The 81,732-nt window shown below is 57.6% G+C and carries 77 protein-coding genes and 5 tRNA genes (1 of these 82 running past the window's edge); 45 read left to right on the forward strand and 37 right to left on the reverse strand.

From position 1 onward, the window contains the following. Nucleotides 1-749 carry the 5' portion of a sensor histidine kinase gene (locus VMV64_RS09285; protein ID WP_325329678.1) on the reverse strand. 433 nt of this gene lie to the left of the window's left edge, so the window shows 749 of its 1,182 coding nt (coding positions 1-749); the start codon lies at nucleotides 747-749; its stop codon lies off the left edge, out of view. 332 nt (nucleotides 750-1,081) lie between these two features. Here VMV64_RS09285 and VMV64_RS09290 point away from each other — a divergent pair, with 332 nt between their 5' ends. From VMV64_RS09290 to VMV64_RS09315, 6 genes are all read left to right on the forward strand, one after another. Next, nucleotides 1,082-2,035: a chemotaxis protein gene (locus VMV64_RS09290; RefSeq protein WP_325329679.1), complete on the forward strand. Its 954-nt coding sequence runs from the start codon at nucleotides 1,082-1,084 to the stop codon at nucleotides 2,033-2,035. A 12-nt stretch (nucleotides 2,036-2,047) separates the two neighbouring features. Continuing rightward, complete coding sequence (locus VMV64_RS09295) at nucleotides 2,048-2,980, forward strand: chemotaxis protein (RefSeq protein WP_325329680.1); 933 nt, start codon at nucleotides 2,048-2,050, stop codon at nucleotides 2,978-2,980. A 108-nt stretch (nucleotides 2,981-3,088) separates the two neighbouring features. Further along, nucleotides 3,089-3,478, forward strand: coding sequence for a chemotaxis response regulator CheY (cheY, locus tag VMV64_RS09300; RefSeq protein ID WP_325329681.1), 390 nt, complete (start codon nucleotides 3,089-3,091; stop codon nucleotides 3,476-3,478). Nucleotides 3,479-3,493: 15 nt separating this feature from the next. Continuing rightward, entirely contained in the window at nucleotides 3,494-4,252 is a 759-nt protein-coding gene (gene cheZ, locus VMV64_RS09305) for a protein phosphatase CheZ (protein ID WP_325329682.1), read from the forward strand. Nucleotides 4,253-4,291: 39 nt separating this feature from the next. Then, on the forward strand, nucleotides 4,292-6,127 hold the full coding sequence (locus VMV64_RS09310) for a chemotaxis protein CheA (protein WP_325329683.1): 1,836 nt from the start codon (nucleotides 4,292-4,294) through the stop codon (nucleotides 6,125-6,127). A gap of 14 nt (nucleotides 6,128-6,141) precedes the next feature. Beyond that, entirely contained in the window at nucleotides 6,142-7,359 is a 1,218-nt protein-coding gene (locus VMV64_RS09315) for an EAL and HDOD domain-containing protein (protein WP_325329684.1), read from the forward strand. Nucleotides 7,360-7,440: 81 nt separating this feature from the next. Here VMV64_RS09315 and VMV64_RS09320 read toward each other — a convergent pair whose 3' ends face one another. Together VMV64_RS09320 and VMV64_RS09325 are read right to left on the reverse strand one after the other, a co-directional pair. Further along, the gene (locus tag VMV64_RS09320; RefSeq protein ID WP_325329685.1) at nucleotides 7,441-7,824 is read right to left on the reverse strand and encodes a DUF971 domain-containing protein; all 384 of its coding nucleotides are present in this window, start codon (nucleotides 7,822-7,824) and stop codon (nucleotides 7,441-7,443) included. Nucleotides 7,825-7,954: 130 nt separating this feature from the next. Next, on the reverse strand, nucleotides 7,955-8,800 hold the full coding sequence (locus VMV64_RS09325; RefSeq protein WP_325329686.1) for an SDR family oxidoreductase: 846 nt from the start codon (nucleotides 8,798-8,800) through the stop codon (nucleotides 7,955-7,957). A gap of 220 nt (nucleotides 8,801-9,020) precedes the next feature. Between VMV64_RS09325 and VMV64_RS09330 the strand changes: the two genes are divergently transcribed. Beyond that, nucleotides 9,021-9,767 (forward strand): VacJ family lipoprotein, encoded by a 747-nt coding sequence (locus tag VMV64_RS09330; protein WP_325329687.1) that lies wholly within the window; start codon nucleotides 9,021-9,023, stop codon nucleotides 9,765-9,767. Between the two features lie 43 nt (nucleotides 9,768-9,810). Here VMV64_RS09330 and VMV64_RS09335 read toward each other — a convergent pair whose 3' ends face one another. From VMV64_RS09335 to VMV64_RS09355, 5 genes are all read right to left on the reverse strand, one after another. Beyond that, nucleotides 9,811-10,737 (reverse strand): MBL fold metallo-hydrolase, encoded by a 927-nt coding sequence (locus tag VMV64_RS09335; protein WP_325329688.1) that lies wholly within the window; start codon nucleotides 10,735-10,737, stop codon nucleotides 9,811-9,813. A 24-nt stretch (nucleotides 10,738-10,761) separates the two neighbouring features. After that, complete coding sequence (gene soeC, locus VMV64_RS09340; RefSeq protein WP_325329689.1) at nucleotides 10,762-11,739, reverse strand: sulfite dehydrogenase subunit SoeC; 978 nt, start codon at nucleotides 11,737-11,739, stop codon at nucleotides 10,762-10,764. A gap of 104 nt (nucleotides 11,740-11,843) precedes the next feature. Continuing rightward, entirely contained in the window at nucleotides 11,844-12,575 is a 732-nt protein-coding gene (locus tag VMV64_RS09345) for a 4Fe-4S dicluster domain-containing protein (protein ID WP_325329690.1), read from the reverse strand. Further along, nucleotides 12,572-15,469 carry a molybdopterin oxidoreductase family protein gene (locus VMV64_RS09350; RefSeq protein ID WP_325329691.1) on the reverse strand — a complete coding sequence of 966 codons (2,898 nt, stop codon included), beginning with the start codon at nucleotides 15,467-15,469 and terminating at the stop codon, nucleotides 12,572-12,574. The genes VMV64_RS09345 and VMV64_RS09350 overlap by 4 nt, the downstream gene beginning before the upstream one ends. A gap of 207 nt (nucleotides 15,470-15,676) precedes the next feature. Continuing rightward, a tRNA-Ser gene (locus VMV64_RS09355) sits at nucleotides 15,677-15,766 on the reverse strand. 48 nt (nucleotides 15,767-15,814) lie between these two features. On the opposite strand from VMV64_RS09355, the gene mltF reads away from it, so the two are divergent. Beyond that, nucleotides 15,815-17,290, forward strand: coding sequence for a membrane-bound lytic murein transglycosylase MltF (gene mltF, locus VMV64_RS09360; protein WP_325329692.1), 1,476 nt, complete (start codon nucleotides 15,815-15,817; stop codon nucleotides 17,288-17,290). Here mltF and serS read toward each other — a convergent pair. Genes serS through lolA form a run of 3 tightly spaced genes read right to left on the reverse strand, consistent with a single transcriptional unit; the run spans nucleotide 17,232 to nucleotide 20,424 of the window. Next, the gene (gene serS / locus VMV64_RS09365; RefSeq protein WP_325329693.1) at nucleotides 17,232-18,512 is read right to left on the reverse strand and encodes a serine--tRNA ligase; all 1,281 of its coding nucleotides are present in this window, start codon (nucleotides 18,510-18,512) and stop codon (nucleotides 17,232-17,234) included. The two genes, mltF and serS, sit on opposite strands and share 59 nt — an antisense overlap. 12 nt (nucleotides 18,513-18,524) lie before the next feature. Then, nucleotides 18,525-19,838 carry a replication-associated recombination protein A gene (locus VMV64_RS09370; protein ID WP_325329694.1) on the reverse strand — a complete coding sequence of 438 codons (1,314 nt, stop codon included), beginning with the start codon at nucleotides 19,836-19,838 and terminating at the stop codon, nucleotides 18,525-18,527. Further along, nucleotides 19,831-20,424: an outer membrane lipoprotein chaperone LolA gene (gene lolA / locus VMV64_RS09375; RefSeq protein WP_325329695.1), complete on the reverse strand. Its 594-nt coding sequence runs from the start codon at nucleotides 20,422-20,424 to the stop codon at nucleotides 19,831-19,833. The genes VMV64_RS09370 and lolA overlap by 8 nt, the downstream gene beginning before the upstream one ends. Nucleotides 20,425-20,832: 408 nt before the next feature. On the opposite strand from lolA, the gene VMV64_RS09380 reads away from it, so the two are divergent. The 10 genes from VMV64_RS09380 to VMV64_RS09425 all read left to right on the forward strand — a co-directional run bounded on the left by VMV64_RS09380 (nucleotide 20,833) and on the right by VMV64_RS09425 (nucleotide 31,937). Continuing rightward, a complete protein-coding gene (locus VMV64_RS09380; protein ID WP_325329696.1) occupies nucleotides 20,833-21,150 on the forward strand; it encodes a helix-turn-helix transcriptional regulator in 318 nt (105 codons plus the stop codon). A 172-nt stretch (nucleotides 21,151-21,322) separates the two neighbouring features. Next, nucleotides 21,323-22,216 (forward strand): DNA damage-inducible protein D, encoded by an 894-nt coding sequence (dinD, locus tag VMV64_RS09385; protein ID WP_325329697.1) that lies wholly within the window; start codon nucleotides 21,323-21,325, stop codon nucleotides 22,214-22,216. Next, entirely contained in the window at nucleotides 22,213-23,484 is a 1,272-nt protein-coding gene (locus VMV64_RS09390; RefSeq protein WP_325329698.1) for an ABC-three component system protein, read from the forward strand. Before dinD ends, VMV64_RS09390 begins: the two co-directional genes overlap by 4 nt. Next, nucleotides 23,481-23,996 carry a three component ABC system middle component gene (locus VMV64_RS09395; RefSeq protein ID WP_325329699.1) on the forward strand — a complete coding sequence of 172 codons (516 nt, stop codon included), beginning with the start codon at nucleotides 23,481-23,483 and terminating at the stop codon, nucleotides 23,994-23,996. The genes VMV64_RS09390 and VMV64_RS09395 overlap by 4 nt, the downstream gene beginning before the upstream one ends. After that, the gene (locus VMV64_RS09400; RefSeq protein WP_325329700.1) at nucleotides 23,993-25,942 is read left to right on the forward strand and encodes a DUF3732 domain-containing protein; all 1,950 of its coding nucleotides are present in this window, start codon (nucleotides 23,993-23,995) and stop codon (nucleotides 25,940-25,942) included. Before VMV64_RS09395 ends, VMV64_RS09400 begins: the two co-directional genes overlap by 4 nt. A gap of 20 nt (nucleotides 25,943-25,962) precedes the next feature. Next, nucleotides 25,963-27,642: a site-specific DNA-methyltransferase gene (locus VMV64_RS09405; RefSeq protein ID WP_325329701.1), complete on the forward strand. Its 1,680-nt coding sequence runs from the start codon at nucleotides 25,963-25,965 to the stop codon at nucleotides 27,640-27,642. Nucleotides 27,643-27,910: 268 nt separating this feature from the next. Next, nucleotides 27,911-28,318, forward strand: coding sequence for a GxxExxY protein (locus tag VMV64_RS09410; protein WP_325329702.1), 408 nt, complete (start codon nucleotides 27,911-27,913; stop codon nucleotides 28,316-28,318). Nucleotides 28,319-28,480: 162 nt separating this feature from the next. After that, nucleotides 28,481-28,999, forward strand: coding sequence for a zeta toxin family protein (locus VMV64_RS09415; protein ID WP_325329703.1), 519 nt, complete (start codon nucleotides 28,481-28,483; stop codon nucleotides 28,997-28,999). Further along, nucleotides 28,996-29,181 carry a hypothetical protein gene (locus tag VMV64_RS09420; RefSeq protein ID WP_325329704.1) on the forward strand — a complete coding sequence of 62 codons (186 nt, stop codon included), beginning with the start codon at nucleotides 28,996-28,998 and terminating at the stop codon, nucleotides 29,179-29,181. Before VMV64_RS09415 ends, VMV64_RS09420 begins: the two co-directional genes overlap by 4 nt. Continuing rightward, on the forward strand, nucleotides 29,178-31,937 hold the full coding sequence (locus tag VMV64_RS09425) for a DEAD/DEAH box helicase (RefSeq protein ID WP_325329705.1): 2,760 nt from the start codon (nucleotides 29,178-29,180) through the stop codon (nucleotides 31,935-31,937). Before VMV64_RS09420 ends, VMV64_RS09425 begins: the two co-directional genes overlap by 4 nt. A 108-nt stretch (nucleotides 31,938-32,045) precedes the next feature. Here VMV64_RS09425 and VMV64_RS09430 read toward each other — a convergent pair. Further along, nucleotides 32,046-32,120: transfer RNA gene (locus VMV64_RS09430), tRNA-Val, on the reverse strand. Between the two features lie 343 nt (nucleotides 32,121-32,463). On the opposite strand from VMV64_RS09430, the gene gltX reads away from it, so the two are divergent. From gltX to VMV64_RS09450, 4 genes are all read left to right on the forward strand, one after another. Next, on the forward strand, nucleotides 32,464-33,852 hold the full coding sequence (gene gltX / locus VMV64_RS09435) for a glutamate--tRNA ligase (protein WP_325329706.1): 1,389 nt from the start codon (nucleotides 32,464-32,466) through the stop codon (nucleotides 33,850-33,852). Between the two features lie 54 nt (nucleotides 33,853-33,906). Continuing rightward, nucleotides 33,907-33,982, forward strand: a tRNA-Ala gene (locus tag VMV64_RS09440). 7 nt (nucleotides 33,983-33,989) lie between these two features. Next, nucleotides 33,990-34,065 (forward strand) — tRNA-Glu (locus VMV64_RS09445). A gap of 76 nt (nucleotides 34,066-34,141) precedes the next feature. After that, a tRNA-Asp gene (locus tag VMV64_RS09450) sits at nucleotides 34,142-34,218 on the forward strand. A 57-nt stretch (nucleotides 34,219-34,275) separates the two neighbouring features. Here the strand turns inward: VMV64_RS09450 and zwf are convergent. Further along, entirely contained in the window at nucleotides 34,276-35,781 is a 1,506-nt protein-coding gene (gene zwf / locus VMV64_RS09455) for a glucose-6-phosphate dehydrogenase (protein ID WP_325329707.1), read from the reverse strand. Beyond that, the gene (gnd, locus tag VMV64_RS09460) at nucleotides 35,778-36,698 is read right to left on the reverse strand and encodes a phosphogluconate dehydrogenase (NAD(+)-dependent, decarboxylating) (protein ID WP_325329708.1); all 921 of its coding nucleotides are present in this window, start codon (nucleotides 36,696-36,698) and stop codon (nucleotides 35,778-35,780) included. The genes zwf and gnd overlap by 4 nt, the downstream gene beginning before the upstream one ends. A gap of 453 nt (nucleotides 36,699-37,151) precedes the next feature. Here gnd and VMV64_RS09465 point away from each other — a divergent pair, with 453 nt between their 5' ends. Next, entirely contained in the window at nucleotides 37,152-37,520 is a 369-nt protein-coding gene (locus VMV64_RS09465; RefSeq protein ID WP_325329709.1) for a hypothetical protein, read from the forward strand. A 17-nt stretch (nucleotides 37,521-37,537) separates the two neighbouring features. Here the strand turns inward: VMV64_RS09465 and VMV64_RS09470 are convergent, their stop codons facing one another. Next, the gene (locus tag VMV64_RS09470; RefSeq protein WP_325329710.1) at nucleotides 37,538-38,194 is read right to left on the reverse strand and encodes a response regulator transcription factor; all 657 of its coding nucleotides are present in this window, start codon (nucleotides 38,192-38,194) and stop codon (nucleotides 37,538-37,540) included. After that, a complete protein-coding gene (locus VMV64_RS09475; RefSeq protein WP_325329711.1) occupies nucleotides 38,191-39,027 on the reverse strand; it encodes a sensor histidine kinase in 837 nt (278 codons plus the stop codon). Before VMV64_RS09475 ends, VMV64_RS09470 begins: the two co-directional genes overlap by 4 nt. Nucleotides 39,028-39,462: 435 nt before the next feature. Between VMV64_RS09475 and VMV64_RS09480 the strand changes: the two genes are divergently transcribed. Continuing rightward, on the forward strand, nucleotides 39,463-39,762 hold the full coding sequence (locus tag VMV64_RS09480) for a TusE/DsrC/DsvC family sulfur relay protein (protein WP_325329712.1): 300 nt from the start codon (nucleotides 39,463-39,465) through the stop codon (nucleotides 39,760-39,762). Between the two features lie 32 nt (nucleotides 39,763-39,794). On the opposite strand, the gene VMV64_RS09485 is transcribed toward VMV64_RS09480, so the two are convergent. Continuing rightward, a complete protein-coding gene (locus VMV64_RS09485) occupies nucleotides 39,795-40,232 on the reverse strand; it encodes a DUF4426 domain-containing protein (protein WP_325329713.1) in 438 nt (145 codons plus the stop codon). A 295-nt stretch (nucleotides 40,233-40,527) separates the two neighbouring features. Between VMV64_RS09485 and VMV64_RS09490 the strand changes: the two genes are divergently transcribed. From VMV64_RS09490 to wrbA, 3 genes are read left to right on the forward strand one after another with little or no spacing between them, the layout of a single operon-like run. Beyond that, complete coding sequence (locus tag VMV64_RS09490) at nucleotides 40,528-40,878, forward strand: hypothetical protein (protein ID WP_325329714.1); 351 nt, start codon at nucleotides 40,528-40,530, stop codon at nucleotides 40,876-40,878. Nucleotides 40,879-40,880: 2 nt separating this feature from the next. After that, the gene (locus tag VMV64_RS09495) at nucleotides 40,881-41,291 is read left to right on the forward strand and encodes a hypothetical protein (RefSeq protein WP_325329715.1); all 411 of its coding nucleotides are present in this window, start codon (nucleotides 40,881-40,883) and stop codon (nucleotides 41,289-41,291) included. Between the two features lie 56 nt (nucleotides 41,292-41,347). Next, nucleotides 41,348-41,977, forward strand: coding sequence for an NAD(P)H:quinone oxidoreductase (gene wrbA, locus VMV64_RS09500; protein ID WP_325329716.1), 630 nt, complete (start codon nucleotides 41,348-41,350; stop codon nucleotides 41,975-41,977). A gap of 114 nt (nucleotides 41,978-42,091) precedes the next feature. Here the strand turns inward: wrbA and VMV64_RS09505 are convergent, their stop codons facing one another. From VMV64_RS09505 to VMV64_RS09520, 4 genes are all read right to left on the reverse strand, one after another. After that, nucleotides 42,092-43,288, reverse strand: a complete 1,197-nt coding sequence (locus tag VMV64_RS09505; RefSeq protein ID WP_325329717.1) for an NAD(P)/FAD-dependent oxidoreductase — start codon at nucleotides 43,286-43,288, stop codon at nucleotides 42,092-42,094. 40 nt (nucleotides 43,289-43,328) lie between these two features. Beyond that, nucleotides 43,329-44,147 carry a family 1 encapsulin nanocompartment shell protein gene (locus VMV64_RS09510; RefSeq protein ID WP_325329718.1) on the reverse strand — a complete coding sequence of 273 codons (819 nt, stop codon included), beginning with the start codon at nucleotides 44,145-44,147 and terminating at the stop codon, nucleotides 43,329-43,331. Nucleotide 44,148: 1 nt separating this feature from the next. Continuing rightward, the gene (locus VMV64_RS09515) at nucleotides 44,149-44,529 is read right to left on the reverse strand and encodes a ferritin (protein ID WP_325329719.1); all 381 of its coding nucleotides are present in this window, start codon (nucleotides 44,527-44,529) and stop codon (nucleotides 44,149-44,151) included. Between the two features lie 125 nt (nucleotides 44,530-44,654). Then, complete coding sequence (locus VMV64_RS09520) at nucleotides 44,655-45,134, reverse strand: c-type cytochrome (RefSeq protein WP_325329720.1); 480 nt, start codon at nucleotides 45,132-45,134, stop codon at nucleotides 44,655-44,657. A gap of 237 nt (nucleotides 45,135-45,371) precedes the next feature. On the opposite strand from VMV64_RS09520, the gene fumC reads away from it, so the two are divergent. Continuing rightward, nucleotides 45,372-46,775, forward strand: a complete 1,404-nt coding sequence (fumC, locus tag VMV64_RS09525; RefSeq protein WP_325329721.1) for a class II fumarate hydratase — start codon at nucleotides 45,372-45,374, stop codon at nucleotides 46,773-46,775. A 198-nt stretch (nucleotides 46,776-46,973) separates the two neighbouring features. After that, nucleotides 46,974-47,201, forward strand: a complete 228-nt coding sequence (locus VMV64_RS09530; RefSeq protein ID WP_325329722.1) for a hypothetical protein — start codon at nucleotides 46,974-46,976, stop codon at nucleotides 47,199-47,201. Nucleotides 47,202-47,208: 7 nt separating this feature from the next. On the opposite strand, the gene VMV64_RS09535 is transcribed toward VMV64_RS09530, so the two are convergent. The 4 genes from VMV64_RS09535 to VMV64_RS09550 all read right to left on the reverse strand — a co-directional run bounded on the left by VMV64_RS09535 (nucleotide 47,209) and on the right by VMV64_RS09550 (nucleotide 50,010). After that, nucleotides 47,209-47,880, reverse strand: a complete 672-nt coding sequence (locus VMV64_RS09535) for a hypothetical protein (RefSeq protein WP_325329723.1) — start codon at nucleotides 47,878-47,880, stop codon at nucleotides 47,209-47,211. A gap of 57 nt (nucleotides 47,881-47,937) precedes the next feature. Then, a complete protein-coding gene (gene dnaQ, locus VMV64_RS09540; RefSeq protein WP_325329724.1) occupies nucleotides 47,938-48,645 on the reverse strand; it encodes a DNA polymerase III subunit epsilon in 708 nt (235 codons plus the stop codon). Nucleotides 48,646-48,805: 160 nt separating this feature from the next. Continuing rightward, a complete protein-coding gene (rnhA, locus tag VMV64_RS09545) occupies nucleotides 48,806-49,273 on the reverse strand; it encodes a ribonuclease HI (protein WP_325329725.1) in 468 nt (155 codons plus the stop codon). Nucleotides 49,274-49,275: 2 nt separating this feature from the next. Next, nucleotides 49,276-50,010, reverse strand: coding sequence for a class I SAM-dependent methyltransferase (locus VMV64_RS09550; protein ID WP_325329726.1), 735 nt, complete (start codon nucleotides 50,008-50,010; stop codon nucleotides 49,276-49,278). Nucleotides 50,011-50,041: 31 nt separating this feature from the next. Here VMV64_RS09550 and gloB point away from each other — a divergent pair, with 31 nt between their 5' ends. Together gloB and VMV64_RS09560 are read left to right on the forward strand one after the other, a co-directional pair. After that, nucleotides 50,042-50,806: a hydroxyacylglutathione hydrolase gene (gene gloB, locus VMV64_RS09555; protein ID WP_325329727.1), complete on the forward strand. Its 765-nt coding sequence runs from the start codon at nucleotides 50,042-50,044 to the stop codon at nucleotides 50,804-50,806. Nucleotides 50,807-50,926: 120 nt separating this feature from the next. Then, complete coding sequence (locus VMV64_RS09560) at nucleotides 50,927-52,606, forward strand: LysM peptidoglycan-binding domain-containing protein (protein WP_325329728.1); 1,680 nt, start codon at nucleotides 50,927-50,929, stop codon at nucleotides 52,604-52,606. A gap of 26 nt (nucleotides 52,607-52,632) precedes the next feature. Here the strand turns inward: VMV64_RS09560 and VMV64_RS09565 are convergent, their stop codons facing one another. The 5 genes from VMV64_RS09565 to VMV64_RS09585 are packed head-to-tail and all read right to left on the reverse strand — an operon-like array spanning nucleotide 52,633 to nucleotide 59,676. Next, nucleotides 52,633-54,651 (reverse strand): ABC transporter ATP-binding protein, encoded by a 2,019-nt coding sequence (locus tag VMV64_RS09565; protein ID WP_325329729.1) that lies wholly within the window; start codon nucleotides 54,649-54,651, stop codon nucleotides 52,633-52,635. Beyond that, entirely contained in the window at nucleotides 54,648-56,054 is a 1,407-nt protein-coding gene (locus tag VMV64_RS09570) for an ABC transporter permease (RefSeq protein WP_325329758.1), read from the reverse strand. Before VMV64_RS09570 ends, VMV64_RS09565 begins: the two co-directional genes overlap by 4 nt. Then, nucleotides 56,054-57,031, reverse strand: coding sequence for an ABC transporter permease (locus VMV64_RS09575; protein ID WP_325329730.1), 978 nt, complete (start codon nucleotides 57,029-57,031; stop codon nucleotides 56,054-56,056). The genes VMV64_RS09570 and VMV64_RS09575 overlap by 1 nt, the downstream gene beginning before the upstream one ends. After that, nucleotides 57,024-57,455: an endonuclease domain-containing protein gene (locus VMV64_RS09580; protein WP_325329731.1), complete on the reverse strand. Its 432-nt coding sequence runs from the start codon at nucleotides 57,453-57,455 to the stop codon at nucleotides 57,024-57,026. The genes VMV64_RS09575 and VMV64_RS09580 overlap by 8 nt, the downstream gene beginning before the upstream one ends. A 52-nt stretch (nucleotides 57,456-57,507) precedes the next feature. Beyond that, nucleotides 57,508-59,676, reverse strand: coding sequence for an ABC transporter substrate-binding protein (locus VMV64_RS09585; RefSeq protein WP_325329732.1), 2,169 nt, complete (start codon nucleotides 59,674-59,676; stop codon nucleotides 57,508-57,510). A gap of 120 nt (nucleotides 59,677-59,796) precedes the next feature. Between VMV64_RS09585 and fabI the strand changes: the two genes are divergently transcribed. After that, a complete protein-coding gene (fabI, locus tag VMV64_RS09590; protein WP_325329733.1) occupies nucleotides 59,797-60,600 on the forward strand; it encodes an enoyl-ACP reductase FabI in 804 nt (267 codons plus the stop codon). Between the two features lie 64 nt (nucleotides 60,601-60,664). Here fabI and VMV64_RS09595 read toward each other — a convergent pair whose 3' ends face one another. Beyond that, the gene (locus VMV64_RS09595; protein ID WP_325329734.1) at nucleotides 60,665-61,282 is read right to left on the reverse strand and encodes a hypothetical protein; all 618 of its coding nucleotides are present in this window, start codon (nucleotides 61,280-61,282) and stop codon (nucleotides 60,665-60,667) included. A gap of 444 nt (nucleotides 61,283-61,726) precedes the next feature. On the opposite strand from VMV64_RS09595, the gene VMV64_RS09600 reads away from it, so the two are divergent. Then, on the forward strand, nucleotides 61,727-62,146 hold the full coding sequence (locus tag VMV64_RS09600; RefSeq protein WP_325329735.1) for an AF1514 family protein: 420 nt from the start codon (nucleotides 61,727-61,729) through the stop codon (nucleotides 62,144-62,146). Nucleotides 62,147-62,150: 4 nt separating this feature from the next. Here VMV64_RS09600 and VMV64_RS09605 read toward each other — a convergent pair whose 3' ends face one another. After that, nucleotides 62,151-63,338 carry an iron-containing alcohol dehydrogenase gene (locus VMV64_RS09605; protein WP_325329736.1) on the reverse strand — a complete coding sequence of 396 codons (1,188 nt, stop codon included), beginning with the start codon at nucleotides 63,336-63,338 and terminating at the stop codon, nucleotides 62,151-62,153. A gap of 264 nt (nucleotides 63,339-63,602) precedes the next feature. Here VMV64_RS09605 and VMV64_RS09610 point away from each other — a divergent pair, with 264 nt between their 5' ends. The 6 genes from VMV64_RS09610 (at nucleotide 63,603) to senA (ending at nucleotide 69,644) form a co-directional block, all read left to right on the forward strand. Continuing rightward, nucleotides 63,603-64,082, forward strand: coding sequence for a DUF302 domain-containing protein (locus VMV64_RS09610; protein ID WP_325329737.1), 480 nt, complete (start codon nucleotides 63,603-63,605; stop codon nucleotides 64,080-64,082). A 65-nt stretch (nucleotides 64,083-64,147) separates the two neighbouring features. Next, nucleotides 64,148-65,824, forward strand: coding sequence for a tetrathionate reductase family octaheme c-type cytochrome (locus VMV64_RS09615; protein ID WP_325329738.1), 1,677 nt, complete (start codon nucleotides 64,148-64,150; stop codon nucleotides 65,822-65,824). 4 nt (nucleotides 65,825-65,828) lie between these two features. After that, complete coding sequence (locus tag VMV64_RS09620; RefSeq protein WP_325329739.1) at nucleotides 65,829-66,431, forward strand: cytochrome b/b6 domain-containing protein; 603 nt, start codon at nucleotides 65,829-65,831, stop codon at nucleotides 66,429-66,431. Between the two features lie 282 nt (nucleotides 66,432-66,713). Next, nucleotides 66,714-67,142, forward strand: a complete 429-nt coding sequence (locus VMV64_RS09625) for a glycine zipper 2TM domain-containing protein (RefSeq protein ID WP_325329740.1) — start codon at nucleotides 66,714-66,716, stop codon at nucleotides 67,140-67,142. A 250-nt stretch (nucleotides 67,143-67,392) separates the two neighbouring features. Further along, nucleotides 67,393-68,343 carry an L-histidine N(alpha)-methyltransferase gene (gene egtD / locus VMV64_RS09630; protein WP_325329741.1) on the forward strand — a complete coding sequence of 317 codons (951 nt, stop codon included), beginning with the start codon at nucleotides 67,393-67,395 and terminating at the stop codon, nucleotides 68,341-68,343. Further along, nucleotides 68,340-69,644 (forward strand): selenoneine synthase SenA, encoded by a 1,305-nt coding sequence (gene senA, locus VMV64_RS09635; protein ID WP_325329742.1) that lies wholly within the window; start codon nucleotides 68,340-68,342, stop codon nucleotides 69,642-69,644. The genes egtD and senA overlap by 4 nt, the downstream gene beginning before the upstream one ends. 57 nt (nucleotides 69,645-69,701) lie before the next feature. On the opposite strand, the gene VMV64_RS09640 is transcribed toward senA, so the two are convergent. From VMV64_RS09640 to clpB, 4 genes are all read right to left on the reverse strand, one after another. Continuing rightward, nucleotides 69,702-71,324 (reverse strand): SagB/ThcOx family dehydrogenase, encoded by a 1,623-nt coding sequence (locus VMV64_RS09640; protein WP_325329743.1) that lies wholly within the window; start codon nucleotides 71,322-71,324, stop codon nucleotides 69,702-69,704. Nucleotides 71,325-71,630: 306 nt separating this feature from the next. Further along, nucleotides 71,631-72,491 carry a TlpA disulfide reductase family protein gene (locus tag VMV64_RS09645; protein WP_325329744.1) on the reverse strand — a complete coding sequence of 287 codons (861 nt, stop codon included), beginning with the start codon at nucleotides 72,489-72,491 and terminating at the stop codon, nucleotides 71,631-71,633. Then, on the reverse strand, nucleotides 72,488-72,910 hold the full coding sequence (locus VMV64_RS09650; RefSeq protein ID WP_325329745.1) for a secondary thiamine-phosphate synthase enzyme YjbQ: 423 nt from the start codon (nucleotides 72,908-72,910) through the stop codon (nucleotides 72,488-72,490). The genes VMV64_RS09645 and VMV64_RS09650 overlap by 4 nt, the downstream gene beginning before the upstream one ends. A 68-nt stretch (nucleotides 72,911-72,978) precedes the next feature. Continuing rightward, complete coding sequence (clpB, locus tag VMV64_RS09655) at nucleotides 72,979-75,558, reverse strand: ATP-dependent chaperone ClpB (RefSeq protein ID WP_325329746.1); 2,580 nt, start codon at nucleotides 75,556-75,558, stop codon at nucleotides 72,979-72,981. A gap of 165 nt (nucleotides 75,559-75,723) precedes the next feature. On the opposite strand from clpB, the gene VMV64_RS09660 reads away from it, so the two are divergent. The 3 genes from VMV64_RS09660 to nadC are packed head-to-tail and all read left to right on the forward strand — an operon-like array spanning nucleotide 75,724 to nucleotide 77,869. Continuing rightward, nucleotides 75,724-76,479 (forward strand): hypothetical protein, encoded by a 756-nt coding sequence (locus tag VMV64_RS09660; protein WP_325329747.1) that lies wholly within the window; start codon nucleotides 75,724-75,726, stop codon nucleotides 76,477-76,479. Next, on the forward strand, nucleotides 76,476-76,976 hold the full coding sequence (locus tag VMV64_RS09665) for a TlpA disulfide reductase family protein (RefSeq protein ID WP_325329748.1): 501 nt from the start codon (nucleotides 76,476-76,478) through the stop codon (nucleotides 76,974-76,976). Before VMV64_RS09660 ends, VMV64_RS09665 begins: the two co-directional genes overlap by 4 nt. Then, on the forward strand, nucleotides 76,973-77,869 hold the full coding sequence (gene nadC / locus VMV64_RS09670) for a carboxylating nicotinate-nucleotide diphosphorylase (RefSeq protein ID WP_325329749.1): 897 nt from the start codon (nucleotides 76,973-76,975) through the stop codon (nucleotides 77,867-77,869). The genes VMV64_RS09665 and nadC overlap by 4 nt, the downstream gene beginning before the upstream one ends. Here the strand turns inward: nadC and VMV64_RS09675 are convergent. Then, complete coding sequence (locus VMV64_RS09675; protein WP_325329750.1) at nucleotides 77,857-78,576, reverse strand: IclR family transcriptional regulator; 720 nt, start codon at nucleotides 78,574-78,576, stop codon at nucleotides 77,857-77,859. The two genes, nadC and VMV64_RS09675, sit on opposite strands and share 13 nt — an antisense overlap. A gap of 223 nt (nucleotides 78,577-78,799) precedes the next feature. Here VMV64_RS09675 and VMV64_RS09680 point away from each other — a divergent pair, with 223 nt between their 5' ends. Genes VMV64_RS09680 through VMV64_RS09690 form a run of 3 tightly spaced genes read left to right on the forward strand, consistent with a single transcriptional unit; the run spans nucleotide 78,800 to nucleotide 81,581 of the window. Continuing rightward, on the forward strand, nucleotides 78,800-79,534 hold the full coding sequence (locus tag VMV64_RS09680) for a (Fe-S)-binding protein (protein ID WP_325329751.1): 735 nt from the start codon (nucleotides 78,800-78,802) through the stop codon (nucleotides 79,532-79,534). Further along, nucleotides 79,531-80,940, forward strand: coding sequence for a LutB/LldF family L-lactate oxidation iron-sulfur protein (locus VMV64_RS09685; protein WP_325329752.1), 1,410 nt, complete (start codon nucleotides 79,531-79,533; stop codon nucleotides 80,938-80,940). The genes VMV64_RS09680 and VMV64_RS09685 overlap by 4 nt, the downstream gene beginning before the upstream one ends. Beyond that, nucleotides 80,937-81,581: a lactate utilization protein C gene (locus tag VMV64_RS09690; RefSeq protein ID WP_325329753.1), complete on the forward strand. Its 645-nt coding sequence runs from the start codon at nucleotides 80,937-80,939 to the stop codon at nucleotides 81,579-81,581. The genes VMV64_RS09685 and VMV64_RS09690 overlap by 4 nt, the downstream gene beginning before the upstream one ends. The last annotated feature ends 151 nt before the right edge of the window (nucleotides 81,582-81,732 follow it).

Raw genomic sequence — 81,732 nt, forward strand, 5'->3', positions numbered from 1 at the left:
ACCACATCCTGCCCCCCGCCCTCCCCCTTCACGAACAACAGCATGTCCTGGATCAGGTGCTCAAGGTGACGAAGACGCGCCAGCACTTTATCTGCGAAACGGATCCGCTCGTTTTCAGGTAAATCAATTTTTTTCAAGTGGGAGGCGTAGAGCAGAGCGGTAGCGAGCGGGGTGCGCAACTGATGCGCCAACCCCGCCGCCATCTCGCCCATCGCAGACAGCCTCTGATGCCGCTGCAGCTCGCGCTGCATGGCGTAGGCTTCGGTCATGTCATGAATCAGCAGCACCTGCCCGCCGGCGGCGTCCAGCGGGCTACTGGATATACTGACCCGACGCGGCGCAGCCCCACTGACCGGCACAAGATCCCACTCATGCGGCACCACCGTTTGTATCAGCACGCGCGCAGCGATCTCCGCCCAGGCCCGTCCCATGAGAGACTCCCCCAGCAGCTCCCGGGCAGCGGGGTTCAACTCGATAATAGTACCCGGCTGATCCAGCACCACTACACCTGCCGGCATGGCGGAAAGCAGATGGGACAGACGCTGCGACAGCGCCTCCTTTTCCAGCAACTGCCATCGCAATTCCACATTGGCAACAGCGAGCTCACCGGTCAGGCGCTCCACCTGCTGCTGCAACTCCTGGTAAGCGCCGGTAAGCTGTGCAGAAGCTTCGTTGAACAGCGAAAATGCCTGCTCCAGCTCCTTCGGATCTACCTGCTTGGGGGTATTCGACAATGCCTTAAGCTCCATGGCCGGTTCATGCCGAAATCATACCGTAATTGATCCGGTCGTTGTTGAACGGTTACACCTTGGGACAACTCCCGAGAACATTTACTGAGCACCGGGAAAGCTCGTTTTGCCACCCGGCTCGACAATCAATGCCCCGAGATGATAGATGGGCGAATTTGCATTAAATCGCTGGCCAATTTAAATTATGTGCTGAAAACAGCGAGTAACCGCCCGACAACCGCCCGATTTAACAGAATGCAACTTAGCCGTATTGAGGTATGATACTGAAAAATGTCCTGCCTGCCAGGCCCGACTGAGGTGCGGGATCAGGACTTTTCACGGAGAGCAACAACATGTCACAACTCTTAAAAAATATTGACGCCCGCACCAAGCTGGCCGGCACCAACAAGCTGGAGATACTGCTGTTCACCCTGGGCACGGACAGCCGCACCGGTCGCAGGGAAACATTTGGCGTCAATGTTTTTAAGGTGCGCGAAGTCATGCGCGTGCCGGAGATCACCCACGCCCCGGATATGCCGTCCTCGGTTGAAGGCATGGTCAGTCTGCGCGGCGTCCTGGTACCGGTTGTCGATCTGGTTAAATATTCCGGAGTGGAAACCGACCAAAAGCCGGAAATCATGATCGTCACCGAGTACAACGGCCACACTCAGGGTTTTCTGGTGGAAGCGGTAGATACCATCCTGCGCCTCGACTGGACGGCCATGCGCGTCCCACCCGACATGCTCACCGCGCAGATGGGGGGGCTGATCACCGCAGTCACCGAACTGGCGGACGGCCGTCTGGTCATGATGATGGACGTGGAAAAAGTCCTTTCCGAAACCAGCCATTACGATGACGAATACCTGTTCAACAACATCAGACCCATTGAAGTGGAAAACCGCACCATCTTCTTTGCCGACGACTCGTCCGTCGCCAGAAACCAGATCCAGCGCACCCTGGATGCCATGAACATCCGACACATCAGCGCCAATAATGGCAAGCAGGCGTGGGATGAACTACAAAAAATCGCCGCTCAGGCTGATGCCGCTCATGTCCCGGTCACCAGTTTCATCCAGCTGATTCTCACCGATGTGGAAATGCCGGAAATGGACGGTTACGTGCTCACTAAACACGTCAAGAGCGACCCCCGTTTTGCCGGCATTCCAGTCATCATGCACTCCTCCCTGAGCAGCGACGCCAACCGGCAACTCGGCCGGTCGGTCGGCGTGGACGACTATATTCCGAAATTCGAACCACATAAGCTGGCGGCGACTCTCACCCAGTTGTTAAGCGAACCTGTTAAATAAATGGGGAATAGTATGGAAAAGCGCAACCCGCTCCTCGATGCAGTGGATGCCAGAGCCAAACTGGCCGGCTCCAACAAGATGGAAATCCTGCTCTTCTCATTGGGAAGCGGAGAAATTTTCGGCATCAATGTATTCAAGGTACGTGAAGTCTGCCAGACTCCCAGGGTCACAAAATCCCCCAATATGCCAGATGGCGTCGAGGGAGTGATCTCCCTGCGCGGCAATATCATCCCGGTCATCGCGCTGGCCAAGATCATCCATCTGGACGAAGTACCGGCAGACACCGGGCACACCATGATCGTCACCGAATACAGCCGCCACACTCAGGGCTTCCTGGTGCATGACGTCGACCGCATCATTCGCGTCGACTGGGACCAGGTCAAACCCCCTCAAACCATGCTGGCCGGCAACGATGGCCTGATCACCGCGATCACGGAACTGCCAGACGGCAAACTGGTTTCAATTCTCGACGTCGAACAGATTCTGGCCAACGCCATTGGAATCGAACCCGTGCCCGACCTCGCCCCGGTCGAAACGGACACAGAGCTGGCGATCTTCTTTGCCGATGACTCCGCGATCGCGCGCAAGGAAATCGTGATGGTGCTGGACAAGCTGGGAGTTAAATACCAGCAGGCCACCAACGGCCTGGAAGCCTGGGAAAGGCTGCAGAATATGGCCGCCCGTGCTCAGCAGGATGGCTCCATGGTGTACGACCAGATCAAGGTCATTCTCGTGGATGCGGAAATGCCGGAAATGGACGGTTATGTCCTGACGAAAAACATCAAGGCGGACAAGCGGTTCGAAGGCATCCCGGTAGTCATGCATTCCTCGCTTTCGTCGGAAGCCAACCGCGACATGGGCAAGCGCGTCGGCGTAGACGCCTATGTCGCAAAATTCGACCCGGCCGTTCTGGCCGACACTTTACGTCCCTTATTACTCAGATAGATAGTCCGATGAAGCGCAACAACAAAATTCAGGCTAACGCCCTAAAGCGCGCCATGACATCGTACGATGGCGAGATGAGAGCTAAGCCTATTACCCGCGGAGTAGTCCATGGCCGATAAGAACATGAAATTCCTGATCGTCGACGATTTTTCGACCATGAGAAGGATCATACGCAATCTGCTGAAGGAGCTCGAATTCACCAATGCTGACGAAGCCGAAGATGGCGTAGCCGCACTCAACAAGCTACGCGGCGGCAATTTCGATTTCGTGGTCAGCGACTGGAACATGCCCAACATGACTGGCATTGAACTGCTCAGGGCTATCCGTGCAGATGACACGCTGAAGCACTTGCCAGTGTTGATGGTGACCGCCGAAGCCAGGAAAGAAAACATCATCGCGGCGGCTCAAGCCGGCGCCAGCGGCTATGTCGTCAAACCTTTTACGGCTGCCGTGCTGGAAGAGAAACTGAATAAAATTTTTGAAAAAATGGGCAAATAATTAAGGAGACGCTCGGTGAGTAACATTACTTCAGGCAACGGGGATTCCGACGATCTGGAAGCCCTGTTCGATAGCATAGTCATGGCCAGCAGCACACAACCGGCCGTACCCGAAACCAAACAGGACACCTCTGCGCCAACCGCAGCGACTGACCCAACAATAGTTCCCGGCGACGAGAGCCTATTCTCGCAAATCGGCCACTTGACGCGCAAGCTGCACGATACGCTACGTGAACTGGGGTATGACAAAAAGTTGGCGGCAACGGTAGACGCCATCCCCGACACCCGCGAACGCCTCGCCTATATTGCGACCATGACGCAACAGGCGGCGGAACGCGCACTGACCGCCACGGAAGTCGCCCAGCCAATTCAGGAAAAGCTCGAAGCGGGTGCGATGGGGCTCAGCTCCAAATGGCAGCGCCTGTTCGACAATCAGCTAAGTCTGGAAGAGTTCAAACAACTGGCGGAAGAAACCCGCCGCTACCTGAAAGAAGTTCCGAGTCAGACCAAGGCAACCAATGCCCAGCTCATGGAAATCATGATGGCGCAGGACTTTCAGGACCTGACCGGCCAAGTGATCAAGAAAGTCGCCGATATGGCCCAGCAAATGGAACGGGACATGCTGCAATTGCTGCTGGCGACGACACCTGCCGAGAAGAAAAACGAAATGGATGCCAGCTTGCTGAACGGCCCGGTGATCAATGCCGTAGGCAGGACTGACGTGGTAACCAGCCAGGTCCAGGTCGACGATCTGCTCGAAAGCCTGGGCTTTTAATCCAACAATTTCAAATAAACTCAGTAGCCGGGAGAAATTATGAGCCACTTCGCCGGAATGGAAGAGTTACTACAGGATTTTCTGACAGAAGCGGGTGAGCTGCTGTCTGATGTAGACAACAAATTGGTCGAACTGGAAAAGCGCCCCAGTGACAAGGCGCTGCTAAACGATATTTTCCGCGGCTTCCACACGATCAAGGGCGGCGCCGGCTTCCTCAACGTCAACGATCTGGTCGGGCTGTGCCACCGCACCGAAAACCTGTTCGACAAGTTGCGCACCGGCGAGCTGGCCCTGACTGCCGAGATCATGGATGTCATCATGAACGCAACCGGCGTGGTGCGCACCATGTTCGGCTCGCTCGCCCAGTCGCAGCTGCCGGACGCAGCGGATGCCGCGCTTCTGAAAGCACTGGACTGCGTTCTGGCTGGCGAAAAGGTGGTGCTGGCGACTCTTGCCGCACCAGCCGAGCCTGCCAACGCAGACCGGGCCACCACCCAGGAATCCGGCGGTCCGGATTGGCAGGCGTTGTACCACACCGTCACCGGAACGCCCGCGGAAAGCATAGCCGCACCCCAAGAAGTTGCTCTCCCCATGGAGATTGCGCCTGTTGTCCAAGCCGCAGCCCGGGTCGCCCCTGTGCCCCGCGCCAAGGCGCCTTCCGCCCAGCAGCCTGCCGCCAAAGAAACCACCATCCGCGTGGACACATCGCGGCTGGACATGGTGCTCAACCTTTCCGGCGAAATCGGCCTCACCAAGAACCGTCTTACCTGTCTGCGCGCGAACATCCTCCAGGGCAAAACCGATGGAGACACCCTCAAGGCACTGGACGAAGCCGTCAGCCACCTGGACCTTTTGGTGGGCGACCTGCAAAACGCTGTGATGAAAACCCGGATGCAGCCGATCGGCAGGCTGTTCCAGAAATATCCACGCCTGGCACGCGACCTTGCTCGGCAACTGGGAAAAGACGTCGAACTGCTGATCGTGGGTGAAGAAACCGAAATCGACAAGACCATGATCGAGGATCTTAACGATCCCATCGTCCATCTGGTGCGCAACGCGGTCGACCATGGCGTGGAAAGCACGCAAGATCGCGTCGCCGCAGGCAAGCCGACCAAGAGCCTGGTGAAACTTTCCGCCATGCAGTCAGGCGATCACATCGTTATCGAGATCGCCGACGACGGCAAAGGTATGCGACCCGACACCATACGCCGCAAGGCTATCGAAAGAGGGCTGATCGATACCGAAGCAGCAAACACACTGGATGACAAGCAGTCTCTTAACCTGATCTTCCTGCCCGGCTTTTCGACCAAGGACGAGATTTCCGATGTATCTGGACGGGGTGTCGGGATGGATGTCGTGCGCACCAACATCCAGAAATTGAATGGTCGGATTGACATCAATTCAGTCGTCGGCCATGGCACGACCATTACCATCTCCCTACCACTGACCCTGGCCATTCTCCCCGTACTGGTGGTACGCCTGGGCGAACAGCCTTTTGCCGTACCCCTTTCCATGGTGCGTGAGATCATCCCGATCCATCCCGAAGAAATCCAGCGTGTTTCAGGCCGAGCAACCATGGTGGTGCGCGACGAGGTTCTGCCAGTGCGGTCCCTGGCCAGCCTGATCGGCTGGCCGCAGGAGGGCATGCCCTCCTTCGGTGTCCTGATGCAAGCCACAGCCACCAACTTTATCCTGGCTATCGACGGCTTCATCGGACGGGATGACGTGGTCATCAAGCCGCTGCATGACATCAAACCCAAGGGCATCGCAGGTGCCACCCTGTCCGGTGATGGCCTGGTGGTGCTGGTGCTGGATATCGAGGAGCTGCTGGAAATGAGCACCGAGGTAACTCAGGCATCGATGTTTACCGCGTAAGGGCTGGAACTCCAATGCAAGATCACGCCTATCTCGCCCGCCAACCGATCGTTGACAACCAACAAAAAATCGTCGGCTATGAACTTCTGTTCCGTCGCAGCGCGGAAGCCACCAATGCCAGTTTCACTGATGACCATCTAGCCACCTCCAAGGTGCTGGCCAACATCCTCAGCAACATGGGGGCGGAATGGCTGCTGGGCGACAAACTGGCCTTCATCAATGCCTCCACCTCCATGCTGATGAGCGATTTCCTCGAGCTGCTACCGGTCAACCGGGCAGTGCTGGAAGTTCTGGAAACCACTCGTGCGACCCCGGAGTTGCTGGCACGCTGCCACGAGCTCCGCAAGCTGGGGTACCGCCTGGCCCTGGACGACTTTGAGCTGACGCAGGAAAGCGCCCCGCTGCTAGCAATCGCAAACTTCATCAAACTGGATGTCCAGAAGCTGAATGCCAGCGGCCAGCTTGAAACCCATGTTCGCGCCCTGGAAAAGCATCCGGCCCAGCTGATTGCAGAAAAGGTCGAAACCCAAAGCGAACACAATATTTGCAAAAAACTGGGGTTCGCCTATTACCAGGGCTACTATTTCGCCCACCCGGAAACGCTGTGCGCCAAGGTCATCAATCCCGCCTACGCCGTCGTGCTGGAACTGCTCAACAAGGTGCGCAACAATGCGCAAATCAAGGATATCGAATCTTCCTTCAAGCGCGACGTAGCCCTTTCCTTCAAGCTGTTACGCTACATCAATTCTGTCGGCTTTGGCCTGTCCTGCGAAATCCAGTCACTGCGCCATGCACTGGCGATTCTCGGTTATCAGCAGCTGTATCGCTGGCTGACCCTGCTGCTAGTCACTGCGGGGGAAGGCAGCACCTCGCCTGCCCTGATGAAAACAGCCGTCACCCGCGGCCGCCTGACCGAGCTATTGGGCAAGGATATGCTGGAAGCTGCCGATCGCGACAACCTGTTTATTGTTGGAGTGTTCTCTCTGCTCGATGCCATGCTGGAAATGCCTATGGACGAGGCATTGGACAAGCTCTCTCTGCCGGAAGCGATCTCTGATGCGCTGCTGTCCCGACAAGGCCTCTACGGCCCCTTCCTGGATCTGGCTATAGCTTGCGAGGAAGGGGATTCAGACCACATTGAAAAACTGGCTTTTTCCCTCCAGCTGGAGCCGGACAAGATCAACCAGGCTCACCTCTCCGCACTGGCCTGGGTGGAAACCCTAGGGATATAACCGGCACGGTAATGGGTGATGAGGAATGGGTAACGAAAACCTTTCGACCATCACTCATTCCCCATTACCCATCACCCCACTTCAGAGGGTAGCCGGTTCGCGGCTGGCACCCGCATCGTTCATGCGCTCCAGATATTTCTTCCAAAGCGCTTCCTGGTTGACGCCCAAGTCATGCAGGTAATCCCATGAATATAGACCGCTGTCATGGCCATCCGAGAAAACCAGCTGTACGGCATAGCTGCCCACCGGCTGAACATCGGTAATTTCTACATTCTTCTTTCCCACCTGCAATACTTCCTGCCCCGGGCCATGGCCGCGCACCTCGGCAGAAGGCGAGTAAATCCGCAGGAATTCGCAAGGCAGCTCAAAACGCTGTCCATCGGAAAACGCAATCTCCAGCATGCGCGATTTCTGGTGAAGCTTGATTTCCGTCGGCATCGGCGTTTTATTATCCAATCCTGCCATATTTATTCCTTTCGATGAGTCGATTCAGTAGTAACGATAAGCGAGAAAGCCGGATTCTAGATGGGGGGAACAAACCGAATTTCAAGCCTGCGGACCACAAAGAAAAACCTTCTAACCCCATCAGTCCAGGCTATTTGCTGCCGTCCCCTCCCACCGCGGCAAGCAGCTTATCCATCCAGCCATCAGGCAAAATCCGCTTTAGCGTGGCGAACAGGTGAGTAGGGACGGTCACGTGGTACCGAATTTTGGGGTGCCGGCTCTCCAAAGCATGAATAACTTTATCCAGCACCGCCCCGGGCGGAAGCGTAAATGGCACGGCCGCACCCTGCTTGACCAGACGGCGCTCCATAGCCAGGTACTTCTCGCGGTGGGCGCTGTGTTCCACATCGATATTGCGCTTGTAGACCACAAATGAATTCGCCCGGAAACGGCTCTCGATCGGCCCCGGTTCGACCAGGGAGACATGGATACCGCTGCCGCGAAGCTCCAGCCGCAACGTATCGGCAATCCCTTCCAGCGCGTATTTGCTGGCGATGTAGGCGCCCCTGTAAGGCAAGGCAATCAGCCCCAACACCGAGCTGTTCATGATGATACGGCCGTAGCCCTGGGCGCGCATCACTGGTATCACCCGGTTGGTCAACTCAACCGTGCCGAACAGGTTGGCCTCGAACTGCTCGCGCAATACCTCACGCCGCAGATCCTCCACCGCGCCGGGCTGGCCGTAAGCGCCGTTGTTGAACAGGGCATAAAGCTGCCCGCCGCTACGCGCCAGAATCTCGTCCATCGCATGATGAATGGAAACCGAATCAGCCAGGTCGAGCTGCACGCTTTCCAGGCCGTCAGCCTCAAGCGCCCGCACATCCCCCGACTTGCGGGCCGAGGTAAAGACGCGGTAGCCGCGCTTTGCCAGTCCTGCGGCAACGCAACGCCCGATTCCGCTGGAACAGCCAGTGATCAGGATATTTCGGGGGGGCATGGCGCACTCATATCTTGATCATCAATCCTATTCATTACCATTCCAAAGGAATATACAGGCAACACAAGCCACACCTATAATTAAGAAGCGCTACACTAGATAAGGGATACCCATCCAGGCACAGCGATATCTTGCAACTCTTCATGGCCCGGATGGTTCCTACACTAATCAATCATTGATACAATGTCGCACTGAAAATAATAATCGGATACTGCAAATAATGCGTGCAATCTTTTTCAAGCTCCCGACCGTGATGCTATTAAGCCTTGCCCTGCTCGGCTGTGCCACTAACGGTGACCCTCGCGATCCTTTGGAACCGCTCAATCGCGGCATCTACAAATTCAACGACGTGGTGGACAAAGCAGTGCTCAAACCGGTTGCCACAGGGTACAGGGACGCCATGCCTGATCCAGTGCGCACCGCCGTCGGCAACTTCTTTTCCAATCTGGATGACGTGCTGGTGCTACTCAACGATCTGCTCCAGTTCAAACCCGAGCAGGCCGCCTCGGATTTCAGCCGTCTGGTCTGGAACACCTCTGTCGGCATTGCCGGCCTGATCGACGTCGCTACCCCGATGGACCTGCCGAAACATAACGAAGACTTCGGGCAAACGCTGGGATATTGGGGCATCGGCGACGGCCCCTATCTGGTGCTGCCATTCCTTGGCCCCAGCACCCTGCGAGATACCGTTGGAACAGTCGTAGACGTCCACTTCGACCCGGTGGCGCAGCATACACCGGTTGCCGAGCGCAATTCGGCGATTGCCATCCACGCCGTGGATAACCGTTCGCGCCTGCTTGACGCAGAGGAAGTGCTGGACGAAGCCGCCATCGACCGCTATGTCTTTCTGCGGGACGCCTATTTACAGCGGCGGCGTGGTTTGGTTTATGACGGCAATCCACCGCGTGAGAAATTCGAGGATTATGATGAACCCGCTCCTTCCACTCCAGCCGAGTCCCGCCCCTGAACTCTGGTTGCTCCGCGCATAACGGAGCGATGAACAACCACCCCTAGAAATTCGCCGCCTCAACCTCGAGGTAGGCGCGGTTAATATTCCCCCCCATGTTTGTTTCGAATTCATGGAGATTTTTCCATTCGCTCAAATCGAGCGTGCCGCGAATCTCGCTGTCGCTCAGTCCTTTCTTGTAACCCGCCTCGACGCCCGCATAGAAGCCGGCCAACAAGTTGTGCAGTTTGGCCACATCCGACTTGCTCATGAGCGGGCCGTGCCCGGGCACGATCGTGGTTGCATCAAACTCCTGCGCCTTGGCCAGAGCGCCGACCCAGTTGCGGATATGGCCGTCACGCATGACCGGGGTGGTGGTATTGACCAGGATATCGCCGCCGATCAGCACCCTGTCGTCCGGCAAATAAACCATCATGTCGCCCGGCGTATGGGAGCCGCGCGGCACCCAAAGAACCATTTTCACTCCCTCAAAACTGCGGTTGTTGCTACTCTCCGCCTTGAAAGTCAGCATTGCCGGAACCGGACGGGTATTGGGAAACTTGCGCCCGACCATATTTTCCATGATCTGCACCCACTCCATGCCGGTTTTCTCAACCAGCACCTTACACTGCTCCGAGCTGATGATTTCCGCGCCCTTGAACGCCACGTTGCCCAACACATGGTCGCCATGGTGGTGAGTGTTGATGATGTGGGTGACCGGCTTCGGCGTAATTCTGGCAATCGCTTTCGCCAAGTGTTTGCCGACCTCGTCGGTCCCGCCGCTGTCCACCAGGATCACGCCCTTGTCGCCGATGATCACCGTGCTGTTGACCATGTACCCCTGGTTGTGCGGGCTGGGCAGCCCCAGCGGCCCAAGCAGGGCATACACACGGTCGTTGACCTTCACCACCTTGGGTTCGGGCAATCTGGTTTCAGCGCTGACTGCATTTGCATAAACCAGGACAAACAAGATCAAAAAAACGCGGCTCATGATTTCTCCTTGTCCCGATAAGAATCAGGAAATAGTCTGGTAATACAGGTTCTGCGGATGGTTGGCCTGGGCGAAGAAAAACCAGCGCTCGGCGAGCAGGCCCATATATTGCACCAGAAAAGCCGCAAACAACAATCCACTCAAGGAAGAGGAAAGGCCGCCGGCCAGTAGCAGCAACGGAAGCGCGAACACCAGCACCAGGAACACCCATTTGACCGAGCGCAGCAAGGCGGCTCCCTTGCCATGAAAAAACTCGCGGGTATTAAACGAACCTCCCATGAAGCCCTGGGATTTCTGCACAATCTGGCCATGGCGTACACCGATCGCCGTTTGCAGTGTGGATTTCGGCTTCAGGCGCGCATTGCGAGCCAGCGATGCGGCCCGTGTCACCAGCGCCAGCAGGGTAATCACCATCGCCCATTTGCCGTAGAACCCGACCAGATCGGGCGCAGCGTATACCGAATAAGCCGTCGCCAGGGTGAAGCCCGAAGCGCTGCCGAGGAGCAGGTAATTCACGACCGTCAGCGGGCTATGCCATTCCTGCAGGAATTTCAGGCAGGCGTAAATCATCGCCGTGCAAATGAACAACGCAAAGCACAGCAGCGTACCGAGCACGCCGAGCACCATCGTCGCATCCAGAGTCAGCGTGCCGAGGGTGACGAGCGGGGCATGCCAGCCAAGGCTATGCGCCACACCATAGAGAAACACCACTCCCATGAATGCCGGCAACACGATCACCTCGCGCGACAGCCAGGACGTGCGCCATTTCGCCGCCGAGCGCCATGCCCGCTCGGGATGACCAAGATGGAAGAAGGAGGCCACCAATCCACCGATCAGGAGCAGCAAAGCAATCAGGCTACCTATCGCATAAAAACCGCCATCGGCTTGTTCTGGCAACAAATGAAAAAAGGCATAAACCTGGCCGGTGTAGAGGGCCAGGAACAATCCCTGGCCGGCGCCGATCAGGGTGGTGAGGAAAATTACTGAAAACGCGGGATGCATGAATAACTCTCCAAATTCTTTACCGCAAAGGCGCTAAGGCGCAAAGACGACCAATACGGATCTCTATCGCTTTTCTTTGCGCCTCTGCGCCTCTGCGGTTGGTTTTACCAACTGGTCACATCGTCCAGAGACGGCTCGCTCTTGTCCGGTTGCGGCAGCAGACGCTCTTTCTTGAGCGGGTTGTCGGCGCGCATCAGTTCATCGGTGTGTATCCTGATCTGCGTCTTGCGCCTTGGCAGGTAGTGGTTGGACGGTTTGGTGCCCCACTCCGGCATCAACGCATAACCGCCGCTTTCCCGGATCGCCACCGAAACCGCCGACTCCGAGTCGTGCACGTCGCCGAACAGGCGTGCGCTGGTCGGGCAGGCCAGCACGCACGCCGGCTTGCGTTCCGCTTCTGGCAGGGACTGGTCGTAAATCCGGTCGACGCAGAGGGTACACTTTTTCATCACCTTCTGGTGCTCGTCGATTTCTCGCACACCATAGGGGCAGGCCCAGGAGCAATACTTGCAGCCGATGCACTTGTCGTAGTCCACCAGCACGATACCGTCCTCCTTGCGCTTGTACGAAGCGCCCGTCGGGCACACCGGCACGCAGGGCGGCTCCTCGCAATGCAGGCAGGATTTTGGGAAATGCACCGTCTCGGTATTGGGGAAGCTGCCGACCTCGAAAGTCTGCACCCGGTTGAAGAAGGTGCCGGTCGGGTCAGCGCCGTAGGGGCGGTCGTCCGACATGGCGCCCGCCGAACCGGAGGTATTCCATTCCTTGCAGCTGGTGACGCAGGCATGGCAGCCGACGCAAACATTGAGGTCGATGACCAGGGCGAGCTGGGTCATTTCCACTCTCCTTTTCCAGCAAAAAATGCCTGCCAGGCGCGCCGAACCTTGCTGGTGCCGGGCGCAGCAGGCACTGGTGCAAATTGCGGAGAGGTCTGTTCCGGCTCGCCCTCGGCCGCCTTGTAGATTTTCACCTTGACGTCGTACCACGCCGCCTGCCCGGTGACGGGGTCGGAGTTGGAAAGGTGGGCGCCATCACGGTTGGCCGGCAGCTCCTCGGATATCAGGTGATTCAGCAGGAAACCCTTTTCCGACTCGTTCGCTTCCAGCGCCAGGTTCCACGCCCCCTTGGCCTTGCCGATGGCGTTCCAGGTCCACACCGTACCAGGCTCGAGCGCCTCGGTGTAACGGCACATGCAGCGCACCTTGCCGTGCATCGATTCGACCCAGATCCAGTCGTCGTCGGCGATACCCTGGGCCTGTGCGGTCACCGGATTCACGAACAGGTAGTTATGGGCGTGGATCTGACGCAGCCAGGCATTCTGCGAATCCCACGAGTGATACATCGCCATTGGGCGCTGTGTCACCGCATTGAGCGGATACTTGGCGTTGTCGCTGAGCTGTGCTTCCAGCGGCTCATAGTAGAACGGCAGCGGGTCAAAATAAGTTTCGATGCGCTGCCTCAGACGCTCGGGAGGCTGGCGGCCATCAGTCTTGCCCTGGGCGGCGAGACGGAACTTCTGCAGCACTTCGGAATAGATATGGATGTTGATCGGCTCCGCATAGCGCGTCAGACGATGGCGCTGCGCCCATTCCAGGTAACCCTGATTCCAGTTGCGCATGTACTGGTAAGAACGCGGCAGGTGGTATTGATAGACGCAGTTATTCTTGGCGTACATCTCCCACTGGCGCGGATTTGGCTCGCCGCGCATGAACTTTTCCCCGCCCTTGCCGCGCCAGCCGGCGAGGAAGCCGATGCCGGAACCCGGCTCGGTTTCATAGTTGATGATGAAATCGGGGTAATCGCGGAACTTGCGCGAGCCGTCCGGGTTGACGAACACCGGCAACTTGAGGCGCGAACCCAGCTCGATCAGCACCTCCTGGAATGGCTTGCACTCGCCTGTAGGCGGCACCACCGGGATGCGCACCGAATCCACTGGACCATCGAATTCGGAAATCGGCCGGTCGAGCATGGACATCACATCATGGCGTTCGAGATAAGTCGTATCCGGCAGCACCAGATCGGCGAAGGCGGTCATCTCGGACTGGAAAGCGTCGCACACGATCAGGAAGGGGATCTTGTACTCGCCATCCTCGCGCTTGTCCTTCAGCATGTCACGCACCTGCACCGTATTCATCGCCGAATTCCACGCCATGTTCGCCATGAAGATCAGCATGGTGTCGATTGAATAGGGATCGCCGCGCCAGGCGTTGGTAATGGCGTTGTGCATCAGCCCGTGGACAGCCAGCGGGTATTCCCAGGAAAACGCTTTGTCGAGCCGCACCGGCTCACCGTTCTCGTCGACGAACAGATCGTCCGGCTCGGCGGGCCAGCCCAGCGCCATGCCGCCCAGCGGCGTATTCGGCTGCACCCCTTCCGGACCTTTCGGCGTCTTGGCGCAGGGGGGAATCGGGCGCGGAAACGGTGCCTTGTGACGAAACCCGCCAGGACGGTCGATGGTGCCGAGCAGACTCATCAAAATGGACAGGGCGCGGATGGTATGAAAGCCGTTGGAATGGGCGGCCAGGCCGCGCATGGCATGGAAGGCGACCGGATTGCCGGTCACGGTTTCGTGCTCCTTGCCCCAGGTATCGGTCCAGGCGATCGGCAGTTCGATCTTCTGGTCGCGCGCGGTGACGCCCATCTCGTGGGCGAGGCGGCGTATGGTCTCGGCCGAAATGCCGGTAATCCCTTCCGCCCATTCCGGCGTGTAGTCCTCGACCCGCTCCTGCAGGAGCTGGAAGGAAGGCTTCACCGGCGTGCCGTCATGGAGTTTGAATTCGCCGCGGAGGAAAGGGTCCGCGCCCTCGCTGTGAGAAACCACCGGCTTGTTGGAAACACGATCCCACCACAGCTTGTTCTGCGGATCGAAGCACCCTTCCTCCGCCGGCACCTCGGTACGCACGAACATACCGAACTCGCTGCTCTTTTCGTCAAGGTTCACCAGTTCGGCGGAGTTCGAGTACTGCACCAGAAAATCGCGGTCGTACAGGCCGAGGCGGATGATTTCGTGTATCAGCGCCAACAGCAGAGCGCCGTCCGTGCCAGGGCGGATCGGCACCCACTCATCGGCGATGGCGGAATAGCCGGTGCGCACCGGATTGATCGAAACGAAGCGGCCGCCGTTGCGCTTGAACTTGGACAAGGCGATCTTCATCGGGTTGGAATGATGATCCTCGGCGGTGCCTATCATCACGAACAGCTTGGCACGATCCAGATCAGGGCCGCCGAATTCCCAGAACGAGCCGCCGATCGTGTAGATCATGCCCGCGGCCATATTCACCGAACAGAAGCCGCCGTGGGCAGCATAGTTGGGCGTGCCGAACTGCTTGGCGAACAGCCCGGTCAGCGCCTGCATCTGATCGCGGCCGGTGAAGAGCGCAAATTTTTTCGGGTCGGTAGCGCGTATCTTCGCAAGTCGCTCCGCCATCAGGGTAAACGCCTCTTCCCAGGAAATCGGCTCAAACTCACCTGCCCCCCTCTCGGAGCCAGGCTTACGTCGCAACGGTTGGGTCAGGCGTGCAGGAGAGTACTGCTTCATGATGCCGGAAGAACCTTTGGCGCAGATCACGCCTTGGTTCAAGGGGTGCTCGGGGTTGCCCTCGATGTAGCGCACCTCTCCGTTTTTCACTGTGACACGAATGCCGCAGCGGCAGGCGCACATGTAGCAAGTCGTGTTCTTGACCTCGACACGGTCCTTTGAGTTTTCTGTATGACTGGCTGATTGCTGCATGATTATTTTCTCGCTAAGCCGATGAATCCCGGCTTACTCAGGATGCAAATTAATGTGACTATCGAGACTGATTTTACAGACATTATCAATTCAGTTTGTTCACATTTATTTATATGCATATAAGAATTTTGATACAGTCTAATATAGATACCGAGTCAAAATTTGAGTGGCGCCCGAACGGGGAAACGCTGGAGGGAGAATGTAAGATGGCGGAGAGGGTGGGATTCGAACCCACGGTAGGTTTGAACCTACGCCTGATTTCGAGTCAGGTACATTCGACCACTCTGCCACCTCTCCGCAAGGCCTGCATTCTACCAGTTCAGGGGAGATAGTTGAACCTGAAACATGGACAAAACTACCAAAGCAGGTCAAACTTTTGCCATGCGCCTGTTTATTCCGCTCATCCTTGTGCTGGGAATGGGGTCGTGCAGCGTTCCAGAGACCCCTATCCCGCCGGTACAGGAAAACCACGAATTGGTGGTCCTGACCCGCAACAGCCCCACCACCTATTACGAGGATGCATATGGCAATTATGCCGGGCTGGAATACGACCTGGTCAACCTGTTCGCCCAAGAGCTCGGCGTCAATGTCCGGTTCGTCGTCGCCACCGAGTTCAGCCGAATCATCCCCACCCTGACCAAGAAACACGCACATCTGGTTGCCGCGGGATTGACCATCACCCCGGAACGGGAAAAAATCGTCCGCTTCGGCCCCGCCTATCAAACCGTTCAGCAGCAAATCGTTTACAACAGCCTCACCTTGAAACCCGACGATATTGGGGATCTGATCGGGAAAAGAATCGAGGTCATCGCCGGCAGCAGCTATGTGGAAAGACTCAAGCAGGCCAGGAAAAAATCTCCGAAGCTGGAGTGGCACGAAGTTAACGCCATGGAAACCGAGGAATTGCTGGAGAAAGTGGCGAATGGCGAGGCGGACTATTCCATCGCCGACTCCCATTTAGTTTCCATGGCGCAGAACTTCTTTCCCGACCTGGGCATTGCCTTCAGCCTGGGCAAGCCGGAGCAATTGGCCTGGGCATTTCCAAAGGACGGCAATCCTGACCTGTTAGCCAAGGCCCAGAAATTCTTCGACCGCATCCAGAAAGACGGCACGCTGCGGCGCCTGCTTGATCGCTACTACGGTCACATCGAGCGACTGAACCGCATCGACGTAGTCACCTTCCTGGAAAAAATGAATTCGGATCTGCCAAACTACCGGAAACTGTTCCAGCAGGCGCAGGAAATCACCGATATCGATTGGCGGCTGATTGCCGCCCTGGGCTACCAGGAATCCCACTGGGATCCATTGGCCACCTCGCCGACCGGGGTGCGCGGCCTGATGATGCTGACCTCGGACACGGCCGATCACCTGGGAGTCAACGATAGGCTCAATCCGAAGGAAAACATTCCGGCGGGTGCCAGCTACCTTCTCACTCTGAAGGAAGCACTGCCGGAGCGCATCACCGAGCCCGACAAGACCTGGATAGCCCTGGCCGCCTACAACACGGGGATGGGACACCTGGAAGACGCGCGGGTCCTGGCGCAACAGAACAAGCTCAACCCTGACTCATGGGCCGACCTGAAGAAAGCCCTGCCGCTGTTGAGCAAGACCGCCTACTACACCTCTCTCAAGCACGGCTATGCGCGTGGCGGCGAAGCCGTGATTTTCGTGGAAAACATCCGCAACTATTACAACATCATGATGAAATTTGAACCCGCCCACAAATCCCCGTATCCCGCACTGACCACCACAAAGGAAGGATTCAGGCTTGCAGCTTCTCCAGGCCGCCCAGATAAGGACGCAAAGCCGAAGGAACGGTAACGCTGCCGTCAGCGTTCTGGTAATTCTCCAGGATCGCCACCAGCGTCCGGCCAACCGCCAGGCCGGAACCGTTTATGGTATGCACCAACTCCGGCTTGCTTTTCTCGTTGCGGTAGCGCGCCTGCATGCGCCGCGCCTGGAACGCCTCGAAATTGCTGCAAGAAGAGATTTCCCGGTAAGCATTCTGCGCCGGTAGCCACACTTCCAGGTCGTAGGTCTTGGCCGAGGAAAAGCCGATATCCCCGCTGCACAGCGCCATCACCCGGTAGGGCAGCTCCAGCTTTTTCAGGATGGCTTCGGCCTGGCTGGTCAACTCTTCCAACACCTCGTAAGACTGGGAAGGATGAACGATCTGAACCAGTTCCACCTTGTCGAACTGGTGCTGGCGGATCATGCCGCGCGTGTCCCTGCCGTAGGAACCCGCCTCGGAACGAAAGCACGGGGTGTGGGCGACGAATTTCAGCGGCAAACTTTCCAGCGGCACGATCTCGTCGCGCACCATGTTGGTCACCGGCACTTCAGCCGTCGGGATCAGGTAAAGCTTCTCGGTTTCGCTCTTCTGCACTGCGAACAGATCGGCCTCGAATTTCGGCAGCTGCCCGGTGCCGCGCATGGAATCGGCATTCACCAGATAAGGAACGTAAACCTCGGTATAGCCGTGCTCCTGGGTATGCACATCGAGCATGAACTGGGCCAGTGCCCGATGCATCCGCGCAAGCTGGCCACGCATTACCGAGAAACGCGCCCCGCTGATTTTTGCAGCCGCACCAAAATCCAGTTGGTTCAGCCCCTCGCCCACATCCACATGGTCCTTGACAGGAAAATCGAAACTGCGTGGCGTGCCTACCCTGCGCACTTCCACATTGTCATTCTCGGATTTGCCGGTGGGCGTGGTTTCGTGAGGCAGATTGGGGATGGTGAGGAGAATCTCGTTCATCCTGCCCTGGATGTCTTCCAGATTCACTTCGGCAGCTTTCAGCTCGTCGCCCAGATTGGCCACTTCCGCCATGATGGCGCTGACATCCTCACCCTTGGACTTGGCTTGGCCGATCTGCTTGGAAGTGGTATTGCGCTTTGCCTGCAATTCCTGGGTGCGGGTCTGGACGGTCTTGCGCTCGCCTTCCAAAGCTTGGAAAGCTAACGTATCCAGCGTGAAGCCGCGCGATGCCAAGGCTTTTGCCACTCCGTCCAGATCGCTGCGCAGCAGTTGTATGTCTAGCATGAAAACTCCCTGTTATTTCCTGTTCTTTGTTTTCTCGTCCAGTTCCCGCAGATGCGCCAGCCGTTCGCCGATCTTGCCTTCCAGTCCGCGCGGCGTGGGCCGGTAAAACTCGACCCGCGGCATTTCTTCCGGGAAATAATCCTCTCCCGCCGCATACGCCTCAGGCTCGTCGTGGGCGTAGCGGTAGGCGTGGCCGTAGCCCAGTTCTTTCATCAACTTGGTCGGCGCGTTGCGCAGATGCAACGGCACCGCGCGGCTTTTGTCGTTTTTTACGAAAGCCCGTGCATTATTATACGCCACGTAGGCCGCATTGCTCTTGGGCGCCACCGCCATATACAGCACGGCTTGCGCCAGGGTCAACTCGCCTTCCGGGCTGCCCAGCCGCTCGTAAGTTTCCACCGCATCCAGCGCCAGCCTGAGCGCACGGGGATCGGCCAGGCCGATGTCCTCGCTCGCCATGCGAACGATGCGGCGGCCGAGATAAAGCGGGTCAGCGCCGCCGTCCAGCATGCGTACCAGCCAGTACAGCGCGGCGTCGGGATTGGAGCCGCGCACCGATTTATGCAGGGCTGAAATCTGGTCGTAAAACTCCTCGCCGCCCTTATCAAAGCGCCTGCCGCTCCGGGCCAGGGCGTTTCTGACCAGAGCCTCGTCGATATGCACTACATGGCCGGTTTCTGCCGCCGTTTTCATCTGCTCCAGCAAATTCAGCAGGCGCCGCGCGTCGCCGTCCGCATAACCGATCAGCAGCGACTTCGCCGCATCTTCGAAAGTCAGGCCGTGCAAGGCGATGCCCGTCGCCCGGTCGAACAGCAGCCCCAATTCCTGCTCGGTCAATGCCTGCAGCACGTAAACTTGCGCGCGCGACAGCAGCGCACTGTTGACTTCAAATGAGGGGTTTTCGGTGGTGGCGCCGATGAAGGTCACCAAACCCTGCTCCACGAACGGCAGGAACGCATCCTGCTGCGCCTTGTTGAAGCGATGCACCTCGTCCACGAACAGGATGGTGTGGCGGCCGTATTGCTGCAGATTGAGCTGCGCCCGGTCTATCGCCTCGCGGATGTCCTTCACCCCGGAAAGTACCGCCGACAGGGCGATAAAATCGGCATCGAAGGCCTGGGCCGTAAGCCGGGCGATGGTGGTCTTGCCCACACCCGGCGGCCCCCACAGGATCATGGAATGGAGCTTCTTCGATTCGAATGCCAGGCGCAACGGTTTACCAGGACCCAGCAAGTGAGACTGACCGATCACCTCGTCCAGAGTCTGGGGGCGCAACCGCTCGGCCAGGGGAGCACCGGGCGGAGCAGCGGAAAACAGATCAGTCACCGATCACGTCCACGCCCTTGGGCGGCACGAATTTGAACATATCGGGCGCAAGCTTCGGATTGCGCTCAAGGCCTGAAAAGCGGATGACCGTGGTCTGGCCGAAATGGTCGCGCAACTCCATCACTTCGAGCCCCTTCTCGGAGAAGCCCATGCGCATGCTCTCGAAGGTGCTCTCCTTGTCCTTCGGCGTCGCCTCCAGCCATTCCATGCTGCCGCGCTTGCCGATATCCTTAAGGTCGAAGTGTTTCTCGATCTCGTTGTTACCCGCCAGCAGTGCAGCGGGGCTTGAACCGAGCGCACTATCCATCTGCTTCACCGTGACTTGCTTGAGATCGACGTCGTACATCCACAGCTTAGCGCCATCGCCGACGATTAGCTGCTCGTAAGGCTTTTCATAAACCCAACGGAACTTGCCGGGGCGGGAAAACAGCATGGTGCCGCTGGTCTCCTGAACCGTGGTCATTTTTTTGTCCAGGACAATTTGCTTGAAATGGGCCTTGGCGGATTTGACTTCGGAAAGAAAGGTTTTGAGGCTTTCCAGCGACGAAGCACTCGCCGGCAAGGAAAGCAGGCCGGCCATAGCCATACAGCCACTAAGCAATAACGTGCGGGAAAGATTTTTCACAATGCCTCGTAAAGAGAAATTTAGCATCGACCGGAAAGACAATCCGAGGAAGACAAGGTTAGCAAACCATGGAGTTGGCGGGTAGCACAGGAGTTAGGCCTGCGAACTCTGCCGTGCGAATTCAAAACCAATTGCTTTTCTGTTGGTGTATTTTAGCAACATATACCCATTGGTGGCTAGATTTGCGCTGACACGGGTATCTAAAACCCGCCAGACATAGCAATAGCCGGAAAAATGCTCATATCATCAATGGGCTAACGTGTTACTATTTTTTAAATAAATATAAACGAGTCACATAAAGGCCGGTAATTGACGTTTGCAAGGCGAGACTGAAACGCTGCAAATCAATTTAGCAGGAGGATAAATGCCATGAAGACTGACAAGTTAGAGCGTCTCCAAGCCGACGGCTGGAAAGTCGGCAGTGCAGAGGATTTTCTGCAATTAAGTGATGAAGAGGCACGACTCGTTGCACTCAAGTTCTCACTCATCAGTGCGGTAAAAAAATCACGCATCAAACATAAACTCTCGCAAATTGATCTTGCTCAACGCATGAAATCGAGCCAATCCCGCATTGCAAAAATCGAAGCGGGCGATTCTTCGGTTTCGCTTGATTTGATCGTACGTGCGCTCATCGCAAGCGGCGCAACAACGCGCGATATTCAGGCGGCGTTTACGGCAAACGAATAGATGACGGGCTATTCAACATTCGGAGTTAGCCTTCTTTCTGCTACGCGAGTGTGGCAGTTTGCCAATGAAAAAAGAATAGTTACTCTGATCCCGAAAATAATTTTTTTCAAAACCTCTCAAATTCGATAGGTTTTGAAATCGTGTTGAACGCTCATAGGTTTCAGGAGACGTCATGACAAGCAATCAACTACCTGTACACGGCAAGAAGACGTTTGAAGAATTCAAGCTCGCCAACGAGCACGGTGCCGAATACTGGAGCGCCCGCGACTTGCAGCCCCTGCTTGGCTATACGCAATGGCGTCGTTTTGAGCAAGCAATCGAACGTGCCATGACCTCCTGCGAAACCTCAGGGAACAATCCCGCGCATCACTTTGCCGGCGCCGGCAAACCGATCACTGGCGGTAAAGGTGCGGTTCAGGTGGTTGACGATTACCAGCTCTCCCGATTCGCCTGTTACCTCATTGCTCAGAACGGCGATCCGCGCAAACCGGAAATCGCCCACGCCCAGAAATACTTTGCCGTCCAGGCTCGTCGGCAGGAGCTTAGCGACCAAGCTGCTGCCGACATGGAACGGCTGGATCTGCGCAAGCAAACCAGTGAAGAGTTTAAGGCTCTCTCTGGAGCGGCGCAGGACGCAGGTGTGCAAAGCAAGATGTTTGGCGTATTCCACGATGCCGGTTACAAAGGCTTGTATGGTGGTCTAGGCGGCGCAGCCATCAAGGCACGCAAGTCCATCCCGGAAAAAGACAACCTGCTTGATCGGATGAATGCCACCGAACTGGCTGCCAACCAGTTCCGCATGACGCAAACGCGGGACAAACTGGCCCGCGACGGCGTTCGCAACCAGACTCAAGCCATTCAGACCCACGAGCAGGTCGGCAAGGAAGTGCGCGATGCCATCAAGCGTATTGGTGGCACATTACCTGAGCAGATTCCACCGGCGGAGCACATAAAGGAAGTCGAAAAGCGGTTAAAAAATGCAACGCCAAAGTTGGAGCTGGATGAGCGCGAAGCGGGTGGTTTGCTAGGTGATGCAACGAAGCAGTCCAGAAAGAACGAGCAATGAATAAGGAATCTCAAAAGAAAGACAACTCTCCCGTTCTTTTGGGTCAAGACTCGTTATCAAAATATAGCGCCAAAGGCTCAATGCTCGGGTATCTATATCAAGTGCGTGTGGCACTGCTCTGGGCAGCTCGGCAAAGCAAGTTGGGCAACTTCTCATTGAGCGTTGAGACATTGGATGACGTGAGTTTTACTAACGATGTTGATGCGACCGTTGTTCTGCAAACCAAGCATTCCATCAATGTTCAGGCTACGCTGTCCGATCTGAGTACGGAGTTTTGGAAAACACTGCGCATCTGGATGGACGGATATGCAAGCGGTGAAGTGCCTCCAGATGCTGCGCGCTTTTTGATCGCCACAGCCACCATATCGCCGGGCTCGGCCTGCGCCGCATTGGTGGCGGATGAGCGCGAACGAAACGTTGAGACAGCTGCAAATCTGCTGAAGCATGCCGCTACAACCTCAACCAATACCACGCTCAGAGGCACCTTCGACGCATTTCTTGCACTACCGGCTGACCAACAACAGAGCCTGCTAAACACCATCTACGTCGTTGGGGGAGAGCCCAACGCGGTGGATATTGGGAAAGCGCTCAAAGAGGCGACCCATTACGTTTCTATTCAGCATGCAGATGTCGCATTGCAGATGCTTGAAGGATGGTGGCTGAAGCGTGTCGTTTACGAGCTTTTGAACAAAGGGCAAGGCATATCAAAACTTGAGTTTGATAGTCAAATCTCTGAAATCCAGGAATCGTTAAAGCGTGATTCCTTGCCCATTGATGGCGAAATTGACAGCCTTATGGTCGCACTTTCCGAATTGCCGGAATACGCCAATCGCCCCTTTTACAAGCAAGTAGAGTTAGTGGGGGCCGGGTCGCGGCGAATTCGAAATGCTATTACAAGTTATCTGCAGGCGTTTCGACAGCGGTCAGCATGGACACGGGACGATCTACTATTTGAGGCCGACCTTCGTAGTTATGACAATCGTTTAGTAGAAGAGTGGGCGTTACTCCGCGACCAAATTTGTGATGAATTGGGTGAGGTGCCCGGCGACGCTGAACTTGCAAAGGCTGGGAGAGCGATTCTTAAATGGGCTGAAGACGCACCAATTCAAATTCGATCCGGCGTTTCGGCACCTTGGGTTTGTAGAGGCTCGTTCCACATGTTGGCCGAAGACCTGAAAGTCGGTTGGCATCCTGACTTCGAGGCTAGGTTACAAGAGGCTTTTGCATCCGCAGCTATTGGCGATTCATCTTTGGCTGGAACGTCATGACAGCATGGCACGACCGAACCATAGAAGAGCGGAACTTACTCAATCCCGCCTTCTGTGCCGTCATCCTGTGGTTTCTTGCCAAAGGATATCGTACCGAGGCCGATGCGCTGGTGGAGTCGCAAAGTCAATTGCCGTTGGCCTTGGCATTCGTTGGTTCGAGCTTTGTATTACGCGGCCAAACAAGACGCAAGCTTCCCACGACGATCAGAACTTCACTCCCAAGTTGGGTATGCGAACATCCTCTGGATCGCTCTGCCGTAGCCAAGGGCGTCGAGGTTTTGCGCCCGTATGTTCGCGAAGCAATTATGTTCGGGTCACAGAGCGGCCTGTTGGGACTTACGGGTACCGCAGTGATGGCTAATGGCAACGCACAAAGGCGCATCAATAAGTACGTCCGACACTCAACGCCTGAAGTGCAGGAATGCGCAAGCCGCGCTGAATTCGTTGGCCGGTGGCTAATGAAGTGTGGGACGCCATCAACCGTATTGTCCTTATTGGGGATGCAGCCATGATTCAAATTTGCGCGATTGCACTATATAGCCACGATGGACGATTGAGGCTGATTCCGCTCGAACTCGGAAAAGTAAACATCATTACGGGGCAATCCAAGGCGGGCAAGACGGCAGTCACCGATATCATTGACTACTGCTTCGGATCAAAGACGTGCCATGTGCCTGAAGGCGTTGTTCGACGAAATGTATCGTGGTTCGGGTTAATCCTGCAAACAGTGAAGGGCCAAGCATTTGTAGCGCGTCTAGTTCCTGAGGGCGACGCCAAATCAAGCGAGAGCATCTTTGTAAAAACCGGCATTACGGTTGAGCCCCCCACCTTTGAGCAGTTGCGGCAGATCACCAATCTCGATGGATTGAGACAGCTATTGGGTTCGTGGGCTGGGATTTCGGACTACCTGCATGAGCCACCTGCAGGGCAAACAAGAGACCCGCTGAGTCCTAGCATTCGTCATGCTGTTGCGCTGTGCTTGCAGACTCAAGGCGAGATTGCACAGCGCGAGCACCTGTTCCATGACGCAAGCGATAATTTCTTTAGGCAAGCCCTCAAGGATACTCTGCCTTATTTTTTGGGGGCAGTCCCTGAAGAGTATGTTGCGCAACGGCAAGAGCTGAAGCGCATTCGAGGTGAAATTCGACAAATAGAACGGCGACTTGCAGAAGCTGTGTCGATCAGGGGAGATGGTATCGGTCGTGCTGACACCCTGTTATCAGAAGCCAAAGCGGTGGGATTAACTGAATTGGCCGATGGTGCGCAGTGGGAGCAGAAGATTGAAACACTCCGCACAATTCAGTCGTCGCCGATCCCAACTGACTTTTCGGGCATCGCCGAAGACAGCGAATACAATAGACTCACAGCAGAACGCAGCGAATTAGTGAGGGAACAGCGTTCCCTCGTATCGACCCTTGATCGAGCGAAGTTGTTTGAAGGCAACTCGAAAGGGTTTACTGCCGAAGCGAGGGAGCATGCGGCGAGGCTAGGTGCGGTGTCGGTCTTTGAGCGCGATGCCCCCGCGCATTCGTGCCCTCTTTGCCAGCAAGCGATCCCCGACGAATCTGCCGCGCCCACCGTGAGCGATTTGAGGGCGGCTCAAACCTATATCGGAGAACGATCTGGGGCTGTTGATTCGGCCACGCCACGTATCGAATTTGCGATGCAGGAAATTCAGGAAAAGCTCGCAGGCATCGAGCAGCGAATATTGGCAAATAGGGAGCGTTTGAGCGCGATAAAGAAATCGAGTCAACGACTTCAACTTGCATCTGACACGGATTCGCGACGCGCATTGGTTATAGGTCGAATTAGTCTGTACGTAGAGAATGCTCCACTGGTTCCCAACCTTGCCGCTCAAGAACGACAACTGGCCGATCTAAAACGTGATGAAGAGCGACTGGCCGCTGCCCTCAGCACAGATGTTATTCAACAGCAGTTGGACTCTCGCCTGTCAAACGTGGCGCGTTACCTCTCTGAATACGCGAAGAAGATTGACCTGGAGTATTCGGATGGTCCATTACGACTTGACGTGAAGAACTTGACCGTCGTCGCTGACACGCTGGCACGGGCCGTTCCAATGAGCCAAATGGGTAGTGGAGAGAACCATGTTGGTTATCACATCGTTGCTCATCTAGCGTTACATACTTGGTTCACAAAACTGAAGCGGCCCGTACCTCGATTCCTGATACTTGACCAGCTTTCACAAGCGCACTTTCCAGCAGATGTTGAGCTACCTGCCGAACCACAACGTTCAGACACAGATGCTGATCATGTAGCAGTAAAGCGCCTTTACGACATTATTTTTGATGTCGTTGAATCATTGAACGGGCAGTTTCAGGTGATTATTACCGATCACCCAGATTTCAATGACGACGCACGGTTCCAAGGAGCGGTTCGTGAAAAATGGCGCGGCGGACTAAAACTTGTTCCCCATGATTGGCCCCAAGCCAATACATGAAAATGCCGAATGGAAATTGCATGAAAAAACAAAAACTAGAGCTCACCTGGATCGGCAAGGATGCGCGGCCCAAGCTGGAGCCGCGCATTTTGTTGGGCGATCCAGAGAAGAGTTATCACGCGAAGCATCGGGTCAAGAGTGTTCCGCAGATTACGCAGATTTCCGCAGATTCAAACCTCAGAAATAATCTGCGTGAATCTGCGAAATCTGCGGATGACGTTGGTGACATCTTCGACAACCAGCTCATCTTCGGCGATAACCTGCTGGCGCTGAAGGCGTTGGAGCAGGAGTTTTCGGGCAAGGTGAAATGCGTGTTCATCGATCCGCCGTACAACACCGGCAGCGCATTCGCCCATTACGACGACGGGGTGGAGCATTCCATCTGGCTGTCGCTGATGCGGGATCGACTGGAGATTATTCGACGCTTGCTGGCGGAGGATGGTTCGCTTTGGATCACGATTGACGACAACGAGGCGCATTACCTCAAGGTGTTGTGTGATGAGGTGTTTGGGCGGAGAAATTTCGTTGCCAATGCCGTTTGGCAGAAGCGCACGTCACGAGAAAACAGAGCAGCAATTGGATCATCACATGATCATCTGCTGATCTACGCAAAATGTGGTGCTGTTGCGTGGAAAGGCTCTCGTCAACTACTCCCTGCAAATGATGCGGGTTACGCCAATCCTGACAATGACCCACGCGGTGCTTGGCGCTCAATTCCGTTTAGCGCACAAGGGTTTCGTCCAAATCAGATGTACAAGATTCAAACATCTTCCGGAGATTTTGTTGAGCCACCGAAAGGTCGCTGTTGGGGGGCTACAGAGCCAGTTCTCTTGGAATATTTGAAGGACAACAGGGTTTATTTTCCCAATGGGGGGGCTGGCCGACCGCGAATTAAGCAGTTTCGGGGCGAAGAGAAAGGGCTTGTTCCCATGACGTGGTGGGATTCTTCCTTTGCCGGTGACAACGAGGCGGCAAAGAAAGAAATACTGGCACTTTTCCCTAACGATGAACCTTTCGGGACGCCTAAGCCTGAGCAACTTCTGTCTCGGGTGCTTCAAATTGCTACCCTACCCGGCGACCTCGTCCTCGATTCCTTCGCCGGTTCCGGCACCACCGGCGCCGTCGCCCACAAAATGGGCCGCCGCTGGATCATGATCGAGCTGGGCGAACACTGCCACACCCACATCATCCCCCGCCTGCAAAAGGTGATCGACGGCGAAGACCAGGGCGGCATCAGCAAGGCGGTTAACTGGCAAGGTGGTGGCGGCTTTCGCTACTACCGCCTTGCCCCGAGCCTGTTGCAGCAAGACCGCTGGGGCCAGTGGGTGGTGAACAAGGAATACAACGCCGAGATGCTGGCGGCAGCGATTTGCAAGCTGGAAGGATTTACCTATGCGCCTAGCGATGCCCATTTCTGGCAGCACGGCACCAGCACGGAAAACGATTTCATTTATGTGACTACGCAATCCTTGAACGCTGAGCAGTTGCAGGTCTTGAGCGACGAAGTGGGTGAAGGCAAAAGCTTGCTGGTGTGTTGCAGCGCCTTCCGAGGATCAGCCGACCGCTTCCCCAACCTCACGCTGAAGAAAATCCCCAAGATGGTTTTGCAGAAGTGCGAGTGGGCGCATGACGACTATAGCCTGAACGTGGAGAATTTGCCGATGGCGCAGCCTAAGCCGGGGCAGGTAGATTTGTTTTGAAGGGCGTTGTATCCGCAGATTACGCAGATTCACGCAGATTTTTAAAAACATTTTCAAACGCCTTTGAATTTAATCGGCGGAAATCTGCGTAATCTGCGGAGGAAAAACAGTTTATGGGTTTTAATCCACGACAATCGGTGGACAGGTGGATTTGTTTTGAAGGGCTGTTTATCCGCAGATTACGCAGATTCACGCAGATTCAGGAACAAAAATCCCTCGGGTTTAATCGGCGGAAATCTGCGTAATCTGCGGACACTGAAAGGCTTTTATGAATAGTGATGAGCAAACTTTTGAAATTATTGGCGCTGCAATGGCTGTGCATCGTGAGCTTGGGCATGGCTTTCTTGAGGCGGTTTACCAGGAGGCGTTGGCAATTGAATTCGCTCATAGGGGAATATCATTCGCTCGTGAGGTGGAGTTGCCCATTCTCTTTCGTGGACAACGACTCAATATAGGGTATCGAGCCGATTTTTTGTGCTTCGATGACATCATTGTTGAGTTGAAGGCGCTGGATAAATTGGCAACCCGCGAAGAATCTCAAATCATCAATTACCTGAAAGCCAGTGGGAAAGCGCGCGGCTTGCTACTGAATTTTGGTAGCAGAAGCCTAGAGCAGAAGCGATTGGTTTTAAATCTGCGTGAATCTGCGCAATCTGCGGATGAAACAAGTTTATGAATGGCGAATTGCAAGCGGATCGAACTATTCGGAAATTCCGAACAGTTGCCCGTGAAGCCACGCGGAACATGGAACGTCTGGCTCCTCACGCAGTCATGGACGTTGCTTGGTATATGCACCAACTTGTAAGCTTGGCTTACAGGTTGACGGGACGACAATGAAATGAGTAAAAAGATCATCATTATCGCGGGGCCGAATGGCGCGGGAAAAACAACATTCGCGCGGGCGTTTTTGCCTGCCGAGGCGCAGTGCCCGCGATTTATCAATGCTGATTTGATCGCTGCCGGTTTATCGCCCTTTTCACCGGAGACAGCATCGTTCAAGGCGGGGCGGTTGATGCTGCAAGAAATTACCTCTTGCGTGGAGCGTGGCGAGAGCTTCGCGTTCGAGACTACGTTGTCGGGTTTGGTGTATCTGCACCACATCAAGAATTGGTGCGATCTTGGTTACCACATCAGCTTGTTTTTTCTAAGTCTGCCGTCGGCAGATATGGCCGTTGCACGGGTAGCTGAGCGCGTTCGCCAGGGCGGGCACGATATTCCAGAGCCAGTGATTCGGCGAAGATTTGAGGCAGGGCGAAAAAACTTCAAGCATCGCTACCGCGATGCGGTGGATGCGTGGGCGCTTTACGATAACTCCGGTAACGAACCCTTTTTGATTGAGTGGGGAGAACGATCATGACTCAGAAGGAACTTGGCACGGCGAAGGACAATGACCTGATTACTTCACTGACAGCCATGCGCCGTGCGGCGCGCATGGCGCGCGAGCAGGCGCTGCTCACAGGCACAGCGATTGTAGTGATGAAAGACAACAAGCTGGTGCGCGTGACGGCGGAAGAGATTCGCAAACAGGATGCGGCATGAGCTTTGAAAATATCGTCCGTTCAGTGGCTGGCCGCCTGAGCTTGCGGGCACCGCAAGCCGAGAGCCTGGAGCATTTGCATAGCGCCCTCGAATCCGTGCCTGCATTGCGTGACTCCAAAGCACGGTCGCCGGAAGAATTGGCGGCGATGATCGCCGCGTTAGGTGCACAGTTCCCCTCACTGTCGGACTTTGAGCGCGAGTTTCCCTCGATGTGTTTTGCCTTGGCTACCGGCGTGGGCAAAACGCGCTTAATGGGGGCATTCATCAGTTACCTGCACGCCGCCTATGGCTACAGTCACTTCTTCGTGCTCGCGCCGAATTTGACCATCTACGACAAGCTGATTCGCGATTTCACGCCCAATACGCCGAAGTATGTATTCAAGGGCATCGCGGAGTTTGCGACAACCGTGCCGGAGGTCATTACCGGCGATAACTACGAGCAGCGCGGCAGCCTGAGCCTGCTTGGCGGGGTTGAGGTCAATATTTTCAACATTTCGAAAATCAATTCGGAGGTGCGGGGCGGCAAGATGCCGCGCATCAAGCGGCTGTCCGAGTACCTTGGGCAAAGCTACTTTGAATATCTGGCGAGCCTGCCCGACCTGGTGCTCATCATGGATGAGTCGCACCGCTACCGGGCCAGCGCGGGCATCCGTGCCTTGAATGAGTTGAAGCCGCTCCTGGGGCTTGAGCTGACAGCCACGCCGTTCACGGAAGGCGCCAAAGCCACGGTTCCGTTCAAGAACGTTGTGATGGACTATCCACTGGGGCGGGCGATTGAGGATGGCTTTGTGAAAGAGCCAGCGGTCGTTACCCAGCAAAATTTCGACCCTTCCGCCCATAGTGCCGAGGCTCTGGAGCGCATCAAGCTCATGGATAGCGTGCGGGTGCATGAGGAAACCAAGGTTCACTTGCTGACCTATGCCCAGCAATCCGGCGAGCAGTTGGTGAAGCCATTCATGCTGGTAATCGCCCGCGATACGACCCATGCTGCCGCATTGATGGCGCTGGTCGAATCGGACGATTTTTTCCATGGCCGCTACAAAGGCAAGGTTATCCAGGTGGATAGCAGCCGCTCCGGCGCGGAAGAAGAGGAAATGATCCGACGCTTGCTGGCGGTGGAAAGCTACGACGAGCCGACCGAGATCGTGATTCACGTCAATATGCTGAAAGAAGGCTGGGACGTGACCAACCTTTACACCATCGTGCCTTTGCGCGCTGCTAATGCCAGAACGCTGATCGAGCAATCCATCGGGCGTGGCCTGCGCTTGCCTTACGGACGCAAGACCGGCGTGGACGAGGTGGATCGCCTGAACATCATTGCCCATGACAAGTTTCAGGAAGTGATCGACGAAGCGGGTAAAGGCGATTCGCCTATCCGCATGCGCGAGCTGAAGCTTTCGCCGGATATGGGCAATGGCAACGGACTGAAGAGTATCTCCGTGCAACCCACGGCGAACGTGGTGACGGGAACCGTGACGGCAGGCACATCACAATTGGCAACGGGTGCGGCGCAACGCGATTCGACGCAATATGGCACTGCCGCGCCGACACTTATGCTGCGCACGAGCGAGGAACGGCAAATCGCTCAGGTGGCAATGGACGTGATTGCGGAAATCAGCCGGGAGAAACAGCAAGGACTATCCGTCGTGCCCAGCAGCGCATCTTTGGCGCAAGAGGATATCCAGCAGCAGATTGCCCAGCGCGTTCAGGTGCGCATGATGCCGAAGCAAGGCGATTTATTGGCTAGCGAACCCCAGGCAGTGCAGGAGATCGTCAAGAAAACCGTTGCGGCATTCGTTGAGCACACTATCGATATTCCGCGCATTTCAGTTGTGCCAAAAGGGCCGGTGAAGAGCGGCTACGAGGCTTTTCAGCTCAATGTGTCAAAGATGAATTTTCAGCCGCAGGACATAGCCTTGATCGGCCAGGGACTGAGAACCGGCAAACAGATTCAGTACGGCGAATCTTCATCCGTGGCGGAAGACCGGTTGGAAAACTACATCGTGCGCGAGCTGATTAACTATGATGATATTTCTTACGATGACCACGCCGATTTCATTTACGACTTGTCTATGCAGGCAGTTGCGCATTTCAAGAGTTATCTGAAGACTGAAGAAGAGTTGCATAACATCCTGGGTAATTATGGCAAGAAAATTGCGGAAAACATCCACCTGCAAATGGCCCAGCACTACCATGAAGATGTGTCGGAATCCGATGTCGTGGTGAGCCAGGGCTTTACGCCTCTCAAGCCCTGCGCGTTTACTGCGCAAGGCGACGTGCTGCCTCTGCATCAGGCACCCGCGGAAAAGAGCAAGATCGCACAATATGTGTACGGCGGTTTCGCTAAATGCGCCTACCCAGTACAGAAATTTCATTCCGATACCGAGCGCGTCCTGGCGGGAATACTCGAACGCGATGCCCGCCGCTGGCTCCGGCCGGTTGCCGGCCAATTCAACATCTACTATCGCGCGGGGGTGAATCAGCCTGAGTACCTGCCCGACTTCGCGGCTACGACCGCAGACCTGAATCTGATCATTGAAACCAAGGCAGCAAAGGATATGGAAATCCCCGAGGTGAAGGCCAAGGCCAACGCGGCGGTGGTGTGGTGCAAAAATGCCAGCACCTATTCCATCCAAAACGGTGGCAAACCTTGGAAGTATTTGCTGGTGCCGCACGATGCGGTAGCGAGCAACGCAACGCTTGGGGTTTTGGTGAATCGATTCGCCGTGCAGTATTTGCCGCTCGATCAGCAGTAATAAACTTCAGTAGTAGCTACTGGGAAACCAGTCTCCCAAAAACGCCTCGAACTGGCGCATCCCGGAAACAAAAATGGCCAAGGGTTTAACCTAAGCCATTTAGTTACTTGGTGGGCGGTGCGGGGTTCGAACCTGCGACCCCTGCCGTGTGAAGGCAGTGCTCTACCGCTGAGCTAACCGCCCAAAAAGAGGCGCAATTAGATCATATCGTCCGGAAAACGTCAATAAATGAGCCTATTCAGGGTGCAATTGAAAGTGTTGGTCAGCTACGTAGGGCGGATGAGCGTAGCGTTATCCGCCGAATGCGTAGCCCACCGAAACGATGTGCGGCTATCCCATACGGCGGAAGGCGCTACGCTTTTCCGCCCTACATGGGCGTGGGCTGCCTACCTGTATTCGGGGCGGCTTCCTTCCAGAAGCTTTCAGCAATGACCAACACTTTCAATTGCACCCGCCTATTCAATTTCTACGAAGTTTATCCGCGATTGTCGTAAAATAACCGCTTTTATCCCACTGTAAAAAGAACATGGTCCGCACTCGCTTCGCTCCCAGCCCTACCGGCTACCTGCATATCGGCGGCGCCCGCACCGCCCTTTTTTCATGGGCCTACGCGCGCAAGCACAAAGGCACTTTCATACTGCGCGTCGAAGACACCGACCTTGAACGCTCCACCGAAGAATCGGTGCAGGCCATTCTGGACAGCATGAGCTGGCTCGGCCTCGACTACGACGAAGGCCCGTTCTACCAGATGCAGCGCATGGAGCGCTACAAGGCAGTGCTGCAGCAACTCCTGGACGAGGGTAAAGCCTATCACTGCTACGCCAGCAGGGAAGAGCTGGACAAGCTGCGCGAGGAGCAACAGGCGGCTGGCCTGAAGCCGCGCTACGACCGCCGCTGGCGCGACTCCAAAGCCACTCCGCCCGCCGGCGTCCAGCCCGTAATTCGCTTCAAGACCCCGCTCGACGGCGCGGTAGTCATCGACGACATGGTCAAGGGCCGCGTCGTGGTCAGCAATGGCGAGCTCGACGACCTCATCATCGCGCGCAGTGACGGTACGCCGACCTACAATTTCTGCGTGGTGGTGGACGACTGGGACATGAACATCACCCACGTCATCCGCGGCGACGACCACCTCAACAATACCCCGCGCCAGATCAACATCCTCAAGGCGCTGAACGCGCCGCTGCCGCAGTATGCCCACGTATCGATGATCCTGGGCCACGACGGCGAGCGCCTGTCGAAGCGCCATGGCGCGGTCAGCGTGATGCAATACCTGGAAGACGGCTACCTGCCCGAGGCGCTGCTGAATTACCTGGCGCGCCTGGGCTGGGCGCACGGCGATGAGGAAGTGTTCGACCTCGACCAGTTTGTCGAATGGTTCGACCTCGATTCAATCTCTAAATCGCCGGCCAAGTTCAATCCGGAAAAACTGCTGTGGCTCAACCAGCAATACCTCAAGAAGACCGACAGCAAACGCCTGTCCGAGCTGGTCTTGCCGTTTCTGGAAACAGACTGCTGCAACCCCGAAACCGGGCCGGGCATGGAAGAGGTCATCGACCTGCTCAAGGAGCGTGTGAACACCGTCGAAGAGCTTGCCGACGCCGCCGTGTATTTCTACCGGCCGTTGACGCCCTCGCCCGAACTGATGGCAGAGCACCTTACGCCGGAAATCATTCCGGTAGTCCGTGAATTGCAGGAAAAACTGGTGCAGGTGGAGTGGAACAAGCCATCCATCAACAGCCTGATGAAATCGGTCGTGGCTGAGCACGGCCTGAAATTCCCCAAGTTGGCAATGCCGCTGCGCCTGCTCGTGACAGGAGAAACGCAAACACCTTCGGTGGATGCTGTGTTAGAATTGATCGGTCGCGAGGAAACCCTGAAACGGATTTCAGCGCACATGAAAAGCTTTGCCTAGGTGCACAATCCTGTTGACAAGCAGCCCCAGCGCCAAGTATAGTGGCGGCCTTTCGGGGGTATAGCTCAGCTGGGAGAGCGCTTGCATGGCATGCAAGAGGTCAGCGGTTCGATCCCGCTTACCTCCACCAAGTTTAGGTCCCCATCGTCTAGAGGCCTAGGACACCGCCCTTTCACGGCGATAACACGAGTTCGAATCTCGTTGGGGACGCCAGTCTAATCAGGGGCCTGGAGAAATCTGGGCCCCTTGATTTTGCACCGTGCTTGATTGGTGCTTGTTACAGTAGTTTGGAGTGGTAGTTCAGTTGGTTAGAATACCGGCCTGTCACGCCGGGGGTCGCGGGTTCGAGTCCCGTCCACTCCGCCAGCATTCAAAAAAAAGCCAGCCTAACCGGCTGGCTTTTTTCATTTCAGATACACCTTCTTAATAAGCCTGCAAGTCGGCGCCATCGATGTCGAACGAATGCCGCCAGAACTGGTCGTCGCGGTCGAACAGGCGGTAGGTACCGCGCGGCCCCCAACTGCCGGCGGGGTAGGCGTTGATGAAATCGCGCTCCATCGACCAGACTTTCAGCACCGGATCCACGACGCGCCACGCCGACTCCACCTCGTCGATGCGCAGGAATAGCGAGTGATCGCCCAGCATGACATCCAGCAGCAATCCTTCGTAGGCATCGTAATCCTCTTCACCGCCCTTGTGGTAAGTCGCATCCAGGCTAATCGTGCGCGTATTCAGATCCAGCCCCGGAACCTTGACCTGGAGTTCCATTTTCAGGCAATCGTTGGGCTGGATGCCCAGCAAAATCCAGTTGGGGTGCGAGCGTTCGTGCTGCGCCTGCCGCAGCAGGTTCTGCGGCGGATTTTTGAAGCGGATGCTGATCGCCGAGCTGTTCTCCGCCATGCGCTTGCCGGTGCGCAAGTAAAACGGCACCCCGGCCCAGCGCCAGTTGTCGACGAACAACTTCAGAGCAGCGTAGGTTTCGGTGACACTGTCCGGCGCCACACCGGGCGCCTCCATGTAGCCCGGAACCGCCTTGCCGTCGATACTGCCGCTCGCATACTGGCCGCGGAAGGCATGGGCATGCACCGCGTTCTGGGTAATCGGGCGGATCGCCTTGAGCACTTTGACCTTCTCGTCGCGCAAATGCTCAGGGGTCATGCTCACTGGCGGCTCCATCGCCACCAGCGCAAGCAACTGCAATAGATGGCTCTGGATCATATCGCGCAGCGCGCCGGCATTTTCATAGTAATCGGTGCGCCCTTCCACGCCCAGGGTTTCGGAGTGGGTAATTTGCACGTGGTCGATGTAATGATGGTTCCACAGCGGTTCCAGCAACAGGTTGGCGAAGCGGAACACCATGATATTTTGCACCGTGCCTTTGCCGAGGTAATGGTCGATACGGTAAATCTGCGACTCGTCAAGATGCTTGTACAGGCCGCTCTGCAAGGTTTGCGCGCTCAACAGATCATGGCCGAAGGGCTTTTCGATGACGACGCGACGCCAGCCATGTTTCTGCTTGAGCAGGTCGACTTCGCTCAGCTTCTCGATGATGCCGGGAAATTCCGGTGGCCGCACCGACATGTAGAACACCACATTGGGTGGGAAAGCGGAGTCTTCGTCCAGCAGTTTGTGCAGCTTTCGATACGCATCGATATCGTCTGGCGGGTTGGGATGATAATGAAGTCTGGCGCGGAAGCGCTTGAACGCCTGTTCGTCGTAGCCTTTGGGATATTTGTTGTGCAGCATGGTCGACACTTCTTCCAGCCACTGCTCGCGAGTCCACGGTTCCCGGCTGGAGGCGAGTATCACCATTTTTTCCGGCAAGCGCCCTGCCGTTTCAAGGCGAAACAGCGCGGGAATCAACTTGATCCGCGCCAAATTCCCACTGGCGCCAAAAATCGCCAAAGTGCAGGGTTCCAGGATTTTCATTTTCCGCCCCCCGTCTGCTTCACTGCATGGCCCCCAAACGCGTTCCGCATCATGGAGAGCAAGCGGTAACCGTAGCCGGTCTCGTTCTGGCTGGCGAAGCGCATTTGCAGCGCCAGGGTCAGAACGGGTGCCGCCACCCCCTGCTCCACGGCCTCCACTACGGTCCAGCGCCCTTCGCCCGAGTCGGCCACATAGGGCGCAACCTTGTCCAGCGTTTGATCGTCCTGTAGCGCCTGCGCGGTCAGATCCAGCAGCCAGCTTCGCACCACTGAACTGTGCCGCCACAACTCGGTGATCTGAGCCAGATCGAGCGAAAATTCCTGCTTGCCGCGCAACAATTCCAGCCCTTCGGCCATCGCCTGCATCATGCCGTATTCGATGCCGTTGTGGATCATCTTGGTGAAATGCCCCGAGCCGATCGGGCCGACATGCGCCCAGCCGCGATCGGGAGCGGGAGCCAGGGCCTTGAGCACCGGCTCCATGATCTTCGCGACCTCTGGAGTCGCCCCCACCATCAGGCAATAACCGTTTTCCAGCCCCCATATGCCGCCCGATGTGCCGGCGTCCATGAAGCCGATGCCCTGCTCCGCCAGCCAGGCACCGCGGCGCTGGCTGTCCTTGTAATTGGAGTTTCCTCCATCGATGACAATATCGCCCTTGGCGAGCAGGGGAGCCAGCTCGCGGATTTGATTCTCGGTCGGCTCGCCGCTTGGCAACATGAGCCAAACCACGCGCGGCGCCTGGAGTTTGGTTACCGCATCCGCCACGGAAGAAGCCGCAACCATGCCCTCCTCCGCAGCAAGACTGGCCACCACGTCCGGCGAGCGAGCGTAGCCGACCACTTCGATACCGCCACGGCGCAGCCGCCGCACCATGTTGCCGCCCATTTTCCCCAATCCCACCATTGCTAGCTGCATTGCTCCCCCTTTATCGGTTGTTTACTTCACTGAGGCCAATTGTATGACTTAAGGCATTGTTGTTGCGAGCATACATGTTGTCTTCCCGCATCGTAAAGATGCATCACTCTTGAGTCTATCCAATACTCTAGCCCAAAAACAAAACAGTCACGGCATTAATCTACTCCATTAACAGATCACGACTGCACGTATTACCCGATTGATTTAATCAACCATTCCGCTATATTGGTAATGTGTTAATCGGCTATGAATTTAGCTGCCTCAGAGGTAATTAATCTCAGGCACGGTGCCCGCGAGAGACGGAAACTTGTTTGCATACCCGCACGATCCAAGCAAGGCAGCCTGTGTGGTTCTGGACGACTGGGCCAGCAAGCTGACATAGGGTCCATTAGTTTGCGGCTTCCATATCGAGCCGTGTTGGGTATATCGTTTACTGCTATGGAGATACATACCATGTCCGAGAACAATTCGCTTGTTGCCACATTTGCAAACCACAGCCTGGCCAAGGCAACCGTCAAGAAATTGCAAAAAGCAGGGCTCGACATGCGCAAGCTGTCCATCGTCGTCAAGGATGAGAACAAAATATTGGAAGGGGTAACGGTGGTCAGAGACCTGAATGAACTTGGCGCGGAGCAATATAGCTGCATTTCCAGGGAAACCATTCCTGATTATGAAGCCGAATTAAAAGTCGACAGGCTGCTCCTTTTTTTTCACGGAACAGCCGATGAAATTGCTCAGGCCAAAAGCATTATTGATACAACCCACCCTGGGGGCTGGAATGGAAACGTAGGCTGCTCTGTCTACTACGGATGCCTTGATTAGACTGACACAAAGCCGGGCTAGGAAGCGAGCAGTCCCTTCTCTATTGCATAAGCGGTGAGCATGGCCGCATTGTGTAAATCCAGCTTTTTCATCAGGTTGGAGCGGTGCTTCTCGACCGTTTTTACACTCAGGCAGAAGTAATCGGCGATGTACTTGTTTGGGCGCCCTTCGGCCACCAGCTTCAACACCTCCCGTTCACGATGGGTCAGGGTATCCCACGGACTCACCCCAACGGGGGTGTTGCCCGTACCCAGGTAACCACTAATCACTTTCGACGAAATATCGGGGCTCAGATAGGTCTTGCCGTTCAACACGCTGCGAACCGCGATGCGCAGTTCATCATGTGTCGCATCCTTGAGGATATAGCCGTCGGCGCCAGCCCGCAGGCTCTCGTGGATATATTCATCCGTCTTGTGGATAGTGAGCACCAGGACGCGAGTTCCCGGATAGCGTCGCTTGATGTCCATAATGGCTTCGATGCCATTCATGCCCGGCATGGACAGATCCATCAGGACTAGATGCGGCGCCAATAATCCAACCGCCTGGACAGCATCACGGCCATTGTCCGCTTCACCGACAATCTCGATATTCGGATCCTGCAACAGTAAAGCTCGGAGACCGGCCCTTAGCAGGGTATGGTCTTCAACAATCAGAATACGTCGCTTATCGCTCATAACGCCCTCGACGCCATGCCAAGCGGCCATAACACACTGATTCGAGTTCCTTGCCCGACTGCTGACGCCAGCTCAAAATGCCCCCCGGAAAGCTTGGCACGCTCTTTCATGCTCAGAAGGCCGAGGCCCTTGTCGAGAGGGCAGTAGTTGGTCGTCTCCGCAGCATCGAACCCGACCCCGTCATCCTCGATCGAGAGATGAAGCGCGCCGCCGGCTTCCTTCAGGCTCACCCGGATGCAGCTGGCATTGGCATGCTTGACGATATTGCTGGTAGCCTCCTGAATGATGCGAAAGATCGTGATCTTGAGCGGGACGGATACGTTTTTTTCCTCGATACTGAAATCCTTTTCCACTTCCATGTCCTGGCAAGCCGTTCCAAACTCCCGGAAGAACCACGATAGCGTGGCAAGGATGCCGAGATCGTCGAGGATCGAGGGGCGCAGATCCATGGCAACACGGCGTACCTCCCCGAGCGCATCCTTGACCTTGGGTATCAACCGCCGCAGCGATTCCGCCGCCACCTCGGGTTCATTCCCAACCAGCAACAGCAACGATTCCTCAAGTGAAATCTTGATCATGGTTAGCGACTGGCCGAGCACGTCATGCAAATCGGCGGCGATCCGCCGCCGCTCGCTCTCCTGAATCTCCAGCAACCGGGCCGACACACGCTGTAACTCGCTTTGGGAAGTGCACCATGCTACCTTCGCCTTCAAACACTCAACATGGCGGCCGCATGGCTCACTGCCGAGTGTGTAATCTTCCTCTGCCATCGGCAGCCTTTTGGCAACGGCTTGCTGCGGCTGCTTCACCTGCTCTGTCGATTTTGCACGCATGACGCTTCCTTGAGTATCCCGTTCCCGAACAGCCATCCCTTCAACTCGGGCGAAAGTCCTTTATGCCGTTGGGTGGCCTGCCATCTACAGTATAGGAACAATAGCGTGGGAATATCGTGTGGCAAATTCAATGGGTTTCCTACATGCTTTTCAGCAGAAAAATAAATGGCGCCCTTTATGCATAAGGGGTGATCCACCGATTGGATAATTTGCTGTATGTCCTATTATTCATGTTAGGACAGGCCGGACGCAGAAAACACGGAGAAAATCCATGGATTGCACATTACTCGCCATGCTCCCATTGATTGAAGTCTGGTGAAATCATGAAAACCAGACGTCGCCATTGTCTGTGCGCGCCGTGTTCTCCTTAAAATTTGGATTGCGTTTTTTAAGATTGTTTCAGCGCAGCGAAACACATCGGCAGGGAGTGAAATCATGGAAACAATGGTGTTTGACAAGGATGGTTTTCTGACTTCCCCGGAGAGTTGGAACGAAGACATGGCGCGGCGTATCGCGACGGAAAACGGGGTGGGCGAGTTGGGCGACGAGCACTGGGAGATCATCCGCTTCCTGCGCAAGCATTATCTCGAAGGTGGGCTGCCTGCCGTCAGCCATGTCTGCCGTGTCCACCATTTCGATCACTATTGCATTCCCGACCTGTTCCAGAGCATGAAGGTCGCCTGGCGCATCGCCGGCCTGCCCAATCCGGGAGAAGAGGCAAATGCATACATGTAGATTGGGTGTTGCCGACTTTTTCTAGCTTCTTATCAGAACTTTTCAAAGTTTCGCTGGAATTCAATCTTATGGGGCTTGCCCGAGCCTGATTCAGTAACATTGATAGTAAACCGCAGGAAATCCGGTGCCGCAAAACCAAAATCACCCATATAGTAAATAGCTTCTCCCTCGCTGATACGCCGCATTTTGATTTTCCGATGCAGCTCGATCATGTTGATGGTGTAGGCCATAACATCGGCAGTAACTGCCCGGGGAACACCCCTTTCGTCCGGCCGGGAAACCGCGACGGTGAGCAGCAAACGATTCTTGCTGCGCTTGATGCCATATGCCTTTGCTATCTCGGGTGCAAGCGTATCCGTAGTAATGACATTGTAGTTGACATCCAGATCGCCGAATTTTTGTATCTCGGCGCTGGCGGTAACAGCGAGGAACGCCAACGAAAACAGAAGCATGTTGGTCAATATTTTCACCTCGCACTCCTCCGTTCCCTGATAACAACGTCTCAATACAATAATGGCAATGCCCTCAACGAGATGCAATAAGGAATATCTTTAATATGGGTACTGATTTCCGACCCTTCGGCTTGAGCGAAAGGCGGCAGAGGAGCATTAGCGAGCTTTAAACGTGTTTCTCTACAGCAAATCTCCCCCTCCAAGTAAAGCCCTGGATGAAGCGAAATACGGGATTTGCCTGAATGCGTTTTGGGGGTCGCGACCCTAGACTTAACTCTCAAAATAGCCAAATTATATAGAAAGGAGTCTGGTCATGAATATTCAACCCCTGTTCTCAGGCATGGTGTTGGCCCTGTCTATCGCATTATTTTCTCCGTTTGTTGCGGCGGGCGAGCCCTACGCCAAGATCACTTATCCGCACGACGGGGAAAAACTGGGCGCCACGTCCAGGAAACAGATTGATTACGAGGTCGATCCCGGACCGCGAGGCGATCACATTCATCTTTACGTGGACAACGGGGAAGCCGCCATCGTGCGCAAACTCGCCGGGAGCCACCCTCTCGAATCCATGGCGCCAGGGCCGCATACGCTTTGCATCAAGGTGGTAAACAAGGCGCACGTGCCGATCGGCGTGGAGCAATGCGTCAACGTTAATGTGGAATAGCCGTGGACATCCAGAACCTGGGCTATGCGCTGACCCAGGTTGTGCATAATTTCGGCGCCTCTGCCGTGGTTGGCGGCCCCGTTTCTTCACTGTGGCTGGCGCCGCGCCCGGAGCTGGATCGTTCTCTCGCATGGCTGGTGTGTTTGGGGTGGGCGGCCCAGATTGCGAGCGGCGCTGCCTTCGGAGCCATTAGCTTCTACTATTACGGAAAGTTTCCTGATATTGGCGGATTAGCCATTGCCGCACTGGCGATCAAGGTGGCCTGTGCCGTTTCCGGCTTTTCACTGGCGGCCTTCTATCTCCTGCGTGCTGCAAGGTGGACCACTACATTGCGTCGGCGAATCTGGCTCATGCTGGCAGGTCTGAGCGCCACGGCATTGACGGCCGCAGCCTTTTTACGCTGGTTTTCCTGAGGGTCGACGATCACGATCGCGATGGCAATTCTCATCCTGTTTCAAGGAGATGCACCATGAAAATCCAGGTTGTGTTTTACAGTATGTACGGGCACATTCACCGCATGGCAAAGGCCGTCGTCGAGGGCGCAAGCACGGTGGATGGCGCCGAGGCAAGCCTGTGGCGCGTGCTTGAACTGGTGCCCGAGGACCAGCTCGTCGCCAGCGGCGCCAAGGCTGCACAGTCCGCCTTCTCCCAGGTGCCGGTCATCGCTCCCCAGCAACTGGCGGAAGCGGATGCCATCATCTTCGGCACGCCAACCCGTTTCGGCAACATGGCCGCCCAGATGCGCAATTTCCTCGATCAGACCGGCCAGCTATGGCTGGAGGGGAGCTTGGTGGGCAAGGTGGGCAGCGTCTTCACCAGCACGGCCACCCAGCACGGCGGACAGGAGAGCACCATCCTCAGCTTCCATACTACGCTGCTGCATCAGGGCATGATCATCGTCGGCCTGCCCTATAGCGAGCAGCGGCAGATGACCATGAGCGAGATCAGCGGCGGCTCACCCTACGGCGCCAGCACCATCGCCGGGCCTGATGGCAGCCGCATGCCCAGCGACAACGAACTGGCAATGGCCCGCTTCCAGGGACAGCACGTGGCGCAAATCGCCGCGGCACTGGCGCGTGGCCGGTCACTCTCATCCTGAACGCCGCCCAGGCGATTTCATCGCCGATTTCCTTTAGCCCTTGGCTGCAAAGAGCCCGCCATTTCCATACGCCTTGTGTGTTTGACGGAATATTCTATGCATTAAATATTCCAATCAGCGGATAACGCCGTGCAGGCTTTCGGGTGTTACGCGCTCATCCTTGCGGATCAGTTCCCGCGCCGCATCCAGCCTGTCCCACACATTGCACATCATCACACCTCTCACGCGCTCATCGCGCAGGTAGTAGATCACGCCGGTATGGTTTTCCTTCTGCCAGTCGGCAAAGACCTCAAGGCTGGTGTCCACTTCACCGGTGGCCTCGTAGCCGAACTCGAACAGATCAGAGAAGAAATAGGGCTGATAGGTGAAGGCTTCGTGGGCGCCGGCCATGTTGCGCCCGGCCAGCTTTCCCTGGCTCAGGGCGTTATCCCAGTGTTCGATACGCATGCCATGGCCAAGAGCCCGGTAGGGGAAAAAAGCATTGTCGCCGGCTGCATGGATGTCCGGGTGGGAAGACTCGAGGTATTCGTTGACTATGATGCCGTTGCCCACCTCCAGCCCGGCCTCTTTGGCCAGATCTATGGAAGGATCAACGCCGATGCCGATGATCACCAAGTCTGATTCTAGGCTTTTTCCGCTTGCGGTTTCGGTGCGAAACTTGTCTCCGCTTTTGCTGATGGCCGTCGGAAAGTCCGAAGAAATCACCCGGATTCCCCGCTCCTGAAAATGATGCTGCACAGCTAGTCCGAGTTTTTCCGGGAACACCCGGCGACAGAGGGTGACAGAGGGAAATATCAAGCTGACTTCCAGACTGCTGTTGAGTGCGGCGGCGAGTTCCGAGCCAATAAAGCCGCCGCCGACGATCAGCACGGACTGCTTGGTTTTTGCCTCGCTCTGCATCCGCAGGTAATCGTCGAGCGTACGGTAGTAGCAGATGCCTTCGAGTTCTCCGCCAGGGATGGCGATCCGCCTAGGCTTGGTGCCCGTTGCCAGGAGTAGCTTGCCGAAGCCGTAGCGCTCGCCGTTCGCGGCGGTGATGGATTTCTCCTGCGCGTCGAGCTTCTCAACCCTTGCCCCCAGCACCATGGATACGCCATGCTCGTCGTAAAAGCGCTGATCGTGAACGAAGATGTCTTCCACTCTGGCCTTGCCAAACCATAGCTTCTTGGATAGCGGCGGGCGGTCATAGGGCAGGTGTGTTTCCTCGCCTACCAGCAGTATGCTTCCTCGGGTGTCGCGCTCCCGGATGCCCTGAACGGCCGACGCACCCGCCAGGCCGCCACCTACAATCACGTAATCAAATTCAGTCATGGAATACCCCCTTCCGGCACTCGCCGCCGACCGTGCATAATCATTTCCTGCTGCGCGGCACTGTCGCTTTGGGACTGATCGTGCATATCGCCTTCGGTGCATCGATGCGCAGCACGATGGACTCCCTGACAGCGAAGTTGAAATGGGCCGAATCCGGGAAAGTGTAGTCCACGGTCAAATCCTCTCCGACGAGCAGGGTGCCGGCTTCCGGCGCGACCAGCACAGCACCTTGAATATCGGTTTTGTAGATGCCGTTGGTGCACAGTTCTTTCAGGTGATCGATCTGCAGCATGTCCGATCCTTCCGGATAGCGCCGGAACAGGTTGTTGTAAAGCCTCGGCTCCAAGGCGAGCGCATAGGGGCCGTGGAAGCGAGAACTGTCCAGCAGGGTGACGGCGGCGAGGACATCGCGCAGCACCTGTTCCACGTCCATCCAGTCGCCGCCATCAAGATGGTTGCGGCTCTCGACGGTGCACAGCCCGGCCAGGCCGAACTCCGGATCGCCCTGGTAAATCAGCGCTTCCTCGCGGGCGGCCAGCTCCATGGCGGCCTGGTAAAGAGGGCTCAGATCGAGAGGATGCCCCGCCTCGGCATGGGCGGCGATGCGACGGCGGCCCAGGGCGAAATGACGGAATATCATGGGCACGGGAATCGTGCGCGAGATGATGGTGGTGGCGCCATGGGAAGCATGCTGGCGCTGGTCGTCGTTGCCCGCCGGGGCGGCCACATATCCCAGTCCGAAAGGTCCGTCCACCGCCAGGAATCGGCGCGCTGTCAGGGTTTTGCGCGCCTCGGCCACGGCCGCCTCCTCCATGCGCGCAAGAATGGCAGCGTCAAAAGGAAGATGGGTATTGTTCATATCATGCTCCTTTCATGGTGCCCACAGTCAGGCGCGGCGCAGCTGCCCCGCCCTTCCCCGCCACCTCGCCGGCATCTTTGCCGGTCGCCTTTTTTTCCGCCTGGGTAATGTCGCCCTGGCTGAATAGGTAGGTGCCCAGAATTTCGTCCAGCCTGGGCGTGCGACGGCGCAGCCATTCCAGGATCATGGCGGCGTGCTCCATTTCCTCGTGCATGTTATGCAGCAGGATGGCACGCAAATCCGCATCGTTGCAGGCATCCGCCCGCTGATGGTACCAGTCCACCGCCTCGAATTCCTCCATCAGGGAGAGGATGGCACGGTGCGCATCCATCGTTGCCAGGGCAAGTTTCTCTTCATTTTCGTGCAGGCCTTCATGTGCCATGATTTCTCCTCCTTGGTTCAGGTAATTCCTTCGAGACTTGGTTTTTTTACAACGGATTCCCCCGGCCTATTTAGGGCGAATCCACGTTACCCCCTCTAAACAGGGCAAAGCGGAATGAGAAAAAATTAGGCCTTCGGCGGCTCCACCGGGATCTGACTCAACACCCACTCGACCATGGCCTTGATTTCATCGTCGGAGAGTTGCGGATGGGGCATCATCACGACGCCGCCCGTATAGGCATTCCATTGGCCCATGCCGCCAGTCTTGATTTTGGCGGCCAGCTTGGCGACGGCCTCCTTGTCGCCCTTGTAGCGGTAGGCGACCCAAGCATACGCGGGGCCGACCATTTTCTTGTCCACGGCGTGACAGGTAAAACAGTCGCTCTTCCTCATCGCAGCTTCGGCGCTGGCCACGGTTGCGGCAGCGCCATTCGCGGCCGGCAGCGCTGCTTCAGGGGCTTTCGGCGCCGGTGCCTGCGACAGGGGTGCCACGGGGGAGGAAGGTTCCTGCGGCGCTTCTTTCTTCCCGCAACCGCTTAGCGAGATGGCGCTCGCGGCAAGCAGCAGAACACCAAGGATGGGGGCAGCAAACTTGCGCTCGATCATGATACGACTCCTTTTCATCTTGAACCTACGGTCAAGAATTCCAATAATTTTATATATAGCACAGCCATCCAGAAATAGAATTCCCTTATTGAATCAAAATGTTTGGCAATGCAGGTGATACTGTATTTAATGCCCGGACATTCTGTATAAGCTCCATATTCCAGAATTTGAGGAGTAGTATCAGGTTGCATTCCCAGCCCGGAACCTTCAGGGGCTTTCTTCAATGGGGAGAAATTCATGACCACGACCAGAACAGAGCGCGATTCATTCGGCGACATCGAGATCCCGGCCGAGCGGCTTTGGGGCGCGCAGACGCAACGTTCGCTCGAGCATTTTCATATTTCCTCGGAACACATGCCGCAAGAACTCATCCTTGCACTCGCTTCGGTCAAGCGGGCCGGTGCGCTCGTCAACCGCGACCTGGGCCTGCTGAATCCGGACAAGGCGGCGGCCATCATGCAGGCGGCCGAGGAGGTGCTGGCAGGCCGCCACGCAGAAGAGTTCCCCTTGTCCGTCTGGCAGACGGGCTCCGGCACCCAGACCAACATGAACCTGAACGAAGTGCTCGCCAACCGCGCATCGGAATTGCTCGGCGGCGGACGCGGCGATGCGCGGAAGGTGCACCCCAACGACGACGTGAATCTCGGCCAGTCCTCCAACGACATTTTCCCCACCGCAATGCATGTGGCTGCCAGCCTGGGCATTCGGCAGAAGCTGCTGCCGGCGCTTGGCATGCTGCGCGCAACGCTGGAAAAAAAGTCGATGGAGTTCGCCGATATCGTCAAGATCGGCCGCACCCATTTGCAGGATGCCGTTCCCCTGACGCTGGGGCAGGAGTTTTCAGGTTACGTGGCCCAACTCGATCTGGCACAGCGGATCATCGCCACCGCGCTCCCCCCGCTACAGGAACTGGCGATTGGCGGCACCGCGGTAGGCACAGGGCTCAACACCCATGCCGAATTCGGCGATCGCGTCGCGGCGGAGCTGGCGCACGGCAGCGGCCTCCCCTTCAGAAGCGCTGCCAACAAGTTTGCAGCGCTGGCTGCCCACGATGGGCTGGTGGCCGCCCATGGTGCGCTCAAGACCCTCGCCGCGGCACTCATGAAAATTGCCAACGACATCCGCTGGCTGGCCTCCGGGCCGCGTTCCGGCCTGGGTGAAATCAGCATTCCGGAGAACGAGCCTGGCAGCTCGATCATGCCGGGCAAGGCGAATCCGACCCAGTGCGAAGCGCTCGCCATGCTGTGCTGCCAGGTCTTCGGCAACGACGTTGCCATCACCATCGGCGGAGCATCGGGCAATTTCGAGCTGAACGTGTTCAAGCCGCTCATCGCCCATAACTTCCTGCAAAGCGTGCGCTTGCTCGCGGACGGAATGACGAGCTTCGAAAAACATTGCGCGCGTGGCATCGAAGCCAATCGCGAGCGAATTGCAGAGTTTTTGGAGCGCTCCCTGATGCTGGTAACCGCCCTCACCCCGCACATCGGCTACGACAAGGCCGCCGAAATCGCCAGGCAGGCGCACCGGGATGGCGTCACGCTAAGGCAAGCGGCACTGGCGCTGAGCTATGTTACGGAAGAAGATTTCGACCGCTGGGTGCAGCCGAGGGCGATGGTTCACCCTTTTGTCCATGCTCGCTGAGTTTAGGCTTGGGAACATATTCAGCGGATTCATGCCTGATTTTTTTTTGGGAGAAACCCTACTCCATTTCTACTTAGTTCACCTCATTGAGGTTCTTTGCCGGCGAGCGTAGGGTGAATCATATGGTAGCCGGCTGTCCGCGGACTGTAGCCTATAAGCGACAATCAACCTTTACAACTTGACGCAAGGAGAGCAATCATGAGTCTGGCAGACTTTCTCATCAACGTGCACCCTGAGCTTCCCATGGATGACCGGACCCAGCTAGAGGATGAAATTAGCCACATGGAGGGCGTCGTGTCGGCATGCTTTAGCCCGGAACACCCCCATATGATGACGGTTACCTACAACCCCGATGCCGTAAGCTCAGGCGCGGTGCTGGAGCAAGTAGGCAAGCGCGGCATCGAAGCGAGCAAGGTCGGCTTGTAAGCGGTTCTCAGGGTCGCTCCGATGTCCGCTCCGCCGTCTTGACCAGCTCGGCGGCTTCCTTCGCCGTGAGCGACTTCCAGGGCAAGGGTATCAGGCCGGGCACCCGTTCCATGTAACGCCGATAGATATCTCCGTGATAGACCACCAGCTTTTTTTCTTCCAGCCGCGAACCGATGATGAAATAAACCGTCATCATCGCGCTGGACATCAGCATTGCGGCACTCATGTCGCGCGTCCAGATCAGCACCAGCCCGAAGGAATACCACGGATGACGCACATAACGATGGAATGGTGAAAGATGGAAACCCTCCTGATCCTCCACCCGCTGAGTGTGTGATTTCCACTGGCGCAAGCCGAGGAATTCCTGGGTATCGTAATAATTCAGCGATTTCATGAAACCGAACACCGCCGCCAGCGCCAGCCCGTTCGCCAACCAGGCCCCCAAACCCTGCCAGACCCATAGAGTCGGGCCGGGATTGCGGACCATCAGCCAGAGTATCGGCAGCAGCAGCAGCACCGCAAGAATATTGAAGCTCAGCCGATAAAGCGGCATTCGCTCCGGATAATGCAAGGCGACCCAGCTTTTCACCCGGAGCGAAGCCAGCACCGAATGCAGGGCGAAATATCCCAGCCAGGAGAGCGCCAGCAAAGCCATGTCCCGCCAATCCGATTCAGTCATATCCTGTTATGCCTTTTCTTGTCATCCACATGGCTTTTCGCATGGACGCCGAGCCAATCAGGCACCGCTTTCTAGCGTCCGCCACAGGCAGGCGCCCTTGCTGGCCTTGTCGATCTCGTCCAGGTAGGCACGGTGCACCTCCATCTCGTCCGCTGTCGCCGCCAGCACCATCAGGTCATGCGGCACGATATCTCCACCCAGGTCGGCGTGATGGTCTCCCGCTTCAGCGGATTCGATCATCAGGCTGTTCTGTCCGCGCGTCATGGCGAGATAAACCTCGGCCAGCAACTCGGTGTCCAGCAGGGCGCCGTGCAGGGTGCGGCTGGAATTGTCGACCTGGTAGTGGCGGCACAGCGCATCCAGATTGTTTTTCTGCCCCGGGCGCAGATCCTTGGCCATTTTCAGGGTGTCGATCACGTCCGGGCTGTATTTCCCGACCGGCTCCAGCCCGATCAGCTTCAACTCGGTGTTGAGGAAGCCGAGATCGAACGGCGCATTGTGGATAACCAGCTCCGCGCCGCTGATGAACTCGATAAAATCCTGGGCGATATCCCGGAAAAACGGCTTGTCCTGCAGGAATTCCAGGCTGATGCCGTGCACCTGCTGCGCACCCGGGTCGATCTCGCGTTGCGGGTTGAGGTACTGATGGAAGTGATTGCCCGTCAAGCGCCGGTTGATCATCTCAACCGCGGCCACCTCGATGATGCGGTGCCCCAGATTGGCGTCCAGGCCGGTGGTCTCGGTATCCAGAATAACTTGCCGCATTTTACAAACCCTATTTTTTAGAACCATTAGCCACGGATTAACACAGATGTACACGGATTATCAATGAGTCGGCTTGAGATGGGCGTTCACCTTTAGGGAGATTGAAGACTATTCTCAACCCGCTGTTTCATCTGTGTTAATCCGTGGATAAAAACAGTTTTCAGGTCAATTCCTTTACGCCCCGGTTGGCCAGCTTGTCGGCCCGTTCGTTGCCTTCGTGCCCGGCATGGCCCTTGATCCAGAGCCACTCGATCTCGTGCTGCGCGGCCAGTACGTCGAGCCGCTTCCACAAATCATCGTTCTTCACCGGCTTCTTGTCGGCTGTGCGCCAGCCGCGCAGCTTCCAGGCATGTATCCACTCGCTGATGCCTTTCTGCACGTACTTCGAGTCGGTATGCAGCCGGACGATGCAGGGGCGCGACAAGGCTTCCAGCGCCCGGATCACCGCGGTCAGCTCCATGCGGTTGTTGGTGGTCAGCTTCTCGCCGCCGCAGAGTTCCTTTTCATGCCCGGAATAGCGCAGCCATGCACCCCAGCCGCCGACGCCGGGATTGCCCTTGCAGGCACCGTCGGTGTAGATCTCCACGATGTTGCGCCGCAATTCTGGAATTTCCTTGTTTTCTACCATTTTCACTGCTCAGATATTTTATGGTTGATCATCTTCTGCGGTACCGGGGCGAGCCCTTTTTTTGCCGCTGAATTTCTGTTCCAGTTCGGCATGATCAAATGCATGCCGACCACCTTCTTCTTCGCCTGCAGGAAATACACGCCACCCGCCAGCGCCCACCAGCGGTCGCCCGCGGCCTCCATGAAGCGGCAGCGCCGCAACCATTGTTCGCTGTGCAATGGCGGCGCATAGCAGCACATCCGGCCGGCCACCACATCAAAGCCCAGCAGGGCCAGCCAATCCTTGATGCGCCGCAGGGAAATAAAATTCCCGTGCCAGGGGTAATTCTGCTTGCGACTGGGTACGAACCGGGGCAGCCCCCACAGGCTGTATGGATTGAAGCCGCTGATGATCACTTGCCCCTCCGGCATCAGCACCCGCTCCACCTCGCGCAGAATCTGGTGGGGATGCGCGCTGAATTCCAGCACGTGGGGCAGCAGCAGCAAATCGATGCTTTGGCTGGCAATCGGCAAACACCCCGGCTCGGCCAGTAATTTAATCTCCGCCTTCCCGTTTTCCGAAAATTGCGGCGCGACAGCGAACCGCTTCGGCATGCGATTCGTACGCAACAGGTCGGATTGGGCAAAACCGATTTGCAGCGCATTGAAGCCGAAAATATCCGCCACCACCTGATCGAAATAGGCCTCTTCGCGCTCGATCAGGTAGCGCCCTAGCGGGGTGGCTATCCATTCATCCATTGACATCGCACAGGGTTAACTCGAACATATTATGATGAAGATCATTCCTGTTCCTGCTTTCGAAGATAACTACATCTGGCTGATTTGCGACGGGAGCTACGCCGCGGCGGTGGATCCCGGCGACGCCGAGCCGGTATTGGACTATCTCGGACATCACGGGCTGCGCCTTGCCGCCATCCTGACCACGCACCACCACGGCGATCATACCGGCGGCATTGAGGCGCTGCTGAGACACGCCGCCGTGCCGGTTTACGGCCCCCGAAAGGAAAATATTCCAGGCATTACCGACCCGGTCGGCACTGGCGATACGGTACGATTGCCGGAACTGGGAGTAGAATTCGCAGTCCTCGACGTACCCGGCCATACCGCTGGCCATGTTGCCTATTATGGCGCAAATTCCCTGTTTTGTGGCGACACGCTGTTCACCTGCGGTTGCGGCAAACTATTCGAAGGCACCCCGGCGCAGATGCATGCCTCGCTGCAAAAACTGGCCGCCCTGCCTGACGATACCCAGGTCTATTGCGCCCATGAATACACCCTGGAGAATATTCGCTTTGCCAAGAAGGTTGAACCCGCCAACCGCCAACTTCTTGAGCGCGAAGTGCACGACTGCCTGACACGGGAACAAGGCCGTCCCACCCTACCTTCCACCATCGCCCTGGAAAAAGCCACCAACCCTTTCCTGCGCTGCGAACACCCGGCCGTGATAGAAGCGGCCAGCCATTTTTTCGGCAGCCCGCTGGATGATGCCGTCAAGGTCTTCGCCGCCGTCAGGGAGTGGAGAAACAGATTGTAATTCAACATATTACCCGCTGCCGCCAGAGCACGGCAGACGAAGATATTCCTTGACGCGGCAAGGGGTTCTTGGCTACCATCGGCGGAGTTTCAATTACGCTGAACAATTCCAACAACGAGCATGCGCCTCATCCCCCCTTTAATTCTGGCACTGGCCAGCGCTTTCGCGCTGTATCTGCCGACGGCAAGCGCAGATGATCTGCTTGGTCCCGATTCCTCCGTCCGACCTGTCAAACAAGCACTGGCTGAAACGACCGAAGCCGAGCTGCAGCTTCAGCCCAGCAATGGAATTCTGGGTTCCCCATCGAAAGAAAATGACGGCATAGCTTCGTCGGAAGAACCCGTCGACTTATGGGATCGCATCCGTGATGGTTTCGCCCTGCAGGAACTGGATTCGCCCCTGGTGCAGAAACACGTTGACTGGTATGCCGACCGCCCCGAATACGTGCAACGCATGGTGGCGCGCAGCCAGCTCTATCTGTACCACATCGTCGAAGAAGTTGAAAAGAGGGGAATGCCGACCGAAGTCGCCCTGCTGCCGATGATCGAGAGCGCCTTCAATCCCAAAGCCTATTCCAGCAGCCACGCCTCCGGCATCTGGCAATTCATCCCGTCCACCGGCAAGCACTTCGGCCTGGAGCAAAGCTGGTGGTACGATGGCCGCCGCGATGTCACGGCAGCGACGGATGCGGCGCTGGACTACCTGCAAAAGCTCCATGACATGTTCGACAGCTGGGAACTGGCGCTCGCCGCCTATAATTGGGGCGAGGGCTCAGTACAACGCGCCATCGCCAAAAACAGGAAGCAGGGCCTGCCCACCGACTATCTCAGCCTGACCATGCCGGTTGAGACACGCAACTACCTGCCCAAGCTGATGGCGATCAAGCAGATCATCATGGACCCGGCAGCCAGAAACCTGGCCCTCGCCTCCATCCCTAACCGCCCCTATTTCGTCAGCGTCACCACCACGCAGCACATCGACCTTGCCGTGGCCGCGCGCCTGGCCGAAATGCCGCTGCACGACTTTGTCTCGCTCAACCCCGCCTACAACCGGCCTGTCATCAACGCCAAGGGTTCACGCGTCTTGCTGCTGCCGGTGGGCAAGGCCGACACCTTTACCAGCAACCTGGAAAGCTATGACAAGCCGCTGGTTTCCTGGAAATCCTACACCCCGGCACGCGGCGAAAAAATCGATAAGGTTGCGCGCCGCTTCAGCATCAGCGTCGCCCGGCTAAAAGAGATCAACAGCATCACCAAGCGCAACAAACTGTCTGCCGGCCAGACTCTGCTGGTGCCGCTCAGCCGCAACGATGCAACGGTTCCCGACTTCGACGAGGCACATCAGGCAATCGAATCCGAAGAAACCGAGCCGCTGTCGGTCTCACCCCGCTTTATTTATACCGTGAAGAAGGGCGACACCCTGACCAGCGTCGCCAAACGTCACAAAATCTCTGCGATCCAAATCAAGGCCCTGAACAATCTCAGGTCCAACCGCCTCAGCAACGGCCAGAAACTGGTAATCCGTCAGGAAACTCTCGCCAAGAGCAAGCTTGCAGCGGTCAAGGGCAAGTCGGTGAAACTGGCAGTGGCGAGCAAGGCGAAGCCTGTAAAACTCGCTGCGGTGAAGAGTGCGAAACGCAGCCAGCGCTATTACACCGTGCGCCGCGGCGACACCGTGGCCAGCATCGCCAAGCAGTTTAATGTCGCGTCCAACGATATCCAGCGCTGGAACAATATTTCCGGCAAGCGAGGCCTCACCCCCGGCAATAAAGTCACCCTGATGTTGCCCGACAAGGGCTGATTCATCTGCCGGCGCCAGCCGGATTGCTACTTTTCCGAATACAAATAACAGCAGGTACTATGCGTTGCGCTGAAGCCGGCCACAGCCGGGTAGCTTTGCCGGCATACGGCCATGGCTTGCGGGCAGCGCGGGTGGAAGTGGCAGCCTGACGGCGGGTTCGCAGGCGAGGGCAAATCCCCGGCCAGACGGATGATTTCCCTGCGCGCAGCCGCATCCACCACCGGCACGGCCGAAAGCAGCGCCCGGGTATAGGGATGGCGCGGCGCCTGCATCACCTCTTCCACCGTACCCTGCTCGACGATCCGCCCCAGATACATCACTGCCACCTCGTGGGCAAAATATTCGACCACCGCCAGGTTGTGGGTGATGAACAGGTAGGCCAGGCCCAGTTCGTTCTGCAGCCCCTTGAGCAAATTGAGGATTTGCGCCTGCACCGAGACATCGAGCGCGCTGGTCGGTTCGTCGCACACGATCAGCTGCGGCTTCACCGCCAGTGCCCGCGCAATGGCGATGCGCTGGCGCTGCCCGCCGGAAAATTCGTGGGGATAGCGGTACTTGCTGTCGGGGGCGAGCCCGACCTGCTGCAGCAAGCGGTCCATGCTATTCTGGCGATCGCCAGGACTCGCAGCCGCTCCCAGCGCGACCATTCCCTCCTCGATGATGTCCGCAACCCGCATGCGCGGATCGAGCGAGGAATAAGGATCCTGGAATACGATCTGAAAATCGGCACGCCGGGCGCGCAGCTCGGCGCCCTTCAACTGTGTAAGTTCATCGCCGGCGAAGCACACGCTGCCGGCAGTGGGGCGGATCAACTGCAGGATGCTCTTGCCCACCGTGGTCTTGCCGCAGCCGGATTCGCCCACCAGCGCCAGAGTGCGGCCGGCATGGATCGCCAGCGACACGCCGTCCACCGCCCTGACATGGCCCACCACCCGCTTTAACAGACCCTTGTGGATAGGGAAATGAACTTTAAGGTCGGACACCTGCAGCAATGGTGCGGCACTCTTATCTCCATCCCAACCTTTCCGAACCCCTTCCCCAGCTAGAGGGAGAGCCGGAGTCGGTGCAGAAACTTGAGGCACCGCAGACAAATGGCAACGTACGCTGTGGCCGGGAGCAACCTCGCTCCACGCCGGAATTTCATTGCTGCAGCGCTCCCAGGCATAGTCGCAGCGACCGGCGAAACGACAGCCGGAAAACTCCCGGTCTAGCGGCGGCACGCTGCCGCGGATGATCTCCAGTTGCTGTCCGCGCCGCGTGGCACCCGGCAGCGAGGCAAACAGCTTGCGGGTGTAGGGGTGCTGCGGGTTGGCAAAGAATTCCTCGCGCCCGGCCATCTCCACGATTTCCCCTGCATACATGACCGCCACCCGCTGCGCCATTTCCGCCACCACGCCGAGATCGTGGCTGATCAGCATCACCGCCATGCCGCGCTCGCGCTGCAGTCGGCGCAACAGTTCCAGCACCTGCGCCTGGATGGTCACATCCAGCGCCGTGGTCGGCTCGTCGGCGATCAGCAGGTCGGGCTCGCACGCCAGGGCAATGGCGATCATCACGCGCTGCTTCATGCCGCCGGAGAACTGGAACGGATAGTCATGGTAGCGCGCTCCGGCGTCGGGGATGCCCACCGCATCGAGCAGTTCCAGCACCCGAGCCTGCGCCGCCTCGCCCCGCAAGTCGGTGTGGCGATGCAGGGTCTCGGCGATCTGCCGGCCGATGGTCATGACCGGATTGAGACTGGTCATCGGCTCCTGGAAGATCATCGCGATGCGCTTGCCGCGCACCGCGCGCATGGCAATTTCCGGCAAGCCCAGCAAATCCTGCCCGTCGAGCAGCACCCTGCCGAACTCGACGTGCCCTGCCTCAGGCAGCAGACGCATCAGGGACAGCGCCGTCATCGACTTGCCGCAGCCCGATTCCCCGAGGAGGGCAAAGGTCTCGTGGGGATCGATGGAAAAGCTCACGCCGTCCACTGCCCGCACCTGGGTTTTTCCGGCATCCAGCCGGACCCTGAGGTTATCGACGACTAGTAGCGGCCCGCTCATCTCACCCTCGGATCGAACGCATCGCGCACGCGGTCGGAAAACAGGTTGGCCGACAGCACCAGCACGAACATGAAGACGAAGGCCGCTAGCAGCGACCACCACACCATCGGTTCGCGCGCCATTTCCAGCCGCGCACCGTTGATCATGTTGCCCCAGCTCTGCATGGCCGGATCGACGCCGACGCCGACATAGGACAGCACCGCCTCGGCCAGCACCAGGGCGCTGAAATCCAGAACGATCGAAATCAGCACGATATGCATCACGTTAGGCAGGATGTGGCGGGCGATGATGCGGAAATGGCCGACGCCAAACGCCGTCGCCGCCTGGATGAACTCCATTTCCCGGACTTTCAGGGTCTCGCCGCGCAACAGCCGGCACAGCCCGGTCCAGCTGGTAATGCCGAGGATCACGCAGAGGAACAGCAGGCGGATATCGGCGCGTGCCGCGACGGTGTCGAACAGCTCCTGGTTGCTGTCCATGTAGACCTGCAGGATCAGCACCGCCGCCGCAATCAGCAGCACGCCGGGAATCGAACTGAGGGTGGTGTAGGTATACTGGATCACGTCGTCCACCCAGCCGCGGAAATAGCCCGCCATGATGCCGAGCAGCAGCGCAAAAGGCAGCATCACCAGCGTGGTGAGCGTGCCGATCATCAGGCCGGTGCGGATGCTTTTCAGCGCCAGGTAGAACACATCTTGGCCGACCTTGTCGGTGCCGAAAATGTGATACTTGGCGGAAAACACCATGGACAGGCAGACGAACAGGACCAGCAGCCCGATGGTAGCCAAAAAGGTGCGCCAGGGAATTTCGTCGCGCCCCTGCCGAATCATCGTCCAGGCTGCGCCTGGCGAAATGCTACGGCGCCTTGCCAGCCACAGCGCCAGCACAGTTGCCAGCCCCCCACACAGGACGAGCGCGTAAACGCTTCCCTGCAACGCCGTAGCAGCAACATCTCCTGCCTGTTCCTGCGCCGGTTCGCGCAAATGCGCCCCGCCGAACTTCAGGCGCGGATAGTCGCGCACCTGCTTGCCTCCGGGCAACTCGATGGTTTCCTTGGTATAGAGCTGGGCGGCGAAAGGCGCCGAATAGGTTTTTTCCACCTGCTTCCTGAGTGGGCCGACCATCAGGTCGAACACGCTCAGCACCTCGGGCGAGTAATGCGTTTCGGCGCCGTTGCCCTGCTTCTCCAGCGACAGGCGGAAATGCAGCGAATCGAGCACGCCGACGGCGACGAACGCCAGCAGCACCACGGCGGAAGCCACGCCGCTGCGGCTGCGCAGCAACCGCCGCCAGGGCTGCAGCAAATGCTCGCGCTGGCGCACCCGCCAGGCGTAAAACGCCACGCCGGCCAGCAGCAGCCAGAGCAGCATGTCGGTCCACAGGAGAACGGGCTTAAATAGCATCATTCCAGCCGTATCCTCGGGTCTACCAGCGTATAGGAAATGTCCGTCAGGATCAGGCCGACGATGTATAGCACCGAACCGAGGAACACCATGGCGCGGACGATGGCGAAATCCTGGGCGTTGATGGCGTCGATGGTATAGCTGCCGAGGCCGGGGATGCCAAAGAAGGATTCCGAGATCAGGCTGCCCATGAACAACAGCGGGATCACCACCACCGCGCCGGTGAGGATGGGGATCATCGCATTCTTCAGCACGTGGCCGAACAGCACGGAGAGTTCCGACAGACCCTTGGCACGCGCAGTACGAACATAATCCCTGGAGGCTTCCTCGAGGAAGATGGTGCGGTACCAGCGTGCCCCCGATCCGATGCCGCCGATGACCCCGATCACCACCGGCAGGATGATGAACTTGAGCGCATTGCTGCCTGCGTCAAAGCCGGAAATCGGCGTCAGGTGCAGCAGCTTGCTCACCAGGTATTGCCCGCCGATGATGTAGAACAGGCCGGAAATCGACATCATCGCCACGCACAAAACCACCCCGGACAAGTCGATATAAGTGGCACGGAAGAACGCCATCAGCATGGCAAAGGTGATGTTGACCGCCAATCCGACCAGGAACACCGGCAGCGCGATCGCCAGGCTCGGCCACATCCGTGTTTTGATGTCGTGGGCGATGTCGCGTCCCTCGTCGGAGCGGCCGAAATCGAAGGCGAACATGCCGACGGATTTCTCGAAGAAAATGGTGTCGCTGGCCTGCTTCGCGCCCTGCGCTGCGCTGTTCCACATCAGCGGCTTGTCGTAGCCGCGTTCATGCTTCCACTTCGCAATCGCCTCCGGCGTGACGTGCTTCACGCCCAAGTGTATACGCGCCATGTTGTCCGGCGTGTTGACCACGAAGAACAGGGCGAAGGTGAGCAGGTTCACCCCGATCAGGATGGGAATGGCATAGAGAATGCGGCGGATGATGTAGTTAATCATCGCACCCCAGCGCCAAATCGGTACACCCGTCTCCTTCCCCCTTCAAGGGGGAAGGCTGGGATGGGGGTTCGGTGCTAACCTTTCCCAATGCATTCCAAATCACCTGTTTCACGCTTTCAATATCTTTCAGCACGTCATTATTCCAAAATCGCAGCACATGCAACCCCTGTTGGCTTAAGAACATCGTCCGAAGCAGGTCTTGCTCCTCATTTTCCGCATGTTGCCCGCCATCCACTTCAACAACCAGAGCCGCTTCCAGGCAAACAAAATCCAGAATATACCGCCCCAACGGATGCTGGCGGCGGAATTTGCAGCCGCCCATTTGTCTCATCCGCAAGTGGCGCCAAAGAAATTGCTCCGCATCTGTCAATTCCCGGCGCAGGCTGCGGGAATTTTTCTTGGCGGTCTGATTTATTCTGGTCATTCCACCTCCGCACCCCCATCCCAGCCTTCCCCCTAAAAAGGAGAAGGAGCCGTCAGTCATGGGTCTGACCCGGGCTAGCCGCCTGCCTTTCCTTGCGCCGGTAGGCGGCCACGGCCGGCACCAGTCCGGCCACCAGCACGGCAGCCAGCAGACCCAGCGGCCACAGCACCGGCTGATTCCACTCACGTTGTTTTTGGGCGCGCAAGTCAGCATCGATGCGGACGTACTTCAGGCCGTTATTGGCCATCAGATTGGGTTTGATGTTCCGGTACCAGGCGTGAAACAGGCTGTACTGCTTGGGGTGGTAACCCCATATCCAGGGTGCGTCGTGGCGCGCGATCGCGAGCATTTCGTCGATGATCTTCTGGCGCTCCGGACCGTTGTCCATGTTCTTCATGCGCTCGAACAAACGGTTGAATTCCGGATTATCGTAGTTGGCCGAGTTCTCCCCTTCCCCCTTCACCCGCGCATTCGGCCCATAAAGCAGAAACAGGAAATTCTCAGGGTCGGGGTAGTCGGCATTCCAGCCCCAGTGGAAAATCTGCGCGTTGCCCTTGCGGATCTTGTCCTGGAAACGGTTGTAGTCGGTGTTGCGCACCACCAGTTGCAGGTCGACCGCCTGGAACTGCTTGCGTATCCAGTCGAGCCGCGCCTTGTCGTCCGGCCCGGTGGCGGTGATATCGAGGTACAGCATCAGCGGCTTGCCGGTCTTCTCGTCGCGCCCGCCCGGGTAGCCGGCCTCGGCCAGCAGCCTTTTGGCATATTCGATGGACTTGCGCTTCGGCCTGCCGTCAACCCAGTCGTAAATATAGGGATTGATGCCCTGCTCACCCTCATGTGCTCCGAAAATCCCCGGCGGCAGCGGACCCTGCGCGGGAATGCCGCGACCGTTGGCGAAGATCGAGATAAATTCCTCGTAGTCTATCGCGAGGGAAACCGCCTGCCTGAGCTTCTTCGCCCGTTCCGAATATCCGCCCACCGCCGGGTCGAGCATATTGAAACCATAGTAATAGTTGGTGGCAGTCACCGTGGTCTGCAGGCGGATGCCCTTCTCCTTCATCATGTCGGTCACATCCGCCTCGCCCTGAGTGGCGACGCGCACCGCCTGGTCGAAGCTGTCGGAGCTGATGCCGGAGGCATCGTAATAACCCTGCAAAAACTTGTTCCAGTAAGGAATGCTTTCTTTTTCCAGGCTGAACACGGCCTTGTCGACGAACGGCAGCGGCTTGCCGGCATCATTCAGCAGCCCTGCCGCCGCATCGTCCGGCTCGCCTTCGGTCGGGTAAGTCTCGCCGTGGAAATTCGGATTGCGCTCCAGCACCATGCGCCGGTTCGGATCGTTTACCGTCAGCATGTAGGGCCCGGTACCGACCGGGTACCAGTCCAGGGTGAGGTTTTTCTCAGCCATGCCGGGCTGCCCGTAGAAACGGTCGGCCTCCGGCGGCACCGGTGCGAAGAACGGCATCGCCAGCCAGTAAAGGAATTGCGGATACTTGCCCTTGAGTTTCACCCGATAGGTATAGCGATCCACCACCTCCACCCCGGCCAGCGGGTAGCGCGTCAGATCCAGATGAGTGCCCGGCGGCAGGGTCTTCTGCGCGCTATCCAGCATTTTTGCATATTCCTTCAGGCCGACGATGTATTCACCCATCATGCCGAAAATCGGCGAATTCAGCCGGGGATGGGCCAGCCGCTTGATCTGGTGGACATAATCCGCCGCCTCCAGTTCGCGCGTGCCGGTTTGCGGAAAATCCGCCAGCTTGTAGAGCTTGGCCAGATCCTCCGGCTTCAGATCGTGGTACAGGTAGCGCCCCTGCGCATCGCGGGCAAAGGCCGGGTGCGGCTGGTAATGGACACCTGGCTTGATGCGGATTTCATACACGCTGAAGGCGATTTTTTCCGGGGCGCTATCGGCCGGCAAGGGCTTGCCCTGCGCATCGAGGAACAGCGGTTTGGGCAGTTCCGCGGCGGCAAGCGGAATCAGCGTATAGGGGCGCTTCAGGTAATGGTACTGCAGCGGCGGCTCGTAAATCTGGCCGGTGAAAGTGATCTCGTTGGAGCTGTAGGACTGCGCCGGGTCTAAATGCTTGGGCCGTTCGGCAAAAGACGAATAGGCGATGTTTCCCCCCTCGTCGGCGGACGGATAGGGGCTGTTCCAGGGCGGGGCGCCACAGGCCGCCAAAAACACGGTCGACAAGGCGGATATCAGGAAGAATCTCATCGGGTTTCAGTGTAGCGCAAGCAGCGGTCGGGAGCCAGGCAACGATATCCATATGCAGAATTGGGTTATAATACGTCATTCGCATCGGTCTTCGGGCAAACCGCAATCAAAGGAAAAACAATGGGCTTTCTGGCAAACAAACGGATCCTGATTACCGGGATGATCAGCAACCGCTCCATCGCCTACGGCATCGCAATAGCCATGAAGCGCGAGGGTGCCGAACTCGCCTTCACCTACCAGGGAGAGAAGGTCAGGGATCGCGTTGCCGACCTGGCGAAAGACTTCGGTTCCAACCTGATATTCCCCTGCGACGTCGCCAGCGACGAAGAAATCAACCAGCTGTTCAGCGACCTCGGGAAACACTGGGACGGACTCGATGGCATCGTCCACTCGATTGCCTTCGTGCCGAAACAGGCTCTAGCCGGTGACTACGTCGAATCCGTCACGCGCGAATACTTTCAGATCGCCCATGACATCAGCTCTTATAGCTTCACCGCGCTGGCCAAGGCCGGACTGCCGATGATGCTGGGCCGCAATGCTGCCCTGCTGACACTTTCTTATTTGGGCGCGGAACGCACCGTCCCCCACTACAACGTGATGGGCCTCGCCAAGGCCAGCCTCGAAGCCAATGTGCGCTACATGGCAGCCGGTCTGGGCCCCAAGGGCATCCGCGTCAACGGCGTCTCCGCCGGCCCGATCAAGACTTTGGCGGCAAGCGGCATCTCCGATTTCGGTAAGCTGCTTTCCTACAACGAGAAGCATGCCCCGATGCGGCGCAACGTCACCATCGAGGAAGTCGGCAACGTAGCCGCCTTCATGTGCAGCGACCTCGCCAGCGGCATGACCGGCGAGATCACCTACGTCGACGGTGGCTTTAATATCACCGCCCTGGGCAACGCCGAAGAGGCTGTGGCGGGAAATTAAAGAATTTTCCTGACAGCAAAGAAAACGAAGGCCAACCAAGAACGGTTGGCCTTTTTTATGGGAACTAGATGCGTAACCCTTCAAGAAACCGTTGCAACCCCTTCTTGGCTTCGCCTATCCAGGGTTTACCGTGAGCGAACAGCAGGTGGTCGAACTCCCGCTCCTTCAGATGCCTCAGGAACACCGCCTGCAGGCCGCGCTTAACCCCGTCCGGGTCGTCCCCCATGTAGGCATCGGGCACGAAGCCCAGCTTGCCGCCGTAGCGCACGATGGCATCGCCGATGGCCAGGATTCCCTTGTCCACCGAGATGTAAAGAGCGGTTTCCTCCGGGCACAGCACGCCCACAGCTAAAGCCAGCACACCGCCCGGCAGAGTATCGCCATGCTTAAAAGGCGTGACTTGTTCGCCCCGGGTGAATTCATGCAGGCCCTCCCGTTGGCACCAGATTTGGGTGCCGAAGCGTTCGGCGAACTGGCCACTGTGACGGTAGTGGTGACGATTGGTGAGGTAGGCGTGTTGAGGCGGCTTATGCGCCTCGAACCATGCCAGCCCTTGAGCCGGAACACGCGGGTCGATCAACACCGCTGGTTCGGTTGCTGAAATATAGTAAGAATGGACATACGCCTGGATGCCTTCGTGAAAGCTGGTCCAGTGAAAAACGCCTGGCAGGATTTCTTGCATGGAAACCTCCTTAACTGGCGCCTTGGACGAAGCGGTCAAGGAGCCCTTGGGACCGTGGGGCAGTCGGTACTTGGGCGCCATCCGGGCAGAGACGAATGATCCAGACGCATGCGGCAGATAGAAAGTCACCACTTCCGTGGTGGCGAAACGATTCCATTATAGGCAATACAGGAATGATGCGTCCCCAACCGCCCTACCGGTGAATTGCCTCTTTATTGAAGCAGTTCGGGCCATTCTGAAGCCGGACAATTCGAGTCAACAAAGACCGATTGATTTAGTCGGCTTTTGTGCTAAGTTTAATATTATGAGTGATCGGCCTGATTGCCGGCTCCAGGCCGGCGGATAAAGGCCACGGAACGGAGGAACAGAAGGAAAATGCCTCCGTCTTTTCAACCCATCGCATTGGCCCATGCCGGATTCCGGAATGGCCGGAAGGAGGGAAAAATGAAAGACATCAATGTTAGCCTTTCAGGCGTGGATATGGATTACAAGATGGCGAGCAGGATTGCAGCCACTCTAGCCAAGGAACTAAATAGCGGCGAGCCCGTCATGGTTGCCTGGCACGACAAGACGACGTCCCGGATGTCTCCCGTAATCGAGGGCGGGGATATCCACTCGCGCTGGCACGACTATGGAGAAAGCCACGGCGGCAAGCTGGAAATCGACGTCAACGGCGATTTCGATTTCATCTTCGCCGACTCCAGCAGCTTTGAAACCCTCGGCCCGAGCCCCCTGGTCAATTTGCGCGACATGGCGGGAAACGAATACCTGTGCCAAATCGACGCGCTGCGCGACCCGAAGCATCCGAGCGAGGAAGCGTGCGTCAAGCTGGAAGGCCTGACCACCAAGGGCGATATCACCTGATGGCTTAAAGGCAGCGCCGGAGAATTTCCCGAACTTCCTCGTCCGCGAGGTCGATCGGGTTAGTCTTCATGCTGCTGCCGCGGCAGTTTGCCACGATCACATCCAGATCGGCTTCGCGGATGCCATAAGCGCTCAAGGCCGGCACCTTCATCCTTGCCGTCCACTCCTTGAGGGTATGCACCAGAAACACTCGCGCACCAGCATCGTCCAGGTGAGCTTTGCCACGCAGCAGGCGGCCAATTTTGGCGTACTTCTCCAGCGCCGGGCTGCCCGGGTCACGCTCATCCAGTGCGCGGATATTAATTTCCGTCGCCTCCGCCACGGTTGCGCCGCAAGCCACGCCATGCGGCACCGGAAAGAGCGCTCCCAAGGGTGCTGCCAGACCGTGCACTGACCCCAGCCCCACCTGCGCCAGGGTAATGCCCGAAAGCAACGCGGCATAAGCCATTCCCGCCCTACCCTCGGCCGCCTTCTCGCCGCCCTCGTACCAATCCAGCAGACCTTCGCGCACATAACCCAGGCCGCTCAACGTCAGCGCATCAGTAAAGGGATTGGCCCGGGTCGAAACATAGGATTCCAGCAACTGGGTCAGCGCGTCCATGCCGTTGGAGGCGATCAGATCGGGCGGACAGGTGGCCAGCAACGCCGGATCCACCACCGCATATTTTGCCACCAGCAGATCATGGCGGAAGGATTTCTTGAAACCGTCCGGCCCATGCATGCTGAGGACGGCATTCTTGGTGGCCTCCGAGCCGGTGCCCGCGGTAGTCGGCACCGCAATGAAGGGGAGCGACGGCCCCTGATAAGGCAGCTCCGGCCCCACCCCTTCGAGGTGGTCCATCACCGAATTGCCGTGGGGCAACAACCCGGCAATCGCCTTGGCGGCATCCAGCACGCTACCGCCGCCGATGCCCAGCACGATTTCGATGCCGGCATGGCGGTATACCCTGACGGCCTGGTCCACCAGGCTAGGCGAGGGCTCCTGCTCCACCACCATATCTTCCCAGGACAGCCCCCGCCTCTTCAGAGCGTCGATCAATCCCTGCCAGTGCAGCGAGGCACGAAACGACCTGCCCCCGGTAACGATCAGCACGCGTTTGCCCAGCGACTGGAGCAACTCGGGCACATCGCTCAGTCGACCCTCACCAAAAAGAATTTTCGGTAGGCCAGAAATAGCAAGTGGAGATATCATGTCAGCGACAATTCAACCAGAAAGCCCGATTCTACTGGATTTACGCCACGCCGGAACAATCAGGAATTAAAGATATTTATATCTTGTATATTACGAGAATATTAGAATATAATTAATATATGAAGTATCAGTTTGGGTTTGGTGTAATGTTGTTTAAAGCAAATTTTTAATATCAGTCTAAATTGGAGGGCAACTAAAATGTTAAAAGTTATCGGTGGCTTTATTGCAGGGTTAGCCTTTATCGGATTCATGGCTTATAACTTCATGAGCAGCCTGATGTTTTGGGAAGTACCCAGCCCATTCGGCGTCGAGGAAACCGTCGCGCGTATCCAGCAGAATATCCAGAATGCCGGTAACGGCTGGGCTCTGGCTGGCCTGCGCAATCCGGCCAAGGCCGTTGAAGCGGATGGCGGCAATTCCTTGCCGGTCATGATGGTCGAAGCCTGCAGCACCAAATACTCCGGCCCCATTCTCAAGGACGACACCGTCCGTTTCCTCTCCATCCTGATGCCCTGCAAGATTTCCATTTACAAGAAAAATGACGGCAAAACCTACATTGCAGGAATGAATGCCGGATTGATGGGCAAAATGTTCGGCCCCATGGTGGGCGAAGTCATGGGCCACGTCGCAAAAGATCAGGCCAAGTTCATCATCTTCGATGCGAGCAAACCTGCGCCCCCGATGATCAAAGGCACGCCTGGCGCAGCCGGTGGCGCAGCTGCGGGTACCGGTGGCGGCTGCTAGGCGGCATGATGCCGGAAATGCCTTAAAGCGGACTATTCGCAAAAAAGATCGTACCAGGAGGTATCATGTTGTCAAAATTAAAAATCGCCCTGTCCACGCTAGTGGCAGGGGCCACGGTGGCAGCGCTGACTGCTTTCGCCACGCCAGCTCCCGCACCCGCGCAGACAGCGGCACAGGCGGCAACGCCTGCTGCGGCGGCAGCTCCGGCTCCGGCAGCCATGGTCAAAAAAGCAAGCAACTCCACCGCAGATCACAGCAAGTTCAAGGAGCTCCAAAAGACCTTCAAAACTGCGCCGGAAGTCACCAAGGCCTGCCTGACCTGCCACACAGAGGCCGCCAAGCAGATTCAAAAAACCAAGCATTGGACTTTTGAATTCATCAATCCAGAGACCAAGCAGAAGCTGGGCAAAAAACACGTCATCAACAACTTCTGTACCGCGGTGGAATCGAATCAGAAATTCTGCAACGCCTGTCACGTCGGCTACGGCTGGGAGAATGACAAGTTCGACTTCACCGCAGAGGAAAACGTCGACTGCGTCGTGTGCCACGAATCCACCGGCACCTACCGGAAAGTGCCAGGATTGGCGGGACATCCTACCTATAAGGACATGGAATTCCCGCCGCATTCCGGCAAAATCGTCAAAGCCCCTGATCTCAGCAAAGTCGCCCAGAGCGTCGGCAAAACCAGTCGCGCGAACTGCGGTGCCTGCCACTTCAATGGCGGCGGCGGCGATGCAGTGAAGCACGGTGACCTCGACAGCACATTGACAAACCCGCCCAAATACCTCGATATTCACATGGAGAAAAAAGGGCTTAACTTCAGCTGCGGCACCTGTCACATGACATCCGCCCACCAGGTTCCAGGCAGCCGCTACGCACCGACCGCAGCCGACATCAAGGATGTCGCTCCACACATGCGCGGCAAGGTTGACAACAGCAACCCCTCTACCTGTCAGTCCTGCCACGGCACCAAGCCGCATCCGGCAAAAATGGCCAAGCTGAACGAGCATACCGACAAGATAGCTTGCCAGACCTGCCATATTCCGGAATTCGCGCGCGGCCAGGCTACCAAGATGACCTGGGACTGGTCGACCGCCGGCAAGCTCACGCCTGAAGGCAAGCCGATCACGAAGAAGGATAGCGCGGGACACAACGCCTACGACAGCAAGAAGGGCGATTTCACCTGGGAAGACCACGTTATTCCGGAATACATCTGGTTCAACGGCAAGGTGAATTACACCCTGCGTGAAACCAAGCTGGACCCCAGCAAGGTTGTCAAGATCAACAGCTTCGAGGGTAGCCCCACCGATGGCAAGTCATTGATCTGGCCGGTCAAGGTGTTCCGTGGTCAGCAACCTTACGACTCTGTCAGCAACACGCTGCTGGTGCCGCACGTCTTTGGTGACGACGAAAATTCATACTGGTCGAACTTCAACTGGGATAAAGCCCTGGTAGCCGGCATGAAGGCTGCCAATGCCCCCTACAGCGGCAAATATGCCTTCGTCAAAACCGAAATGAGCTGGCCGATCACCCACATGGTCGCTCCCAAAGCCGACGCGCTCACCTGCGCCCAGTGCCATAGCAAGGAAGGCCGTCTCAAGAACGTCAAAGGCATCTACATGCCGAGCCGGGGCGACAACAACAAGCTGCTCGACATGGCAGGCTGGGCACTCGCCCTGCTGACCCTGATTGGCGTGCTGATCCACGGCGCTGGCCGCATCTATGCCCACAAGAAAGGATAAGATCATGACCGTCGAAAGAATTTACGTTTTCAAACGCTTCGAGCGTTTCTGGCACTGGTCTCAGGCCACGCTCATCATCTTCATGCTGATCACCGGCTTCGAGGTGCATGGCTCTTACCACCTCTTCGGCTTCGGCAAGGCGGTGGAACTGCACACCCTCTCTGCCTGGACGCTGATCGGCCTGTGGGTGTTCGCCATCTTCTGGCACTTCACCACGGGCGAGTGGAAGCAGTACATCCCGACCACGGACAAGGTGGTTGCCATGATCAAGTTCTATTCGGTCGGCATCTTCACCAATGCGCCGCATCCATTCAAGGCGACCACGCTGAAAAAACACAACCCCCTGCAACGCCTGGCCTACCTCGGGGTGCTGCTGTTCATCGGGCCGCTGCTCTGGTTCTCGGGCTGGTTCTACCTGTTCTTTAGTGACTGGGGCGCGTGGGGCGTGGACAAATACGTGTCCCTGGAGTGGGTGGCTTTCTTCCACACCGCCGGCGCGTTCATGATGCTGTTGTTCCTGATCGCCCACGTCTACCTGACCACCGCCGGCCATACGCCAACGTCGCACATCAAGGCGATGATCACCGGCTGGGAAGAAGTGGAATAAGAAGCCTAACCTGACAAACAAAAAAGGCCGCTAGTTTTAGCGGCCTTTTTATTGCTGCATGAATGCAATCAGCACCGATGAATACCTCGTCAGGCACTAACTTCAACTTCTGAAAACGACATATAACAATCATTCAGGGTGCCCACGATATTGTGGCTGCCACCCTGTACCATGTCGCGCCAATATACATTCTTACAATTCCTTAATCTTTGCCGGTGCACGGAATCAGGGTGATGCGCGTTATTCAAGCAAACGCACACATCACTTGATAAGGAGTAAACCATGAACAGGCTTTTGATTCCTGCATTGATTGCCACGGCAGTTTTCAGCGCCAATGCTTTCGCGCACGACGACGGGGATGGCGACCGCTGGGAGCACCAACGCCACCACCGCCGGGTGGAGCACGTGGTCGTACAACACGTCTACGAGGAGCCCGAGGTCATCTACCAGGCGCCGCCGGTGGTTTATCGCGAACGCATCGTGTACCGCGACCGTCCTGTCTATTATGAAGCCGAGCCGCGCTACTACGAGCGGTCAGCCCCTTATCCGGGGAGCAGCTCGAACCGATTGATTGGCCAGGCTATTGGCGCGATTGCCGGTGGCGCCCTTGGCAATCAGGTCGGCAGGGGCAACGGGCGAATCGCCGCCACCGCGATTGGCGCGGTCATTGGGAGCACGATCGGTGGAAACGTCGCCTATACCGATTACTAATCTGCAAGTTAATAGGGTTAGCCCCTGAGGTTTCCGACCGGTGAGTGAGCGGGAATGGGTATCCAATCGTCGATTGGACGGACTTGGTGTTTTCCGAAACGCAGGCACCCTCAGGCCCTGAGAAAGGCGAATTCGCGACGGTAAGGCAGAAGTTATTAACTACAACCTGATTAGAGTAAATGCTGCTAAAAGTTGGCTTACTCATGCAACGTAGCTATAACAAATATTTACCCACAGCGCGCTTGCAACGATGAGATATTCGATTACCTATCGTTCGGGTTTTAACGCAGAATTGGAGCGGCAATCGCTGATTGCAGGGCTGCTTGCTCCGAATGCCGCGATTTCTCCCAAATATTTCTATGATGAGCTGGGTAGTCTGCTCTACCTGGCTATTTGCAGGCTTCCAGAGTACTACCTGACGCGAACCGAGGCATCGATTTTCACGCAGAACAGGGAAGCCATTACCGGCGCTATCGGCACCGGCAAGCAACTGGTCGATCTTGGAGCCGGAGACTGCCGCAAGGCTGCAGAGTGGTTCCACTTCCTCAAGCCCAGCCGCTATTTCGCCGTGGACATTGCTGAAGCGCATCTTGAGCACTCTCTCGGGCGTCTGGCAGAAGAATTCCCCGATACAGAAATTGTCGGCATCGTCATGGATATCGCTACGGGACTGCAACTGGATGGCGACTTGGGCACGCAGCCAGCCACTTTTTTTTACCCGGGGTCGAGCATTGGAAATTTTGCACCGGGATCGGCGTTGCAGCTGTTGGGCCAAATTCGCACCCATTGCCATGCGCCGGGCAGCGGTCTGTTGATTGGCGTAGATGCCAAGAAAGATGCGGCACGCCTGAATGCAGCCTATGCCGATCCCTTGGGTGTCACGGCATCGTTCAACCTGAACATTCTCAATCACATCAACCGGCTGATCGGTTCGGATTTCGACTTGAATAATTTCCGGCATATTGGGTTTTACAATGAATCCATGGGGCGCGTGGAAATGCATCTTGAGGCCCGGACGGATTGCGTGGTACGCATTGCCGACAGCAACCGGGAATTCGCTGCCGGGGAACGGATACACACCGAGAATTCATACAAGTATGCACGCCACGAATTCGAGTCCCTCCTGCAACAGGCAGGCTTCACCACGATCCAGTGCTGGCAGGACAACGTTCAGGATTTCTGTGTTTTCTACGCCGCATGAATACCCGCTTACCAGTACTCGACCTTAACGACATCAACCAGCTCCGCGCCGCGCTGCTTGACACGCGCGAATGGACTTTAGCCCTCTATTCCCACCTCACGCCGATGCAGTGGCAAGTGCCATACCTCACTATCATCAACCCGCCGCGGTGGGAAATCGGCCATGTTGGCTGGTTCCAGGAGTATTGGTGTTTGCGGCAGCGGCAGGATACTGCACCGCTGCCGTCCCGCTTGAAGAATGCCGACCGGCTGTTCGATTCCCGTCATGTCCCACACGCCGAACGCTGGAATTTACCCCTGCCGAAATGGGAGGATCTCCTGCGCTATCTGGAAACCGTGCTGCAAGATACTTTTGCCGCATTGGACAGGAGCACTCCGGAGGAACGCTATTTTTTCAAGCTGGCCCTATTTCATGAGGACATGCACACCGAGGCAATGCTGATGACACTGCAAACGCTGGGTTATCCTGCTCCGGCCATGCCATCGTTGAGCTTGCCACCTGTTGCGGCACAACCCGCCGTAGGAGAGGTGTTTCTGGCTGGAGGCGCATTCTGCCTCGGTACACCACCCGAACAGGATTTTGCCTTCGACAATGAAAAATGGGCGCATCCGGTAACGCTCCCAGCTTTTTCAGTTTCATCCACAACAGTGACGAACAAATCATTTGCCGATTTTGTCGACGCGGGTGGCTACCATTTGCGCGAATTCTGGTCAGACACGGGATGGCAGTGGCGGGAAGCCCAGAAGGCCGAGTTTCCCCGTTACTGGCGCAAAGATGGCGGAAGCTGGCTGGTGCGACGATTCGACCAGTGGCGGGCGCTTCCCGAGGAAGAACCCATCATGCACGTGAATTACCATGAGGCAGAAGCGTGGTGCCGCTGGGCAGGGCGCCGGCTGCCCAGCGAAGCGGAATGGGAATACGCCGCTCGTGCAGGTCACAAAGAAGGCGTCGACCGTTATCCTTGGGGCAACACACGACTCTCCTCCGGCCAGACTTCCCTGGATAACGTATTTTCAGGGCCGGTTCCGGCAAAGGCATTAGCTCAAACTGACTCGCCGACCGGATTGCGGCAAATGATCGGCAACGTGTGGGAATGGACATCCTCGCCCTTCGCGCCTTATCCGGGCTTTATCCCCGATCCCTACAAGGAGTACTCGGAACCCTGGTTCCATACCCATCAAGTCATGCGCGGCGGATCATTCTGTACGCGCTCCAGGTTGGTTCACAACCGTTTCAGGAATTTCTACACGCCCGAAAGAAGCGATATGTTTGTCGGTTTTAGAAGTTGCGCGACGCGTTAAGCGGGAAGACGCAAGAAAATATTGCCAGAATATCCGGAAAAAAAGCCTTGTCGTGGCTTACTCCCGCTGCAAATGCGCGTACGGCGGCAGGGTCTGCAGCCGCGTGTCGGTGAGTGCGCCGCCCACGGTGAAGTGATACAGGCTTTGCAGCCAGCGGCCTTTAATGCCCAACAGGTCGTGCACGCCGTCGTCGAAGAAGCAGCCGATGCCGGTGCCGCGCACGCCGGCAGCCTCCGCTTCCAGGTAGAGCACCTGGCCCAGAATGCCGGCTTCCCAAAAAAGTTGTCGATAGGTCCACGGTCCTTGGGCTAGTGCGCTTTCATATTCGGCCAGCATGCCCAGGCTGAAGGCGCTGTCGGCGGCGATGCCCTGGTGGCAGGACAAGGCCTTGGCGGCGTTGCGGGCGTCGGCCGCCACCACCCTGAACAATCGCAGGTGCACGGGGCAGCCCTCTACCCGCTCCCACTGGAATTCGCCGGAGAGTTCGGCGCGCATTTTGGCTTCGACCTGGTCATTGCGCAGAAACAGGTAGACGCCGGGCACCAGATCTTCAACCCGGTGGACGAACAGGGCCAGGTGCAGGCGCGGCGGCCAGGCGATGGCGTCCCATGGCGGCACATGCTCGCGCGGCAGGGTCATGTCGAGCAGGCGGTAGAAGGCGGCGGCGGAAATGGAAGTGACGCCGTCGAATTCCTGCGCGCTGCGGCGCTGCTTGATGATCTCCATCGCACCGGCCTGGCATGTGCTGGAGATGGGCTCGGGCAGGCTGGGCATTTGCCAGGCAGATACTTCCGTTCGGGGCTTGTAGCTGGCCTCGGCCACTTCCTCGATGACCGGCCAATCATGGCCATGGTGGGGAGAAAGCGTATTGGCTTGGCCGGCCCAGCAGCCCGTGGCGGCGGCGTGCAGGAGAGGTGCGGGATCGATCTCGCCCGGTATGGGCTGGGTAGAGATCAACAGCATGAGCTCTGGGTGTTCGTGTTCGGCCGTGCCAAAGTCGGCCGCACGGTCCAGGCCCAGGAGGCCGGCGATGTCGGCATCGCCCCAGTTGCCGAGCAGTTGCGCCTGCCAGCCGAGTGCGGCCGAGGCATAGCGGGCGGCAGCGATGGCGTGGCCGGCATCGTGCTGGCAATAGCGGAAGGCGCGCTCGCCGTATTTCCAGGCCTCGCGCCAGTGGATGGCGGAGAGACCCAAAAGGAAGGTGCCGGCGGGCAACAAGGCCTCGGCCGCAGCGAATCCGCAGCGTTGTTCCAGTACGTGATCGCGGCTGAGGTAGTGGTGCACGCCGTCGGCAATGCCGGCGCAGCCATGCACTACGACATAGGCCTCGGTGGGGTGCAGGTTGCCGCTGGAGGGGTTACAGCGCAGCGCCCAGCGGGTGTCGCCGTATTGCTTCCAGGCGGAAAGGCCGAAGGCCAGTTCCAGCAAGGCGGCGATGCTGCCGAGTTTAAGCGGCTGCGATGCGATGCGGCCGGCTGCGTAAAGATCGACGTAGCGAGCCTGCCGAATGGCGCTGGCTTCGGTTAGCAGCGGCAACGGTAATTGCGGACTGCCGGCATAGGTGCGAAAGGGGTCCGGCTGCGTGGCCCAGTCCAGGTCGCCGGGGCCGGCGGCATAGCGCTGAAAGTGGTGCTTGGTCCGTTCGTGATAGTCGAGGACGCTGGCGAGGAGGTCGGTCATGGGTGGGAGCGAGTCTTTATTGGGGTACCTGGCCCAACCTCTACACTGTCACACCGGCGGAAGCCGGAGTCCAGTTTAGTGAATCGCTGGATTCTGGCTTTTGCCCACTGCTGTCCGCAGTGTCGGGGCAGATACCGCCTTGAATTCAACGTCATAAAAAAGGTAACAGGTGCATTATGCTCCTGTTTTGGCCCGTCAACTATGGCCGTGAAGCCAAGGATTTGCAGTCCTCAATGACTGGTTCTGGCACATTGCGACCTCCTTCAACGGCAGATTCCGGATACTGTATTTGCCCATTCAGCTTATTTATTTTCCCGATTTCGCCGCCACGTCACGCAAGAAGGGCAGATACTGCGACCAGCCTTCGATCGGTCCGACATGAGAAAACACCACGATGCCATAACTGTCGAGGACATAGGTAGTGGGGAAAGCGACCGCCATTCTGCGATCGGGAATGGTCTTGCCGTTGGCCAGAGTCAAAGACTCGGTGCCCATCTCTTTAACCCCGGAGTCATGCAAAGGCAGGGTTAAATGCTGTTGCTGCGCCCACTGGCGTGCGGTGGCAAAATCCTCCCGCATCTGCAGCAGGACTAGCTGCACGCCGGATGAGGCGCCCAGTTCCTGATGGAGCTTCTGCAACTCCGGCATTTCGCGCCGGCAGGGCGGACACCATGTGCCCCAGAAATGCAGCACGGTCACCTTGCCGCGCAGATCGGACACCTTCATCGACTTGCCGGAGGGGCTCCTGATGGCGAGATCGAAGAAGCGGTCGCCGCGCTCCTTGCCGATGTGCGCCCTGGCCGCTTCCGCGCGGCTCAGATAGGGTCCCCACAATGTGGCCCACCGCCGGGCATCGAACACCACCTTGTCATCGACGGCATAAGGCACGCAGGGCTGCTCAGTTCCTTGCTGGCACTCCTGAATCGCCCCTTCGACAGCCGAATCAGTTGTCGGCTCAGCGCCTTTCCAGGCCCATGCGCCACCTGGCGCGATCACGAAGGCGCGATGCTTCCCCGCTGCAAGAAATTCCCTGAACCCCTCCTTGCCCCGGCTGTCGAGATGAGGGATGGCCTCGGCATCGTTCGGTTTTGCCGCAATCGCAGGCAGGCAGGCCAGGCACGCCGCTACGACCGCCAAACGTAACAGGGTTTGGATTACCCTATTCATTCGCCGAGCAGGTGCAAAATCACCCTGCGGCTCTGTGATTCGTAACGGTGCTCGTAGAGAAAGACGCCCTGCCAGGCGCCCAGCATCGGAGCGCCGCCGACAACCGGGATGGCAAGGTGGATCTGGGTCAGCGCAGTGCGGGCGTGGGCTGACATATCGTCCTTCCCTTCCTGGCGGTGCTGGAAAATCGGGTCTCCGTCCGGCACCAGTCGCGCGAGAAACCGCTCCAGATCGGCCTGCACGGTCGGATCTGCATTCTCCTGAATGAGCAGGCTGGCCGATGTGTGCTGGACGAACACCGTCAGCAGACCCGCCTGGATGCCCGTCGAACTCACCCAGTCGCGCAGCTCGTGGGTGAATTCATACAGGCCGCGGCCTTGGGAAGAAGAAACAGTCAGTTGTTGGTGTGCTTGGCGCATAAGAACTCAATAACAAAGCCGGCAAGTCTGTATTTTACCTCCTTGCCGGCCGATACTGCCATGAAAAATCAGGCTTTGACGAACGTGAATCTTCCGTCCTTGAAGTCGGCTTTGATGGTGTCCTTGGCCGCGAAGTGTCCGGCCAGGATTTCCCGCGCCAGGGCATTTTCCAGATGCGCCTGGATCGCCCGCTTCAGGGGCCGCGCACCGAATACCGGGTCGAAGCCGGCCGCGGCCAGTTCGGTCAGCGCCGCGTCCGACACCTCCAGCTTCATCTCCATGGCCGCCAGGCGCTGGGTCAGATACTGCAACTGGATGCCGGCGATGGACTTGATGTGCTCCTCGTCCAGAGCATGGAACACCACCACTTCGTCGATGCGGTTGATGAATTCCGGCCGGAAATAGCTTTTCACCTCGGCCATCACCGCCAGCTTCACCACCTGGTAGTCGTCGCCCTCCATCTGCTGGATCATTTGCGACCCCAGGTTGGAGGTCATCACGATCACGGTGTTCTTGAAGTCCACGGTGCGGCCCTGGCCGTCGGTCATGCGACCGTCGTCGAGCACCTGCAGCAGGACGTTGAACACGTCAGGATGGGCCTTTTCCACCTCGTCGAGCAGGATCACGCTGTAAGGCTTGCGCCGCACCGCCTCGGTCAGGTAGCCGCCCTCCTCGTAGCCCACGTAGCCGGGCGGTGCGCCGATCAGGCGCGCGACGGAATGTCGCTCCATGAACTCCGACATGTCGATGCGGATCAAATGATCCTCCGAATCGAACAGGAATCCGGCCAGCGCCTTGCACAGCTCGGTCTTGCCGACGCCGGTGGGGCCGAGAAACAGGAACGATCCATACGGCCGGTTGGGATCGCCCAAGCCAGCACGCGAACGCCGGATAGCATCCGACACCAGATGCACCGCTTCGTCTTGGCCAACCACGCGCTGGTGCAGTTGGTCTTCCATTTTGAGCAGCTTGTCGCGCTCGCCTTCCATCATCTTGGAAACCGGGATACCGGTCGCACGCGACACCACCTCGGCGATTTCCTCCGCACCCACCTGGGTGCGCAGCAGCTGGTGCGCCGGCATGGCTTCCCCGGCCGTATCGGCGTGCTTCAGTTGCGCCTCCAACTGCGGAATTTTGCCGTACTGGATTTCGGAAACCTTCTGCCACTCGCCCTTGCGGGTAGCCGCTTCCATTTCCACCTTGAGGCGGTCCAGCTCTTCCTTGATATGCTGGCTGCCCTGCACTTGGGCCTTCTCGGCCTTCCAGATCTCTTCCAGGTCGTTGGACTCGCGCTGCAATTTGACGATCTCTTCATCGAGCAGGGCCAGACGCTTCCGCGAGGCCTCGTCTTTCTCCTTCTTCACCGCCTCGCGCTCGATCTTGAGCTGGATCAGGCGGCGGTCGAGCTTATCCATGACTTCCGGCTTGGAGTCGATTTCCATCCTGATCCGTGACGCGGCCTCGTCGATCAGGTCGATCGCTTTGTCGGGGAGGAAGCGGTCGGTGATGTAGCGGTGCGACAATTCCGCCGCCGCGATGATGGCCGGGTCCGTGATATCCACACCATGGTGCAGCTCGTATTTTTCCTGCAGGCCGCGCAGGATGGCGATGGTGTCCTCCACCGAGGGCTCGTCCACCAGCACCTTCTGGAATCGGCGTTCCAGGGCGGCGTCCTTCTCGACGTACTTGCGGTACTCGTCCAGCGTAGTGGCGCCGATGCAGTGCAGCTCGCCGCGCGCCAGGGCGGGCTTGAGCATGTTACCGGCGTCGATCGCGCCTTCCGCCTTGCCTGCGCCGACCATGGTGTGCAACTCGTCGATGAACAGGATGATGCGGCCCTCGTCCTGGCCAACTTCCTTGAGTACCGATTTCAGGCGCTCCTCGAATTCGCCACGGTATTTGGCGCCGGCCAGCAGGCCGGCCATGTCCAGCACCAGCACGCGCTTGCCCTTCATAGTTTCCGGCACCTCGCCGTTAACGATGCGCTGCGCCAGGCCTTCGACGATGGCGGTCTTGCCGACGCCGGGCTCGCCGATCAGCACCGGGTTGTTCTTGGTGCGCCGCTGCAACACCTGAATCGTGCGCCTGATCTCGTCGTCGCGGCCGATCACCGGATCGAGCTTGCCGAGTCGGGCACGCTCGGTCAGATCCAGGGTGTATTTTTTCAGGGCCTCGCGCTGTCCTTCGGCTTCGGCGTTGTTCACGGCTTCCCCTCCTCTGACGGCGTTGATGGCTTGTTCCAGCGCTTCCCGTGCAACCCCGCTCTCCTTCAGCAGGCGTCCGGTCTCGCCCTTGTCCTGGGCGGCAACCAGCAGGAAAATCTCCGAAGCGATGAACTGATCGCCGCGCTTTTGCGCCTCCTTGTCGGTGAGATTCAGGAGATTGTTCAGGTCGCGGGAAATGCTCACCTCGCCGCCATGCCCCTCGACCTTGGGCAGTCGCTCGATCGCCTTGTGCAGGGCGGGTTTCAGCGCGCCGACATTGCCCCCGGCGCGCTGCAGGATCGAAGAAGTGCCGCCGTCGTCTTGACCAAGCAGAGCCAGCAGCAGGTGCTGTGGTTCGATGAACTGGTTGTCCTGGCCGACCGCAAGGCTCTGCGCATCGCTCAAGGCCTGCTGGAACTTGGTGGTAAGCTTGTCGAAACGCATCGTCAATCCCTCTCAAGAATAAAATAGATATCAAGCTCTTATATAGGGAATTATCGGTGAATTTCAAGGATAAATTTGGATATTCCTCAAAAAATCAGACCGATGAGTCCTCACAGAACAATGAGTTTGCGCTACACTTGGCACGATGCAATCCGGGTGTATTCCATGATGATTTCCCGACTTTTCACTCTCTTATTATTGCTTTGCATCTCCGGCGTGTGGGCCGCACCCACCTCCCTGCGCACGTCCACGGGCTCAGAAATTTACCTGCGCACCTTTCCCGGCGAAGGAAACACCCTGATGCTGGGCTTTCCCTGCGACGAGGGCCTCGGCACCCAGGAAGCACGGGCATCCCAGTCGCTGTCCCGGATCGGGCTGGAGGCCTGGCTGCCGGACGTACTGGGCGCCCACTCCTTGCCGGCGGTGGCCAGCAGCATGGAACAGCTCCCCCCCATAGAAATCGCCGAGGTCATAGACCAGACCATCAAGCTGACCGGCAAGAAGGTGGTGCTGGTCACCACCGGGCGCGGCGCCCTGCCTATCCTCCAGGGAGCAAACATGTGGCTGAACCAGGCTACACCCCAAGATCGGGCCGCCCTGATCGGCATCATCCTGTTCAGCCCGGAACTCTATGCCGTCAAACCCGCACCCGGCGTGGAAGCCCGTTATCACAGCATCGTTTCGCAAACCTCCCTGCCGGTATTCATCTACCAAGGCCAGCGCTCCCCAGGACGGTGGTGGCTGGAACATCTCAAGGTCGAATTCGCCCGTGGCGGCAGCAAGGTCGCCAGCAAGGTATTGCCCAACGTGCGCGGTTTTTTCTACGCGGTGCAGGATCCCACGGACGAAGAAAGGGCGATGACCGACAGACTGCCCGAACTGATCCTGGATGCGATCAAACAACTGGAGTCTACCCAATGAAAAAACTGATTTTTTTCATTTCGTGCCTGTTCCTGCTTACCTCCGCACAGGCACAGGATCTGAAACCCTGGAAAGGCGGCCCCACCCCGCCGCTGGCGCTGAATGACCTCAATGGAAAACGCCACAAACTGGAGGATTACCGCGGCAAGGTGGTGATGGTGCAGTTCTGGGCCACGTACTGCCCGCCCTGCCTCAAGGAAATGCCCTCGATGGTGCGGCTGGAATCCAGGCTTGCAGGCAAACCCTTCGTTATTCTAGCCGTCAACATGGGGGAAACGAAGAATGAGATACTCGACTTCCAGAAAAAAGTGAACATGGATTTCACCGTCCTCATGGACAACGACGGCGAGGCGCTGTCCGCATGGAAAGTCTTTGTCGCGCCCTCATCCTTCCTGCTGGATACCCAAGGCAATATCCGTTACACCCTGCAAGGCGGCGCAGAATGGGACGCCCCTGAATACGTCGCAAAAATATCCGAATTGCTACCCCCCAAATGAACCTCTCCAGCCATCTGCTGGACGCCATCCGCCGCAACGTCGAGGCCGCACTGGCCGAGGATATCAGCAGCGGCGACCTGACCGCGCAGCTCATCCCGGCGGCGCAGGCGGCCCGCGCTTCTATCATCAGCCGCGAAGCGGCGGTGCTATGCGGCACGGCCTGGTTCGAAGCCTGCTTCCGAAAGCTGGACGCAAACATTGAAATCAAATGGTTCGCCCGCGACGGCGAAGCAGTTACCGCAGGGCAAACGCTGGCGAAAATTTGCGGCAATGCCCGCGCCATGCTCAGCGCAGAGCGCCCGGCACTGAATTTTCTGCAAACCCTGTCCGCCACGGCCACGGCCACGCGGCTGTATGTCGAAGCGGTCAGCAATACTCACACCAAAATTATGGACACCCGCAAGACCCTGCCCGGCCTGCGTCTGGCGCAAAAATACGCGGTCAAGTGCGGTGGAGGGGAAAACCAGCGCGTTGGCCTTTACGACGGCATCCTGATCAAGGAAAACCACATCATGGCAGCAGGCAGCATCCACGAGGTGCTGGCGCAGGCCGCGAAGATTGCGCCGCCGGGCGTATCGATACAGATCGAGGTGGAAAGCCTGGACGAACTGGAGCAGGCGCTGGAAGCCGGCGCCAGGTTGGTTCTACTGGATAATTTCAGCCTGGAACAAATGCGCGAGGCGGTGAAGGCAGCGGGCAGCCACGCCGAGCTGGAGGCTTCCGGCGGCATTACCCTGGAAGCCGTGCGCGCCGTGGCCGAAACCGGCGTGCATCGCATCTCCGTCGGCAGCCTGACCAAGGACATCAAGGCAGTGGATTTGTCGATGCGCTTTGCCGCACTGCCCGCTAATCCTCCCGCCTGCCCGGCGGGCCACAAGGTTTATCCGCGGTAGCCCAAGACCCGGGAGATTTCGTCGGCGGTTTCCTTGACCTTGCCGGCCCACTTGAAATTCACGCGATCGGCCGGCGCCGACACGGACAAACCGGCCACCACCTTAGCGGCAGAATCGTAGATGCCGGCACCGATGCAGCAGACGCCTCTTTCCGCCTCCTCGTCGTCGATGGCAAACCCGTCCCGGCTCGCTTCCTTGACCGCCTCTGCAAGCTTCTGCGCCGAGGTAATGGTGTTCTTGGTGAAAGCCGGCATGCCGCTGCGCCGGGCGTATTCCTCGCAGCCATGCGGGCCGTCCTGGGCAAGAAAAATCTTGCCGACGGCCGTGATATGGAGCGGGGCGCGGGTCCCGATTACCTGCACGACACGCATCATGGACTTGCCTCCCGACACGCGCTCGACATACACAATCTCGTCTCCCTGGCGCAGCGTCAGGTTTACGGTCTCGTCAAGTTCGTCGCGTAGTTTTTGCATGAAAGGCAAGGCAGCCTGCCGGACATTGAGGCGATCCTTGACCAGATTACCCAGTTCCAGCAGCTTGATGCCCAGTTGATAGCTGCTGGGTTCCACGCGCTCCACAAATCCTTTTTCCACCATTACGCCAAGAATGCGGTGGGCACTGGATGGATGCAAACCGGTCCGTATCGCCATCTGTTTCAGGCCGATGGGTTCGGCGTGGGCCGCCAATACGTTCAGCAATTTCATCATTCGGTCGATAACCTGTATCGACGATTTGGATTCAACTTCGCTCACAATTTCTGATCCTCTCAAACCGGATTCACCTGGATTTCTGTCGTGCTGACGTTGCATCATATGAAACATTAGATCATTATGCAAAATAATTTACCAACGGCAAAAGGGCATCAACCCGCTCAGCTTCGCCGTATGATTGGCCAACCGTAAGACACTGTTGTACCAAGGAGATAATACAATGCGCGTGGGTTTATTTGTCACCTGCCTTGTCGACGCGATGCGCCCCGGCATCGGCTTCGCTGCAATCAGGCTGCTTGAAGCTGCCGGCTGCGAAGTAGTCGTACCCAAAAATCAAACCTGCTGCGGCCAGCCCGCTTACAATTCCGGAGAAAGGGAAGCGACCAAAGCGCTGGCCCTGAAATTCCTCGGCGAATTCGAAGGGTGCGATTACGTCGTGGCACCTTCCGGCTCCTGTGCCGGCATGATCCGGGTACATTACCCCGAACTGTTCCGCGACGATCCCGCTGTTTTGGCCAGAATCTCCCCACTGAGCCAGCGCACCTACGAACTGACGGATTTCCTGGTCAACATAGCAAGGCTGGAGGAGGTTCCCGGACGCTTCCAGGGAACGCTGACCTACCATGATTCCTGCTCCGGACTGCGCGAACTGGGCGTGCAAATCCAGCCCCGCACCCTGCTGGCCAAAATGCCCGGCGTCACCCTGAAGGAAATGGTCGAATCCACCACCTGCTGCGGCTTCGGCGGAATGTTCTCGGTCAAGTTCGGCGACCTGTCTACGCGCATGGCGGACAACAAATGCGGCCACATCGAGGCGGCCGGCACCGACGCCATCGTCGGCGGCGACCTTGGCTGCTTGCTCAACATCGAGGGGCGGCTGCGCCGCCGTGGCAACCATATGACCAAGGTACTGCATATCGCGGAAGTGCTGGCCGGTCCCGAAGGGGAGGCATGATGCAAGTCTCCTCCATCAACTTCAAGCGTTATGTAAGCGAAAAGCTGAACGACGAAAATCTCCAGCAGGCCCTGTCGCGCCTGCAAACCCGTTTCGTCGGCGGACGCGCGGCGGTGATCGGCGAAATCGCCGATCTCGAGGCAAGCCGCACGGCGGCAGCGGCGATCCGTGACCGCGTGCTGCAGAACCTGGACCAGTGGCTGCTGCATTTCGAGCGGCAAGCCACCGCGCGCGGAGCCACAGTCCACTGGGCGGACACCGGCGCGGACGTCAACCGCATCGTCGCTGAAATCGCCGCCCTGCACGGCGTGCGCAAGGCGGCCAAATCCAAGTCCATGGTGAGCGAGGAATGCGGCCTGAACGAGGCGCTGGAAAGGCAGGGCATCGAGGTGGTCGAAACCGACCTGGGCGAATACATCCTGCAGCTCGCCCACGAACCGCCTTCCCACATCGTTGCGCCGGTGGTGCACAAAAGCAAGGAAGAGATTGCCGACCTGTTCGCGGAAAAACACCAGCGGCCGCGCAAAACCGACATTGCCGAGTTGTGCCGCGAGGCGCGGGAGATACTCCGCCCGGCGTTTCTATCCGCCGACATGGGCATTTCCGGCGCGAATTTCCTGATTGCGGAAACCGGTTCGGCCCTGATCGTCACCAACGAAGGCAACGGCCGCCTGGTGACCACGCTGCCGCGGGTGCATGTCGCCATCACCGGCATCGAGAAAGTGGTGCCGACGCTGGAAGACGTTACCACCCTGCTGCGTTTGCTGCCGCGTTCCGCCACCGGACAGTCGATCACCAATTACGTGTCGGTGCTGACCGGCAACAAAGGCGCCGCCGACCATGACGGCCCCGAACATTTTCACATCATCCTGGTGGACAACGGCCGCAGCAGCCTGCTGGGTGGCGAATTGCAGTCCATGCTGCGCTGCATCCGCTGCGGCGCCTGCATGAATCATTGCCCGGTTTACCAGAACATCGGCGGTCACGCCTATGGCTGGGTCTATCCGGGGCCGATGGGCTCGATCCTGACGCCGACCTTCGTCGGCCTGGAAAATGCGCCCGACCTGCCCAACGCCTCCACCCTGTGCGGCGCCTGCGGCGAGGTCTGCCCGGTAAAAATCCCCCTGCCTGACCTGTTGCGCCAGTTGCGCGAAAAGTTGGCGGAGCGGGGCTTGAAACCGTGGCAGGAGCGGGTCGCTCTCAGCCTTTGGTCATGGATGGCGCGACACCCGGCCGTCTATGCCCTGGCGACGAAAATCGCAGTCCGCGCACTGAAATATGCCGGCGGCGCAGATGGACTGTTGCATCGCCTGCCCGGCGCAAGCGGCTGGACCGATGGCCGCGACATGCCGGCCCCGGTGGGTAAAACCTTTCGCGAACTCTACCATCAAGGAAAACGACCATGAGCGACCGAGACAGAATTCTGGCGCGGATCGGCAAGGCCCTCGGCAGCAGTGAAGCAGCGCAAATAGACGCCCACCTCGCCACTCATGCGCGCGGGCCGGCACCGCCCCGGCTGGATAACCCGGTGGCGCACTTCAAGGAGCGCGCCCTCATGCTCTCCAGCGATGTGATGGAAGCCGCCAGCATGGCGGACGTTCCGGCGGTGCTCGCGCACCATCTCGCTGAACGCGGTTTGCCCAGCCAGGGCGTATGCTGGCCGGCTCTGGCAGATTTGCCGTGGCATGGCGCGGGGCTGGACATCGAGGCACGACCGGCGAATGACCGCGACTTGCTTGGCATTACCGGCGCCTTTTGCGCCATTGCCGAAACCGGCACCCTGATGCTGCTGTCCGGGCCGGAAACGCCGGCCAGCGCCAGCCTGCTGCCGGAAACCCATGTTGCGATAGTGGCAACAGGCCGCATCGTTGCCTCGATGGAAGATGCCTGGGACTTACTGCGCAGCGAATGCGAACGCCCGCCGCGCGCCGTCAATTTCATTTCCGGCCCCTCGCGCACAGCGGATATCGAGCAAACGGTCACGCTCGGAGCGCATGGCCCTTATCGAGTTGTGCTGATCCTGGTCGACAGTACAAAAATTGATTGATATATAAGACCAGTAGTGTCCGGTTAAAAGTCGAACAAATTTAGTTGGTTATAAAAGTCCGTCGGATCTGGGAACTGCCCACTGCCTGCGAAGGCTTGTGATAGCCGGGTTTTCTCAAAAACAGACACCGATAAAATCTGTAGCAAAGAGT

It is taken from the genome of Sulfuricella sp. (assembly GCF_035531155.1).
GTDB lineage: Bacteria > Pseudomonadota > Gammaproteobacteria > Burkholderiales > Sulfuricellaceae > Sulfuricella.

Coding starts and splice junctions, on each gene's coding strand:
- VMV64_RS09290 (WP_325329679.1), top strand. CDS start 1,082: ATGTCACAACTCTTAAAAAATATTGACGCCCGCACCAAGCTGGCCGGC.
- VMV64_RS09295 (WP_325329680.1), top strand. CDS start 2,048: ATGGAAAAGCGCAACCCGCTCCTCGATGCAGTGGATGCCAGAGCCAAA.
- cheY (WP_325329681.1), top strand. CDS start 3,089: ATGGCCGATAAGAACATGAAATTCCTGATCGTCGACGATTTTTCGACC.
- VMV64_RS09310 (WP_325329683.1), top strand. CDS start 4,292: ATGAGCCACTTCGCCGGAATGGAAGAGTTACTACAGGATTTTCTGACA.
- VMV64_RS09315 (WP_325329684.1), top strand. CDS start 6,142: ATGCAAGATCACGCCTATCTCGCCCGCCAACCGATCGTTGACAACCAA.
- VMV64_RS09320 (WP_325329685.1), bottom strand. CDS start 7,824: ATGGCAGGATTGGATAATAAAACGCCGATGCCGACGGAAATCAAGCTT.
- VMV64_RS09325 (WP_325329686.1), bottom strand. CDS start 8,800: ATGCCCCCCCGAAATATCCTGATCACTGGCTGTTCCAGCGGAATCGGG.
- VMV64_RS09330 (WP_325329687.1), top strand. CDS start 9,021: ATGCGTGCAATCTTTTTCAAGCTCCCGACCGTGATGCTATTAAGCCTT.
- VMV64_RS09335 (WP_325329688.1), bottom strand. CDS start 10,737: ATGAGCCGCGTTTTTTTGATCTTGTTTGTCCTGGTTTATGCAAATGCA.
- soeC (WP_325329689.1), bottom strand. CDS start 11,739: ATGCATCCCGCGTTTTCAGTAATTTTCCTCACCACCCTGATCGGCGCC.
- VMV64_RS09345 (WP_325329690.1), bottom strand. CDS start 12,575: ATGACCCAGCTCGCCCTGGTCATCGACCTCAATGTTTGCGTCGGCTGC.
- VMV64_RS09350 (WP_325329691.1), bottom strand. CDS start 15,469: ATGCAGCAATCAGCCAGTCATACAGAAAACTCAAAGGACCGTGTCGAG.
- mltF (WP_325329692.1), top strand. CDS start 15,815: ATGGACAAAACTACCAAAGCAGGTCAAACTTTTGCCATGCGCCTGTTT.
- serS (WP_325329693.1), bottom strand. CDS start 18,512: ATGCTAGACATACAACTGCTGCGCAGCGATCTGGACGGAGTGGCAAAA.
- lolA (WP_325329695.1), bottom strand. CDS start 20,424: ATGGCTATGGCCGGCCTGCTTTCCTTGCCGGCGAGTGCTTCGTCGCTG.
- VMV64_RS09380 (WP_325329696.1), top strand. CDS start 20,833: ATGAAGACTGACAAGTTAGAGCGTCTCCAAGCCGACGGCTGGAAAGTC.
- dinD (WP_325329697.1), top strand. CDS start 21,323: ATGACAAGCAATCAACTACCTGTACACGGCAAGAAGACGTTTGAAGAA.
- VMV64_RS09390 (WP_325329698.1), top strand. CDS start 22,213: ATGAATAAGGAATCTCAAAAGAAAGACAACTCTCCCGTTCTTTTGGGT.
- VMV64_RS09395 (WP_325329699.1), top strand. CDS start 23,481: ATGACAGCATGGCACGACCGAACCATAGAAGAGCGGAACTTACTCAAT.
- VMV64_RS09400 (WP_325329700.1), top strand. CDS start 23,993: ATGATTCAAATTTGCGCGATTGCACTATATAGCCACGATGGACGATTG.
- VMV64_RS09405 (WP_325329701.1), top strand. CDS start 25,963: ATGAAAAAACAAAAACTAGAGCTCACCTGGATCGGCAAGGATGCGCGG.
- VMV64_RS09410 (WP_325329702.1), top strand. CDS start 27,911: ATGAATAGTGATGAGCAAACTTTTGAAATTATTGGCGCTGCAATGGCT.
- VMV64_RS09415 (WP_325329703.1), top strand. CDS start 28,481: ATGAGTAAAAAGATCATCATTATCGCGGGGCCGAATGGCGCGGGAAAA.
- VMV64_RS09420 (WP_325329704.1), top strand. CDS start 28,996: ATGACTCAGAAGGAACTTGGCACGGCGAAGGACAATGACCTGATTACT.
- VMV64_RS09425 (WP_325329705.1), top strand. CDS start 29,178: ATGAGCTTTGAAAATATCGTCCGTTCAGTGGCTGGCCGCCTGAGCTTG.
- gltX (WP_325329706.1), top strand. CDS start 32,464: ATGGTCCGCACTCGCTTCGCTCCCAGCCCTACCGGCTACCTGCATATC.
- zwf (WP_325329707.1), bottom strand. CDS start 35,781: ATGAAAATCCTGGAACCCTGCACTTTGGCGATTTTTGGCGCCAGTGGG.
- gnd (WP_325329708.1), bottom strand. CDS start 36,698: ATGCAGCTAGCAATGGTGGGATTGGGGAAAATGGGCGGCAACATGGTG.
- VMV64_RS09465 (WP_325329709.1), top strand. CDS start 37,152: ATGTCCGAGAACAATTCGCTTGTTGCCACATTTGCAAACCACAGCCTG.
- VMV64_RS09470 (WP_325329710.1), bottom strand. CDS start 38,194: ATGAGCGATAAGCGACGTATTCTGATTGTTGAAGACCATACCCTGCTA.
- VMV64_RS09475 (WP_325329711.1), bottom strand. CDS start 39,027: ATGCGTGCAAAATCGACAGAGCAGGTGAAGCAGCCGCAGCAAGCCGTT.
- VMV64_RS09480 (WP_325329712.1), top strand. CDS start 39,463: ATGGAAACAATGGTGTTTGACAAGGATGGTTTTCTGACTTCCCCGGAG.
- VMV64_RS09490 (WP_325329714.1), top strand. CDS start 40,528: ATGAATATTCAACCCCTGTTCTCAGGCATGGTGTTGGCCCTGTCTATC.
- wrbA (WP_325329716.1), top strand. CDS start 41,348: ATGAAAATCCAGGTTGTGTTTTACAGTATGTACGGGCACATTCACCGC.
- VMV64_RS09505 (WP_325329717.1), bottom strand. CDS start 43,288: ATGACTGAATTTGATTACGTGATTGTAGGTGGCGGCCTGGCGGGTGCG.
- VMV64_RS09510 (WP_325329718.1), bottom strand. CDS start 44,147: ATGAACAATACCCATCTTCCTTTTGACGCTGCCATTCTTGCGCGCATG.
- VMV64_RS09515 (WP_325329719.1), bottom strand. CDS start 44,529: ATGGCACATGAAGGCCTGCACGAAAATGAAGAGAAACTTGCCCTGGCA.
- VMV64_RS09520 (WP_325329720.1), bottom strand. CDS start 45,134: ATGATCGAGCGCAAGTTTGCTGCCCCCATCCTTGGTGTTCTGCTGCTT.
- fumC (WP_325329721.1), top strand. CDS start 45,372: ATGACCACGACCAGAACAGAGCGCGATTCATTCGGCGACATCGAGATC.
- VMV64_RS09530 (WP_325329722.1), top strand. CDS start 46,974: ATGAGTCTGGCAGACTTTCTCATCAACGTGCACCCTGAGCTTCCCATG.
- VMV64_RS09535 (WP_325329723.1), bottom strand. CDS start 47,880: ATGACTGAATCGGATTGGCGGGACATGGCTTTGCTGGCGCTCTCCTGG.
- dnaQ (WP_325329724.1), bottom strand. CDS start 48,645: ATGCGGCAAGTTATTCTGGATACCGAGACCACCGGCCTGGACGCCAAT.
- rnhA (WP_325329725.1), bottom strand. CDS start 49,273: ATGGTAGAAAACAAGGAAATTCCAGAATTGCGGCGCAACATCGTGGAG.
- VMV64_RS09550 (WP_325329726.1), bottom strand. CDS start 50,010: ATGGATGAATGGATAGCCACCCCGCTAGGGCGCTACCTGATCGAGCGC.
- gloB (WP_325329727.1), top strand. CDS start 50,042: ATGATGAAGATCATTCCTGTTCCTGCTTTCGAAGATAACTACATCTGG.
- VMV64_RS09560 (WP_325329728.1), top strand. CDS start 50,927: ATGCGCCTCATCCCCCCTTTAATTCTGGCACTGGCCAGCGCTTTCGCG.
- VMV64_RS09565 (WP_325329729.1), bottom strand. CDS start 54,651: ATGAGCGGGCCGCTACTAGTCGTCGATAACCTCAGGGTCCGGCTGGAT.
- VMV64_RS09570 (WP_325329758.1), bottom strand. CDS start 56,054: ATGCTATTTAAGCCCGTTCTCCTGTGGACCGACATGCTGCTCTGGCTG.
- VMV64_RS09575 (WP_325329730.1), bottom strand. CDS start 57,031: ATGATTAACTACATCATCCGCCGCATTCTCTATGCCATTCCCATCCTG.
- VMV64_RS09580 (WP_325329731.1), bottom strand. CDS start 57,455: ATGACCAGAATAAATCAGACCGCCAAGAAAAATTCCCGCAGCCTGCGC.
- VMV64_RS09585 (WP_325329732.1), bottom strand. CDS start 59,676: ATGAGATTCTTCCTGATATCCGCCTTGTCGACCGTGTTTTTGGCGGCC.
- fabI (WP_325329733.1), top strand. CDS start 59,797: ATGGGCTTTCTGGCAAACAAACGGATCCTGATTACCGGGATGATCAGC.
- VMV64_RS09595 (WP_325329734.1), bottom strand. CDS start 61,282: ATGCAAGAAATCCTGCCAGGCGTTTTTCACTGGACCAGCTTTCACGAA.
- VMV64_RS09600 (WP_325329735.1), top strand. CDS start 61,727: ATGAAAGACATCAATGTTAGCCTTTCAGGCGTGGATATGGATTACAAG.
- VMV64_RS09605 (WP_325329736.1), bottom strand. CDS start 63,338: ATGATATCTCCACTTGCTATTTCTGGCCTACCGAAAATTCTTTTTGGT.
- VMV64_RS09610 (WP_325329737.1), top strand. CDS start 63,603: ATGAGCAGCCTGATGTTTTGGGAAGTACCCAGCCCATTCGGCGTCGAG.
- VMV64_RS09615 (WP_325329738.1), top strand. CDS start 64,148: ATGTTGTCAAAATTAAAAATCGCCCTGTCCACGCTAGTGGCAGGGGCC.
- VMV64_RS09620 (WP_325329739.1), top strand. CDS start 65,829: ATGACCGTCGAAAGAATTTACGTTTTCAAACGCTTCGAGCGTTTCTGG.
- VMV64_RS09625 (WP_325329740.1), top strand. CDS start 66,714: ATGAACAGGCTTTTGATTCCTGCATTGATTGCCACGGCAGTTTTCAGC.
- egtD (WP_325329741.1), top strand. CDS start 67,393: ATGAGATATTCGATTACCTATCGTTCGGGTTTTAACGCAGAATTGGAG.
- senA (WP_325329742.1), top strand. CDS start 68,340: ATGAATACCCGCTTACCAGTACTCGACCTTAACGACATCAACCAGCTC.
- VMV64_RS09640 (WP_325329743.1), bottom strand. CDS start 71,324: ATGACCGACCTCCTCGCCAGCGTCCTCGACTATCACGAACGGACCAAG.
- VMV64_RS09645 (WP_325329744.1), bottom strand. CDS start 72,491: ATGAATAGGGTAATCCAAACCCTGTTACGTTTGGCGGTCGTAGCGGCG.
- VMV64_RS09650 (WP_325329745.1), bottom strand. CDS start 72,910: ATGCGCCAAGCACACCAACAACTGACTGTTTCTTCTTCCCAAGGCCGC.
- clpB (WP_325329746.1), bottom strand. CDS start 75,558: ATGCGTTTCGACAAGCTTACCACCAAGTTCCAGCAGGCCTTGAGCGAT.
- VMV64_RS09660 (WP_325329747.1), top strand. CDS start 75,724: ATGATGATTTCCCGACTTTTCACTCTCTTATTATTGCTTTGCATCTCC.
- VMV64_RS09665 (WP_325329748.1), top strand. CDS start 76,476: ATGAAAAAACTGATTTTTTTCATTTCGTGCCTGTTCCTGCTTACCTCC.
- nadC (WP_325329749.1), top strand. CDS start 76,973: ATGAACCTCTCCAGCCATCTGCTGGACGCCATCCGCCGCAACGTCGAG.
- VMV64_RS09675 (WP_325329750.1), bottom strand. CDS start 78,576: ATGATGAAATTGCTGAACGTATTGGCGGCCCACGCCGAACCCATCGGC.
- VMV64_RS09680 (WP_325329751.1), top strand. CDS start 78,800: ATGCGCGTGGGTTTATTTGTCACCTGCCTTGTCGACGCGATGCGCCCC.
- VMV64_RS09685 (WP_325329752.1), top strand. CDS start 79,531: ATGATGCAAGTCTCCTCCATCAACTTCAAGCGTTATGTAAGCGAAAAG.
- VMV64_RS09690 (WP_325329753.1), top strand. CDS start 80,937: ATGAGCGACCGAGACAGAATTCTGGCGCGGATCGGCAAGGCCCTCGGC.